This window comes from Agrobacterium sp. InxBP2 (assembly GCF_026191755.1).
GTDB lineage: Bacteria > Pseudomonadota > Alphaproteobacteria > Rhizobiales > Rhizobiaceae > Agrobacterium > Agrobacterium pusense.
In genome coordinates this window covers 107,155-206,635 of the sequence record NZ_JAINDY010000020.1, presented here as the reverse complement: position 1 = coordinate 206,635, position 99,481 = coordinate 107,155, and the positions used below count along the sequence as shown (strand labels likewise).

Sequence of the window (99,481 nt, the reverse complement as noted above, 5' to 3'; positions counted from 1 at the left end):
ATGGTTATGCCTGGCGACAACGTCACCGTTGACGTCGAGCTGATCGTTCCGATCGCGATGGAAGAAAAGCTGCGCTTCGCTATCCGCGAAGGCGGCCGTACCGTCGGCGCCGGCATCGTTGCCTCGATCGTCGAGTAATCTCGACCGTTGAAATTCAGGCTGGCGGCGGTGTGAACAGCACCGCCGCCGGACTTTTGGTAAAAAGCCTGGCGGCGTTGCATTTTTAGTGCTTGAAAAATTCGGTGAAAGCGCGTAAACGCGCACTCACATTCACCGCTGGATTCGCAAGCGATTGCGGAACGCGGTGTTTTTAGCAATACAGACTACTGAAATGATTGGGGTGCGACGCGCATTCCTCTCGATTTTTGAAAATCTGCGGCGCCACGATCAATAGAAGTTCATGTGTTTCCGCGTGCGGAAACGAATAACAAAGAACAAGGACAAGACGAATGAACGGCCAGAATATCCGTATCCGCCTCAAGGCGTTCGATCACCGGATCCTCGATGCCTCTACCCGTGAAATCGTGTCGACCGCAAAGCGCACCGGCGCCAGCGTTCGCGGCCCGGTTCCGCTCCCCACCCGCATCGAAAAGTTTACTGTCAACCGCTCTCCCCACGTTGACAAGAAGAGCCGTGAACAGTTCGAAATGCGGACGCACAAGCGTCTTCTCGATATCGTTGACCCCACCCCGCAGACTGTCGATGCCCTTATGAAGCTCGACCTCGCTGCTGGCGTTGACGTGGAAATCAAGCTCTAAGACCCGGCCCGAACCATTCAAGGTAAGGGCTGAAATAACAAGGAAGGTACGTGGAGCAATCCAACGACTTCCAAACCGGAGACCGGAAACATCGTGAGATGTCGAAGGGCACTCCTTAACAAAGGCCAGAGAGGGTTTTCCCTTCAAGGCTCGCAAGAGGATGAACCAATGCGTTCAGGTGTGATTGCACAGAAAGTGGGTATGACACGCGTCTATAACGACGCAGGTGAACATATCCCTGTAACAGTATTGCGACTGGATAACGTACAAGTCGTTGCCCAGCGCACGGAAGACAAGAATGGCTACACCGCAGTTCAGCTCGGTGCCGGCCAGTCCAAGGTCAAGAACACGACGAAGGCGCTTCGCGGTCACTTTGCCGCTGCCAATGTCGAACCGAAGGCAAAGCTCGTCGAGTTCCGGGTTTCCCCCGAGAACCTGATCGACATCGGTGCAACACTGACCGCAAATCATTTTCAGACCGGCCAGCTGGTCGATGTCACCGGAACCACGATCGGTAAGGGTTTCGCCGGTGCTATGAAGCGTCACAACTTCGGTGGTGGCCGCGCTTCGCACGGTAACTCGATCTCGCACCGTGCACACGGTTCGACTGGTTCCAACCAGGATCCGGGTCGCGTCTGGAAGGGCAAGCGCATGGCTGGTCATATGGGCCAGACCCGCGTTACGACCCAGAACCTCGAAGTCGTTTCGACTGATGAAGACCGTGGCCTCATCCTCGTGAAGGGTGCAGTTCCCGGCTCGAAGGGTTCCTGGATCATCGTCCGCGACGCCGTCAAGTCGGCTGCGAAGTAAGGGAGCCTTATCATGGAATTGAACGTCAAGACCCTCGAGGGAAAAGACGCCGGCAAGGTTTCTCTGTCGGATGAGATCTTCGGCCTCGACCCCCGCCAGGACATTCTGGCCCGCATGGTTCGCTGGCAGCTTGCAAAGAAGCAGCAGGGAACCCACAAGTCCAAGAACCGGTCGGAAGTTTCCCGCACCGGCGCGAAGATGTACAAGCAGAAGGGTACGGGCCGCGCTCGTCACCATTCGGCTCGCGCACCGCAGTTCCGCGGCGGCGGCAAGGCCCACGGCCCGGTCGTTCGCAGCCACGCCCATGACCTTCCCAAGAAGGTTCGTGCGCTCGCCCTGCGTCACGCCCTGTCTGCAAAGCTGAAGGCTGAGGAACTGATCATCGTCGATCAGCTCGTCGCGTCCGAAGCAAAGACCAAGGCTCTGCTGGGCAGCTTCGCTTCGCTTGGCCTGACCAACGCTCTCGTTATCGGCGGCGCCGAACTTGATGGCAACTTCAAGCTCGCTGCTCAGAACATCCCGAACGTGGACGTTCTGCCGGTACAGGGCATCAATGTTTACGACATCCTGCGCCGTGGCAAGCTGGTGCTTTCCAAGGCTGCTGTAGAGGCTCTGGAGGAGCGGTTCAAATGACGGATCTTCGCCACTACGATGTGATCGTATCTCCTTCGATCACGGAAAAGTCGACGCTGGTATCCGAACAGAACCAGGTCGTATTCAACGTCGCCAAGAATGCTTCCAAGCCTGAAATCAAGGCTGCCGTGGAAGCTCTCTTCGGCGTCAAAGTCACGGCTGTGAACACGCTTATCCGCAAGGGTAAGACCCGTCGTTTCCGTGGGTTCGCCGGTAAGCTGAAGGACGTCAAGAAAGCCGTCGTCACGCTCGCCGAAGGTCAATCCATCGACGTGTCCACCGGACTCTAAAGGTTAGGCCCAAGCGGGCAAAGACCCAAAAGGGAACAATAAAATGGCATTGAAAAGTTTCAATCCGACCACGCCGAGCCAGCGCCAGCTGGTTATCGTGGACCGCGCTTCGCTCTACAAGGGCAAGCCGGTAAAGGCTCTCACCCAGGGCCTCAGCTCCAAGGGTGGCCGTAACAACCAGGGCCGGATCACCGTCCGTTTCCAGGGTGGCGGTCACAAGCGGACCTACCGTCTGGTTGACTTCAAGCGTCGCAAGTTCGACGTTGAAGGCACCGTTGAACGTCTGGAATACGACCCCAATCGCACCGCGTTCATCGCGCTGGTTACGTATACCGACGGCGAACAGGCTTACATTCTCGCGCCACAGCGTCTCGCTGCTGGTGACAAGGTGATCGCCTCCGACAAGGCAGTGGACGTGAAGCCCGGCAACACCATGCCGCTTCAGTACATTCCGGTCGGTTCGATCATCCACAACGTCGAGATGAAGCCGGGCAAGGGCGGTCAGATCGCTCGCTCCGCCGGTACGTATGTCCAGCTCGTCGGCCGCGATGCCGGCATGGCCATCCTGCGTCTCAACTCGGGCGAACAGCGTCTGGTGCACGGCTCCTGCCTCGCATCGATCGGCGCTGTTTCGAACTCTGACCACGCCAACATCAACGACGGCAAGGCCGGTCGTTCCCGTTGGCGCGGCAAGCGTCCGCACGTTCGCGGCGTCGTCATGAACCCGGTCGACCACCCGCACGGTGGTGGTGAAGGTCGCACGTCGGGTGGTCGCCACCCGGTTACTCCGTGGGGCAAGCCCACGAAGGGCAAGCGCACCCGTTCGAACAAGTCGACCGACAAGTTCATCATGCGCTCGCGCCATCAGCGTAAGAAGTAAGAGAGGTAGTCACTAATGGCTCGTTCAGTATGGAAAGGTCCGTTTGTTGACGGCTATCTTCTCACCAAGGCTGAGAAGGTGCGCGAGAGCGGACGTAACGAAGTAATCAAGATCTGGAGCCGTCGCTCCACGATCCTGCCGCAGTTCGTTGGTCTGACCTTCGGCGTCTACAACGGCAGCAAGCATGTGCCCGTCTCCGTTAACGAAGACATGGTCGGACACAAGTTCGGTGAATTCTCTCCGACCCGTACCTATTACGGTCACGGCGCGGACAAGAAGGCAAAGAGGAAGTAATCATGGCGAAGGCTAAGACCGAACGCCGGCTGAAGGACAACGAGGCTCAGGCCGTTGCCCGTACGCTCCGCGTCAGCCCCCAGAAACTGAACCTGGTTGCCGCTCTTATCCGTGGCAAGAAGGTTGATCGCGCTCTCGCCGAGCTCGAATTCTCCCGCAAGCGCATTGCAGGCACCGTCAAGAAGACGCTGGAATCTGCAATTGCCAATGCGGAAAACAACCACGACCTCGACGTCGACGCTCTCGTCGTCGCCGAGGCCTATGTTGGCAAGTCCATCACCATGAAGCGTTTCCACGCTCGTGGCCGTGGTCGTGCTTCCCGCATTGAAAAGCCGTTCGCTCACCTCACGATCGTTGTTCGTGAAGTCGAGGAAAAAGGGGAGGCCGCATAATGGGTCAGAAAATCAATCCGATCGGCTTCCGCCTCGGCATCAACCGTACCTGGGATAGCCGCTGGTACGCTGACACCGCAGAATACGGCAAGCTGCTGCATGAAGACCTGAAGATCCGGGCTTACCTGATCAAGGAACTCAAGCAGGCCGGTATCGCAAAGGTCGTCATCGAGCGTCCGCACAAGAAGTGCCGCGTCACGATCCACTCGGCTCGTCCGGGTCTGATCATCGGCAAGAAGGGTGCAGACATCGAGAAGCTTCGCAAGAAGCTTTCCGAGATGACCAACTCCGAAACGCACCTCAACATCGTTGAAGTGCGCAAGCCGGAAATTGACGCGACGCTGGTTGCCCAGTCGATCGCTCAGCAGCTCGAGCGCCGCGTGGCTTTCCGCCGTGCGATGAAGCGTGCTGTTCAGTCCGCAATGCGTCTTGGCGCCGAAGGCATCAAGATCACCTGCGGCGGCCGTCTTGGCGGTGCTGAAATCGCTCGTACCGAATGGTACCGCGAAGGTCGCGTTCCGTTGCACACGCTGCGTGCGGACATCGACTACGGCACGGCTGAAGCTGAAACCGCATTCGGCATCTGCGGCATCAAGGTCTGGATCTTCAAGGGCGAAATCCTTGAGCACGATCCGATGGCTTCTGAGCGTCGCGGTCTCGAAGGCGACGCACAGGGCCCTGCAAGCCGTGAGCGTGGCGATCGTGGCGATCGTCGTCGCGAAAACGCTTGATTGACGCTGGCGAAAGATAAGCTCGGAGAAGTAAGAAAATGTTGCAGCCAAAGCGTACTAAGTACCGTAAGCAGTTCAAGGGACGCATCAAGGGCGTCGCCAAGGGCGGCTTTGACCTGGCATTCGGTGAATTCGGCTTGAAGTCGCAGGAACCGAACCGCGTGAATGCACGCGAGATCGAAGCGGCCCGCCGCGCGATCACGCGTTACATGAAGCGCGCAGGTCGCGTGTGGATCCGCGTATTCCCCGACGTTCCGGTTACGGCCAAGCCGACCGAAGTTCGTATGGGTAAGGGCAAGGGTTCGGTCGATTACTGGGCATGCAAGGTCAAGCCCGGTCGTATGATGTTCGAGATCGACGGTGTGTCCGAGGAGATCGCCCGTGAGGCGCTTCGTCTCGGCGCTGCCAAGCTCTCGGTCAAGACGCGCTTCGTACAGCGCATCGCAGAGTAAGGAGCAAGGCACATGAAAGCCGATGAAGTTCGCGGCCTCAGCGCCGACCAGCTCAAGGACAAGCTCGCCGATCTGAAGAAGGAGCAGTTCAACCTGCGCTTCCAGAAGGCAACTGGTCAGCTGGAGAAGTCCTCGCGCATCAACGAAGTCCGCAAGGATATCGCCCGCGTTAAAACCATTGCCCGCCAGAAGGCGGCAGAAGCCAAGGCCTAAGGAAGAATAATATGCCGAAACGCATTCTGCAGGGCGTCGTTGTGTCCGACAAGAACGAGAAGACTGTCGTAGTTCGTGTTGAGCGTCGATTCGCTCACCCGCTGCTTCAGAAGACCGTTCGTCGTTCGAAGAAGTACAAGGCACACGACGAAAACAATCAGTATAAGGTCGGCGATGTCGTTTCCATCGAGGAATGCGCACCGATCTCCAAGGACAAGCGCTGGACGGTCGTTTCCGCCCAGGCTTAATTTCATCAGAATCGCGCCAGGTGTCTTGCACTTGGCGCGAATTCCTGTATGAAGCAGCGCAAGGACGCTCGTGACCCGGGCGTCTTTTGCTTTGATGCGCACGGAAGGTCCTTCGGGAAACCACCCTGTCACGATTTTTCCGCGCAAAAAAAGAGATATTCATAAGCTGGAGCAGGGGGCTCGCTCGGGAGAGTTTGCCCAACCGTTCCGGTAACAACAAGAAGGCGACCTGACATGATTCAGATGCAAACAAACCTCGACGTGGCGGATAATTCCGGCGCACGTCGTGTCATGTGCATCAAGGTGCTGGGCGGCTCGAAGCGCAAATATGCTTCTGTTGGCGACATTATTGTCGTTTCCATCAAGGAAGCTATTCCGCGCGGCCGCGTCAAGAAGGGCGACGTGATGAAGGCGGTTGTCGTGCGCACCGCCAAGGACATCCGCCGCGCTGACGGCAGCGTCATCCGTTTCGATAACAACGCAGCCGTTCTTATCGACAACAAGAAAGAGCCCATCGGCACCCGTATCTTCGGACCGGTTCCGCGCGAACTTCGCGCCAAGAACCACATGAAGATCATCTCGCTGGCTCCGGAAGTACTGTAAGGAGCGTATGCGATGCAGAAAATTCGTAAAGGCGACAAGGTTGTCGTATTGACCGGTAAGGACAAGGGCCGTACCGGCGAAGTAATCCAGGTTTTGCCGAAGGAAGACCGGGCCGTTGTGCGTGGCGTAAACATGGTGAAGCGTCACCAGCGCCAGACCCAGGCCCAGGAAGCCGGCATCATCAACAAGGAAGCATCCTTGCACATCTCCAACATCGCCATCGTCGACAAGGATGGCAAGCCGACCCGCGTTGGCTTCTCGGTTGTGGATGGCAAGAAGGTCCGCGTGGCCAAGCGTTCGGGAGAAGTGATCGATGGCTGATAAGTACGAGCCGCGTCTCAAGACGGAATACGTTTCCCGTATCCGTGGCGCCATGCAGGAGAAGTTCTCCTACGCAAACGTCATGATGATCCCGAAGCTTGAAAAGATCGTGATCAACATGGGCGTTGGCGAAGCGACTGCCGACTCCAAGAAGCCCACGATCGCTGCCGGTGACCTGGCTGCGATTGCCGGCCAGAAGCCGGTCGTTACCCGCGCTCGCAACTCGATCGCTGGTTTCAAGGTTCGCGAAGGCATGCCGATCGGTGCGAAGGTTACCCTTCGTGGCGCCCGCATGTACGAATTCCTTGATCGTCTGGTCAACATCGCGCTGCCGCGCGTTCGCGACTTCCGGGGCCTGAACCCGAAGAGCTTTGACGGCCGTGGCAACTTCGCCATGGGCATCAAGGAACACATTGTGTTCCCTGAGATCAACTACGATAAGGTTGATCAGATGTGGGGCATGGACATCATCGTTTGCACGACGGCGACGTCGGACGACGAAGCTCGGGCTCTGCTGACAGAGTTCAACTTCCCGTTCCGTCACTAACCGTAACGACGAGCGTAGAAAAGGAACTCCGATATGGCGAAAACAAGCGCAGTTGAAAAGAACAAGCGCCGCCGCAAGTCGGTCGCCCAGCAGGCCAGCAAGCGCGCGGCCCTCAAGGCGATCGTGATGAACCAGTCCCTTCCGATCGAAGAGCGGTTCAAGGCCACCCTGAAGCTCGCTTCGCTGCCGCGTGACGGCTCGAAGACGCGTATCCGCAACCGCTGCGAAGTAACGGGCCGTCCGCGCGCGTTCTATCGCAAGCTCAAGATGTCGCGTATCGCGCTTCGTGAGCTGGGCAATTCCGGCAAGGTGCCGGGCATTGTCAAGTCGAGCTGGTAAGGAGACGGGCACATGACCATGACTGATCCTTTGGGTGATATGCTCACCCGCATCCGCAATGGTGCTGCTCGCCGTAAGTCTTCGGTAAGCACGCCTGCTTCCAGCCTCCGCGCACGCGTTCTCGACGTGCTGCAGTCTGAAGGCTACATTCGCGGTTATTCCAAGGTCGATTTCGAAAACGGCAAGTCCGAATTCACCATCGAGCTGAAGTACTACGAAGGCGCGTCCGTGATCCGTGAGATCGGCCGCGTTTCCAAGCCGGGCCGCCGGGTTTATGTCTCGGTAAAGTCCATTCCGCAGGTCGCGAACGGCCTCGGCATCACCATCCTTTCGACCCCGAAGGGCGTGATGGCCGATCACCAGGCTCGCGAACAGAACGTTGGTGGCGAGGTTCTTTGCTCGGTCTTCTAAGACCCGCGCAAGGATCTCCATAACGAACAGACAGGATTGAATAATGTCTCGTATCGGTAAAAAGCCCGTTCCGGTTCCCGCAGGTGTGACGGCCAATGTCGACGGCCAGAAGGTTACTGCTAAGGGCCCGAAGGGTGAACTGTTTTTCGTCGCTAACGACGACATTCAGCTGAAGCTCGAAGATAACGGCGTTTCCGTAACGCCGGCTAACGGCACCAAGGAAGCTCGTTCGAAGTGGGGCATGTCCCGCACGATGATCGAGAACATCTTCAAGGGTGTTAAGGACGGCTATGAGCGCAAGCTCGAAATCAACGGCGTTGGTTACCGTGCCGCCATGCAGGGCAAGAACCTGCAGCTGGCTCTCGGTTTCAGCCACGACGTTGTGTACGAGCCTCCGGTCGGCATCACCATTGCCGTTCCGAAGCCGACGGAAATCATCGTTTCCGGCATCAACAAGCAGCAGGTTGGCCAGGTTGCCGCGGAAATCCGCGAATACCGCGGTCCCGAGCCCTACAAGGGCAAGGGCGTAAAGTACGCTGAAGAGCGTATTGTACGCAAAGAAGGCAAGAAGAAGTAAGGATCACGCGAAATGGCTAGCAGGAAAGAAGCACTTGCACGTCGCGCGAGCCGTGTGCGCCGCCAGATCAAGGCGGTTGCCAACGGCCGCCCGCGCCTGTCGGTTCATCGCTCGTCGAAGAACATCTACGCCCAGATCATCGATGACGTTGCTGGCAAGACGCTTGCGTCTGCCTCCACGCTCGAAGCCGATCTGCGCGGCTCGCTCAAGACTGGCGCCGACGTTGCAGCAGCAGCTGTTGTCGGCAAGCTGGTTGCCGAGCGCGGCGTCAAGGCTGGCGTCAAGGATGTTGTATTCGACCGTGGCGCGTTCATCTATCACGGCCGTATCAAGGCTCTGGCAGATGCAGCCCGCGAAAGCGGCCTGAACTTCTGATTTTTTTCCGCCCGGACATCGATCCGGGCGGAATTTCACCGGACCATGCGGATCTCGTCTTCGGGGCCGCTGGTCTTTTCGTTTGCCGTTCCACCCGTAAAAGAAAAAGGACAAGGACAATGGCACAGGATAAAAGAGGTTCCCGCGAAGAGCGTCAGAACCGCGAAGAGCGCGATAGCGAATTCGTCGACAAGCTGGTCGCGATCAACCGCGTTGCAAAGGTTGTTAAGGGTGGCCGTCGTTTCGGTTTCGCCGCTCTCGTCGTCGTTGGCGACCAGAAGGGTCGCGTTGGTTTCGGTCACGGCAAGGCTCGTGAAGTTCCGGAAGCGATCCGCAAGGCGACTGAAAGCGCAAAGCGCGATCTGATCTTCGTTCCGCTGCGCGATGGCCGCACGCTGCATCACGACGTCAATGGCCGTCACGGCGCAGGCAAGGTTCTGCTGCGTTCGGCCAAGGCCGGTACCGGTATCATCGCCGGTGGTCCGATGCGCGCCGTTTTCGAAACGCTCGGCGTTCATGACGTTGTTGCCAAGTCGACCGGTTCTTCGAACCCGTACAACATGGTTCGCGCGACGTTCGACGCTCTGAAGCATCAGGTTCATCCGAAGGACATCGCTGCACAGCGCGGTCTGAAGTATGCGACCCTTCAGGCTCGTCGTGCCGCTTCCGGCAACGCTTCTGAAGAATAAGGAGCTGGATCATGGCCAAGAAAACTACTGAAGCCAAGAAGACTGTTACGGTCGAACAGATCGGCAGCCCTATTCGCCGCCCGGCAATCCAGCGTCAGACGCTGGTGGGTCTGGGTCTCAACAAGATGCATCGTCAGCGCACCCTGGAAGACACTCCGGCGGTTCGCGGCATGATCCGTGCGGTCCAGCATCTCGTTCGCGTCGTTGACGAGAAGTGAGACGGAGTAACCTATCATGAAACTCAATGAAATCAGAGACAACGAAGGCGCCTCCAAGGATCGTATCCGCGTAGGTCGCGGTATCGGTTCCGGCAAGGGCAAGACCGGTGGTCGCGGTGTGAAGGGTCAGAAGGCTCGTTCGGGCGTCGCCATCAACGGCTTCGAAGGCGGTCAGATGCCAATCTACCGTCGTCTGCCGAAGCGCGGTTTCAACAACATCTTCGCTTCCGAATATGTTGTCGTATCGCTCGGCCGCATTCAGACCGCCATCGACGCCAAGAAGCTTGACGCTTCCGCAACGATCGATGCTGCTGCTCTCAAGGCTGCCGGCGTTATCCGCCGCGCCAAGGACGGCGTTCGTATTCTCGCCGACGGCGAGCTGAAGGCTAAGGTCGCTTTTGAAGTTGCCGGTGCTTCCAAGCCCGCAATCGAAAAGATCGAAAAGGCTGGCGGCTCGATCAAGCTTCTCGCAGTTGCAGCAGAAGCCGCCGAGTAATATATAGACTTCAGGCGCCCGGGGCTTGTCGCTCCGGGCGTTTGCGCTCCCTGGCCACTGTTGCTTTCGATCTAAATCGATTTATAGAGCATCGGGGAAATCTCTTCGCGGTGTGCTTCCTCGGCCCCGCTTGCGGCAGAAAGTGCTGCAGGGAGAGCCTCACAGTTCTTGAACTTCCATAGGGGAGGGGATAGGACATAAAAAACAGGGTGAGGCATGATGGCGGCGCAAAGCCGCGTTTGTCCGAAGCCCGGTTTTGACCAGTATCTTTTAGACCTTTCCGCATCGGCCGGTTGCGCTGGCTGGCAAGGGTCATTCGGAGAAATTTATGGCTTCAGCAGCGGAACAACTGGCTTCGAACCTGAATTTTTCGACCTTCGCTAAGGCGGAGGATCTGAAAAAGCGTCTCTGGTTTACTCTTGCCGCACTTCTCGTCTACCGTCTCGGCACCCATATTCCGCTTCCGGGCCTGAACCCTGAAGCCTATGCGCAGGCCTTCCGTGGCCAGGCCAACGGTATTCTCGGTCTTTTCAACATGTTTGCGGGTGGCGCTGTCGAGCGCATGGCGATTTTCGCCCTCGGCATCATGCCTTACATCTCCGCTTCGATCATCGTGCAGCTCATGACCTCGGTCGTGCCTTCGCTCGAAGCGTTGAAGAAGGAAGGCGAAGCCGGCCGCAAGATCATCAACCAGTACACCCGTTACGGCACGGTGCTGCTCGGCACGCTGCAGGCCTATGGCATTGCGGTCGGCCTCGAAAGCGGTAACGGCCTTGTGGTCGATCCAGGCTGGTTCTTCCGCATTTCCACCGTCATCACGCTGCTTGGCGGCACGATGTTCCTGATGTGGCTCGGCGAACAGATCACCTCGCGCGGTATCGGCAACGGTATTTCGCTGATCATCTTCGCGGGCATTGCCGCCGGTCTGCCCAAGGCCTTGGCCGGCACGCTGGAACTCGGCCGCACCGGTGCGCTTTCGACCCCGCTCATCCTGACGGTCGTCGTCGTTGCAATCGGCGTCATTGCCCTCATCGTCTTCGTGGAGCGTGCGCAGCGCCGTCTGTTGATCCAATATCCGAAGCGACAGGTCGGGAACCGCATGTTCCAGGGCGACACCTCGCACCTGCCGCTGAAGCTTAACACGGCCGGCGTCATTCCTGCGATCTTCGCATCGTCGCTGCTGCTTCTGCCGGCAACGGCTGCAGGCTTTGCGGGTAACACCAACCTGCCGACCTGGGCGACCTCGATCATCGCCTCGCTGCAGCATGGCCAGCCGCTGTTCATGGCGCTTTATGGCCTGCTGATTGCTTTCTTCGCCTTCTTCTACACGGCGATCGTATTCAATCCGAAGGATACGGCTGACAATCTCAAGAAGCATGGCGGCTTCATTCCGGGCATCCGTCCGGGCGAGCGCACTGCGGAGTACATTGATTACGTTCTGACCCGCATCACTGTGGTCGGCGCGATTTATCTGGTCTTCGTCTGTATCCTTCCTGAGACACTTATCGCACGTACGGGCATTCCATTAGCCCTTGGTGGTACTTCGCTTTTGATCGTTGTCAGTGTAACTCTGGATACGGTTGCGCAGATTCAGGGTCACCTGATCGCCCAGCAGTATGAAGGTCTGATCAAGAAGTCGAAGTTGCGTGGAGGAAAGAGGGGACGATGAGACTGATATTTTTGGGTCCGCCGGGTGCGGGCAAGGGAACCCAGGCCAAGCGGCTTACTGACAAGTACGGGATCCCCCAGCTTTCAACCGGTGACATGCTGCGCGCTGCGGTCAGCGCGGGCACCGAAATCGGCAAGCGCGCCAAGGCCGTCATGGACGCCGGCGGGCTGGTATCCGACGATATCGTCAATCAGATCGTTTCCGAACGTATCGAAGCTCCTGACTGTGCCAAGGGCTTCATTCTCGACGGTTATCCGCGCACCGTTCCGCAGGCGAAGGCGCTCGCCGACAACATGCGCAAGAAGAACCTGGTGCTCGACGCCGTCATCGAACTCAAGGTGGACGAAGAGGCTTTGATTCGCCGAATCGAAAATCGCGTGGCTGAAACCATTGCCGCCGGCGGTACTGTTCGCTCTGACGATAATCCGGAGGCTTTCCGCAAGCGCCTGACGGAATATCGCGAGAAGACTGCGCCGCTGTCCGCTTATTACAGCGAACAGGGCGAACTGGTGACGCTGGATGGCATGGCAGATGTCGATGCCGTCACCGAGGCCATCGAGCGCGTTCTTGAGAAAGCATCTGCCTGATCGAGAGAATGAGTGGGCGAGGATCGTTGCGTTCTTGCCCATCTTCCTTTTCGAAAGGCGGCTGATCCCTTGGATCGCAAAAGAATCTTGGCGGAGCCGGTTGCTTTTTTGCGCTGATTCCGTTAAACACCGCGCCAACTCGCGACATCCCAAGCGACTGGTGCGGATTTCCCTTAGGGAAGGGAGATCCGGGTTCGGTCGTTTTGACTTGTCACGGACATCAATTTGAACTGGCGGTCTTGTCGGCCGCTCGAATGGAATCACCACTTGCCGGATGGCAACTGGAACCAAGGAGAAAAGACGTGGCACGTATCGCTGGCGTCAACATCCCGACTGCGAAGCGCGTTGTTATTGCGCTGACCTACATTCACGGGATTGGTCCGAAATTCGCGCAGGAAATCATGGACAAGGTCGGTCTTCCGGCTGACAAGCGCGTTCATCAGCTTACGGATGCTGAAGTTCTTCAGATCCGCGAAGCCATCGACCGCGACTACCAGGTCGAAGGCGACCTGCGTCGCGAAACGTCGATGAACATCAAGCGTCTGATGGACCTCGGTTGCTACCGCGGCCTGCGTCACCGTCGTGGCCTTCCGGTCCGCGGTCAGCGCACGCACACCAACGCCCGCACCCGCAAGGGTCCGGCGAAGGCTATCGCTGGTAAGAAGAAGTAATTTTCCGGTTCTCCGGAAAGGGGAGGCTGGTGCAGTCCGCGCCAGCCTTTCTGAGTTTGGCGAAAAGCTCGGTTACGGGCTGATTGCCGGTGTAGCCGCTGGTGTTACGGCGGTGAAGAGATCAATGAAAGGTATAAAATGGCCAAGGAAGCCGCACGCGTCCGTCGTCGCGAACGCAAAAATATCACGTCTGGCGTCGCGCACGTCAATTCGACATTCAACAACACGATGATCACCATCACCGACGCGCAGGGCAATGCTATTGCCTGGTCGTCCGCTGGTGCCAAGGGCTTCAAGGGTTCGCGTAAGTCGACCCCGTTCGCTGCCCAGATCGCTGCTGAAGATTGCGCGAAGAAGGCTCAGGAACACGGCATGAAGTCGCTTGAAGTTGAAGTTTGCGGTCCGGGTTCCGGCCGTGAATCGGCACTTCGCGCCCTGCAGGCTGCCGGTTTCATGATCACTTCCATTCGCGACGTGACGCCGATCCCGCACAACGGTTGCCGTCCGCGCAAGAAGCGCCGCGTCTGACGCGACCGTGGTTCGGAAATTCCGCCTTACCTCAGGTCTGGCGGAATTTTCGTGTATCTGGCGTGTGCGCGTCGATTTCGATCGGCGGACTTGCGCTCAAGAACCCACCGATGAACCGCTGAATTTGGTTCCTCTCGGTGTTTTCATGCTCGGTCCGTCACGATTGGATGGTGGCGGCGAACGGAAGGTTTAAAGATGATTCAGAAGAACTGGCAGGAACTTATCAAGCCGAACAAGGTCGAGTTCACCTCGTCCAGCCGCACCAAGGCAACGCTCGTTGCCGAGCCGCTGGAGCGTGGTTTCGGTCTTACCCTCGGCAACGCGCTGCGTCGCGTTCTGTTGTCTTCTCTGCGCGGCGCCGCTGTTACGGCCGTGCAGATCGACGGTGTCCTGCACGAATTCTCCTCCATCCCCGGCGTCCGGGAAGATGTGACGGATATCGTGCTCAACATCAAGGAAATCGCCATCAAGATGGATGGCGACGATTCCAAGCGCATGGTCGTGCGCAAGCAGGGCCCGGGTGCCGTAACCGCTGGTGACATCCAGACGGTTGGCGACATCGAGATCCTGAACCCCGACCACGTGATCTGCACGCTCGACGATGGCGCTGAAATCCGCATGGAATTCACCGTCAACAACGGCAAGGGTTACGTACCGGCTGAGCGCAACCGCGCGGAAGATGCCCCGATTGGCCTCATTCCGGTGGACAGCCTCTATTCTCCGGTCAAGAAAGTGTCCTACAAGGTTGAAAACACCCGTGAAGGCCAGGTTCTCGACTATGACAAGCTGATCATGACGATCGAGACCAACGGTTCGGTTTCCGGCGAAGACGCCGTTGCCTTCGCCGCTCGCATTCTTCAGGACCAGCTGGGCGTCTTCGTCAATTTCGACGAGCCGCAGAAGGAAGCAGAAGAAGAATCGGTTACGGAACTCGCGTTCAACCCGGCGCTTCTCAAGAAGGTCGACGAGCTCGAGCTGTCGGTTCGTTCGGCAAACTGCCTGAAGAACGACAACATCGTTTACATCGGCGACCTGATCCAGAAGACCGAAGCCGAAATGCTCCGCACGCCGAACTTTGGTCGCAAGTCGCTGAACGAAATCAAGGAAGTTCTCGCTTCCATGGGTCTGCACCTCGGCATGGAAGTGCCGGCATGGCCGCCTGAGAACATCGAAGATCTCGCAAAGCGTTACGAAGACCAGTACTAACAAACAAGAAGGCAGACCTCAAAGACTGCCTTTCCCCGTCAAACAGCAGGTAAGTCACCTGCATGTGCCAGGAAACGGCAGGCCTTAAAGAAGGAACCTGCGTAGAAGGAGAATAGCAATGCGCCACGGTAATTCAGGCCGCAAGCTCAATAGAACCGCCAGCCACCGCAAGGCAATGTTTGCCAACATGGCTGCTTCGCTCATCACCCATGAGCAGATCGTCACCACGCTTCCGAAGGCGAAGGAAATTCGCCCGATCGTTGAGAAGCTCGTCACCCTCGGCAAGCGCGGCGACCTGCACGCTCGTCGTCAGGCGATTTCGCAGATCAAGGATCAGGACGCTGTTCGCAAGCTGTTCGACGCGATCGCAGCACGTTACGCAAACCGTAACGGCGGCTACCTGCGTATCATGAAGGCAGGCTTCCGCCAGGGCGACAATGCCGCTCTCGCCGTCATCGAATTCGTCGAGCGCGACGTTGACGCCAAGGGCGCAGCCGACAAGGCTCGCGTTGCCGCTGAAGCTGCTGCTGCCGAAGCTGCATAAGGTTTGACGCCGTTCAGGCGTCATGAGTTAAAAAGCCGGGCGAGTGATCGCCCGGCTTTTTTGTTGAAAAAGACTTTAGGAACGGCGCAGGTAGTAACCGTCAGTACCGTCGTCGCCTTCGATCAATTCAACAGTCCGGTTGAGAAGCCATTTAATTCCCTGATCTGCCGCCCCAAACTCAGCGTTGGATGTGTTCCAGAGATTTCCGAGCACGCGATCAGGAACGTCTGATCGTAGTATGGACGCCAGAAATGCCAGAAGTTTATTCCGCTCTGCCTTAGTCAGATGATACAAACCAAAAAGCAATACGCCGTCCAAGCTTTCGAAAATTTCGAAATCTTGAATCATATAGCTTGTGAATTTTAGAAACTCCGGTGCGGGGGTAATAGTCTTTTTCACGATATCATCGTTCCTAGGGTAGGCTGTATTGACATAGAAGCCATTAGGGCGGCTGGCGTCGTGAACAATAAACACGCCAACTTCGTATGTAACCCGTAGGTGGGCTTCAGAATAAGGAGTTTCGCGAAACGCTTCAACGCCAGTGCGATAGCCAAATCTCTTTTTGAGGAATGCCTCTTTGAGAAAACCGGTCGCGACCAATTCGGCCGTTTCGGCATTGCTTTCGATCGTCTGATTTACGAAGTACTGGGCGTCTTCATAACTGTTGAAGCTCCCATTCCGAAACATCACGAAAGTTACTGGCATCCACCACTTAGCAGGGCGGCCCATTCGCAATAAAAGTTCCGTTCCAGTTTTTCCCACATGGTACCGTAGAGTGCACCACGATAGTTTTCCTCTTTATGCAGGTCTATCTTTTGATGAGCTTTTCCTGGTGAAGGGACCGCGTTGTTTGACCCCGATTGATTGACCGTGGTCCATTCTCCGCCTTGTGGGTTCCCTGGGGGTACTCGCGGTTGGTTTGGATTGAAATTAGCTTTTGTTCGATGAATTTGTAGACGCGCATAAGATAGGCGCAAACGATAGATTTTTAATTTTCTTTCAAGTTTCTACAGTCGTTTATCTCCGCGTTCATACAACTAGAGAGAATAAATCTGTTTTTCGGAGCGGGGATAAATTGGGTGAGTTTTATTCGGGATTGGCGGCCCGGACGCGCCCTCTTTTCTTTCTCTTCGCTGCCATGAACGTCGGCCGCACCAGCCGATAGCCGAGCAATACCACCATGGTGCTGATATAAAACACCGGCTCCAGCGTGATCGATTTTCGCGCCAGCACGAAATGCAGCACGCCGACGATGAGGACGAGATAGACGAGTTTATGCAGCGTGTTCCAGCGGCTTCCGAGCTTGCGGATGGACCACCGGTTGGAAGTGAGCGCCAAGGGCAGGAGCATGACGAGCCCCGCCATGCCGAACATGATATAGGGCCGTTTCAGGATATCACCGGCGATGGAACTGAAGACGAGGCCACGGTCCAGCACCAGATAGACGGTAAAGTGCGCCAATACGTAATAAAAGGCAATCAGACCCAGCGCCCGACGATAGGCGATGAGGTTGATGTTGAAGAGATCGCGTAGCGGCGTCACCAGCAGGCCTAGACAGAGGAAGCGAAGCGCCCAGATGCCGAGGAGGTGTTCGAAATCCTTGACCGGGTTGAAGCCGAGGCCTCCGGTTGCGGCGAGGTAGAAATACCAGACGCCGGGAGCAAGGCCGATGAAATACAGCGACCAGATGGCCGCCGGTTGGTAACGCTTCGGCAGAGAGGGTAAGGTGAAGGCGAAAGCCATGGTCAATAATTCGCCTTCAGGTCCATGCCGGCGTAGAGGCTCGCTACTTCATCGTAGCCATTGAACATCAGGGTAGGGCGGTTCTGGGTGCCAAAGAAGCCGCCTTCGCCGATGCGCTGCTCCGTCGCCTGGCTCCAGCGGGGATGGTCCACATGTGGATTGACGTTGGAATAGAAGCCGTATTCGCGGGCGTTGGAATTTTTCCAGGTCGTTTCCGGCTGTTTCTCGACAAGCGAAATGCGGACGATGGATTTGATGCCCTTGAAGCCGTACTTCCACGGCACGACAAGCCGGATCGGTGCGCCGTTCTGGTTCGGCAACGTCTCGCCATAAAGGCCGACGGCAAGGATGGTCAGGGGATGGCGGGCTTCATCGAGGCGCAAACCTTCGACATAGGGCCATGACAGGGGCTGGAACAGGCCGCTCTGTCCGGGCATTTCCTCTGGCCGCACCACGGTCTCGAAGGAAACATATTTCGCGCTGCCCAGCGGTTCGACCTTGTCGAGCAGGCTTGCAAGTGGGAAGCCGATCCATGGAATGACCATCGACCAGCCTTCGACGCAGCGCATGCGGTAGGTGCGTTCCTCAAGCTGATATTTCATCAGCTCTTCGATGCCGAATTCCTGTGGCTTGGAAACGAGGCCATCCACTTTCACGGTCCAGGGTGTGGGTTTGAACTTGCCGGAATTTTCCTTGGGGTCGGATTTGCCGACGCCGAATTCGTAGAAGTTGTTGTAGCTGGTGACGGCATCAAGCGGCGTGAGTTTTTCATCCAGCTTGTAAGCGCCGGGTTTCGCCGCGAGCGGAGCGGCAACCGCCTCACTGCCCGCAAGCCCTATTGCCGCAAGGCCCGCCGCTGTGCCGAGGAAGCCGCGTCTGGAAAGGTAGATGTTTTTCGGCGTGATTTCGCTTGCCGAAATATGGGGCGGACGATAGGCGGGCATTGGAACCTCCACAAAAGCCGAGTGCATCTGCGATAAATCGATTATGATAGCCAATACGGCCGCTGCACAGATATGTTTCAGCCTGCTGCGGAAAAACAGCGCCGGGCAGACGGAAATCGCGCATTTGTGATAGGCCGTCGTCCGCTCGCCCGCGTTAAGGGAAAGGCGTACCGTACCGAACCGTACTGTTTTGCCCTAAGGTGACAGTGACAGCGCTTGCGGTTTGCGTTAGAAACACCGCAAAATAGGGCAGAGGCAGCTTCCACCGCGTTGCGGGCAGGCGCGTTTCGCCCCGAGATTGAGGAAAACACCATGCCAGCCTATCGCTCAAGAACGACAACCCACGGCCGCAACATGGCGGGCGCGCGCGGCCTTTGGCGCGCCACCGGCATGAAGGACAGCGATTTCGGCAAGCCGATCATCGCTGTCGTCAATTCCTTCACGCAATTTGTGCCCGGCCACGTCCACCTCAAGGATCTCGGCCAGCTGGTTGCCCGTGAAATCGAGGCGGCCGGCGGTGTTGCCAAGGAATTCAACACCATCGCGGTCGATGACGGCATCGCCATGGGCCATGACGGCATGCTTTATTCGCTGCCCTCGCGCGAGATCATTGCTGACTCGGTCGAATATATGGTCAATGCCCATTGCGCCGATGCCATGGTGTGCATTTCCAACTGCGACAAGATCACCCCCGGAATGTTGAATGCTGCCATGCGCCTCAACATCCCCGCCGTCTTCGTGTCCGGTGGTCCGATGGAAGCGGGCAAGGTTGTCCTGCATGGCAAAACCGTCGCGCTCGATCTGGTCGACGCCATGGTGGCTGCCGCCGATGACAAGATTTCTGACGAGGACGTCAAGGTTATCGAGCGATCGGCCTGCCCGACCTGCGGTTCCTGTTCCGGCATGTTCACCGCCAATTCAATGAACTGTCTGACCGAGGCGCTGGGCCTGTCTCTGCCCGGCAACGGTTCGACGCTCGCGACCCATTCGGATCGCAAGCGACTTTTCGTCGAGGCCGGTCATCTGATCGTCGATCTGGCCCGCCGTTATTACGAGCAGGAAGACGAAACCGTTCTGCCGCGGACCATCGCCAACAAGGCGGCGTTTGAAAACGCCATGTCGCTGGATATCGCCATGGGCGGCTCCACCAATACAGTGCTGCATATCCTCGCTGCCGCGCACGAGGGCGGGGTGGATTTCACCATGGAAGACATCGACCGTCTTTCCCGCAAGGTTCCGTGCCTTTCGAAAGTCGCGCCCGCCAAGCAGGACGTTCACATGGAAGACGTTCACCGCGCGGGTGGTATCATGCGCATTCTTGGCGAGTTGGAGCGCGGCGGTCTGATCAACCGCGATACCTACACGGTGCATGAAGCGACGCTGGGTGACGCCATCGACCGCTGGGACATCACCCGCACCAACAGCGAGACGGTGCGTGAATTCTTCAAGGCGGCCCCCGGCGGCGTGCCGACGCAGGTTGCCTTCAGCCAGTCCTCGCGCTGGGACGATCTGGATACCGACAGCGACAATGGCGTCATCCGTTCGGTCGAGAAGCCTTTCTCCAAGGATGGTGGTCTTGCCGTGCTTTACGGCAACATCGCGCTCGACGGCTGTATCGTGAAGACGGCAGGTGTTGATGAGTCCATCCTGAAATTCAACGGCCCGGCGGTCGTTTACGAAAGCCAGGACGCGGCGGTTAAGGGCATTCTGGGCAACGAGGTCAAGGCGGGCGACGTCGTCGTCATCCGTTATGAAGGTCCTAAGGGCGGCCCGGGCATGCAGGAAATGCTCTATCCGACCAGCTACCTGAAATCCAAGGGCCTCGGCAAAGCCTGCGCGCTGATCACCGACGGTCGCTTCTCTGGTGGCACGTCAGGCCTTTCCATCGGCCACGCCTCGCCGGAAGCGGCACAGGGCGGCGCCATCGGCCTCGTGCGTCAGGGTGACCTGATCGAGATCGACATTCCGAACCGCACGATCAACCTGAAGGTTTCCGACGCGGAACTGGCCTCGCGCCGGGCCGAGCAGGAAGAGAAGGGCTGGAAGCCGGAAGCACCGCGCAAGCGCAATGTCACGACGGCGCTGAAGGCCTATGCGGCCTTTGCGTCGAGCGCAGACAAGGGTGCTGTGCGGATATTGCCGGAGTAATCCTGTCGCAGAGTGGGTTGGAAGGTTACGCCTGATGCGTCGCTTTCTTCCCGGAGTGCTCGAAGAGCAATATAAGCACGCTTCGTCACCCCGGACGGATCCGGGGTCCGGCGCGATCAAGTCCTCGATCGCAAGAGACTCTTCTTACGGCGCAGACGCGCCGTGCCTGATGCCGGATCAAGTCCGGCAGGACGGAGGAGAAAGCTCTCCACCTCCATTTAAATTGAGCCGCTCTCTGAGCGGCTTTTTGCTGTCTGAATTTGGAGTGAATTCGGCTCACAAACAGATTCAATTACTTCGCGGGATGATTCCTGATATCCATTCAACCTTTTGTTTTTCCATCGTAAATTTCGAACTGACTGCAGATTGTTTCTTGCCTGGCAGTCACATTGGAGTGATGTTCGTCCAGCGACCCTTTTCCAGAAAGCAGCGATGCCTAACTTCATCACCATGAAAAGACGAACCGCACTCGCCCTCATGGCATCGCTACCCTTCGCCTCACTTGCCCGTGCCCAGAGCGCCGGGAACAACGTCCGTTTCGATCCGTTGCTGCGGGAGGCGGATGCGTTTTCCAGCCTCAAGACCGTCATCGTCAGCATCGATGGCGAGGAGATCGCTAGCCGCGCCTATCATGGCGCCGGCTTGAACGGCTCCACCAATATCAAATCGGCCTCAAAATCGATCATCTCCGCGTTGGTCGGCATGGCGATTGATCGCAAGATTCTCCAAGGTGCGGACCAGCCGATCGCGACCATTCTGCGCGGTGAATTTCCGCAAAATCCCGATCCCCGGCTGGAGCGGATCACCGTCGGTAACCTCCTGTCAATGCAATCCGGTCTGGAGCGCATGTCCGGGCCGAATTACGGCCGTTGGGTCGCCAGCCGCAACTGGGTGCGGATGGCCTTGGGGTCGGGTTTCGCCGGAGAGCCCGGCGGCGGCATGCTTTATTCCACGGCGTCGACACATCTGCTGTCGGCGATATTGACGAAGGCATCCGGCCGTTCGACGCTTTCTCTCGCCCGAGACTGGTTTCGGCCCCTGGAAGGGTTTTCCATCGGCGGCTGGGAGCGCGATCCGCAGGGCATTTATCTCGGCGGCAACCAGATGGCGATGACCGCGCGGTCGCTGCTGGCCTTCGGTGAGCTTTACCGCAGGGGCGGCGTGACACCCGGTGGTGAGCGGTTGATTTCGCAGGACTGGATCGAGCAATCATGGCGACAGCGCACCAATTCGGTCTTCAACGGCGACGGTTACGGTTATTGCTGGTTCATCAGGGAGATGGCGGGCGAGACGGTCTATTATGCCTGGGGTTATGGCGGGCAGATGCTGTACATCGCGCCGGCAAAACGACTGTCCGTCGTGATGACCTCCCGTGAAGACGCGCCATCGGCCCGAACCGGTTATCGCGACCAGCTGCATGGCCTCATGGAGAACGTCATCCGCGCGGTGTGATCGGGTCAGAGCGGCCGGTTGATGCTCTGAAACGCCTCTCCGAGACGTTTCATGCGCTCCTCATAGGCGCCGGTAAGGCAGGCAACGTCGGCTGCACATTCCTGGCGCTTCTTCAGCCACTGGCTCTGCTCGTCGCGCAACGTGTCGCGGGCGCCCATGGCCATCAGCTGGGTTAGGATATCGAAGGTGGTGGCCATCTTCACGTCCTGATCGTTCAGGGCGCGGTTGTCGCAGATGGCCTTTTCATCCGCTGCGAGATCGGATTTCGTGCAGTCGAAACTTGCAGCACCGGCCGTTGAGAGGAGCGAGGAAGCAAAAAGGATGCCGCAGGCGAGGAGGGGCTTTTTCAAATGCATGGCTTGTCTCTGTTGAGGACTGCTGGTGCGGATGAAACCAAAATACGCCTTTGCTGGTTCCATCAGCGGAAGCCGCCGTGCCTGAAACCCACGGTCATCATCTTGCCGCTCTTTGCTTTACAGGCTTTGACGTTATAACTCCATCATACTGATGACGATGAGGAATCACATGCGAAGCGTGTTGAAGTATCTGTCCACCGGCTTTCTCGCCGCGCTCATTCTCCTGCCAGCGGGTGCCCGGGCGCAGGACAACAGGACCGTGCCGTCCAGCCACACGGAAATGCAGCTTTCCTTCGCGCCGCTGGTCAAGCGCACCGCCGGCGCGGTGGTGAATGTCTATGCCGAACGCATCGTGCAGCGGCGGTTGTCGCCCTTCGCCGGTGATCCCTTTTTCGAACAGTTTTTCGGGCAGCAAATGCCGAACCGCACGGAAAAGCAGTCGTCGCTCGGTTCAGGCGTCATCGTCACAGCCGGCGGTCTCGTGGTGACCAACAATCATGTCATTGACGGTGCTGACGACATCAAGGTGGCGCTTGCGGATGGGCGCGAATTTTCCTCCAAGGTTCTCATGAAAGATGATCGGGTCGATCTTGCCGTGCTGCAGATCGACGCCAAGGAGCAGTTCCCGGTGCTTCCGCTCGGCAATTCGGACAAGATCGAAGTCGGCGATCTGGTGCTGGCGATCGGTAACCCCTTCGGCGTCGGTCAGACGGTGACGAGCGGCATCGTCTCGGGCCTTGCCCGCAACCAGGTGACGCAGGGCGATTTCGGCTTCTTCATCCAGACCGACGCCTCCATCAACCCGGGCAACTCCGGCGGCGCGCTGATGAATATGGCTGGCGAGCTGATCGGCATCAACACTGCCATCTTCTCCAAGGGCGGCGGCTCGAACGGCATCGGTTTCGCTATTCCGGCCAATCTGGTCCGGGTTTTTGTGGCTGCTGCTGAACGGGGCGATGCGAACTTCCAGCGGCCCTATATTGGCGCAACCTTCGATCCCGTCACTTCGGATGTCGCGGAGGCCCTTGGCCTGCATCGCGCCCGGGGAGCGCTGGTCGTCAGCGTTGTCAAAGGCAGCCCCGCGGAAAAGGCCGGCATAGAGCCGGGCCAGGTGGTGACTGCGGTCAACGGATTGGAGGTGGAGCATCCCGATGCGCTCGGTTACCGCCTGACCACGGCCGGCATAGGCAAATCTGCTGAACTGACCGTCATGGACAAAGGCAAGGAAAAGAAGCTGACGATTGCACTTGATATCGCGCCCGAGACCGCTCCCCGCGACGAACGGCTGATCGAAGGCCGCAATCCGTTCGCCGGCGCGACCGTCGCCAATCTTTCGCCGAAGCTTGCTGACGAATTGCGCATGCCCTCGCAGGTCACGGGTGTCGTCATCACCGATGTGAAGCGTGGCTCGCCGGCTTATCGTGTCGGTTTTCTGCCGAAAGATGTGATCCTTTCATTGAACGGCGCAGATATCGGCTCCACGGCCGCTGTCGAAAAGGCGCTGGATGACAATCCTGGTTTCTGGCGGGTGGAAATCCTGCGTGACGGGCAGCGTATCCGGCAGTTCCTCCGATGAGTGACGATCTCTTCGCCCCGCAAGTGCCGGTGGAGGTCGCCAACCGGCGGCCTCTCGCCGATCGCCTGCGCCCGAAGACGCTGGCGGAAGTAAGCGGGCAGCCGCATCTGACGGGCGAGGAGGGCGTTCTGCGCCGCATGATCGATAGCGGCTCCCTGGGCTCGATGATCTTCTGGGGGCCGCCCGGCACTGGCAAGACGACGGTCGCCCGGCTGCTTTCCGGCGAGGCGGGGCTGGCTTTCGAACAGATATCAGCGATCTTTTCCGGCGTCGCCGATCTCAAGAAGGTTTTCGAAGCGGCGCGTGCAAGGCGCATGAACGGTCGCCAGACCCTGCTTTTCGTCGACGAAATTCACCGTTTCAACCGTGCGCAACAGGACAGTTTTCTGCCTGTCATGGAGGACGGCACCATTATTCTGGTGGGGGCGACCACCGAAAATCCCTCGTTTGAACTGAATGCCGCTCTGTTGTCGCGGGCCCGTGTCCTGACATTTCGATCGCATGACGAGGACAGTCTCAGCGAGCTTCTGAAGCGCGCGGAGGAGGCGGAGCAGAAGCCCCTGCCACTGACGGAGGATGCATGCGCAAGCCTGATCCGCATGGCCGATGGCGACGGTCGCGCGGTGTTGACGCTTGCCGAAGAAGTCTGGCGCGCGGCGCGGAAAGATGAAACCTTCGACACGGAAGGGCTCACGCGCATCGTGCAGCGCCGTGCGCCCGTCTACGACAAGAGCCAGGACGGCCACTACAATCTCATTTCCGCGCTGCATAAGTCGGTGCGTGGATCGGACCCGGATGCCGCACTTTATTATCTCGCCCGCATGTTCGATGCCGGCGAGGACCCGCTCTATATCGGCCGGCGGCTGGTGCGCATGGCGGTGGAAGATATCGGCCTTGCAGATCCGCAGGCGCTCGCCGTCTGCAATGCTGCCAAGGATGCCTATGATTATCTTGGTTCACCGGAGGGTGAACTTGCGCTGGCGCAGGCCTGCGTCTACCTCGCCACCGCTCCGAAATCGAATGCCGTCTATACGGCCTTCAAGGCTGCGATGCGCGCCGCGAAGGAAAATGGCTCGCTTGTTCCGCCCAAACACATCCTGAATGCACCGACCAAGCTGATGAAGGGCGAGGGATATGGTGACGGCTACCGTTACGATCATGACGAGCCGGACGCTTTTTCGGGTCAGGATTACTTCCCGGAAAAAATGGGGCGGACCACCTTTTACGATCCACCGGACAGAGGTTTCGAACGCGAAATCCGCAAACGTCTCGACTGGTGGGCGAAACTGCGTCGCGAGCGGGAATCGCGTTAGCCCTCATCTTCACAAAATGATTCAGGCGCTTGCCAAAAAGAGTCGCGAAACTGCGCTATCGCATTGTTTTTTCAAATAAGTCAGGATGCCTTGCGCTGAGGCGCGGCCTGCGGCTGCGCCGGCAGCATCTTGACCGATGATTCCGCCAGGCCATTATGCCCGTCGGCATCGATCACCAGATGCCAGTGCATCGTTTCGGGGATGGCGATCCGGATTGGCGACTTTTTCGCGACGCCGCCAAGATATTTGAAATCGAGCAATTCGGTGAAGCGCTGGAAATTCGCGCCCGTCATCAACCGGACATTGTTGATGGCCGAGAGAGATACTTCAATGATCGTGCCCGCCCGCAATTCCTTCAGGTCATAATGCGTGTAGCGGAAATTCGGCCGTGCCATCGCGCGCCTCCAAGTACCGGTATTGTGGCAAAAGAGGATAGGGAGGCAGGGTTAACGCTGCCTTTAAATTCGAGCGGTTTTCATCGAATTACTGGCTGTCCCGCCGGCGGCCAATGGCGATGGAGAGTATTTCAGGCCGTGTTCGACGCTCGTGAAGATAATACCAACGTATAATGGGCGTATTTAATCATAATAAATTTTTTCCCCTTAGCATCGGCTGGTCGAAGTGCACTCATCGGCGTTGGGGGGAATATGAAAAACGTCACTATATCTATGCGCCTATATGCGCTCGTCGCATTGTTTCTGGCAATCCTGACCGCAGCGCTGACATTCAGCCTGTTCGAAACCTTTGGCGAGATGGAACGCGAGCGCAAAGCCGGGCTTGCGGCGATGAACGAAACGGCCGTCGCTATTCTCGATCAATATTATCGCCTGGAACAAAGCGGCAGCTTGACGCGGGAGGCGGCACAGCAGCAGGCCAAGGTCACAATCGCGGCCATGCGGTATGGCAACGGCAGCGGTTATTTCTGGATCAACGATATGCACCCCAAAATGGTGATGCATCCGATCAAGCCGGAAATGAACGGAACCGATCTTACCGCCAACAAGGACCCGAACGGCAAGGCGCTGTTCGTTGAGTTCGTGAATACGGTCAAGGCGGGCGGTCAAGGCTTTGTCGATTATTACTGGCCGAAACCGGGTGCCCCGGAGCCGGTGGAGAAATTCTCCCATGTCGCCGGTTTCGCACCCTGGGGCTGGATCGTGGGTACGGGCGTTTATGTCGACGACCTCGAAGCGGTGTTCTGGAACGACGCGTATTTCAACATCGGCCTGTGCATCTTGTCCGGCCTTGTCGTCATTGCCGTGGCCGCCGCCGTCGTGCGTGGCGTCACTCGACCGATCGATCTCATCCGGCAGAGCATGAAGCAGATCGCCGATGGCGACGGCACGGCCGAAATCCGCTTCGCGGATCGCCGGAACGAAATCGGCGCGATTGCCAAGACGTTGCTGGTGCTGCGTGACAGCGTCAATGAGCGCAGCGCCCTGCAGGCGCGTGAGGCCGACCAGCAGCGGGCGCTGGAGGAAGCGCGTCGCGGTAACGAGATGGTCCTTCGTTCCGCATCCGAGCGGCAGGCCCATGCCATGGAGCGTCTGGGGGAGGCGCTCGAGGCGCTTGCCAATGGGGATCTGACTGTTTCGCTGACAGATATCGGCGACGACTACGAAAAGCTACGCACGGACTTCAATCGGGCCGTGGGTGCGCTCCATAGCGCCATCGAAGCGATTTCCCGGACCGGTCATGTCGTCAATGACAGCGCTGCAGATATCAGCGGCGCGACCGGCAATCTCTCGCGCCGGACCGAACAGCAGGCGGCGGCGCTGGAGGAAACGGCCGCAGCGCTTGACGAGATTACCGCCACGGTACGCACCGCATCCGAACGGGCCAATGAGGCGCGGCAGATGGTGCAGGACACGAAAAGCAGCGCCGGCCGCTCAGGCGAGATCGTGCGCAACGCGGTCGATGCCATGGGCCGCATCGAGGAATCGTCAAAGCGGATCGGACAGATCATTTCCGTCATCGACGAGATCGCCTTCCAGACCAACCTGCTGGCGCTGAATGCCGGCGTGGAAGCGGCGCGGGCCGGCGAGGCCGGACGTGGTTTCGCCGTGGTGGCGCAGGAGGTGCGCGAATTGGCGCAACGCTCCGCCAATGCCGCCAAGGAGATCAAGACCCTTATCAATCGCTCGGCGGAGGAGGTCGGCGGCGGCGTCGCGCTCGTCCGCTCCACGGGCGATGCACTGGAAGAAATCGTGGCGCTCGTAAACCGGGTCGAAGGTCACGTGAATTCCATCGCCACTGCGGCGCGGGAGCAGGCCACCGGCCTCCAGGAGATCAACACCTCCGTTAATCACATGGACCAGATGACACAGCAAAACGCGGCGATGGTGGAAGAAACGACCGCCGCCAGCCAGACGCTCGCCGAGGAAAGCCGCCAGTTGCGCTCGCTTCTGTCGCGCTTCGAACTTGGACATGATGCCGAGCGCGAGGTTTCGCGGGCGGCCTGACTTCAGGCGTCTCGATCTGATGAAGGGCGCGGTTCCGGCTGCGCCCTTTGTTTTGGGCTATCAAAACCAGCCATTCGTTATTTCCCGCAACCAATAAGGTTTCGTTTACCTCATTTCTTTAAAATTTGACCTGTATTGCCGCGGATAGCGGCCGCTGAAGGTACAGGTTCTCGTATGGCGTATGTTTCCCTTCCGCGTCGTCTTGTGACGTTGCTGATGATTTCCACGGTCATGGTGTCGTGTTCGGCGGAGGGCCTCGTGCCACCGGCGGAGGTGGACGGCACCACACGCGTGAGCGCAATCCGTTCGTCGCGGCAACAGGGCTACAGCGCGCCGGCAGGTGCCTTCCGTCAGGTTGAGCGGGCCGGACAGAGCAACGATTATCCCACGGCCATATCGCAGCCGATGCCGGAGCCTTATGCTTCGCAGGATCCGCTGCTGCAAACGCGCCAGGCAGGGCAGGGTTATTCCACCCTCGATGCACAGCATCAGGCACGCATGGCGGCTGGCGGTCATGGCAATCTGCCGGTGCAGGCGACGCAAAGCCAGGAGATGCCCCCGCAGCAAATGGCCAGCAGCCAGATTGCCGAGGGCGAAGGCGGCGTGAACATGGATTCCATGCTCGGCGTGGAGCCGGTGCGGGGACTGGCGGAGGAACAGGATGCCGAGATTGCCGAGGGGGCTTCGGCCCAGCCGGTGGTGGACGGCATCGGCACCGACAATCCGGTTGCGGTTTCTCCGGCGCGGCGCCAGTCCGGGCTCATTCCGCCGCCGCCACCCGGATCGTCCTCCCGCCGCCAGCCGGTGGAAGAGGTGGCTATGCTCATGCCGAATGATCCGACCGTTCGCGGCGGACTTCAGAGCGACCGGTCCATGCCGCCCGGCATCATGCCGTCTTCGGAGGTTGCCTGCCGCGCCGAGCTTCGCCGTCTGGGTGTCGCTTTTCGCGACGTCGCCCGTATTGCCGACGGGCCGACCTGCGGCATCGATTACCCGATCGAACTCAGCGGTCTCGCCAGCGGCGTCGCAGTTCGTCCGGCGGTGAAGCTCAATTGCCAGGTTACGCTTGCCTTTGCGAAATGGGTGAAGTTCGAACTCGTACCGTCCTCGCGTTTCCGCTATCTCTCCGGCGTCGGCCGCATAACGCCGATGGGTGGTTATTCCTGCCGCAAGATGAATTCCCGTTCCAGCAATCCGTGGTCGGAACATGCGCGGGGCAACGCCATCGATATCGGCACCATCACGCTGAAGAACGGCAAGGAAATCGATGTCCGCAAGAAGAGTTTCTTCGCTTTCCGCGAAAAGGCACTGCTGAAGGCCGTCAGATCGGATAGCTGCAAATATTTCTCCACCGTTCTCGGGCCGGGCAGTGACCCCAACCACTGGAACCATTTTCACTTCGACCTGCGTACCCGCAAGTCAGGTTACAGGCATTGCGATTAAGTCGCGCCGTTGGAGGTTGGCGGCTGAGTTTGAAAGCGTCTCCTCCGTCATGCTCGGGCCTGTCCCGAGCATCTGCAACGCCGCTATTGGCGATACGTCGGCAGATCCTTGGCACAAGGCCGAGGATGACGTCGAACACGGAGTGTGGCTTGTCATAGGGCTGCCGCCGATGACATAGGCGACGGATTTTTGGATATGGTCGGAATGACGAAGCTTGAGGATGTCTCGCTGCCGCTAGCTCGATAATCGCCCGCCACATTCCCACAAAAAAAGACCGGCCCGAAGGCCGGTTGAAGAAGACAGCCTTATCGGGGGGATATCGGCGTCTTTGCAAGGGCATGAAATGGGAAGCGATCCCACAGAACGGTCCATCCGGCGCGGATTTGAGGCAAAAGATGTCGCGCCGTACTGACCTGCGGCCAACATGGCTTGCCGCCCTTTTCTGATACGCTATGAGCGTCACATGTTTGTGACAACGGCCTTCGGGAGCCTGCCTTCATGCCCCCAGTTTCAGAGATAATGATCTTCGCTGCGGCACTTGCTGCTGCGGGTGTGGTTGCAGGCCTTCTGGCCGGCCTGTTCGGTATCGGCGGCGGCGCGGTGCTGGTGCCGGTTTTTTACCAGGTCTTCGGACTTCTGGATGTGCCTGAGGCGGTGCGCATGCATCTTTCGCTCGGAACGTCTCTGGCCATTATCGTGCCGACGTCCATCCGCTCGTTCCTGACGCATCGCCAGAAGGGCGCCGTCGATATCGAGCTTCTGAAAGGCTGGGTCGTCGCCGTGCCGCTTGGCACCGTTCTCGCCTCTATCGTTGCAGCCTATGCCTCGAGTGTGGCGCTGCGCCTGATCTTTGCCTTCATCGCGCTCGCGCTTGCCTTCCGGATGATCTTCAACCGGGCGAGCTGGCATCTCGGTTCCGATCTGCCGCCAAACCCGGCCCGTTTTCTGGTGGGCACCGGCATCGGGCTGTTTTCCGGGCTGATGGGCGTGGGCGGCGGGGTGATGAATAACACCTTCATGACGCTTTACGGACGCAGCATTCATCAGGCGGTTGCCACCTCTTCCGGTGTCGGCGTGTTGATTTCGCTGCCGGGGCTTGCGGGTTACATCTGGGCCGGTTGGGGCGATGCGGGGCTGCCGCCATTTTCCACCGGCTTCATCAACTGGATCGCCGTGGTGCTCCTGATCCCCATTACCCTTGTCGTCGCGCCCTATGGTGCACGGCTGGCGCATGCGCTCAGCAAGAAGCAGCTGGAGCGGGCCTTCGGCGTGTTTCTGGTTTTCGTCGCAGCGCAGTTTTTCTATAGCGTCTACGGCTGATTTTCCGCTCCCGCCGAACGCAGTGTTCAGTCCGCCGGTCTGGCATTTGCAACCTCTGCGGTCTATATGGCGTTCATCTTACTCGGTTTTTCGAAAGAATTCGCCATGAATGCCATTGTTTCGATACGGAATCTGACCAAATCCTACGCAAATGGCTTCCAGGCGCTCAAAGGTGTCAGCCTCGATATCCGGGAGGGGGAGATACTCGCTCTTCTCGGCCCCAATGGCGCCGGCAAGACGACACTGATCTCGATCATCTGCGGTCTCGTCAATCCGGGTGACGGTTCGGTGCTGGTTGGCGGGCACGATGTGGTGAAGGATTTTCGCCAGACCCGCGCCCTCATCGGCCTCGTGCCGCAGGAACTGACGACCGACCAGTTCGAGACGGTTTGGAACACCGTCAGCTTTTCGCGCGGACTGCACGGACAGAAGAAGAATCCGGAGCTGATCGAACGCATCCTCAAATCCCTGTCGCTCTGGAACAAGAAGGACAACATGCTGCGGGAGCTTTCCGGCGGCATGAAGCGGCGTGTGCTGATTGCCAAGGCGCTGGCGCACGAGCCGACGGTCCTGTTTCTCGATGAGCCGACGGCGGGTGTGGATGTGACCCTGCGCCGCGACATGTGGAATGTGGTCTCCGAGCTGCGCGCCAGGGGTGTCACCATCATTCTCACCACGCATTACATCGAGGAGGCGGAAGAAATCGCCGACCGGGTGGGTGTCATCAATGGTGGCGAATTGCTGCTGGTGGAAGAAAAGACGGCATTGATGAAGAAACTCGGCCGCAAGCAGCTTTTTCTTGCGCTTTCCCAGCCGGTGGAGACTTTGCCGCAAAGTCTCGCGCCCTTCGGCCTCACGCTTTCCGAAGATGGCTGCACCATCACCTATGAAATCGAGGATAATGGCGAGCAGGGACGCATTGCCGATGTTCTGAGCGCGCTTTTCGCCGCCAACATCCATTTCAAGGATATTTCCACGCGGCAGAGTTCGCTCGAAGATATCTTCGTTTCGCTGGTGGGAGGCCAGAAATGAATTTCGAAGCCATCAAGTCCATCTACCTGTTCGAAATGGCGCGCACCCGCCGCACCCTGCTGCAAAGCGTGGTCTCTCCGGTCATTTCCACCTCGCTATATTTTATCGTGTTCGGCACAGCGATCGGTTCGCGGATTCAGGAGGTTGGTGGGGTTTCCTATGGCGCTTTCATAACGCCCGGCCTCATCATGCTGACGCTTCTGACGCAGTGCATCGGCAACGGCTCCTTCGGCATCTACTTCCCGAAATTCACCGGCACCATCTATGAAATCCTCTCCGCACCGGTGGCGATGACGGAAATCCTTGTCGGCTATGTCGGAGCGGCGGCGACAAAGGGGCTGATGATCGGTACGATCATCCTGATAACCGCGTCGTTCTTCGTGGATATCAGCATCGCCCATCCGTTCATGATGATCCTGTTTTTTGTGCTGACGGCTGTGAGTTTCAGCCTGTTCGGCTTCATCATCGGCATCTGGGCAACAAATTTCGAGCAGTTGAACCTCATTCCCATGCTGGTGGTGCCGCCGCTGACCTTCCTCGGCGGCAGCTTTTATTCCATCGACATGCTGCCGCCCTTCTGGCAGACGGTCAGCCACTTCAATCCCGTGCTTTATCTCATCAGCGGCTTCCGCTGGAGTTTCTACGAGATCGCTGACGTCAATCCCGTCATCAGTCTGGCTATGATCACGCTGTTTCTGGCGCTATGCCTCGGCGTTGTCGGCTGGATGTTCAAGACAGGGTATCGGTTGCGCAACTGATCAGAAACGCTCTCCTGAAAATTCGACGCCCGGTCTGCGCCGGGCGTTCTCGTATTCAAAGCACAACGCGAGCGCAGGTCAGGCGACCTGCTTCTGCGCCACTTCCTCGACAACCTCACCCTCGAGATAGGAAACGAGGTCCTTGATCGTCACGACCAGCAGGCCGTGGCGCTCGGCGAAGACTTCGAGCTGGGGCAGGCGGGCCATGGTGCCGTCGTCATTGGCGATTTCGCATATCGTGCCGGAGGGAAATTTCCCGGCGAGACGGCAGAGATCAACGGCGGCTTCGGTATGGCCCGTGCGTCCGAGAACGCCCTGCGGGTTGGCGCGCAGCGGGAAGATATGGCCCGGGCGAGCGAAATCTTCGGGGCGCGAGCCTTCCGATACCAGCGCGCGCACGGTCTTTGCGCGGTCGGCGGCGGAAATGCCCGTCGTGGTGCCGGGAACGTAATCCACCGACACGGTGAAGGCCGTCTTGAGGGATTCGGTATTGCGCGACACCATCAGCGGAATGTCTAGCGCGTCGAGGCGCTCTCCGGGCATGGCCACGCAGATCAGCCCCCGTGCATGGTTCATCATGAAGGCGATCTGCTGGGGAGTGATGCTGTCGGAGGCGGCGATGATATCGCCTTCGTTTTCGCGATCTTCGTCGTCAACCACAATCACCATCTCGCCGCGGGAAATGGCGTTAATGGCGTCTTCAATTCTGGCAACTGTCATTCTATTTCAAGCCTTTCAAGGGTTATGCCGTTTTGCGGCATTTTCGCGCTTCGAGAAGCGCCAAATATCCCTTGGGCGAACAATGCAATACGAAGCCCGCTAACGCGCAGGCGTCCCATGCCTTGTCCTCTTTCATCCGGACTATACCGTCGGCTCCGGCCTCTCACCGGATCTGCTGACCTTCCGGCTTTGGAAACCGGAAGCGCTCGCGGGCTCCGGGAAAGTCCCGATACCGCCGGTGGGGAATTGCGCCCCGCCCTGAGAACAGCAACAACTTAAATTATCAAATGCGAGGGAATCAAGGGGCAATGGCCCGCCGCAGCCGTTGCGCGTGAAAAGAATATCCCGATTGCAGACGCGAAGAGGAATTTCCTTTCCGGACCAGGACGTGAGAAAACTCCCCGAAATGAATCTCGAGGGGGCAGTGCTCACCGATCCCGCAACCGCAATTCGTCGGTCTGCATCTGCAGCGAACCAAGCGTTGACAAAAAGCTCATGCCAAGCAGGCTCTGGCCCAATTGGCCATCCTGGGCGACGAGGGCGGGGATGTTGCGTCGTACGATCGGGCCAATGCTGATTTCCGACAGCGTGACGGGTGCTGCTGCCGTGCGGCCATTGGCGGTCATTACCGGTACGGTATAGCGAAGATTTGTGGTGTCGATGCCGATTGCGGTCGCATCCGCATTTGCGAGCACCACGGAGCTGGCGCCTGTATCGACCAGCATGTGGATCGTCCTGCCCTCAATCCCGACATTCGCTTCGAAGTGGCCGCTCATGGATTTGTGCAGCACGATTTCCTGCTCGCCTGCCGATGTTGTCACCACGACGGCGCGGCCGGGCATCAGACCGCCGAGCAGCCGGTCGCCGAAGGATTGCAGGTCGTAGCGATAGAGATAGAGCGAGACGAGGCCGAGGATGATGACGAGCCAGACGGCGAGCTGCCGGATGACGGTGCCGAAGTTGCCGCGTCTTCCCGCCAGAATGCCGGCCGACAGCAGCCCTGCGATGGGCAGAAGATAAAGGACCTGGGCAAACTGATCATTATCGATGCCGAGCGTTCGGCCACCATTATGATTAACGACGAGCAGGCCAAGGCCGACGGCCAGCAGAAGGAGAACGATGGTCAGTCTGTTCATGCGGTATGTGTCTCCTTGGCGGACTCGGACAGATTTGCCAATCTTTGCGGCAGCGCGCGCATGATCAAGCGGCGCGTCTCGTCGCTATAACCCGTCCAGCCGCCGATTTCATCCAGCGTGCGGCCGCAGCCGATGCAGAGAGTGTGGGTCGTGTCGAGGCGACAGATCTGGACGCAGGGTGTTTCCATGGTGATTTATATCAGGCCCTCATGCCGCAAGGGCAAGTGCGACGAGAATCACGATCTCCGTGATCTGCTGGCAAGCCCCAATGGTATCCCCGGTATGGCCGCCAATCTTCCTCTCGCACAGCCTGCCGAACAGCATGGCCGCGATGACCGCCACCGCCAGCACAAGCGCGATCTCAAACAGTGGCAGCGCGTGCAGCGTGAACAATATGAAGAGAAGAAGCCCGGCGGCCAGCGCGATGTTGCGTTCGCTTTCTCCGGGCTGGCCGGCATTGACGGCGATGCCGGAGGTCTTGGCGGCGGGCAGGGACTGCCAGTGCCACACCATCAGCGCGCGGCTCGTGACAAGCGCTGCAATCAGACAGGCGGCAGCGGTTTTGCCCGGCAGGGTTTCGATCAGCGAGGCGAGTGCAGTGGCGCGGAGCGCGAAGGAAAGAACCATGGCAATGGTGCCATAACTGCCGATACGGCTGTCCTTCATGATTTCAAGCATACGAGACTTGTCCCTGCCGCTGCCGAAACCGTCGGCCGTGTCGGCAAGCCCGTCCTCATGCAGCGCGCCTGTCATGAGCGCCGTCAGGCCGATGGCGAGCCACCCGGTGAGCTGCGGAGAGGCATCGAAGCGAGCAAACACGACAACCAGGAAAGCGGCGGGCAGGGCGATCAGCAGTCCCGCGGCGGGGAAGGCACGGGCGGCCCGGCCCATCGGCACGCCCGAGTCGCCTTCGAAGAATCGCGAAGGGACGGGCAGGCGGCTCAGAAAGGCGAGGGAATGCATGACATCTGTTATAAAATCCCGGGCCTTCATGCTCTCTCCGTTGCAGTCGCTGCATTTCCGGTTGTTCCGCGGCGCATCCGCTATTATGAGAGGCGCAACAAAGACCGATTTGCCGGAAAACACAAGTTTCCGGACGCATGAGCCGATGCGAAAGCCAAACCGGCTATGAGAGAGACTGATATCATGAGCATGAGCGGATTGCCCTTCGATGATTTCCGCGCGCTGCTGCGCGAGCTTCCCGGCCCGGACACGCACGCGCTTGTTGCGGCGAAGGAGCGCAATGCGCAGCTGACGAAACCTGCCGGTTCGCTCGGCCGTCTCGAAGAAATCGCCATGTGGCTTGCCGCCTGGTCCGGCCGTTCGCCTGCCGTCAACCGTCCGCTGGTGGCAATCTTCGCCGGCAATCACGGCGTGACCCGCCACGGCATCACGCCCTATCCGACGTCTGTGACCCAGCAGATGGTGGAAAATTTTGCCGCCGGTGGCGCGGCGATCAACCAGATCTGCGTGGCCAATGATCTCGGCCTGAAGATTTTCGATCTGGCGCTGGATTACCCGACCGGCGATATCACCTGTGAACCGGCGCTTTCGGAGCGTGACTGCGCCGCCACCATGGCCTTCGGCATGGAGGCGATTGCCGGCGGCACCGATCTTCTCTGCGTCGGTGAAATGGGCATCGGCAATACCACGATAGCGGCTGCGATCAATCTTGCGCTTTATGGCGGTACGGCGGAAGAATGGACCGGTCCGGGCACCGGTTCGGAAGGTGACGTCATGGCCCGCAAGATTGCCGCGGTTAAGTCGGCGGTAGAGTTCCACAAGGACCACCTGTCCGATCCGCTGGAAATCATGCGTCGTCTCGGCGGACGCGAAATCGCGGCGATTGCAGGTGCCATTCTTGCTGCGCGCGTGCAGCGCATTCCCGTGCTGATAGATGGTTATGTGGCAACGGCCGCCGCGGCGTTGCTGAAGGCTGCCAATTCCTCTGCGCTCGATCATTGCCTTATCGGCCATGTCTCGGGTGAGCCGGGCCATCTGGCAGCCATCGAAAAGCTTGGCAAGACACCGCTTCTGGCGCTTGGAATGCGTCTTGGCGAAGGCACCGGTGCGGCCCTTGCCGCCGGCATCGTCAAGGCCGCCGCCGCCTGCCACTCCGGCATGGCGACGTTTGAGGCAGCGGGTGTCGACACACGCATCACCGCGCCCACCAATCATTGAGGCTGAAGATGGACGCGACGCCGCACATGCCACCACCAGAACCGGTCTTCCGTAAAGAAAAGGGCTGGCGGCATCTGTTCGCTGCCGCGCGCTATTCCCTGCAGGGGCTCGGCCGGCTTTGGCAGGAAGCTGCCTTTCGTCACGAAGTTCTTGCCTTCTGCGTCGGGCTTGGCCTGCTTCTGGTCGTGGGCGCGCCGTTTGCGCATCTTCTCGTTTTCACGGTGTTGATGCTGCTTTTATTCTCGGTGGAAGCGCTCAATACCGCCATTGAGGAACTGGTGGACCGCATTTCGCCGGAAATTTCCTCCGTGGGCCGCCACGCCAAGGATCTCGGCTCCTTTGCCGTCTTCTGCCTGTTGATGGCGAACGGATTTTTCGTGCTGTATTCGCTGGTGACGACGCTGTTCTTCTGAGGTTGCCAGCTTCAAGGCATTTCCAGGTGGAAAGCCGGGCGACGCCTTCCTGTGGGCGCCTTAAGCGAAGGACCGTCGGCGTGGCTGGATGGCATGGGTTTCTTCGACCGCGGGCAGGCTCTGGAGCACGCGTTTCGCGGGCAGGATGGCGATGCCTTCCGTGCCCTCACGCAGTTTGGATTTCAGAATGAACTGGCCGTCATGCTTGGCGAGGATGGCCTGAACGATGGGCAGGCCAAGGCCGGTTCCCTGCTCGGCGCTCTTGATCGCGATTGATCCCTGACCGAAGGCTGACAGCACCACCGGAATTTCCTCCTCGGGAATGCCTGGGCCATTGTCCCTGATCGACACATATTGGCCGCCGCCGGCCGTCCAGCCCGCCTTTACGAGAATTTCTCCACCCTGCGGGGTGAACTTGACGGCGTTGGACAGCAGGTTGAGGACGACCTGGCGGATCGATTTTTCGTCCGCCCAGACCTGCGGCAGGCTGTTTTCAAACTGCTGGGAGATCCTGATGTTCTTGGCGCGGGCGCGAAGCTGGATCATGCCGATGCAATCTTCGGCGATTTCCAGCATCGAGATCGCTTCTTCGTTCAGGTCATAACGGCCCGCCTCGATGCGCGACAGGTCGAGGATTTCGTTGATGAGATCGAGCAGATGCTGGCCGGAGCGGTGGATATCGCCGGAATATTCCTTGTAGAGCGGATTGTTGAGCGGCCCCAGCACCTCCGAGGACATGACCTCGGAGAAGCCGAGAATGGCGTTGAGGGGCGTGCGCAGCTCGTGCGACATGGAGGCGAGAAAGCGCGACTTGGCCAGATTGGCCTCTTCCGCGCGTCGCCGCGCCTCGTCGGAAACCGAATTGGCGACTTCGAGCTCGGCGATCAGGTCGTCCTTTTCCGTCTGCGAGGAGAGGAGCTTGATGCTGGTCTGGTAAAGCCGGCTGGTGATGCGGTGGCAGAACAGGATCGCCATGCCGAACATCAGCGCAAGACCGACATCGAATGGATCGCGCGAGAAGACAGAGGTGACGCAGAGAGCCGCCAGCACCGGCAGGAAAGTCATGAAGGTTGCCCGCCGCAGCATGAAATTGGCCGTGGCGGTGAGCGAGAGCGCGATCAGCAGCGTCGAGCCCTTGAAGAAAAGCACGAGCGTCGGGTCATTACGCGTTGGCTCCGCCAGCGCGAACATCGCCCAGATGCACCCGATGACGATCTGCATTCCGAGAAAGAGATTTTTCCAGTGCAGGAGGTTTTCGGCGGTGATCTCCTGTTTTGCAGCCCGTTTGGCGAGCATCAGCGAAATGGCGTGGAAACTCAATGCAGCCAGCGACCAGATGATGAGGCTGATATCGCGGGTTATGTAAACGCCGATGATGGAGGCAAGCACGATGAAAAGCGGCATGATCATCGCGCCCTGCAGGGTCTCGGCGATGTGCATGGTCAGCATCTCGCGTTCATAGGCGTCGCTTGCGCCTGCACCTTGCTGCAAGCGTTCACGCGTCGTCTTCACCGCGTCGAAAACCGCCTTGTTGCGATGTTTTTTCGAGCGGTCGACGATGATCTTGTCGGTGGACGTGCTGACGCTTTTACTCATTGTTACAACGCAGGGTGACATGAACCCTTGCAGACTACGCCCAAAATCTTAAGAAGATGCTGCCGTGAAAGGATTTGTTTGCCATCTCTGACAAGGGTTTGTTGTTACATGAGACGAAATGGAGGCAGGCGCGGGGGTTTTTCCGCAGTCCGCGACGGCGGCCTGTTCCTTGCTACGGTTTTTCTAGGGGTTCTGATTGCCGCCAAGCTCGATCATATCAACAGCGAAACCTATGGCGGCCGCTTCTTCGTGATTGATGGCGACACGCTCTCCAAGGGCAAGGAACGTTTCCGGCTGCTCGGCATCGATGCGCCGGAGCTTGCGCAGACATGTCTGCGCGGGGGCGAAAGCTGGCCATGTGGCGAGGAGGCGCGCCGTGTGCTGCAACGGCTGGCCGCGCCAGCGGATTTCTCCTGCTCCGGCAGTTCCAGAGATCGATACGGGCGACTGCTCGTCTATTGTTCCGCCGGCGGCAGGGATGTTTCGTCGGACATGGTGTCGGCCGGTTTTGCCGTCGCGTCGGGATATTTCCAGTTTTCGAGCGAGCAGGAAGCCGCGCGCAGGCAGGCGCTGGGCATCTGGGCGGGAGAATTCGAAAAGCCCTCGCAGTGGCGGAGGGATCACCGTGCCGCGGATATGGAAACGCCGGCGGCGGGTTTCCTCACCATCGTCCGCCATCTTCTGGGGTGGGATCATGGCTGAAGGAGAGAGGGTTGGGCCAGTGCATGATGATGGGCTGGACGGGCTGCGCGGTGAGATTGCCCGCTGTCGTCTCTGTCGCGACATGCCGCTCAAGGGAATGGCTGACCGCCTGCCGCATGAACCCCGGCCGGTGGTCGTCATGTCGGCAAGACCACGCATTCTGATTGCCGGGCAGGCGCCAGGGCTGCGCGTGCATGAAACGGGCCTGCCATTCAACGATGCTTCCGGCGACAGGCTGCGCCAGTGGCTGAATGTCGACCGGGAGACATTTTACGATCCGGATCGTTTCGCCATCGTTCCCATGGGGTTCTGTTTTCCCGGTTATGATGACAAGGGAAGCGACCTGCCGCCACGGCGGGAATGCGCCCCGCACTGGCGCACGCGGGTCATGGCGGCGATGCCGCAGGTGGAGCTGATCCTCGCGATCGGCCAATATGCCCAGGCTTTTCACCTGGGTGAAAGACGATGCAAAACCATGACCGAAACGGTGCAAAACTGGCGCAGCTATCTTCACGCCAATTCCGGCCCCGGCATTCTTCCTTTGCCGCATCCGAGCTGGCGCAACACGGGGTGGCTGAAAAAGAACCCGTGGTTTACGGAGGAACTGTTGCCGGTTCTGCGACAACATGTGGAAATGAGGCTTTGGTGAAACAATTTTCTGTTTTTCCGCAAAAATTAGTGTATTGAAAGGAAATTAATTCAGGAGGGTAGACGCATTGGATCGCCTAGACCGTAAGATTTTGCGCATTCTGCAAGAGGATTCCACGCTGGCTGTTGCCGATTTGGCGAAGAAGGTCGGCCTTTCCACGACGCCCTGTTGGCGGCGTATCCAGAAGATGGAAGAAGACGGCGTCATCCGCCGGCGTGTGGCCCTGCTCGATCCGGTCAAGGTCAATACCAAGGTCACGGTTTTCGTCTCCATCCGCACCGCCTCCCATTCCATCGAATGGCTGAAGCGCTTCTCCGAAGTGGTTTCCGAATTCCCGGAGGTTGTCGAATTCTACCGTATGAGCGGTGATGTCGACTATCTGCTGCGCGTCGTCGTGCCCGATATCGCCGCCTATGACGCTTTCTACAAGCGGATGATCGCCAAGATCGAAATCCGCGACGTCTCCTCCGCCTTTGCGATGGAGCAGATCAAATATACGACGGAACTGCCGCTCGATTACATGCTGCTGGATAATCCTAAATCCGGCGAAGAGTGATCCGTCGCTGGTCAGTTTTTGATCAACGCCCTTTCCGGCCGCCGGGGAGGGCGTTTTAATTCGTGGGTGGTTTTTTGGGCGTCGGTCGGGCCTGCCAGGGCTGATACTGTCGGAAGGTCCGTCCGGTAGCTGCCGCAGAGGCACGACAATTCTATTTCGCCGGTAACGGCAAATTCGCACATTCAATTCTCTCAACGCCGTCTGCGCGCAAACCAGGATTTTGATAAAATCGCTCGAATATCTACGCTTTTACTGTCGAAGGATGGAATAGCGAGGGATATCCATATGCTGACACGACGCGGAACATTGGGATTGATTGCAGGTGCGACCGGGGCGGTGTTTCTGCCGCATATCCGGCGCGCGAGCGCCGCAACCACGACGTTGCGGATTGGCTGGCAGAAGAATGGCGTGATAGCGCTCGCGAAGAGCCAGGGCGCGCTCGAAGCGCTGCTGAAGGATCGCGGCATCGAGGTCAAGTGGTCTGAATTTTCCTCCGGGCCGCCGCTTCTTGAAGCGCTGGGTGCCGGTGCGCTGGATATCGGCCCGACCGGCGATGTGCCGCCGCTTTTCGCGCAGGCCGCCGGCGGCAATCTGCGTTATGTCGGCACCTACAAGGCGGCGGCAGGCGGATCGGCGATCCTCGTGCAAAAGGATTCGCCGCTGAAGACGCTCCAAGACCTGAAGGGCAAAAAGGTCGCCTTCAAGCGCGGCTCCAGCGCTCATAACGTCACTGTGAAGGCGTTGCGAAAGGCGGGGCTGACCTTGGCAGACATCACGCCCGTCGATCTTGCCCCGCCGGATGCGGCGGCCGCCTTCCGAAGCGGCAGCATCGATGCCTGGTCGATCTGGGATCCTTATTTCGCCGTGGCAGAGAAAGAGCCGACGACGAGGGTACTCTCGACAGCCGAAGGCATCGTCGATCCGTGGAGCTACTTCCTCGCCAATGGCGATTTTGTTGAAAGTAACCCCGATCTCGTGCCGCTGATCCTGAAGGAACTGGCGAATGTGGGTGCGAAAGCGCAGACCAACATCGACGCGACAGCCAAGTCGCTGTCGGCCATCACCGGTGTCCCCGAGGATGTCACGAAGGTCTCGCTGACGCGCCCCGGTGCCGACCTAGGACGGGTCTCGCTGGTTCCGGATGAAGCCATCGCCTATCAACAGGCGCTTGCGGACGAGTTCTACGATCTGAAGATCGTGCCGAAGAAGCTCAAGGTGGCGGATATCGTCTGGCGTCCCAAGGCGAGTTGACGGGCGGAAAGTGGAGTCTCTTCAACCGGCTGGCGGATCTTGCTCAGAGGTTGATTCAGGCCGTTGGTGTTAAATGTGAGGCGATTGGATGCCGCTTGTTTCTTCTCCCCGTGGGGGAGAGGTTCGCGGCAGCGGGATGAGGGGGCGAGGGTAGAGATAGACCGAGAGCCAGCCCCCTGATCCGACCCTTCGGGCCACCTTCTCCCCGGCGGGGAGAAGAAAATTGCCGCCACGTCGGGCACCAGCCATGACCTTTGTGAAGGACGAGGCTTATCCACTATCGATGTCGCATCAGCCCTTGAGCTTTGCAATCACCAGATGACCGGGCGTCGGATTGCCGTCCTGCATGCGCACATTGATGTCGGTCACTTCAACCACCTCGAAACCGGTCGCCGCCAGTCTTTCGCGGACATAGGTTTCGGCATGGGCGAAACGCTGGTGCGGGCCGACCATGTAGGGGCGCCCGGCCATGATTTCTTCGGGCAGGGTCTCCGAAGAGAAGATCAGCAGGCCGCCGGCATTGAGGTTTTCGGCGGCGCCGAAAAACAGCGGTTCCAGCGCGCCGAGATAGGGCAGCACATCGGTGGCGGTGATGATGTCGAAGGGCTCGTCGTCATTGTCCTCAAGGAAATCCTCAACTTCGGCGACATAGAGCGTCTCGTAGAGGTCCTTTTCATGAGCGATCTCGACCATGTTTTCGGAAATATCGATGCCGGTGATGTCGTCAGCCATATCGCGCAGCGCTTCACCGGTGAGGCCGGTGCCGCAGCCGAGATCGAGCAGGCGTTTGAAAGGGCCGAGATTGAGCGTCTGCAGCCGCTGGCGCACCATCATGGGCACGGCGTAACCCAGTTGCTCGACAAGAATATCCTCGAAGGCTTCGGCATGCTGGTCGAACAGGGTTTCGACATAGGCGTCGGGCGCTTTGGAAGGCTGTTCGCCCCGGCCCATGGCGGCAATGCGTACGGCTGCGCCACCGTGGTCTTCCGGATCGATGGCGAGGACCTCCTCATAGGCCTTCACCGCCGCGTCCACATCACCGGCCTTTTCAAGCGCGAGTGCGCGGTTATAGGCCTCGGCGAGCGCCTCTTCGTCGATCTTCTGGTTCTTGGTCATCGTGCCTTATCCGTCAGCGTCTTCAATTGACGTTTGCTGTAAGCCGCATCGGGGACCGGCGCAATGTTTATGTGGCGTGAGGGCTTAGTGGAGGATGAACTCCCCTTTGAGCGCGCGCCATTCCTGCGCCGAGATAACCTGCCGGTGCACATAGCGGACGGAATGCAGGGGGCCGTCGAGCTTTTCCTGCCAGAACTTGAGGAAGCCGTGCATTTCAGGAAAATCGGGGGCCAGATCGTAATTCTGCCAGACGTAGGTCTGGAGAACCAGAGGATGGTCCGGCAGGCGGTAGAATATCTGGGCGGTGGTGAGGCCGTAGCCTCTCAGCATCATTTCCATGTCCTTGTTCATGGTGGCGGTTCCCATATCGATGATGACCGATCACAGCGTTGCCGCTGTATCTTAGATGGGAACACGGCAGGGTTAACCCAACCTTGCCAAAAGAATGGATGTGTCACAAATTTGTTATATTTTTCAAAACGTTGGCAGTACTCATTGATGAGTGCTGCCAACGTTGGGCTCAGCGCTTGAGGTGACGGGTCAAGCGGGCCTCCAGCCAGGCCCAGACATGGCGCAGCGTCTCGACGATCGCAAGGTAAAAGATCGCAGCCCAGAGATAGGCCTGATAATCGAAGGTGCGGGAAAAGGCGTAACGGGTCTGGCCCATCAGGTCGAAGACGGTGACGATGGAGACCACCGCCGAACCCTTGATCATCAGGATGATCTCGTTGCCATAGGGGCGCAAAGCGACGATCAGCGCCTGCGGCAGTATGATCTTTCGGAAGGTGATGAACTTGGAAATACCGAGCGACGCCGCCCCTTCGTGCTGGCCGCGCGGCACACTCTGGATCGCCCCGCGCAGGATCTCCGCCTGATAGGCGGCGGTGTTGAGCGTCAGCGACAGGAGGCCGCAATACCAGGCTTCGCGGAAGAACCACCAGAGATCAACGGCTTCCAGCGCCGGGCGGAAGCTGCCGAGACCGTAATAGATCAGGAAAAGCTGCGCCAGCAGCGGCGTGCTGCGGAATACATAGACGTAGGCATAAGCGAGCGCGCCGATGACGCGATTTTCAGACATGCGGGCGAAGGCGATCGGCACGGACAGGATGGCGCCGAGAATGATCGAGCTGCCGACCAGCGTGATTGTGGTGATGAGGCCATCGATATAACGGGGACCATACCGTTCAAATTTGTCCCAATCCCAACCCTCGATCATCGCAAATAACAGCCCGGCGGCGAGAAGCAGCCAGAGCGTAATGACAGCGATGCCGACGACACGGGAGAGGTTCAGCGGTTTGTCCGCAACGATGGGCGCTGGGCGTGGCGGAATGAGTTCCTTGATATGGCTCATCGTCTGGCCTCCGACTTGCGCGACCAGCGATCTATGAAACCGATGCCGATGGATGAGAGGAGCGCGAGAATGAGGTAAAGCAGGCAGGCGATGCCGTAGAAAAAGAAGGCTTCCTTGCTGACGCGGGCGGCGATGCCGGTCTGGCGGATGATATCGGCAAGGCCGATGATCGATACGTAGGACGTGTCTTTCAGCAGGATGACCCACAGGTTGGTCATGCCGGGAAGGGCGATCCGCACCAGCTGCGGAATGATGATGAGCACCATGGTGCGGCTGCGGGAAAGACCGAGCGCGTCACCCGCCTCGTATTGCCCTTTCGGTATCGCCTTGAAGGCCGATAGAAGCACCTCCGATGCATAGGACGAAAACACCACCGAAAGCGCCACCATGCCGGCAACGAAGGCGTTGATTTCGATGGGGCCGGTAATGCCGATGTAACCTGCCACGGATTGCAACAGCATCTGGATGCCATAATAGACGATGAAGAGCGTCAGCAGTTCGGGTAGGCCACGAAAGATGGTGGTATAGATTCCGGCGGCCAGCCGTAGCGATTTTTCTTCCGATTGCGCGGCGAGCGCGATCAGGAAGCCGATCAATAGCCCGACTGGCAGGGTGGCAAGCGCCAGCGAGATCGTGACCTTGACGCCGAAAGCGATTTCATCGCCCCAGCCCGCATCGCCGCAGGCGACGAGAGTGCCGTTTCCGAAAAGCGAGAAGAGACCGACCGGCCCGCAGAAGGGATCGAGAAGTGTCGAGACATAGGTCCAGAACGCACCTATGGCGGAAAATGCTCCGCTCATGCCAATTTTCCCCTGCGGTCTTAAGCCGCCGTGATTGTTATGGTGACGTTTTCAAACAAAAATGGCGGAAGGGCAAGCCTTCCGCCACGAGATTTCAACAGATCGAACCGGCTTACTCGCCGTAAACGTCGAAATCGAAGTATTTTTTGTTGATCTCCTGGTACTTGCCGCTGGCGCGGATGCCGGCAATGGCAGCCGTGAACTTGTCGGCCAGCGCCGTGTCGCCCTTGCGAACGGCAATGCCTGCGCCGTTGCCGTTGATGTCGACGTCGACCTTGAGCGGTGTCAGGATCTTGCAGCACTTGCCGGCATCGGTCTTCAGCCATTCCGACAGCACGACGATATCGTCGATGACGGCGTCAATACGGCCATTGGCGATGTCCAGCTTATATTCGTCTGCGGTCGGATACATCTTCACGTCGGAATCCGGGAAGTGTTTTTCAGCGTAGTTGGAGTGGGTGGTGGAGCCCTGTGCGCCGAGCGACTTGCCCTTGAGATCGTCGAGGGACTTGATCGGCGAATCCTTCGGCACGGCGATCGCCGGCGGCGTGTTGTAATATTTCTTGGAGAAGTCGACTTTCTGGAGACGTTCCGGGGTGATCGACATGGACGCGATGATGGCGTCGAACTTCTTGGCCTGAAGGGCGGGGATGATGCCGTCCCAGTCATTGGTCACGAAGGTGCACTCGGCCTTCATTTGTTCGCACAGCGCCTTGGCGATGTCGATATCGAAGCCGGTCAGCGTGCCGTCGGCTTCGAGATTGTTGAAGGGCGGGTAGGCGCCTTCGGTGCCGATGACGATCTTGTCCTGCGCGAGAGCCGCGCCGGAAAAGAGCGAGATGGCGGCAATCGATACGGCTGCGAGCAGACGGGTGGAAATAGGCATTTCGATCCTCTCTTTTGGTCGTTCATCCGCGGTCTGTTGTTGTTTTCAGTGCGGACGCCATGGGCGCCAAGGCGCGGCAGGACGGAGTATACCGCCTGTGGCCTTCAGCGCGGATGTGATTATTCATCCGCTTGGTCAAAAAATGCAACTGCAATATTAGCGACCTTCTTTGTGCCGCAGAGCCTCCACGAAAAGGCCTTGATCTGTTCATTTCCGGTACAGAAGGCTTTGGTCATCATGGGAACCGGAGCGTGTGTAAGGCGTTGAACAGCGCCTGCGTGCCAAGCCGGGCCCACGACGTCGCGTCATTCGCGACCCATAAAATGACGGCAGATGAGGAAGCACTGATGCTGAAAAAGAAAAACACATTGCTGACCGGGGTGGTTTTTCCACTCATGTCTCTCGCGATCGCGGTTGAGCCAGCAGCGGCAGGCTTTGCCGGCGCGGCCCGCGCCCAGGCGCCTGTTTCTCAAACCGCGCCCGGCCAGATAATCCTGGCGCAGGCGGAGCCGGCGCAGGAAAACCCCGAAGAAGAACTCAAGAAGAAGCGTCAGCGCGCCGAAGAGGCGCAACCTGCCGAACCGAAGCGTGAAGAGCGCGCACCGGAGCCCCAGCGCGAGCCGGAGCCCAAGCGCGAAGCGCCGCCGGAACCACAGCAGCGTGAAGCCCGCCCGGAGCCTGCGCCGGCCGAGCAGCCGCAGGAGCGTCCCCGCCAGCCTGAACGGGCGCAGGAGCCGCAGGGCGAGGGTGAACAGCGCCCGGCTCGTCAGCGTGAGGCCGCGCCTGAAGCTGCGCCTGCCGAACAGCAGCCGAAGGAACGTCCGCGCAACCCGGAACGGGCCGAGCAGCCTGCAGGCGAGGGCGAACAGCGTCCCGAGCGTCCCCGTAAGGAGCGTGCGAAGGAGCCTGCGGCCGAACAGGAGCCAGCAGCTCGCCCTGAAAATGCCGAGCAGCCGGCCAAGCCCCGTGAGCCGGCACCCGCCAAAAAACCGGCAGTAGAGGAAAAGGCCCCGGAACAGAAAGCCGAACCGGCCGAAAAAGCCGTTCCCGAGAAAAAGCCTGCCGCTCCCGAGCCCGCCGCGAAGGAAGCACCTGTTCCGACAGAAGCGCCGACGCCCGCGCGCCCACCGGCACCCGAGGCCCAGCCAAACCCTGCACCTGGCCGCCAGCCTTCCGAACAGCCGCCGGTAGAAGGTCAGGGTAGAACGGAACCCGCAGCCCCGCTGCCAGGCGCGCCGACCCCGCCGCCGAGCGGTGCGACGACCGGGCAGGCGCCTGCCGGCGAACCAGTGCCGAACCAGGTTGCCGTTCCGCAGACGGAAGCCCCGCCGATGACGAAGGAGGAGCTGGACAAGGCCAAGGCGATCGCCAAGGACCCGTCCAAGACGGCCGACACCGTCATCCTGCCGGTCGACAAGGGTGCTGCCGTTCTCGACAGCGACAAGGAAGTGGAGCGCTCCGGCAACCGCCAGACCCGCGAGGAACGCCGTCGTGAACGCGAACAGGCCGGCGACTTCAAGGTCCCGACCTCCGACGCCGAGGCGCAGCGCGCCGGTGCTGCTGGAGGCAAGGCTCCGCCGCCACCCGTAAAGCTGGAAGCCATCACTTCCCAGCAGGGCGAGCGCATCGACCGCCGCCCGCAATATGAGCGGCCGGACGGCGTGCGCGAATGGCAGCCGCGCGAGGGTCGTCCGCGTGATCGCGATGGCGATGCGCCGATCATCCTGCAGTTCGGTGACCGCGTCGTCGTTCGTGGCGATGACAACCAGCGCTTCATCCGCGATGGCGGCGAGCCCTATTACGAGCGCCTGCAGGGCGGCCGTGTCCGCGAAACCGTGGAGCGCCGGGATGGCACGCAGGTCGTGACGATCCGCAACCGTTATGGCGACGTGATCCAGCGTTCGCGCATTGACGATCGCGGCCGCGAATATGTGCTGTTCTACGCACCGGAGCTGATGGACGATCCGGACCGCGATTACGTTTATCGCGACCCCGGTCTCGATCTTCCGCCCATGCGTCTGCGCATTCCCGTGACGGACTACATCATCGACACGTCGAGCGATCCGGATCGCGATTATTACCGCTTCCTGGAACAGCCGCCTGTCGAGCCGGTGGAACGTGTCTATTCGCTGGATGAAGTGCGCTATTCGGCTCGTATCCGTGACAAGGTGCGCCGTATCGACCTCGATACGATCACCTTCGCGACCGGCAGCGCTGAAATCCCGATGGCGCAGGCTCGCTCCTTGCGCAAGGTGGCCGACGCAATCAACAAGGCGCTGGAAAAGAACCCGGCGGAAACCTTCCTCATCGAAGGCCATACCGATGCCGTTGGTTCGGATGAAAGCAACCTCGTACTGTCTGACGAGCGCGCTGCCTCCGTCGCCAACGTGCTGACCGACGTCTACGGCATCCCGCCGGAAAACCTCGCGACGCAGGGTTATGGCGAGCGTTACCTGAAAGTCCAGACACTCGGCCCGGAACAGCAGAACCGCCGCGTCACCATCCGCCGCGTGACGCCGCTGGTGAAGCCGGTCGCTCAGAACTGATCGGGTTCAAATAGAAAAACAAGGCCCGGAAGCGAAAGCTCTCCGGGCCTTTTTATTGCTTACGATGTCCCCAGCGCCGAGGCGTTTGGCAGAACTTGATCATCCGCAATCCGTCACCCCGGACCAGATCCGGGGTCCAGCGTGATCAAGTCCTTGATCACGAAAGACTCTTTTACGGCGCAGACGCGCCGCGGCTGGATGCCGGATCTAGTCCGGCATCACGGAGGCGAGGTTTTCGAACCCTGGCGTCACCCGCAAGCTTGAGGATGATCCCAACCCCGACGGTTAGCTCAGCGCCACCGCAATCTCAGCCGCTAATTGCGCGTTGTTGCGAACCAGCGCGATATTGGTTTCGAGGCTGCGACCATCCGTCAGGCGCAAAATGTCACCCAGCAGATACGGCGTGACCGCCTTGCCGGTCACTTCATCCCGCTCGGCATGGGAGATGGCACGGTTGATGTAGATTTCCATTTCCTCGCGCGGAATTTCGTCAGCTTCTGGCACGGGATTGGCCACCAGCATGCCGCCATCGATACCGAGCTGTTCGCGGGTTACCTGGAAGTTGGCGATTGCGGCCGGGCTGTTGAGCGAAAGCGGGCTTGGCAGGCCGGAGGAGCGAGACCAGAAGGCCGGGAATTCTTCCGAACCGAAAGTGACGACGGGTACGCCGTTGGTTTCGAGGACTTCAAGCGTCTTTGGAATATCGAGAATGGCTTTCGCGCCAGCGCAGACGACGATGACGCCCGTCTTGGCAAGCTCGGTCAGATCTGCGGAGATGTCGAAAGTCTCTTCAGCACCCTTGTGCACGCCGCCGATGCCGCCGGTCGCGAAAACGCGGATACCGGCGCGGGCAGCGGCAATCATGGTGGCGGCAACCGTCGTCGCGCCCGTGCGGCGCTCGGCGATCGCAAAGGCGATATCGGCGCGTGAGACCTTCATGGCGTCGGTAGTCTGGGCAAGCGCCTCTAGCTGGTCTTTCTCGAGGCCAATATGCAGGGTGCCATGAATGACGGCGATGGTGGCCGGAACCGCGCCCTGATCACGGATGATCTGCTCGACGCTTTCCGCCATCTCGATATTGCCGGGGTAGGGCATGCCATGGGTGATGATGGTCGATTCAAGCGCGACGATCGGCGCACCGCGCTGCTTGGCGGCGGCAACTTCCTGAGAATAGACGATGGGCAGGAGAGGGGAGATGGGGCGGGTCATTTCATCTGTTCCAGTTTTTAAAAGCGGGTTCATGCCAGCATTTCAGCCTGGGGAACAAGCCCCAACATGGCTTCGACACTGTCTTTTGATAGGTCGTGCGCGGTGGCAAAGGGCGATTGCACGGTGATTGCAGCTGCCGCAGCGCCCCGTCTCAGGGCTTCGGCAATCGTCTTTCCTTCGGCAATGGCGGCGAGGTAGCCAGACGCCATGGCATCGCCCGCACCGGTTACATCCTTCACTTCGCGGATGAGGGGCGGGTGGAGGATTGCTTTTTCATTTCCGTCGAAGGCCACGACTTCGCTGGCGCCGCGGGTGACGACGCCGCCGGAAAGCCCGGCCTTGCGCAGGATATCCGGCCAGTCACGAACGTCAGCGGCCGTCTCGCCGGTGAGCGCGCGCGCTTCCGCCTCGTTCATGAAGAGGATGTCGATGTCGGCCAGCGCCGCTTTCAGCTTCACGGCCTTGGCCGGCGAAATGGCTATGGCCGCCAGCGGCTTTTCGCAGGCGCGGGCAACGAGGCCAAGTGCAGCCAGCGTGTCCTCGGGCAGGTTGGCGTCGCAGAGCAGGATATCGCTTGCGGTGATGGCCTCCCGGACGGCGCGGACCTTGAGCCGGCGCGGCGTGAAGAGCTTGTAGAGGTCCATGTCGGCAAGCGCGATGACGAGGTTGCCGTCACGCTCCAGAATGGCGGTATAGCTCGGTGTGCGCCGGTCGAGGAAGGTGAACGGCGTGTCCTCCACGCCAGCGTGTCGTGCAGCCTCCGCAACGGCTTCTCCCGTCACGTCGCCGCCGCGCGGGGCGATGATCCTGACTTGAAAGCCGAGCCGGGAGAGATTGCGTGCAGCATTGAAACCGCCGCCGCCCGCCTCTTCCATCCAGGAGCCGGGGTTGCTGGCGCCCGGCGCCGTTTCAGTCTCGATCATGCCGCGCCTGTCGATATGCGCGCCGCCCAGAACGAGTATTTTCTTCACGCTTGCATTTCCCTCTCTGGCGGATGGTAAGGCCGGACGATTCGGCCTAAACTGACGTCTTCCTGACCTCGCCTCCGGTTTGCGGCAAGGGGCCGCGCACAGAAAAACGAAAGCAGAACAAACGACTTATCACTATTTGTTTTCAATATGCTGGCTCAGCCTTGTTAAATGAGAACAAATAGAGTACATACCGTTCCCATACTGCTACATTGCCTGTGCGGCTTCAATAACCTAAAGGTGGTTCGGATGGCACAAAATTCTTTGCGTCTCGTAGAGGATAAATCGGTGGATAAAAGCAAGGCACTGGAAGCGGCGCTCTCCCAGATCGAACGGTCGTTCGGCAAGGGATCGATCATGAAGCTCGGTTCCAATGAAAATGTGGTTGAGGTGGAGACCGTTTCGACGGGTTCGCTCAGCCTGGATATCGCGCTCGGCATCGGCGGACTGCCGAAGGGGCGCATCATTGAAATTTACGGTCCGGAAAGCTCGGGTAAAACGACGCTGGCGCTGCAGACCATTGCGGAAGCCCAGAAGAAGGGCGGCATCTGCGCCTTCGTTGACGCCGAACATGCGCTTGATCCGGTCTATGCGCGCAAGCTTGGCGTGGATCTGCAGAGCCTGCTGATCTCGCAGCCGGATACGGGCGAGCAGGCGCTTGAGATCACCGATACGCTGGTGCGCTCCGGCGCGGTCGACGTTCTCGTGGTCGACTCCGTTGCGGCGCTGACGCCGCGGGCGGAAATTGAAGGTGAGATGGGCGACAGCCTGCCGGGTCTTCAGGCCCGCCTGATGAGCCAGGCGCTGCGCAAGCTGACCGCTTCGATCTCCAAGTCGAAGTGCATGGTCATCTTCATCAACCAGATCCGCATGAAGATCGGCGTCATGTTCGGTTCGCCGGAAACGACGACCGGCGGTAATGCGCTGAAGTTCTACGCTTCCGTTCGCCTCGACATCCGCCGTATCGGCGCTGTCAAGGAACGCGAAGAGGTTGTCGGCAACCAGACCCGCGTCAAGGTCGTCAAGAACAAGATGGCGCCGCCTTTCAAGCAGGTGGAATTCGACATCATGTATGGCGAAGGCGTTTCCAAGACCGGTGAGCTTGTCGACCTCGGCGTAAAAGCCGGTATCGTTGAAAAGTCCGGTGCCTGGTTCTCCTATAACAGCCAGCGTCTGGGGCAGGGGCGTGAAAACGCCAAGACCTTCCTGCGCGACAACCCCGATACGGCAAACGAGATCGAGCTGGCGCTGCGCCAGAACGCCGGCCTGATTGCGGATCGTTTCCTGCAGAATGGCGGTCCTGATTCCGGCGATGACGGCGACGGTGACGAAGGCTGATCCTGCCGTCGAGCTTCAGGCATCCGTTGCCGGATCGCCTGTCTCGATGTGAATCGAATTGAACAAAATGGGCCGTGCGATTTCTGTCGTGTGGCCCTTTTTCTTTGTCGGTACGCCTTCGCTGACCTCGATGGCTGGACAGGGCAGGATGCGGACGATAAAAGCCATTGATTTTGCAATATAGCCATCATTTCCGATGGCGGTGATGGACTCCAGCTGTGAGCGGTGTGTGGGCATGAGCGGTGTAAATGAAATTCGGTCGACCTTCCTCGACTACTTCAAGAAGAACGGACACGAGATTGTGCCCTCCAGCCCGCTGGTGCCGCGCAACGATCCGACGCTGATGTTCACCAATGCCGGCATGGTGCAGTTCAAGAACGTCTTCACCGGTCTGGAAAGCCGTCCTTATTCTACTGCGGCATCCGCGCAGAAATGCGTGCGCGCTGGCGGCAAGCATAACGACCTCGACAATGTCGGTTATACCGCCCGTCACCACACCTTCTTCGAAATGCTCGGCAACTTCTCCTTTGGCGATTATTTCAAGGAAGAGGCGATCACGCACGCCTGGAACCTGATCACCAGGGAATTCGGCATCGACCGCAATCGCCTGCTGGTCACGGTTTATCACACCGACGACGAGGCCTTTAACCTCTGGAAGAAGATCGCCGGTTTCTCCGACGACCGCATCATCCGCATCCCGACCAGCGACAATTTCTGGGCGATGGGCGATACCGGACCCTGCGGCCCCTGTTCCGAAATCTTCTACGACCATGGCGATCATATCTGGGGCGGCCCGCCCGGCTCGCCGGAAGAGGATGGCGACCGCTTTATCGAAATCTGGAACCTCGTCTTCATGCAATATGAGCAGGTGACGAAGGAAGAGCGCATCGACCTGCCGCGCCCGTCGATCGATACCGGCATGGGTCTGGAGCGTATCTCCGCATTGCTGCAGGGCAAGCATGACAATTACGATACGGACCTGTTCCGCGCGCTGATCGCCGCTTCCGTCGAAGCGACGGGTGTTCCGGCTGAAGGCGAAAAGCGCGCCAGCCACCGCGTCATAGCCGACCACCTGCGGTCGTCTGCGTTCCTGATCGCCGATGGCGTGCTGCCTTCCAATGAAGGCCGCGGTTATGTTCTGCGCCGCATCATGCGTCGCGCCATGCGCCATGCCGAACTGCTCGGCGCGCGCGAGCCGCTGATCTACAAGCTGCTGCCGTCGCTGGTGCAGCAGATGGGTCGCGCCTATCCGGAACTGGTCCGCGCCGAAGCGTTGATCTCCGAAACCCTGAAGCTTGAGGAAACCCGTTTCCGCAAGACGCTGGAACGCGGCCTGTCGCTGCTGTCGGATGCCACCTCGACCCTGCACAAGGGCGACATGCTGGATGGCGAGACTGCTTTCAAGCTTTACGACACCTATGGTTTCCCGCTCGACCTGACGCAGGACGCACTGCGCGCCCGCGAAATCGGCGTCGATATTTCCGGCTTCACGGATGCCATGGAGCGCCAGAAGGCGGAAGCCCGCTCGCATTGGGCCGGTTCCGGCGACAAGGCCACCGAAACGATCTGGTTCGAACTCAAGGAAAAACTCGGTGCCACCGAGTTCCTCGGTTATGACACGGAAACCGCCGAGGGCGTCGTGCAGGCCATCGTCAAGGATGGTAAGGCCGTCGAAAGCGCTGTGGATGGTGAGACCGTGCAGGTCGTGGTCAACCAGACGCCGTTTTATGGCGAGTCCGGCGGCCAGATGGGCGATACCGGCGTCATCTCCGGCGATAATGGCGCTTTTGCCGTTTCCGACACCCAGAAGCGCGGCGAAGGCCTCTTCGTTCATATGGGCACCGTCTCCAAGGGCGGCCTGAAAGTGGGCGACGCCGTTCAGTTGACGGTCGATCATGACCGCCGCTCGCGCCTTCGCGCCAATCACTCCGCCACCCACCTGCTGCATGAGGCGTTGCGCGAAGTGTTGGGCACCCATGTCGCGCAGAAGGGTTCGCTGGTCGCGCCCGAGCGCCTGCGCTTTGACGTTTCACATCCGAAGCCGATGTCGGCCGAGGAGCTGAAGGTCGTCGAAGACATGGCCAACGAAATCGTGTTGCAGAACTCGCCTGTCGTCACCCGCCTGATGAGCGTCGATGACGCCATTGCCGAGGGCGCGATGGCGCTGTTCGGCGAGAAATACGGTGACGAGGTTCGTGTCGTCTCCATGGGCACCGGCTTGCACGGCTCGAAAGCCAACCGTCCTTATTCCGTCGAGCTTTGCGGCGGCACGCATGTGGCTGCGACCGGCCAGATCGGTCTCATCCGCATTCTCGGTGAAAGCGCCGTGGGTGCCGGTGTGCGACGCCTCGAGGCCGTAACCGGCCAGGGCGCGCTTGCCTATCTCGCCGAACAGGACGAGCGGGTAAAGGCGCTCGCCTCGTCGCTGAAGGTTCAGCCGGGTGATGTCCTCTCGCGCGTTGAAGGCCTGCTGGATGAACGCAAGAAGCTGGAGCGTGAGCTCGCCGATGCCCGCCGGAAGCTCGCCATGGGCGGCGGTTCGGCGGATGCCGGGGCAAGCGACGTCAAGCAGGTCGCGGGCGTCAACTTCCTGGCAAAATCCCTTGCTGGTATCGATGCCAAGGATCTGAAGGGGCTCGCCGACGAGGCCAAGGCCAATCTCGGTTCTGGCGTCGTGCTGCTGATCGCCGTTTCCGAGGATGGCAAGGCAAGCGCTGTCGCCGCCGTGACGGAAGATCTGACGTCCCGTTTCAGCGCCGTCGATATCGTCCGCACTGCTTCCGCCGCACTTGGCGGCAAGGGCGGCGGCGGCCGACCGGACATGGCGCAGGCGGGTGGTCCTGATGGCGCCAAGGCGCAGGAGGCCATCGAAGCGGTGGCAGCGGCTCTGGCGGCCTGATCGACAGAAAATGAGAAGGCGGGATTTTGGCCCGCCTTTTTCTTGTGAATTTCCGTTTGTGGATGGTTCAGGGACTATTGTGCGCTCGGCAGCGCCAAGCCTGCTGAAGCATTTCCAGCCGAAGCGTGTTCGCTTCGGCGTCGGACAATGCGGTAAAAACAAACACTAGAGCATTTCCGGTGATTCCGTGATCACCGGAAATACTCTAGTCCGTCGCTTTCATATCCTTCGCCGCTTCCTCATCGAGCTGCGCGGCTCGCTTGAAGGCCGGGCGCTCGGTCAGATGCGCCAAGTAGTCGATGAAGGCCGGGCGTTTTTCAATCGTGCCGAATTGCAGGCCCCAGCCGACATGGGCGCCGACATAGACATCCGCGGCGGTAAAAAGATCGCCGGCGATGAAGCGGTTTTCGCTGACGGCCCGTTCCAGCGTGTTCATCACATCCGCATAGCTGCCGCAGCCGGCCATACGCAATTTTTCCTTCGGCACTTCAAAACCCATTGCCTTCATGCTCGCCGCCATTTCCAGCGGGCCTGCGGCAAAGAACATCCAGCGGTAATAAAGCCCGCGTGACTTGGGTGTGGGCGCTAGGTTCGCACCGGGAAAGGCGTCAGCCAGATAGGCGCAGATCGCGGCGGCCTCGGTGACGATGGTATCGCCATGTTTGATGGCGGGCACCTTGGCCATCGGATTGATTAGCCGATAGGCGGGCGATTTCATCGAGGTTTCGAAACGAAGTATCTCGGTTCGATAGGGAACGCCCACTTCCTCGAGCATCCACCGCGCGATGCGCCCGCGCGACATGGGGTTGGTGTAAAAGATCAGTTCACTCATGCTCTTTTGCCTCCCCAAGCAAAATCGTCGAAACATCAGGCGAACCCAAAGGGCTTTCGGCCTGCGTTTCATATTTTTTAAGTCCGCAACATCCCTAGCGTCTTTCCAAGATCGCGTGGATGCTACGATGAACGTTTGACTGTGTCGGGCAAGTTGTGTGCAAGTAGATGCTGTTTAATCTTAGTCTTATTGTCCTGCTGGCCCTGGACACGCAGAATCAAATTCTGCGCCTAGTGCAACCGCTAATCAAGATGCCGTGAACAAAAAGAAATCTGCGTTGTGTCAGAGTTTTTTCTCTTGGCTCAACCAGCCGGCACGTAACGATATTTGTTCGCTATCTGGTTGTCCATTTCGGTTCTATTGAACGAATGCCTCGTCTATACCGTGCAAATAAAAAACCCGGCACTGAGGCCGGGTTTTGACGTCTTGGGAAAGCAGGCTTAGGCAGCCATCGCCTTCTTGAGGTTTTCGTCGATCTTGTCGAGGAAGGCTGTGGTGGAGAGCCAGGGCTGGTCCGGGCCGATGAGGAGCGCGAGGTCCTTTGTCATGTAGCCGCTTTCGACGGTGTCGACGCAGACGGTCTCGAGCGTTGCCGCGAACTTTGCCAGTTCCGCATTGTCGTCCAGCTTGGCGCGGTGGGCGAGGCCACGGGTCCAGGCGAAGATCGAGGCGATCGAGTTGGTCGAGGTTTCCTGACCCTTCTGGTGCTGACGGTAGTGGCGCGTGACCGTGCCGTGTGCCGCTTCGGCTTCGACCGTACGGCCATCGGGGGACAGAAGAACCGAGGTCATCAGGCCGAGCGAGCCGAAGCCCTGAGCAACCGTGTCCGACTGAACGTCGCCGTCATAGTTCTTGCAGGCCCAGATGTAGCCGCCAGACCACTTCAGCGCGGAAGCGACCATGTCGTCGATGAGGCGGTGCTCATAGGTGATGCCGATTTCGTCGAACTGCTTCTTGAATTCGGTCTGGTAGACTTCTTCGAAGATATCCTTGAAGCGGCCGTCATAGGCCTTGAGGATGGTGTTCTTCGTGGAGAGGTAAACCGGCCACTTGCGCATCAGGCCATAGTTCATGGAGGCGCGGGCGAATTCGCGGATGGATTCGTCAAGGTTGTACATGGCAAGAGCCACGCCGGCGCTCGGAGCGTCGAAAACGTCCTTCTCGATGACCTGGCCGTCTTCACCGACGAACTTGATGGTCAGCTTGCCCTTGCCGGGGAATTTGAAATCGGTTGCCTTGTACTGGTCACCGAAAGCGTGGCGGCCAACAACGATCGGCTTCGTCCAGCCCGGAACGAGGCGCGGAACGTTCTTGCAGATGATCGGCTCGCGGAAGATGACGCCGCCCAGAATGTTGCGGATGGTGCCGTTCGGGCTCTTCCACATCTGCTTCAGGCCGAACTCCTCGACGCGCTGCTCATCCGGGGTGATGGTGGCGCACTTGATGCCGACGCCGTGCTTCTTGATGGCGTGGGCCGCGTCAACCGTGACCTGGTCGTTGGTGGCGTCGCGGTTTTCAACCGAGAGGTCGTAATATTCGATGTCGAGATCGAGGTATGGCAGGATCAGCTTGTCCTTGATGAGCTGCCAGATGATACGGGTCATTTCGTCGCCGTCGAGATCGACGACTGGATTGGCTACCTTGATCTTTGCCATGAATTCCTCACCTTCGAAGCTGTGGCGCCTGTTGACGCCCATAGTCGGAAAAATATCCGGTGGGGCTATAGCATCGCACGCGCCTGAGGCAAAGCCATGGGGGGCGCTTTTTTGGCGCAGCGCAATAACGCTTTGCGCATTGCCAAACCATAATGCCGGAATACAGTCAGGCGAATCGCTTCGCCCGTCTCTGGGCCTCTACCGGGATCATATCATGCGGAAAATTCTGCTTCTGTCTGCCGCCGCCCTCTTTTCCCACGCCGCCCTCGCCGCCGGTCCCACCGATCCCGTCCAGAAGGTGATGGACATCACCGTCAAGAACTGGTCCGGCGATGCGGAAAACTGGAAATACATATTCGACGAGGACATGCTGACGAGCCTCTTCAGCAAGGAGTTCGTCGCGCAATACCGTGAAGCCTCCAAGAAGCCGGCTTACGAGGCCGAAAGCGGCGAGAAGGGCGATCCATTCGGTTATGATGTCGTGACCAACTCGCAGGATGGCTGCCCGCTGCAGGATGTGTCCGTGATGGCGGGCGCGGTGAAGGATGGCGTGACTGACGTGACGGCCAAATTCAAGCTCTGGGCCTGCATGGATGAGGCGGAGATGAAGGCGACCGTGGACGAGGTGCATTTCGATGTGATCGAGGAGGAGGGGCGGCCTGTCATCAGCGACATTCACCGGGTTGGCGACGAAGGCCGGGACTCGCTGCGTGAGGAGATGGCGAACATCATCAAAGGGGAGTAATGGGTCCCGTTTGAGCCGGTGGAGAGTGATGCGAGGTTTTCGCCACACTCCCCGTCATCCTCGAGCTTGGCCAGAGGATCCATTGATTTCAACGGGTTGTGGATCCTCGGTTCAAGCCCGAGGATGACGGGGTAGCGGTGTTGCTCTCATCTCCAGCAACGCCGAGCGGGTGTGCGCTCTCTCCGACTTTGATTTTAACGGCAATCTGTGCCAGTGAAGCGCGCTTTACGGTATCGGCGTCAAAGTCTATGCCGCGCTTTTAAAAACAACGGACAAACAACGATGGCAGGCACAAACAGCGAGCTTGAACTTCTGGCGGAAGGCCCGGCGATCATTCTGGTCGAACCGCAGCTCGGCGAAAATATCGGCATGGTGGCGCGAGCGATGGCCAATTTCGGGCTTGCCGAGCTGCGCCTCGTCAACCCGCGTGATGGCTGGCCAAGCGAAAAGGCGCGCTCCGCCGCTTCCAAGGCCGATCACGTCATCGACGCGACGACGGTGTTCGATACCCTGGAAGAGGCGATCAAGGATCTCAATTTCGTTTATGCCACGACCGCGCGCGAGCGTTATGGGTTCAAGCCGGTACGATCGCCAGTCACTGCGGCCGATACGCTCCGGGCAAAATTCAAGGCGGGCGAAAAGACAGGCATCCTGTTTGGTCGTGAACGCTGGGGCCTGACCAATGAGGAAGTGGCGTTGGCCGATGAGATCGTGACATTTCCGGTCAACCCCGCCTTTGCATCGCTCAATATTGCGCAGGCCGTGCTCCTGATGTCCTATGAGTGGATGAAGTCAGGCATGGACGATCTGGGCGAGACGCTTTTCCAGTCCGTCGAGCAGCGGCCTTCGACCAAGGAGCAGGTTTTTGGCCTGTTTGAACATCTCGAGGAAGCGCTGGATGCGCGCGGTTATTTCCATCCCGCTGAAAAAAAGCCGAAAATGGTCGACAATCTGCGTGCCGTGCTGTCGAGACGCGGTTTTTCCGAGCAGGAAATCAGTGTTTTCCGCGGCGTGATCAATTCGCTCGACCGTTTTCCCCGGCAGTGGCCGAAGCAGGCCGGTCGGGCAACGGGGCCATCGGCCGAGGGAGCAGGGGAGAATGCTGAAGACGAGTGAGGCGGCCACCGACGTGCTGAAGCCGGTGCTGGTGTTCGATTCCGGCATTGGCGGGCTGACTGTGCTGCGCGAAGCGCGCGTGCTGATGCCCGAGCGCGGTTTCATCTATGTGGCCGACGACGCCGGTTTTCCCTATGGAGGCTGGGAGGAGGAGGCGCTCAGGGCGCGCATTCTCTCGCTTTTTGAAAAACTGCTGCAGGATTTCAGCCCGGAAGTCTGCGTCATTGCCTGCAATACCGCCTTCACGCTTGCCGGTGCCGATCTGCGTGCCCGGTTTCCGCAGATGACCTTTGTCGGAACAGTACCCGCCATCAAACCGGCGGCGGAGCGCACCCGTTCCGGCCTCGTCTCCGTTCTGGCGACGCCCGGCACCGTCAAGCGTGCCTATACGCGCGATCTCATCCAGTCCTTCGCGACGCAATGCCATGTCCGCCTTGTCGGCTCGGAAAACCTTGCGCGCATGGCCGAAAGCTGGATCAGGGGGGAGCCGGTGTCGGAAGAGGCGGTGCTTGCCGAAATCGAACCCTGTTTTATCGAAAGCGATGGAAAACGCACCGATATCGTCGTTCTCGCCTGCACCCACTATCCTTTCATGGCCAACGTGTTTCGCCGTCTGGCCCCCTGGCCGGTAGACTGGCTCGATCCCGCCGAGGCAATTGCAAGACGTGCCCGTCATCTGGTGCCGATGCCCCAGGATGCCGAACACCCCGATGGATTCGACTTCGCCGTCTTCACATCAGGCAAGCCGGACTTTGCCACGCGGCGGCTGATGCAGGGTTTTGGCCTCAGCGTCTCCGTGTCCTGATTTCCCTTCCATGAGTCTGTTGCATTTTTGCACCTTTTTGCGACTCTTTACAATTCGAGATTGCGACCTCTTGTCGCGCCGGATTTCCTGTGTAAGGTGTTTCTCGTCTGTAACCGCTATAAATGGAGGCGTGGAATGACCAATGACATGAATATGCGCCTTAACGGCATGTCTGGCCTTTCCGGCATGAATATCGGCGGTAATGGGATGCGAGGCATCTCCCTCCGATAAGGCTTAGGCCTGATTTCCCTGCCGTTTGGCGTTTTCATTTCGTTCGACATGTGACCTGCGCGTTTGTGCGGCATCATTGCTGTGCCCGTCGTTTCGTCCTGTCGTCTTTCATCGATAAAGGACCTGGCCGCTTTGCCGCGCCGGGATGGATTTCCCATGCAAAAAAATCAACCACTGGTAGCATATGCGCTGCCGGATGCGGTGGACCGTCTGTTCGTCACATTCGGCGTCTGGAAAACTCTCAAAGCGGTTCTCATTGCCGCTGTCGTGCCCCGCGCGCCACCAACTGACCCTGCCGATCTGCCGGAGCGCCTTCTGGTCGATATCGGCCTCGACCCTTCGCGCGTGAAGCGGCGGCGAGACTGGGAAACGCCCTACTGGGCGCCGCGGTTTTGACAATGGTGGCCTCTTCCGCACGCACATGCGGGAGAGGCCGGTCCCAGTTTGACCGCGGAATACGGAGAAACTCGTACCGGGACGTTTCCCGGGGGCATTAGGAGAGAGCTGCACAGCTCGTACAATCCGGCTTGAAGCAAAACATTTTCCGTGGCTTGCTCAAGACTCGGGATAGAGGAGATTCATCATGCCATTGGAAAACTGGCTGGCCTTCGTGGCCGCGTCCGCCATCATGCTTGCCATTCCAGGACCGACGATCCTGCTGGTCATTTCTTATGCGCTGGGCCATGGCCGCAAGGCGAGCACGGCAACGGTGACAGGCGTGGCGCTCGGCGATTTCACCGCCATGACGGCCTCGATGTTGGGGCTTGGGGCGCTGCTCGCCACATCCGCAGCGCTTTTTACCGGGCTGAAATGGATCGGTGCGGCTTACCTCATCTATCTCGGCATCAAGCTGTGGCGTTCGCCGGTTGGTGGCGAAGGTACTGATGGAACCGGCGTGACGGGCCGGGAAAGACCGCTCAAAATCTTCCTGCATGCCTATATCGTTACCGCGCTTAACCCGAAGAGCATCGTGTTCTTCGTGGCCTTTTTGCCGCAGTTTCTGGTGCCGACATTGCCGTTCTGGCCGCAGGTGCTGATTTTCGAGGCGACGTTCCTTGTGCTTGCCACTGTCAACGCGGCGCTTTATGGACTTCTGGCAAGTGCCGCCCGTAATACGATCCGCAAGCCGAAGGTTCAGCGGATTGTCAACCGCACGGGCGGTGGCCTCCTGATCGGCGCTGGTCTCGTTGCCTTTGGCTGGAAGAGGGCGGCCAGCGTATGACGCCCTCCATCGACTGACATTCGGACATAATAAAATGGCATTGCCGCATATACTTCTGGCCCTGGTTACCGTGTTTTTGTGGGGCTTCAACTTCGTTGTCATCAAGATCGGCGTCAACGATATGCCGCCGCTGTTTTTGACGGGGGTTCGTTATCTCTTTGCGGCAGTGCCACTGGTGTTTTTCCTGCCCAGGCCCAATGTGCCCTGGCGGCATATGATCGTTTACGGCATGGCCATGGGTTTTGTGCAGTTCGGCCTGCTTTATCCGGCCATCAAGCTCGGGCTGCCAGCGGGGCTTGCTTCGCTCGTCATGCAGTCGCAGGCCTTTTTCACGCTGGCGCTTGCCGTGGTGTTCCTCGGGGAACGGCCGTTGCCGTCGCAAATCCTCGGTGCAATCATCGCTTTTGGCGGGCTTGCGGTCATCGGCGTCGAGCGCATGACGGCGGCGGCGCTGGTGCCGCTTCTGATGGGCGTCGGTTCCGCCATTGCCTGGGCCTGCGGTAACATCGTCAATCGCCGCATCGGCCAGGTCAATGCGGTCTCCTTCGTTGCCTGGACGAGCCTTGTGCCTGTTCTGCCGTTGATCCTGCTTTCGCTCGTGGTGGAGGGTCCTCGGGCGATAGTCGATGGGGTGATCAATGCGACGCCGACCATGGCGTTCGTGGTGATCTATATGGCCTATGGTGCGACAATTGTCGGCGCTGGTATCTGGAGTTATCTGCTTCTGCGGTATCCGGCTGGAACGGTGGCGCCGTTTTCTCTACTGGTGCCCGTCGTTGGCTTCATCAGCGCCTATCTGGCTTTTGCGGAACATATCACAGTCTTCGAAGTGGCCGGCGCAGCGCTCGTGATTCTCGGCCTGGCGCTCAATGTCTTCGGGCGGCGTATTGCCTTTGCCCGCGCCTGGCGCCGTCCTGCTTAGGCCGGAACGCAAATGCCTGTGCATTACCGGCATAGGCGAGACGCAATCGACGATTTTTTGGTAAAGAGCATGTTCGGCCGCCGCGAGGGGAATCGGCCGGATCTGAGGCAGTACGAGGAACGGAACATTGCAGGTCGGCATCGACATGGGAACTCTATCGGGCGGGCAGCAGGCCAAGCTCGATATTGAAGAATTGCTTGCGACGCGTTTGCTGGTGCAGGGCAATTCCGGTTCCGGCAAGTCGCATCTGCTGCGCCGGCTGCTCGAGCAATCGGCGCCATGGGTGCAGCAGGTCATCATCGATCCCGAGGGTGATTTTGTTACGCTGTCCGATAAATTCGGCCATGTGGTCGTGGATGGCGAGCGCACGGAAGCCGAGCTCGCGGGCATCGCCAACCGCATTCGCCAGCATCGTGTTTCCTGCGTGCTGACGCTGGAAGGTCTCGATATCGAACAGCAGATGCGGGCGGCCGCTGCTTTCCTCAACGGCCTGTTCGATGCCGATCGCGAATTCTGGTATCCGGTGCTTGTGGTGGTGGATGAAGCGCAGATGTTTGCGCCGTCGGTTGCCGGTGAAGTCACGGAAGATGCACGCAAGGCTTCGCTTGGCGCGATGACCAATCTGATGTGCCGTGGCCGTAAGCGTGGTCTTGCCGGCGTCATCGCCACGCAGCGACTGGCCAAGCTTGCCAAGAACGTGGCCGCGGAAGCCTCTAACTTCCTGATGGGCCGTACCTTCCTCGATATCGATATGGCGCGCGCTGCCGATCTGCTCGGCATGGACCGGCGGCAGGCGGAAATGTTCCGCGATCTTCAGCGCGGCAATTTCGTGGCGCTCGGCCCGGCGCTTTCGCGCCGTCCGCTGCCCATCGTCATCGGGGCGGTGGAAACCTCGGCGCGCTCCTCTTCACCGAAGCTGATGCCGCTGCCGGATGCGCCGCAGGACGTCGAAGACCTGATCTTTACGCCGGACCCGGAAGAATTCACGCGTCCCGCAGTTCGTCGCACACCGCCGGCTCCGCGTCCAACAACGGATATTCTGGCTGAATTGTCCCGGTCTACTCCCGCGGCCGTCGGTCCAGCGCCGGAGCAGTCGCCACGTGCGGGCCAGCCGGAAATAACGCCGGAAGAGCGCGAGGAAAAGATTTCAGCGGTTCTCGTCGAAATTCTCGATGACCCTCAATCCGCCTATCGTACCGATGCCGTGCTTTATCAGGATTTTCTGGTGCGCGCCCGCATGCGCCGCATTCCCGGCACGCCGATGACGCTGGCGGAGTTCCGCCGGCAGGTGGCGATTGCCCGTTCAGGCGTTGATGCGGCAATGGCGGCAAGCGAAGGCTGGGAGAAGGCGCTGGAATTGTCGATGTCGGTCTCCGATGACCTGCAGGGCGTTTTTCTGCTGCTCGTCAAGGCAGCGCTCGGCGAGGAACCTTGCCCGTCCGATGCCCGAATTGCCCGCGCCTACGGCACCCATTCCGCCCGCCGCGCACGGCGTCTCCTTAGTTATTTCGAGGAGAAGGAGCTTGTGGTGGTGCATGCCGATTTCTCCGGCAAGCGTATCGTGGCATTTCCCGATCTCGACGCAAAAACCGCGCCCGGCGATGCGGATGCGGCTGAGGATGATGCAAGGCTGGCGGCGGAGTGAGGGTGCGGCGGGTTTGTTTGCGTCGATTTATTCCCCCGTCATGCCGGACTTGATCCGGCATCCAGCCACGGCGCGTCTGCGTCGTGAGAAGAGTCTATTGCGATCAAGGACTTGACCGCACTTAACCCCGGATCAGGTCCGGGGTGACGGCGTGTGAGGAGGCGTTTCCGCCTCCTCATTGCTTGACCTTACTCGATGGCTTTCGTTTCCTTGCGTGTCGCGATCAGCGAACCGACGACGCCGGTGACGAGAATGGCGACGGTGACACCCAGCGAAACGGCCGGCGGAATCTTGGCGATGCCGAGCATGTCAGCGACGAAGATTTTCGAACCGACGAAGACCAGAACCGCAGCCAATGCATATTTCAGGTAGGCGAAGCGATGGATCAGGGCGGCAAGCGCAAAATAGAGGGCGCGCAGGCCGAGGATCGCGAAGATGTTCGAGGTATAGACGATAAACGGATCGGTGGTGATCGCGAAGATTGCGGGGATCGAATCGACGGCAAAGATGAGGTCGGCGATTTCGACCATGATGAGCGCCAGGAAGAGCGGCGTCACGAAGGTCTTCAGTTTTCCGGTTGTCTCATCGGTTTCCTTGACGAAGAACTTTTCGCCATGCAGCCTGTTTGTCACTGGCAGGTGACTGCGCAGGAATTTCAGGATGCGGTTGTTGCCGATGTCGTTCTCGTCATGGTCGGAGGAAAACAGCATCTTGAGGCCGGTGAAGACGAGGAAGGCCGCAAAGAGGTAAAGGACCCAGTGGAAGTTTTCGACGATGGCCGCGCCGCCGGCGATCATGATGCCGCGCAGGACGATAACGCCGAGGATACCCCAGAGCAGGACGCGGTGCTGGTATTGGCGCGGAATGGCAAAATAGGAGAAGATCATGGCGATGATGAAGATATTGTCCATCGCCAGGCTTTTTTCGACCACGAAGCCCGTGACATATTCCATGGCGGACTGCTGGCCGGATTGATACCAGATCCAGCCGCCAAAGGCGAGGCCGATGGCAATATAGAAGCCTGACATCAGCAGGCTTTCACGAACGCCGATTTCCTTGGAATTCTTATGAAGTACGCCGAGATCGAGCGCGAGCAGGCCAAGGACAAGAGAAATAAAGACACCCCACATCCAGGTGGGTGTGCCGAGAAAATCCGATAGAAGAAAGTCCATCAGTCAACCTTTAGCCGGACGAGGTTGGCTTTACGGATGGGGAACGCGTGTCAAGAATATACGTGGGCCCCAACCTTAACAAACTCGACATCACGTGTTGTCCGGTAACACGCCAGAGGGGCCCGAGTTCTGATCACGATGGAGAGATGGGTGGGCGCTTTTGCTTTTCAAGGGCAGACTTTAGAAAAAAGCGAAAGGCCTTGTTTGACAAAACCGTGAAAGCTCTGTAGAAGCCGCCCCAACGCCGGGCAGTGATGTCCGGTGTGTTTTGTTGACTGCCCTGCAGTTTAAGAACTGACGTTCGGCGGTCAATATCACCGACATGTCCCGTGGTTTCTCCATTCGCATGTGAGAAGCCTGTCAGAGGCCCTGCAACGGGCCTCAGAGGAGGGCGTGTTTCCTTAACCCGGTTTGGCAACAAGCCGGTATAAACCTTTGAGAAGGAAATACGATGAGCAAGCGCGAATCGGCTAAGTACAAAATCGACCGCCGCATGGGCGAAAACATCTGGGGCCGTCCGAAGTCCCCGGTTAACCGCCGCGAATACGGCCCGGGCCAGCACGGCCAGCGCCGCAAGGGCAAGATGAGCGACTTCGGCACGCAGCTGCGCGCCAAGCAGAAGCTCAAGGGCTACTACGGCGAACTGCGCGAAAAGCAGTTCCGCGCTACCTTCGACGAAGCAAACCGTCGCAAGGGCGATACCTCTGAAAACCTGATCGGCCTGCTCGAGTCGCGTCTGGACGCCATCGTCTACCGCGCCAAGTTCGTTCCGACCGTTTTCGCGTCGCGCCAGTTCATCAACCATGGCCACGTCACGGTTAACGGCGTTCGCGTCAACATCGGTTCTTACCGCTGCAAGCCGGGCGACGTTATCGAAGTTCGCCAGAAGTCCAAGCAGCTCGTAACCGTTCTGGAAGCCGTTCAGCTCGCTGAACGCGACGTTCCTGACTACATCGAAGTTGACCACAACAAGATGGTTGCGACCTACGCTCGCGTTCCGTCGCTCTCCGACGTTCCTTACCCGGTCGTCATGGAACCGCATCTGGTCGTCGAATTCTACTCGCGTTAATCGACGCGTTTCAGTATTCAGGAAGCCGCCCTTCGGGGCGGCTTTTTTGTTTGCTGGGGAAGGCTTTGCATGCAGGACATTCAGGGTATCGTCGATTCCATCCATGACAGCATGCTGCCGAGGCTGGGCGAGGGGAAGGTTGCGGATTACATTCCCGAACTCGCCAAGGTCGATCCCAATCAGTTCGGCATCGCCATCACCACGGTCGATGGAACGACTTATACCGCTGGCAATGCGCTGACGCCGTTTTCGATCCAGAGCATTTCCAAGGTCTTCATGCTGACGCTGGCGCTCGGCAAGGCCGGTGAGACGGTATGGAACCGGGTGGGTCGCGAACCGTCGGGATCGTCCTTCAACTCCATAGTCCAGCTGGAGCACGAGCACGGAATTCCCCGCAACCCCTTCGTGAATGCCGGGGCGATCGTGGTGACCGATATCGTTTTGTCCGGCCATCAGCCGCGCGAGGCGATCGGCGAGCTCCTGCGGTTCGTGCGGTATCTCGCTGATGATGACACGATCAGCATCGACGATACGGTGGCGAAATCCGAGCAGGCGACGGGTTTCCGCAATTTCGCGCTCGCCAATTTCATGCGCTCCTTCGGCAATCTGCATCACCCCGTGGAATATACGCTCGGGGTCTATTTCCATCAGTGCGCGCTTTCCATGACCTGCGCGCAGCTATCCCGCGCCGGCCTGTTTCTGGCCAATCGCGGCCGCAACCCGCTGACGGGGCATACCGTCGTGTCGGACCGCCGCGCAAGGCGCATCAATGCGCTGATGCTGACCTGCGGTCATTATGACGGGTCGGGCGATTTCGCCTATCATGTTGGCCTGCCGGGCAAGAGCGGCGTCGGCGGCGGCATCATGGCGGTGGCACCCGGCAAGGCATCGATCGCGGTCTGGTCGCCGGGCCTCAACAAGGTCGGCAACTCGGCGCTCGGGTCACATGCGCTGGAAATGCTGGCGACGAAAACAGGTTGGTCGGTATTCGGGGCTTGATCTTCCGGGCGGATGGGAGCATTGCCTGCATGGATAACGGCAGTCGTGCCGGAGCGAGCGGATGATGAATATTCTCACCAGGGTCGATGACATCGCGGAAAAGATCGGGGCAGATCAGGAATCGCCGGAAGAAGCTGGCAGCTCGCATCCGCTATTTGACAATGCACCGCGCTCCGTCTCCTTCAACAAGCTGCGCAAGCGGCTGCTGCGCAATGTGCGTCAGGCCTTTGAAGATTTCGACATGCTGAAAGGCCAGAAGCGCTGGCTGGTCGGCCTTTCCGGTGGCAAGGACAGCTACGGGCTTTTGGCGCTGCTGCTCGATCTCAAATGGCGCGGCCTGCTGCCCGTTGAACTGATCGCCTGCAATCTGGATCAGGGCCAGCCTAATTTCCCCAAGCATGTCTTACCGGAGTATCTGGCGAAGATCGGTGTTGCCCATCGCATCGAATATCGCGACACCTATTCGGTGGTGAAGGAGAAGGTGCCCTCCGGCGGCACTTACTGTTCGCTCTGTTCGCGGCTCAGGCGCGGCAATCTTTACCGCATCGCGCGGGAGGAGGGCTGCGACGCGCTGCTGCTCGGCCATCACCGTGAGGATATTCTCGAGACCTTCTTCATGAACTTCTTCCATGGCGGACGTCTGGCCGGCATGCCAGCGAAGCTTTTGAATGACGAGGGTGACCTGATGGTCATGCGCCCGCTTGCCTATTGCGCCGAAGAAGACATGGCGAAATTTGCGGCGGCGATGGAATTTCCGATCATCCCCTGCGACCTTTGCGGCTCGCAGGACGGGCTTCAGCGCAACGCCATGAAGGAAATGCTGGCGGATATCGAGCGGCGTATGCCCGGTCGGAAGGATGTGATGCTGCGGGCGCTGGCACATGTGAACCCTTCCCATCTCCTCGACCCCAGACTTTTTGATTTTTCGGCGCTTTCTGTCACGGGGGCGTCATCTGAAGAGCCTAGGGAGGCCCACCCTCCCTTATGAAGAAGTGCCCCGCGCGATGACCCTTTCCGATAAAGATATCGATTTCCTCGTTGCCACCGTTGCCGCAGCCGGTACGGATGAAATCATGCCCCGCTTCAGGAACCTGAGCGCTGGCGCCATCTCCGAAAAGACATCCGCCGTCGATCTCGTCACCGAGGCGGATGTTCTGGCCGAAAAGCTGATAACCGCAGCGCTGCTCGAGCGGTTTCCAAAGGCGCATATTGTTGGCGAAGAGGCGTATGACGCGGATCATTCCGTCATTCCCGCCCTTGCCGACGCGCCGCTTGCCTTCGTGATCGATCCCATCGACGGCACCTTCAATTACGCTTCCGGCTTTCCCGCCTTCGGTACGCTGCTCGCGGTCACCGTCAAGGGTGAGACCGTGGCTGGACTTATCCACGATCCCGTGATGGGGGACACCATCATTGGTCTGAAAGGCGAGGGCGCCTATCTCCACCGCAAGAACGGCTCGCAGGCAAAGCTGAAGGTTGCCGATCCCGCGCCACTGTCCGACATGGTCGGCCTCTTTTCTTGGGGTCACAGCCATCCGGATCGCCGGCCGGTGATCGCCGCCAATATGGCGAAGATAAAGATGGCATTGTCGCTTAACTGCTCCGCACATGAATATTGGCTCGCTTCCGCCGGCAATCTTCATTTCATCGGCCATGAAAAGCTGATGCCATGGGATCACCTTGCAGGCGTGCTCATCCATCAGGAAGCGGGTGGCTACACGGCGCGTTTCGACAACACGCCCTATCGGCCCGGCCAGACCACCGGGGGCATACTTTCTGCTCCCGACAAGGAAAGCTGGAAGATGCTGCGGCGGGAAATCGTCGCCTTATAAGATTTATGCTCAAATGGAAGGATCTCGCCCATGGCTCTCGAACTCGACATCGCCTCTCTTGCCAATGCGCTTCAGGAGGCTGCTGCGGTTGAAATCCTGCCGAGGTTCCGCAATCTGGGCGATGGCGACGTCAGGATCAAGACCGAAGCGATCGACCTGGTTACCGAGGCTGACGAGGCCGCAGAGCGGTTGATCCGCGCCCGCGTGCAGGAGATCATGCCGGATGCTCTGTTCATCGGCGAGGAGGCGGTGGCGGCCGACGCTTCGCTGCTTGGCAAGCTTGCCGATGCCGATCTGGCTGTCGTGGTCGATCCGATCGATGGCACCTATAATTTTGCGTCCGGCCTGCCGCTTTTCGGCGTGATGATGAGCATCATCTCTAAGGGCGAGACTGTCGCCGGCCTGATCTTCGATCCCATGGGCAATGACTGGGCCATTGCCGAAAAGGGCTCCGGCGCATGGCTGTGCAGCGCCGATGGCGCGCAGACGCAGATGTCGGTCGTGCCGGCGCCGGAACTGTCGCAGATGGTGGGTATCGCCAATACCGGTTATTTCGACGTGGAGACGCGCCGCAAGATTCTGGTGAACCTGGCCGATGTGCGGCTCTTCACCAGCTATCGCTGCGCCGCACATGAGTATCGCCTGTTCTGCGGCGGTCACATGCATTTCCTCATGTACAACAAGCTGATGCCCTGGGACCACCTGGCCGGCACATTGATCTCGCAGGAATCGGGCGCCTATGCCGCCCGCCTTGATGGCTCGCCTTATCTGCCACGCCATGTGGATGGCGGGCTGCTGCTGGCGCCTAATCAGGAGACGTGGGAATTGCTGCGCGAGAAGATTTTCACGGTCTGAGGCTCCGGATTCGTGGGGTGTGCACAACCTTCACCGTCATGCCGGACTTGATCCGGCATCCAGCTGCGGCGCGTCTGCGCGGCGGAAGAACCTTTTTCAGCCTAAGGATTTGGGCTGGCCGTTACCCCGGATCAGCTCCGGGGTAACGGCCGTCGGCGAGACCCACCAGCAAACAAAAAAGGGCGCGGAACAGAATTCCGCGCCCTTTTATTTTTCCATGTCCCTTAGCGGATCGGCTTGTTGTGGGCATGAAATAACACACCCTTTTCGCCGATCAGTACAAAGATCAGGCCGATGATGGAGACGACGAAGAAGCCCGCCACCATTGGCAGTGCGGTACCGTCGAAAGCCTGGCCGATGGCGGCGCCGATCAGCGAACCGCCAATGGTTCCCATGAAGCCGATCACCGAGGAGGCCGTGCCGGCGACATGGCCAAGTGGTTCCATGGCCAGCGAGTTGAAGTTCGATCCGATCCAGCCGAACTGGAACATGGCAAGTGCGAAGAACACGATGAAGATGGCGAAAGGCATCGGATCCGGTCCCAGCACCTGCACCACAAGCCAGGCGAAGGTGATGGCGATGAAGCCGAGCAGCGACCCGTGCGACAGCTTGCGCATGCCGAACCTTCCGACAAGCCTCGCATTGATGAAGGACGAAAAGGCCATGAACAGGGCGACGCCGGCAAATGCCGCCGCGAACCATGGACCGAGGCCGTAAATGCCCTTGTAGACCTGTTCAGCGGAATTGATGAAGCCGAACAGCGCACCGAAGATGAAGGTACTTGAGAGCGTGTAGCAAAGCGCAATGCGGTTGGTCAGCACGATCTTGAAACCGCCGAGCACCGAACGGGCGGTGAAAGGGCGGACATCGTCCGGATGCAGGGTCTCAGGCAGGCGGAAATACATCCAGGCCGTTACCACGGCAGCGATGCCGGCCATGAAGGCAAAGATAAGGTGCCAGTTTCCGAAGAAGAGAACGATCTGACCGGTGCCGGGCGCGATGACCGGAACGACCATGAAAACCATCATGATCAGCGACATGACTTCAGCCATCTGGCGGCCGCCATAGATGTCGCGGACGATCGAGATGGTGATGACGCGTGTTGCCGCAGAACCGATGCCCTGAATGAAACGCAGGAGCAGCAGGCCGGAGAAGGACGGCACGAAAACGACCGCAAACGCTGAAACGATGTAGATCGCAAGACCAAAGAGCATCGGCTTGCGGCGACCGAAACGGTCCGAGATCGGCCCATAGAGAAGCTGGGCGACGCCGAAACCGAGAAGGTAGGCCGAAATGACATATTGGCGATGGTTTTCATTCTCGACGCCCAGCGAGGCGCCGATTTCCTGAAGCCCGGGCAGCATGATATCGATGGCGAGCGCGTTCAACGCCATCAGCATTGCGGCCAGCGCAATGAATTCCGTACGCCCCATCGAGCCTGCGCGCGAAGCGGTGGATTGTGAAAGATTTGTCACAGGATTGCCCCAAAAAGAACGGCAAAGGCGTTGCATGAAGCAACGCCTGGCATAAATTTCTGACAATCAGGGTGGGCCGGATGAACCGGCCGAAATCAGGCCGCGCCGCGGACGCTGATACCCTGTTCTTGGAAGTGGCTCTGCAATTCGCCGGACTGGAACATCTCTCTCACGATGTCGCAGCCGCCAACGAACTCACCCTTGACGTAGAGCTGCGGGATCGTCGGCCAGTTGGAATAGTCCTTGATGCCCTGACGGATGTCGGCATCGGCAAGCACATTGATGCCCTTGTAGTCGACGCCGAGATAATCGAGGATCTGTACCACCTGGCCGGAAAAACCGCATTGCGGGAATTGCGGGGTGCCCTTCATGAAAAGAACGATGTCGTTGCTCTTCACTTCGCTGTCGATCATGTCGTGAATGCCGCTCATAGGCCTATTCCTTTCACATGCGGTTCAAGGCCGCTGCTTTCTGTTAGCCTCTAAATAACATGTCGTGGCGCGATTTCCACCCGTCGGAAGGAAAAAATGCGTGCCTCCTGCAACGCATAACGCGCCAAAAAACGGTCTTCCGACGCCTAGCGATATCTCTGCCGGCTGCGCGCGGCGGCGGTGCGTCTTTTGCTGACCTGTTTTTTGGCCGGCTTCGGTTTGACTGCGGCCTTGATTGCGGCTTCCAGAACGGAGCCGACAATACCGCCGGCAAGAGAACCGGTGCTTTTCGTTCGGCGTGCGCGGCGCGTCTTGCGGATGCCGGTCTTGGTGAGGACTTCCGACAAAGCGCCCTTGACGACGCCGTTTATCAGTTGATCGACGATGCCAGACAAATTTTCTCCGCCTTTAAATAAATCATATTTCCGTCGCGATTTTTACTATACGTGCATCGCCCACTGTATCAAGCGATCCTTTCGGGTGCCTCCAGCCCGAAGGTTTATGCATGCCGACCGTCACGTCACGACTTGTCCTTTATTTCCCGGGTTTCGATCCGCTGGATGCCGCTGCCCATCATCTGCGTTATCAGCGTGCCGCCGCGCTGGCAGGAAAAACATGGGCCGTCGATTATGCAGTGGGGCCGCTGGAGAACAGGCCGGGCGGCGAAACATTCACCGTGGAATCCTCGTCAGGCGATTGGCGGACGCGTTCGGACATCATCGTCTATGATCATAATGCCGTCATCTCACAATTGCGGAATGCGCCGGTCTGGCGGCAGATCTGGCAGGGCTTCAAGGCGGGAGCGGGCATTATCGGTGAGGGGGGCGCGGCGCGCTACTTCCGCCATGCATGGCGTTTTGGGCTGTTCTTTATTTTTCCGTTCCTGCTGATGCTTGCCGGTGGCGTGCTTGCGGCGGTGATTGGCCTGTCGCCCTGGCTTTTCGCCTTACCGCTGTGGCTGCTGGTGGTCAGCCTTCCGGCTGCCGCCCTGTTTTTCAACAAGGCTTTCCTGCCGTTTGCCGAGCGCTTTCACACCCTGCATCTTTATGCGGACTGGCGGTTCGCACTCGCAGTCGGCCGCGACGAACCGATTGCCCGAGGCTGGATCGAAGAGAAGGCAGCGCTTGTCCTGACGGCGCTGGAGCAGTCTTCGGATGAGGTTCTGGTGGTCTCGCACAGCATGGGCGCCAGCTTGGCCCTCGCGGTCATCGGCCGCGTGCTGGAGCTGAAGCCGGAGGCACTGGATGGACGGAAGTTGTCTTTCGCAACGCTGGGTGGGGCGGCCCTGCAATGCGCGTTTCTGTCGAGCGCCGTGCGGCTTCGTCAGAGCATTGGCGTCATCGCACGTCACCCTGAGGTGACATGGTTCGATATCCAGTGTCTCACAGATCCGATCCATCTATATCGTTGCAACACGGTGGCGCTGACCGGTCATGGCGATGCGCCGCAACCGAAAATCGTGCCGATCCGCTTCAAGCATTCGCTTTCACCGGAGCGTTACAAGAAGAACAAGCGGAATTTCCTCAGAATGCACCGGCAATATGTTCTCGGGCCTGATCGCAGGTCCGGTTACGACTTTACCCTGCTGACGGCCGGGCCTCTGCCAGCCGCCTCATTTGCCGACCTCGAGTCACAAACGCCGCCTGCTCTTTAGAGGTTTCGATAACGTCGAATATGAAAAGGCCCGCGTGGGACTATCACGCGGGCCTTTCTTTATTCTTCAGCCGTCAGGTCTTTCAGCCGATGGGACAGAGACCGGTGATCTCAGTCATCATTCGGGCGCCGAGGTCTGCAGGGCAAGGGCATGCAGGACGCCGCCCATATTGCCCTTCAGCGCGTCATAGACCATCTGGTGCTGCTGCACGCGGGTCTTGCCCTTGAATGCATCTGCCACGACTTCCGCCGCGTAATGATCGCCATCACCGGCCAGATCGCGGATCGTGACCTTTGCCCCGGGAATTCCCGCCTTAATCATGTCTTCAATGTCGCCGGGTTTCATGGGCATGGTGTTTCTCCTTAATTCATTCTGCGGCGACTAGAGTTTCGCCGTCCATGAACTGAGGGAACCACGATTCATAGGCCGAGTGCAATTCTTTAATCTCGACGGCGCGCGCCGTGCCCAGCTTTACGGTGGAACCACCGGTAACGCCGATGTTGGCGCAGGAAACGCCGGCTGCCTTCGCAGCACTCAGTACCTTGTCGAGATCGGTTTTCTTCACGGTGAGCACGTAACGACCCTGATCTTCGCCATAGAAGGTGAGGACCGGGTTGTGGCCTTCGACCGCATCGATGGTCGCGCCGATTCCGGAGGAAATCGCCATTTCGGCAACCGCGAGCGCCAGACCTCCCGAGGAGCAATCGTGAACGGCGGTGGCGAGGCCATCCGTGATGATGCCACGCACGAAATCGCCGTTCTTCTTTTCGGCGGCGAGATCGACATGCGGGGCAGGGCCGTCGATACGGCCATGGATATCACGCATGTACACCGACTGCGCGATGTGGGTGCCGAGGCCGGCAGGTGCGCCGACAAGCAGCACCGCTTCGTCAGCGGCGGCAAAACGGATGCGCGCCATGCGGCCCCAATCCTTCAGCAAGCCGACGCCGCCAATGGTGGGGGTTGGCAGGATCGCCTGGCCATTGGTCTCGTTGTAGAGCGAGACGTTGCCGGAAACGATCGGGAATTCCAGCACGCGGCAGGCTTCGCCGATACCCTTGATGGCATGAACCAGCTGGCTCATGATTTCGGGCTTTTCCGGGTTGCCGAAATTCAGGTTGTCGGTGGCCGCGAGCGGCAGGGCGCCGGTTGCGGTAATGTTGCGCCAGCATTCGGCCACGGCCTGCTTGCCGCCTTCGAAGGGGTCGGCCTCGACGTAACGCGGGGTGACGTCGGAGGAGAAGGCTAGCGCCTTCTTGTCATGGCCTTCGACGCGAACCACACCGGCGTCGCCGCCCGGCAGCTGCAGGGAATTGCCCTGGATCAGCGTGTCATACTGCTCGTAGACCCAGCGGCGCGAGGAATTGTTCGCCGAACCGACGAGCGATACCAGCGCATCGGCGATATCGGCAGCGGGGACGTCGTTTTCCGCAAGCGGGGCGGGCACCTTCGCGGGCGTCCACGGGCGGTCGTATTCCGGAGCCTGATCGCCCAGTTCCTTGATCGGCAGGTTGGCGACTTCCTCGCCATTGTGAATGACGCGGAAGCGCAGGTCGTCGGTGGTCTTGCCGACGATCGCGAAGTCCAAGCCCCATTTCACGAAAATCGCCTTGGCGACTTCTTCCTTGGAGGGCTCGAGAACCATGAGCATGCGCTCCTGGCTTTCGGACAGCATCATTTCATAGGCAGTCATGCGCTCTTCGCGCACCGGCACGGCATTGAGGTCAAGCTCGATGCCGAGGTCGCCCTTGGCGCCCATTTCCACGGCCGAGCAGGTGAGGCCGGCGGCGCCCATGTCCTGAATGGCGATGACCGCGCCGGTTTTCATCAGTTCAAGGCAGGCTTCCAGCAGGCACTTTTCGGTGAAGGGGTCGCCGACCTGAACGGTCGGGCGCTTTTCTTCGATGGATTCGTCAAATTCGGCCGAGGCCATGGTCGCGCCGCCGACACCGTCGCGACCGGTCTTTGCGCCGAGATAAACCACCGGCAGGCCGACGCCCTTGGCTTCCGAAAGGAAGATCGCGTCGGACTTGGCAAGACCGGCGGCAAAGGCGTTAACGAGGATGTTGCCGTTATAACGCGGATCGAACTCCACTTCGCCGCCAACCGTCGGCACGCCAAAGGAGTTGCCGTAGCCGCCAACACCGGCAACGACGCCAGCCACCAGGTGGCGGGTCTTCGGGTGGTCGGGCGCGCCGAAACGCAGGGCGTTCATGGCGGCAATCGGGCGGGCGCCCATGGTGAAGACGTCACGCAGGATACCGCCGACGCCGGTCGCCGCGCCCTGATAGGGCTCGATATAGGACGGGTGGTTGTGGCTCTCCATCTTGAAGACGACGCAATCGCCATCGTCGATATCCACAACGCCGGCATTTTCACCGGGGCCCTGGATGACGCGTGGTCCCTTGGTGGGCAGGGTCTTCAGCCACTTCTTGGACGACTTGTAGGAGCAGTGCTCGTTCCACATGGCCGAGAAGATGCCGAGCTCGGTAAAGCTGGGCTCCCGTCCGATCAGGTCGAGGATACGCTGGTATTCGTCGGGCTTCAGCCCGTGGGATGCAACGAGTTCCGGGGTGATCTTGATGGAGTTTGGAATCGACATAGGTCTCACGCGGTTCGAGCCGAGGGAAGTTTCCGGTTCTTTAGCGCAAGAGGCTCAAAGGTGCGACAGGAAAATGCGCGGTTTTACCCGCAAAACGCTGCTTTCTTGGCTTCTTCAGAACCTGTAGCCGACCATGAGGCCGACGCGGGTCAGTCCGTCATTGGGCCCATCGCACAGATTGGCATGTGATGCATGCTCGATCTGGGTCGAAATATTCCAGTTATTATCGAAACGATAGCCGACCGCCGCATATTCGTGGAAAAGCACCCGGCAGCCGAATTCCGCACCGGTTTCGCCGGCACTGTTTCTCAGCTTGCCATCGTGCCAGAGGCCGCCAAAACCGAAATCGAGAAAGATCTTCGGGTTGAGATCGAAGGTCCAGTTGACGCCGCCGTAAATGGTATTCGCCGAGCCCTCAGTGCCGATCTCGCCACCGATATGCAGCCGTGGGCGGGAAAGTTTTTGGCCGAGCGTTACCGCAGATGCACTGGCGAAGGGATCAAAATAGGCGGTGAAGGCCGGGAAGACGCCATCCTCACCGCCATTGTCGTGATTGGAGATCGAGGTGGTTGCGCCGAAGCGCAATTCGTCGAAGACGGTGCCTTCCGCAGCAGTGGCGGGCATGATGCCGATCAAGACACATGCCGCAAGAAGGATCGCCAGCGCGAAACACGCCCTCACACCTGTGGAATCGAATGCTGCCATCGAATCATTCCCCACCTCGAATTGCGGAAAGGATGGCAGGTTTGTCGGTTTGGTAAATGATAAGTTACTGAATTAGGCCGGGTGTTGCAGGAAAGACTCTCCGCCCTCTAGGCAACGCTTTCGTAACCGGCCGAGCCGTTGTCGAGCAGGTGGCGCAGGATGCCGAGGGCATGGGTCAACTCTTGCTGGTTCGATGGACCAGAAAGGCTGACACGCACCCGATGGAAAACCTTGTCGGTGCGGCCGGCCTTGAACTCATCCTCGTCATCTATCAGCACGCCTTCTTTCATCGCCGCGTTTCGGAACGTGCCGGAAAGCCAGGGTTCGGGCAGTCTCAGCCACAGGAAGGCGATATCGGGCAGCGAATTGAAATCCAGCCCGGCAAAGGCCCGCCGGGCAATCGCCTCGCGCTGATTGATCTCGGCGATACAATCCTTGCGAATGTCGTCGGCGTCACCGCTGTTGACGAGGCGGGCATTCACTTCGGCCAGCATGAAGGGCAGACCGCCTGTCAGCATCGAGTGGGAAATGCGGATGCGCGACGAATATTGCGCCGGGCAGGCGACCCAGCCGCCACGAACGCCAGCGGCAACGGATTTCGACAGGCCGCCGACGACGAAGGTAATGTCGGGCGCAAATTCTGCGATCAGCGGGATCGCCTCACGCGTCATCGCGCCATAAAGATTGTCCTCTACGACCCAGACACCATACCGGCGGGCAATATCGGCTATCGCTCGGCGACGCTCTTCCGGCAGCGTGGCGCAGGTCGGGTTCTGGCCGGCGGACATCAGGAAGATCATCTTGGGATGCTGCTGGGCGCAGACGCGCTCGAAATCGTCAGGGACAATGCCCTTTTCATCCGCTTCAACCAGCGTCACCCGCCGTCCGGCAAGTGTGGCGCTGCGGCTGATATGGGAATAGGTCACGGGTTCGAAGACGATACGGTCTCCCGGGGCGGTCATGGCCGTCACCACACTCATCACCGCCGCATGGGCGCCAAGCGTCGAGACGATGTTTTCCGGTTTTGGCGACCAACCATTCTGGGAAAGCCAGCGAGCGCCCGCCATGCACCAGTTGTCAGGAAAGGAACGGGCGTAATTGGTGACGTCGTAAGCATGTTCGCGGGCGACAGCCTCGATATGTCTGGCGATCAGCACGCTCTGGCCGACATCGGGTGCCGCCGTGGTGTTGAGCCGGAATTCAGCGCTGCTATCGACGGCGTGGCGTGTGCTACCGAAGGCTGCCGCCACCGTCTCCATGGGCGCTGAGGGGGCCGGGGTCTTGCGCTCATTGACATAGGTGCCACGGCCGACCTCGCCGCTGACCAGGCCGCGCTCGTGGATAAGCGCGTAGGCCCGGCTGATTGTACCTATTGTCACGCCGAGGTCATAAGCGAGGTTGCGCTGCGGCGGCAATTTCGAGCCCGCCTGCAGGGTGCCATCGGAAATTGCACCCTCGATACTGTCGGCGAGGCGCAGATATATCGGGCCGTCGCCCACAGTGAGATCAGGAAGCCAATTTGTCATGGTGACAATTTATGCATTGTATCTCTTCGCAAGTCAATTGTATTTATTGTCTGCATTCAATGAAGACAAACGCACGGAGACAATAGGTGCAATATGCGCAAGATGGATCAATACCTTTCGACAGCGGATACGCTCTATCCTGATGGCTACGAACGGGAACGCGTGTTCCGCGATGCCGGCGACATGGTCGCACCGGCGCCTTTTCCGGCTAAGATCGCCAGCACGCCAATTGGTCGCCTGATTGCGGGCATGTTCAACTGGCACCGGAAGCGGCAGGGACGGCTCGCTTTGCGGGAACTGTCTGATGATCTTCTGGAAGATATCGGCGTAACGCGCGATGAAGCCCTGAAGGAAGCGGCGAAATCCCAGCTTCTTTCATGGCCGACACGGCCGCTTTAATTTTTTGCCGGAGAGCGGCGCCTTCTTTCCCCGGCGCCATCAAGCCGTGCGGCAGCCCGCCACGCCATTCCCAACCGGCGTTGGCGGGTTTTTTTATTTACGTCCCTTAGAGCAGCTTCGGCAAATTGATAAATGGTACGTGGCAAGAGCTTTTTGTGCCGGCGTCTGCCTTTTGCCGAGCGTTCCCCTTTCCTCATTCCTGTGACAAGCACAGGAATGAGCGACGCGGATACGTCTCGCCCGATATGCAGGGCTAGAATACTACGATGAGATCAGCAGCCTTTGCCGCCATTCGCCCAGCGCTTGACGTCGGCTGCGATGCGGCTGGAAATGGCCTCGTTCATCACCGGGCCAAAAGCGTCGAGCTTTGCCGGGTTGCCTTCGGCCTGAACGACCAGCATGGGCCGCGATTCCGGACTGTTGCGCGGCACGAGCAGGATGCGCGGACGGCCTGAGAAGGAATTGAGTTCAGGGGCCAGACGATAGGCCTTGAAAGCCGCATCCCCCGATTTGAACCAGCAGGCATTCGCGCCAAGCGCTATCCGTTCCATTGTGGGGAGAGCGGCGCGGGAGACCGAGGCTGTCGGCTGTGGTTTCGGCTGACAAGCAGCGAGGGTCGCCGCAGCTAGAAACAATCCGGTCGCCTTGAGGGTATTCGATCGACGGGCAAAAGACATCAGGTCATCCAGAAGAGAGGGCCAAAACGACGCCGTCAGCCGGCATCAAAAAAGGCGGGCTCAAAGCCCGCCCGTCTGTCAGGCTGCGATGACGCCAAGCGCCGAAGCGAAGAGGCCGCGGCCGTCATTGCCGCCATGGGCGGCTTCGATCAGGTTTTCCGGATGCGGCATCATGCCGAGAACGTTGCCCTTGGCATTGATGACGCCGGCAATGTCGTTCAGCGAGCCGTTCGGGTTGGTGCCTTCGGCATAACGGAACACGACCTGGCCGTTGCCCTCGACCGATTTCAACTCACCCGCATCGAGGAAGTAGTTGCCATCGTGATGGGCGACGGGGCAACGCAGGATCTGGCCCTTGTCGTAAGCACGGGTGAAATCGGTGTCGTTATTGGCGACTTCGAGCTTCACTTCGCGGCAGACGAATTTCAGCGAGGCGTTGCGCATCAGGGCGCCCGGCAGCATGCCGGCTTCGACCAGAATCTGGAAGCCGTTGCAGACGCCGAGAACCTTCACGCCCTTTTCCGCCTTCTCGCGGATGGCCTGCATGACAGGCATGCGGGCGGCAATCGCGCCGCAGCGCAGATAGTCGCCATAAGAGAAGCCGCCGGGAATGACGATCAGATCGACATCGGGAATATCCGTCTCCGTCTGCCAGATGGTGACAGGCGCCTGACCGGAGATTTTCGTCAGAGCCGCGATCATGTCGCGGTCGCGGTTGAGGCCGGGAAGTTGGACGACAGCGGATTTCATGGACGGCGGCTCCTGGAGCTTAGAGAATGGCGATGGCGTAGTTTTCGATGACCGTGTTGGCCAAGAGCTTTTCGCACATTGCCTTCAGATCGGTTTCGGCCTTCGCCTTGTCGGCGCCTTCCAGTTCCAGATCGAAAACCTTGCCCTGACGGACATGGCCGACGCCACCAAAACCGAGGCTGCCAAGCGCGCCTTCGATTGCCTTGCCCTGCGGATCGAGAACGCCGTTCTTCAGCGTAACAGTCACCCGTGCCTTGATCACCTGATCTTCTCCTGATTTTACCCTACGAGGCCAATATTATTTCACGAGCCGATATTACTTTACCAGAACAGGACCGGTGCCGCGGATCGGTTCGTTTTCATTGATGATGCCGAGACGGCGCGCCACTTCGGAATAAGCTTCCAGAAGACCGCCCAGATCGCGTCGGAAGAGGTCCTTGTCCATCTTCTTCTGGGTCTCGATGTCCCAGAGGCGGCAGCTGTCGGGCGAAATCTCGTCGGCGAGGATGATGCGCATCATATCGCCTTCGAAGAGGCGGCCACATTCGATCTTGAAATCGACGAGCTGAATGCCGACGCCGAGGAACAGGCCGGAGAGGAAGTCGTTGACGCGGATGGCGAGCGCCATGATGTCGTCAAGCTCGGCGGGGTTGGCCCAGCCGAAAGCCGTGATGTGCTCTTCGGAGACCATCGGGTCTTCGAGCTCATCCGACTTGTAATAAAACTCGATGATCGAGCGTGGCAGCACCACGCCTTCCTCGATGCCGAGGCGCTTGGAAAGCGAGCCGGCGGCGACATTGCGCACGACGACCTCGAGCGGGATCATCTCCACTTCCTTGATCAGCTGCTCGCGCATGTTGAGGCGGCGGATGAAGTGGGTGGGAATGCCGATCTTGTTCAGATGCGTGAAGACGTATTCGCAGATACGGTTGTTCAGCACGCCCTTGCCGTCGATGACTTCATGCTTCTTCTTGTTGAAGGCGGTCGCATCGTCCTTGAAGAACTGGATAAGCGTGCCTGGCTCCGGACCCTCGTAAAGGATCTTGGCCTTGCCTTCGTAAATACGGCGGCGACGGTTCATAATTGCAGGTCTCTTGGTTGACGCCGATTCTGGTGGCGTTGCGTTTGGTCTTTGAAGCGGTCCCATAAAGGAAAAGAGTGCATTCTACAATGCGGCTGGCATATTTCCCTTCAATTCTTGTGACAGGGCCGCCGAACTGTTTCATCCGCAAAACCGGGCCGCGGCAGGGGCGGGCGGCGATGCGGATTTCAGTTGGCGGCTCTCGTCATGGCTCGACGCCTTTGAGGCGGCTCAGGAATTGCGCGAAGACCATGCCGCCCTCCGGCCACGGGCCGTGCCCGGACTCGGCATTGATGTGGCCGGACATGCCGGCATCGATCAAAAGCGAACCCCAGGCAGCAGCGATGTCGTCGGCGTGTTCATAAGAGCCGAAGGGATCGTTGCGGCTGGCGATGGTGATCGCCGGAAAGGGCAGCGGATCGCGCGGGTAAGGCCCGAAGGTCATGAGATGCTTCGGCCTGATTTCGGGATTGGCGACATCAGGCGGCGCAACGAGAAGCGCGCCAGATACCTTCTTGCCGATTTCGGGCAGGGCATGGATTACGGTCGGGACGCCGAGCGAATGGGCCACGAGGACGACGGGCCTGGTGGAGGCGTTGACCTCCTCTACCAGCCTGGCGACCCAATCTTCCTTCACCGGTTTCGACCATTCCGCCTGCTCGACACGGCGGGCGGTGGAGAGCTTGCGCTCCCAGCGGCTCTGCCAGTGATCCGGGCCGGAATTGGTATAACCGGGGACGATCAGGATATCTGCTTCTGAAACTTTCATGCGCCATATCTGTGTTGTGATGCCGCCGCGATCAAGGTCGCGGCGGCATTAACGTCAAGGTCTCGGGTTCAGCTCAAGTCTCAGGCGTTGCCGAAGACGCGGGCGAAGATCGTATCGACATGCTTGGTGTGGTAACCGAGGTCGAATTTTTCGCGGATGACCTCTTCGGGGAGCGCAGCGCGCACTTCCTCGTCGCCCAGCAGTTCCTCAAGGAAGTCCGCACCCTGTTCCCAGACCTTCATGGCATTGCGCTGGACCAGACGATAGGCGTCTTCGCGCGATACGCCGGCCTGCGTCAGCGCGAGGAGAACGCGCTGCGAATGCACGAGACCACGGAACTTGTTCATGTTCTTCAGCATGTTGTCCGGGTAGATCACCAGCTTTTCGATGACGCCTGCCAGACGGTTCAATGCGAAGTCCAGAGTGACTGTCGTGTCGGGGCCGATGGCGCGCTCCACGGAGGAGTGGCTGATGTCGCGCTCGTGCCAGAGGGCAACGTTTTCCATGGCCGGGACGACCGACATGCGCACCAGACGGGCGAGGCCGGTGAGGTTTTCTGTGAGAACCGGGTTACGCTTGTGCGGCATGGCCGACGAGCCCTTCTGGCCGGGAGAGAAGAACTCTTCCGCTTCCAGAACTTCGGTGCGCTGCATGTGGCGGATTTCGATGGCGACGTTTTCAATCGACGAGGCGATGACGCCAAGGGTGGCGAAGAACATGGCGTGACGGTCACGCGGGATGACCTGCGTGGAAACCGGCTCGGGGATGAGCCCGAGCTTTTCGCAGACATGTTCCTCGACGCGGGGGTCGATATTGGCGAAGGTGCCGACAGCGCCGGAGATTGCGCCGGTGGCGATTTCGGCGCGGGCGTTCACCAGGCGCTCACGGTTGCGGTGCATCTCGGCGTAGAAGCGGGCGAAGGTGAGGCCCATCGTCGTCGGTTCGGCATGGATGCCGTGGCTGCGGCCGATGCGCACCGTGTTCTTGTGTTCGAAGGCCCGGGTCTTGAGAGCCGCAAGCACCCGGTCCATGTCGGCGAGCAGCAGATCGGCGGCGCGGACGAGCTGGATGTTGAGCGTGGTATCGAGCACGTCCGACGAGGTCATGCCCTGATGCACGAAGCGGCTGTCGGGACCGACGAATTCTGCAAGATGGGTGAGGAAGGCGATGACATCATGCTTGGTGACGGCCTCGATCTCATCAATGCGGGCGACGTCGAAGGTGGCGCTGCCGCCCTTTTCCCAGATGGTCTGGGCTGCTGACTTCGGGATGACGCCGAGCTCGGCCAGCGCGTCACAGGCATGCGCCTCGATCTCGAACCAGATGCGGAATTTTGTTTCCGGCGACCAGATGGCGACCATTTCCGGCCGGGAGTAACGAGGGATCATGGCAATGACTTTCTTAGTAGAGGAAATTTGCTGCCCGTTTAGCAAAGTGTTCCGCTAATCTCAATCTATCAAGCTGCATGCCTACGCCGCTTGCGATGCACGCCGGCAGAGCATTGCCCCTGCGGGCACGAGCGGAAGTGCGGCGAAGGGAAAATAAAGACCAAGTCCCAGAACGACGAACTGGTAGACTGCACCGAGCGACGTGAAAAGCTGCTGAAAAAACCAGATGCGGGAAAAAGTTGGCGCATGCCATTGCGCATAAAAGATGCGGTACTCGAACGCGAACAATGCTGCCGCCACGGCGAGCGTGAAGAAAGCGATTGCGAGACATGCTGTCGCAAGACGCAATTGTTGGGATTTTAAGGCAGGGAGAACGCGCAATGCCGCCAGCGCCAGCAGCCAGCCGAAAAATCCGCCCGTGAAGAAAAGGGTGATGATATCGGCGACGTGATCGGTTTCCAGCCTGTTACGGGCATAGAGGCCGATGGCGGCCGACGCCGCTGAACAAACGCTCCAGCCAAGCGCGCCAAGCAGAATGAACAATGCTGGAAGAGCCCTGTCGCGGAAATTCCGCCTGCCGCTTTCCATGACATTCCCCCCGACGCCTCGTTGTGCCGCATCCGGCTTTCCGCATTCGGCGGTGACGGATTACGCCCGTCCGGCTTCCGCGGCCGTGCGCAGGAGGGCGATCGTCTTGCGATAATCCTCCACGCCATCGCCTTTGAATACTGCGGAGCCCGCTACCAGTGCATTGGCGCCGGCGGCGATGATATCTCCTGCGGTCTGCGCCGTCACGCCGCCATCCACTTCCAGTTCGATCGGCCGCTGACCGATCATCGCCTTGGCTGCGCGGATCTTGTCGAGCATGGCGGGAATGAATTTCTGGCCGCCGAAGCCGGGATTGACGCTCATGATCAGCACGAGGTCGACATCATCGAGCACGTTTTCGATAACGGAAAGCGGCGTTGCCGGGTTGAGCGTGACGCCAGCCTTCAGGCCCAGTCCGCGAATGGTCTGGAGAGAGCGGTGCAGGTGGGGGCCGGCCTCCGCATGCACCGTGATGCTGTCACAGCCGGCCTTGGCAAAGGCTTCGAGATAGGGATCGACGGGGGCGATCATCAAATGGCAATCGAAGAAGGCATTGCTGTGCGGCCGAAGCGCCTTGATGACATCGGGCCCGAAGGAAATGTTCGGCACGAAATGCCCGTCCATGACATCGAGATGAATCCAGTCCGCGCCGGCCTCGGTGACATCGGCGACTTCCTGTCCGAGCTTGGCGAAATTGGAAGCCAGGATCGACGGTGCTATCCGGATGGGCAGGGACATGGGCAAACTCCTCTCGACGCGTTGCGTAAGTTTGCCTTTAACACCATGCATCGGGGTTTGAAACGGTCAGCGGTGAGGTTGCTGATGGTTTTCCGCTGCCGCTCCGCGAATTTGTCCCGGTGCCGGCTTCAGCTACTGCCTTTCGGCTTTGTCCGCCGGTTCGAAGCGCTGGCCGTTCCAGCGCTGCAGGCGGTAGGGATTGTCCGAAAGCTCATGCGACGGGTTGAATGCGAGATCGCCAATCACGGTTTTGAAGGCCGTGCCGGACGCCAGTATCTCCGGCGCCGGTTTCGACTGCGCCTGGGCCGCTTCCGCCAGCGCCGCCGTCAGTTCGGTGGCGGCATAGGCTGGAAGGACGTAACCTTCGGGTTCGATGCCTGCGGCGCGCAGTTCGCCGGCTGCCCCCTGCGCCGAAGGCAGTGTGTCATAGGCCGGGCGCGTGATGGCCATCACGTTCGCAGCCAGTGCGAGGGGGGTGTTGGCGGCGTTCAGCGTATCGCCGCCCAGAATGGTGAGCGGAAAATTCTCTGAAGCGGCGTCCCGTGCCACGACGGCGATATCGTTTCGTTCCGCGCCGATGAAGACATGGGTAATGCCGGTGCGCGCCAGCCGGCGCACAAGCGCCACCTGCTGTTCCTGATTGGGTCGCATCGTATCGGCAAAGGTGGGCTTCAGCCCGTTTTCCTCCAGCGTAGAGCGGATACGGTCGACCAATTCGCGGCTGTAGATCGTGCCGTCATCCACGAGCCCGATCGGGTGGCCTTTCCAGTCGCGAAGAATGACTTCCGCAGCCCTTGCCGATTCGGCCCGATCCGATGGGGCGAGGCGAAAAAGCGGCCAGCCATATTTCAGCGCGTCCTCCATCAGGATGGGTGCGCGGCTGGAAAGCGTGATGGCCGGAATGGCCGCGGCCTTGAGCGGCGGCAAAACGTCCTGAAGCGTTTCCGTGCACAGGAAGCCGATCGCGGCGCTGACTTTCGCCGCCACGAGGCCATCGGCAATCGCGCCGCCACTGCCGTCTTCGCAGCTCTCGTGAATCTCCACGACATCCAGGCCGAGTTTTGCGGCTGCCGCCTTGGCGCCCTGCCGGACCTGTTGCCCGAGAAGCTCGTAGGGGCCGCTCTGCGGGGCAACGATCCCGATCGATGCCGCGCTTGCTGAACCCGCAAAGGCAAAACCGGCGATGATCGTTAGCAGGCGAAGTGAAAGCATGACGTGATCGAAATCCTGTTGTCCCGATCTGATGTTTATCGGCACCAATCGGTTTTCCAAAGGAAAAATCGCCTGTCGTCCATCATAATCGCACGCTGGCGCCTGGACTGCGGCAGCTTGGCTTCGATGTCGGGCGATCCGAATGCCGAGATGGACGCGGCATCTTGTGGTTGTTGCCGTCGGCCGATAATGGTGCCTCGCGGCCATACCGCAGCGCTGCTCTTTTTCGCCCCGCTATCTTCTTTCTGTACCGCTTTACTGAAGAAGTATTTCATAAGTCCGCCACGTGCCGTTTTACTTCATAAAACTATTACAAGTGGCGCGTATAAGCACACTCCAGCGAAGGCCTTGTTGCTGATTATGCCTTTTGCAGTGCACGTTATAAATCTGCACATTTTATTTTCATATCTGTAATTTATTGATATCTAAGTTTAATATAGAAACCTTCTAATTCCCCACCTCTTTTTCGCCATGTTTTTTTCGCATTTGCGAGAAGATTTGCTTGACGGAAAGTAAATGATTAGCTTAGATGGAATTGTTTCAGGGGACGACTGAAATTGGCTGTAAAAAGCCTCGGAAAGTGTTCCGATTATAAGCACTGCCAGACTATATTCGCTTCCATATTCTATTTTTTTTATTACGTATAAACCGCTTCAGGAAACTGGGGCGGTTTTTTACATAGCTCTAATTTAAGCAATTTAAAATTGAATTTGGAGAACTTTACGCAAAGCCGTTCTCTCGCGATAAGCGTTCCAGAAATGAAATGGCGTGGATTAAGCGTGCCGTTGTCCGAAATTCTGGCTTCGACCCAATCTGATCCGCCGTTTTCGATTTTGAAAATTCCGCATCCGACGTCATTATTCGACGCCCGGGGCTGCCTCAGCATTATTTCAGAGCGGCCAGAGCGTCCTTTGCAAAGGCGGAGATCGGCTCAGGAAGTTTGTCGAGATCGAACCAGTCGATGGCGGAGAGCTTATCCGGCTCCGTAAGCGAGGGCTGACCCGTTGTGTCGCGGGTGACGAAGATCAGGGAGACCCAGTGATGGCGGTCTACTGCGTCGATAAATTCGCTATGGCAGAGAAATTCGACGTGGCCGATCGTCAGCCCGGTCTCTTCCTCGGCTTCGCGCCGCGCCGCGGCTAGCGACGTTTCGAGATGATCGACTTTGCCGCCAGGGATGCTCCAATACCCGGCTTCCGGCGCTTTCATGCGCCGGCATAAAAGGAGGCGGCCTTCACGCAATATGACAAGGCCCACGCCGACGCCCGGAAAATCGAGGCCCGGCTTGATGGTCGACGTCATCGTGTCCATTGCTGTGGTCAGGCCTTGGCGTTGGCCACGATCAGCATGAAGGCGGGAATGTCATCGCCGAAGCCAACCGGTGTCGGGCCATCGTCATGGTCGCGATAGTGGCGGCGACGGTCGCGGTTGTCGTCATTGGCGTGCAGCGGATTGCGACTGTTGCGGTCGGAATTGCGTGGCGCCTTTTCCTGCTTGCGTTCTGCTTTCACCTTGTCGTCTCCATGAGCCGCGATATCTGCGTCCGCAGCGGATTGTGCGCCCTGATTGATGTTTTCGACCGGTGCGGCGTCCCGGCGGTTACGGTCGCGGCCTCTGCCGCCCCGTTCCTTGCCCCGACGGCCGGAATTGCTTTCAAAGCTTTCCATCGGCGCGGGGAGGGTGGAGAGATCACCGTTCAGCCACTCTATCTTTTCGCCGATCAGCTTTTCGATGGCGTCGAGATATTTGGTGTCGCTTTTGGTGACGATGGTGAAAGCCTTGCCCGAGCGGCCGGCACGGCCGGTGCGGCCGATGCGGTGAACATAGTCTTCCGAATGAATGGGAATATCGAAGTTGAAGACGTGGCTGACATCGGGGATATCAAGCCCGCGTGCGGCGACGTCCGAGGCGACGAGCAGCTTCAGATTGCCGTCCTTGAAGTTCTGCAGCATCGTCGTGCGCGAACGCTGGTCCATGTCGCCATGCAGCGCGCCGACGGAAAAGCCGTGGCGGTCGAGCGAACGGAAAAGATCGGCCACATCCTTCTTGCGGTTGCAGAAGATGATGGCGTTCTTGAGTTCAGCCTCTTCGGCACGGACGAGATCGCGCAGGACGGCGCGCTTTTCGTAGTCTTTGTTATGGGCGGCGACGATGCGCTGGGCAACGGTCTTTGCAGTAGAGGAGGGCTTGGCGACCTCGACACGGACGGGGTTCTGCAGGAAGCGATCAGCCAGCTTCTGGATTTCCGGCGGCATGGTGGCCGAGAAGAACAGCGTCTGGCGGGTGAAGGGGATCATCTTGGCGATGCGCTCGATGTCAGGAATGAAGCCCATGTCGAGCATGCGGTCGGCTTCGTCGATGACAAGGATTTCCACGCCGGTCATCAGCAGCTTGCCGCGTTCGCAATGGTCAAGAAGGCGGCCAGGGGTGCAGATCAGCACATCGGCGCCACGTTCCAGCTTGCGGTCCTGGTCTTCGAAGGAAACACCGCCGATCAGGAGGGCGACGTTCAGCTTGTGATTCTTGCCGTATTTCTCGAAGTTCTCCGCCACCTGTGCCGCAAGCTCGCGCGTCGGCTCGAGGATCAGCGTGCGCGGCATTCTGGCGCGTGCGCGGCCCTTCTCAAGCAGGGTCAGCATCGGCAGAACGAATGACGCGGTTTTGCCCGTGCCGGTCTGTGCGATACCGCAGATATCACGCTTTTCCAGCGCCGGCGGAATGGCGCCAGCCTGAATGGGTGTCGGCGTCGTGTAGCCGGCATCTGCAATAGCGGAAAGAACTTTTTGGCTCAGGCCAAGATCAGAGAATGTTGTCAAAGGAAGAACTTTTTCCGTTCTGGTTCGGTAAGAATACCTGCGTGCCGCGACGGCACTTGCAAAGACTTGGCGCGGGGATATGCCCAAATTGCCGGAAAGTCAAGGAAACAACGGGAAAAGCGCGTTAAACGTGCCGCTTGCGACTGGGCTTTTAAGCCTCAGGCGTGGTTTTTCGGGATTTATCGTTAAAAGAGCAAAAAAAGCGTTAAGACCGGGACGCTATTTCAAATAGGTTTTAAGCTCTGCCCCGGCGATCAGAAACCGCATCGGATCCACGGGTGTATCGTTGCGGCGCACTTCATAATGCACGTGCGGACCGGTGGAACGGCCGGTGCTGCCGGCGCGGCCGATTACGTCGCCGGCTTCGACCCGGTCGCCGGCCTTGACCAGAATGGCGGAGAGATGGCCGAATCGGGTCGACACGCCCTGGCCGTGATCGATCTCGACCATATTGCCGTAACCGCCGGAATTTTCCGCTACCGTCACCTTTCCAGCGCCGGTGGATTTGACGTCGGCGCCGGTCTCGGCACGAAAATCGATGCCGGTATGTAGCGCCGGGCGGCCGAGAAACGGATCCATCCGATTGCCGAATCGACTGGTGATCGCCCTGCCGGGTGCCGGGTTGCCGAAGGGCAGGGTCGTCGCCGTTTCCCTGACGACGTCCAGCCGGTTGAGAGCGGTGTCGAGATTGGTCAGCGACAGGCTGAAGGGATCCGTTTCGCCGCGCTCTGGCTCCGCATAGGGTCCGCCAATGTCGGCGGTGCCGCTCTCATCGATCTTGAGCCCGGCCTGGCGGATAATGTCCTGCATCGCGCTCGCCTTGTCTTCGGCGTCGCTCGTCAGTTGTGCTATCCGCGATATCTGCTGGCGCTCGATGTCCTTCAGCGACAGAGTTACCTTTGAAAATACGCGATCGGCGCGGTCCGAGGGCGTCTCGCCGCCTTCCGGCTGGTAAGCAGCCCGTCTGTCGTTCGCGGTGGGTTGTTCCGGCTGTGGTGCGCGCGGTGTCATCAGCTTTTCGATCGCCGAGAGACCGCCCGACAGATCGGCGCGTTTTTCCGGCGCCATCGCGTTTGAAAGGGACGAGGGTGCTGTCGGCGACGTCGCGACGCCGGAGTTTTCCGCGCGTTCCAGCAGTTCGCTCATGCGGCCGTGCCGCGAGGTCAGCGCCGCCTGCTGTTGCAGAAGCTTTTCCACTTTCTTTTCAACGACCTGCTGATCCAGCAACTGCCTGGAGGTGACGCGGTCCACCTGGGCTCTCAGGGCTGCGATGCGGTCTTCGTAATCGTTCTGAATGCGGGTCTGGCGCGCCATTGTCGCGCCGATCAGGTCGTCCCGCAGGATAAGGTAGCCGGTGGCGCCGAGATAACCGAGCGAAAAAAGGCCGATCGTGCAGCCGGCAAGCGCCGCCATCCACGGCCGGATGGTCATGTGCCGCACCTTGTCGCCGCGCGCGAGAATGAGCACGTGCGGCTCACGCTTTTTGCCAAATACCCGGTTTTCCGCCGTATCAGTCACAATCTCTCTCCGGACTGGCCGATTTCTTGAAGGAAATCATAATTCGTTAAGGTTAACGAAGTTTTGCCGGAGTAGAGTTTCGGCAGCGTCGGCTACTGGCTGACGGATGTGAGCGAGCGGTAAAAGGATGGCGTCAGGCCGGCCTCGGCGCGGGCAAGGTCATTAAAGGGCGGTTTCAAAGGGCCGCGGAAATTGGCGCGCACCAGTAGCCTGAAGGTCGCGGCCGGATCCTTTTTCTCACGGGCACAGAGGAACCGGAACCATTTTGCACCGATGGCGACGTGGCCCTTTTCGTCATTATAGATGACGTCCAGAACGGCAGCGCTTTCCAGATCGCCGGTTTCGCGCATCTTCGCCTGCAGGGAAGGGGTGACGTCCAGTCCGCGCGCTTCGAGGATGAGCGGCACGACGGCAAGCCGTGCGGTGAGATCGTTGCGGGTGGAATGCGCCGCCTGCCACAGCCCGTCATGGGCGGGCAGATCGCCATAGTCGGCACCGAGGCTTCTCAGCCGGTCGCGCACCAGCCGGAAATGTTTTGCCTCCTCGAAGGCGACCTGCATCCAGCCATCGAAAAAGGAGTGCGGCACCGGCTCGCTGGCATAACGGGCGACAATGTCGAGCGCGAGATCGACGGCGTTGAGTTCGATATGGGCAATGGCGTGCAGCAGCGCGATACGGCCCTTGACGCTGTGAAGCGAGCGGCGTTCCACTGCGGTCGGCGGAACGAGTTCCGGCTTTTCCGGCCTGCCCGGGCGCTCTGGCAGGGGCGGGTCCAGCGGAGAGCGCAGCGACAGGCGGCGCTCGAACCACCGTGTCGCCGTCTCCTGTGCGAGCGCGGTCTTCCTGTCGAGATCGGCGCTTGCGATAGCATCCGTCGCACCACCGCGCAGCGACATGATTTTGAACGGGGGCATCACAACGGGTTGGCCCCTCAGAGTTTCTTCGCTGCGTCGAGAACGGCCTGGGCATGGCCGGCGACCTTCACCTTGTTCCAGATCTCCGCGATCTTGCCGTCCGGTCCAACGAGGAATGTAGTGCGTTCGACACCCATGTATTTTTTCCCATACATGCTTTTTTCCTTCCAGACGCCATAGGCTTCCAGAACCTTCCTCTCCTCGTCAGACGCGAGCATGACGGAAAGCGAATGTTTTGCCGCAAACTTGTCGTGGCTTTTGACGCTGTCGGGCGAAATGCCGATGACAACCGTGTTGGCCGCTTCGAATTCACCGCCCAGCGCGCTGAAATCGATCGCTTCGGCGGTGCAGCCGGACGTGTCGTCCTTGGGGTAGAAATAAAGAACGACGGCCTTGCCTTGGAGTTTGGACAATGTCACCGTCCCTTCACCGTTGCGGGGCAAAGTGAAATCGGGAGCCGGGCCGCCAATCGTCAAGTCTGTCATAATCTACCTTTCTTTCGCCGGGATGTTGAGTGAAAGTTGCCACATTCGATATATAGCGAAACCGCGCGTCGTCCAGATCACGATTGGGATTTCAGATCGTTTCGACCTCAAATCCCAACCGTGATCCGGGTTAAGGAATTTGAGCGGGATTCCAGACGAGGACCGCTTACACTTTTCGCCATCCCGCTCCGGTGTTGCGGCGAAACAAAAGCTATTCAGGGGCAAATACGGGCGTATGGCTGAAGTCAGGGGTGAAAAGGTCAAGTTCGGCAGGCGCGATATCGTTGCGCTGCACGATCTGCCTTCGGCTCAGGCCGAGGATCCCATCATCGTGCATTGCCCGCCGCCGCGTTCCATGGCGCGTGCTTTCCTCAAGGTTTTCGCGGCTCTTTTCGTGCTCGCCTTCCTCTCCATCGGCGGCATCATTCTTTCCGTCGAGACCGGTTCGATTGACAATGCGCTGTCCAGCCAGGCGCAGCAGGCGCTGGAACGGGCGCTCGGACCGCATTACAGCGCGCGAATCGGATCATCGGCGATCAGGTTCTCCACCGGACTGCGCCTTGCGCTGGTGGCGGAGGATGTGGATATCGTCGAGAAAGAATCCGGCCAGCATCTGAGCAGGGCGCGGGCGATCGGCATGGCGCTCGATCCCCTCGCGCTTCTGGCGGGTCGCGTGTCGGTGGAGAGCCTAGAAGCCGACGGGATGGAGCTGGATACGGCGCTTTTGCCCAAGGGCAACGGGTTCGATCTTGCCAGCGTCAAGCTCGACGCCGTGCCGCTGCAATTGCAGGAAGCCTTCGGGCAGCTCGACAAGCTGGCACAGGCTTTCCTGAGCAGCGGAACCGAGGAAATCGATATTTCCAGCGTCTCCGTTCATCTGCCACCGGGCGAACTGGGAAAGCCGCGCACCATCGAGGTGCGGGAACTGTCGCTGACGCCAGACCAGCAGGGCGGCTATTCGCTTGACGGGGAAACGCTGTTCAACGGCGAAATCGCCAGCGTGTCACTCAAGACCTCAGGTGCGGGCGGCGTGATCGACGGTTTCCAGGCCCGTATCGATGGCTTCGACATTGGCCCGTTTCTGGAAAAATACGATCCGGACGGAAACCTCCATGAGGGGCTGAATGTCAAGACGGGCATCAACATCGTTGCCCGCCGGGCCAAGGAGGGGCAGGAGCCGCGTCTCGACATCTCGCTCGGCCTCGGTAACGGCACGCTTCGGATCGGCGGCGAGGCCCAGCCCTTCACGGCCGGCACTGTGAACGCGCGCTACGATTTCGCAAAAAGCACGCTTGTCATCGACAACTCGCGGGTGGAACTTGGACGCACGATCATTCCGGTCGTCGGCGTAATCAGCGATACGGAGGAGGGTTTTGGTCTGTCCCTCCGCATCGACGATGCGGTTGCTTCGTCCGAAGCCTCGGGCGAGGCCCCGGTTCCTTTCAGCCTGAAGGCGGACGGTCACTTCACGGCCGCGACGAAGCAACTCGACGTTTCATCGCTTTATGTCACAAGCCCACTCGGAGACATGGCGGGATCGCTGAAAATGCGGTTCGGCGAAGGGTCGCCCGAAATCAGCTTCGGCGGACAGATACCGAAGATGGAGGCCACGGCGGTCAAGCAGCTCTGGCCTTTCTGGATGGCGCACAAGCCGCGCGACTGGGTGGTTTCCAATCTTTATGGCGGCACGGTCACCAATGGCTCGATCGCAATCTTCATCCCGCAGGGCCGGATGTGCGGTCCCGGTTGCCCGCTGGTGCTCGGCGAGAGCGAAATGCAGATTCGTTTCGACATTGACGATACGCGTCTCAACACCACCGGCGACATTCCGCCCCTGCGTGATGTCGATGCGCATTTCGATCTCGTAGGCGGCAAGATGGCCGTCGAAATCAAGCGGGCGACGTCCTATTTCCCGTCCAACCGTTCGCTGGCGCTTGAGAACAGCCGGTTCGTGATTTCCTCGGTTTATGACAAGCCTCTGCTTGGAAATCTCGAACTCAGCGTATCGGGCTCCGCAGACGCCGTAGCGGAGCTTGCGACACTGAAGCCGATCAACGCGCTCAAGGACACGCAGTTCAAGCCGGAGGATTTCGCCGGCGATGTGCAAGCCAATGCGAAACTGACCATCGGCCTGCTTTCCAGCCAGAACCCGCCTCCGCCGGTGTGGACGGCCGATCTCGATCTGAAAAACCTGTCGCTGACGAAACCCTTCGCCGGCCACAAGGTCACGGCGCTGGACGGCTTCATGACGTTGAACGACCGTCAGCTCCTGCTTCAGGGCAAAGGCCGCGTCGATGACGTGCCGATGGATATCGAGATGACGGAGCCCGTGCGCAAGAACAGCGGTGTGGCTCCCACCCTGTCCCTGAAGGCCACGTTGACCGAAACACAGGTCGCCAAACTCGCGCCGGAGCTGTCCTCGGTTCTCGGCGGCACAACCGTTTTGGAGATCGACGGTGCCGATGCCAAACGCCAGGACGTACGGCTCGATCTGACCAAGGCGTCGATCATTCTTCCGGGGCTTGGCTGGAGCAAGGGCATCGGCATTCCGGCAAAAGCCGCCTTTAGCATGGAAGTGGCGGACGGTCGCACCGCAATCACGGATTTTTCCCTCGATGGCGATGGTTTCGGCGCCGCCGGCGACATTGCCTTCAACAAGAGCGGTCTGATCTCGGCCGATCTCAGCCGCGTGCAGCTTTCGCCCTCCGATAATTATGCCGTTTCGTTAGCTGCTTCGAAAAACGGCTATATTATCAATGCTTCCGGAAAATCCGCGGATCTAAGGCCTTTCCTGTCGAAGCTGCGCAGTCCCGCCGGCGGTGGCGATGGTACGTCTCGTTCGCAGCCATCTCTTTCCATCAAGGCGCAGTTCGACAAGGTCTACGGGTTCAACGATGAGATCCTTGCCAATGTCAATTCCGATGTCAGCGTGCGTGACGGCAAGGTGCGCTCGATCGATTTTCGCGGCGTGACCGGCAACGGACAGGCGGTGGTCGCGCAGACCACCAATCGCGGCGCGACGGGGACTGTGACATTGACCAGCAGCGATGCGGGTTCGCTCGCGCGGTTTGCCAATATCTACAGCCGCATTCGTGGCGGCCTTCTCAACCTCGCACTGACGACCGCCAATGGCAGCGACTGGAGCGGCTCGCTGGATCTGCGCAATTTCTCCGTGGTCAATGAGGCCAAGTTGCAGGACATCGTCGCAACGCCCACGGGCGAGGATGGCAGGAGCCTCAACAATGCGGTCCGCCGCAATATCGATGTCAGTTCGGAGAAGTTCCAGCGCGGCTTTGCTCGGGTTGTGTATGTCAACGGTTCGATCGCGGTGGAAAACGGGGTTGTGCGCGGTGAACAGATCGGCGCAACGTTTCAGGGGCTGCTGAAGGATCAGAATGGCCGCATGGACATGACCGGCACCTTCATGCCCGCCTACGGGCTGAACCGGCTGTTCGGCGAGTTGCCCTTTATCGGCATCTTCCTCGGCAACGGGCGCGACCGCGGCCTGCTCGGCATTACCTTCAAGCTTTCCGGCCAGACGGACCAGCCGAAGCTGACGATCAACCCGCTGTCGCTGATTGCGCCCGGTGTTTTCAGGCAGATTTTCGAGTTCCAGTAAAAAGGGCCGCTTTCGCGGCCCTCAATGACAGGTTCGGTGTGGGCGTCAGGCCGGGCGAACCAGCACGTGCTTCTTCTTGCCTACCGACAGCTTGATGACGCCGTCACCGGTCACTTCGCCGGTGCCGATCATCTGGCGCTCGTCGGAAACGCCCTGATCATTGATCTTCACCGCACCGCCCTGAACGTGGCGGCGGGCCTCGCCATTCGAACCGGCGAGACCTGCGCGGACGATGAGCGAGAGGACGCCGACGCCAGCTTCAAGTTCGGAGGCCGGAACCTCGATGGAAGGCAGGTTTTCGGCCAGCGCGCCCTCTTCGAAGGTCTTGCGCGCCGTTTCCGCGGCTTCTTCCGCAGCGGCACGGCCGTGCAGGATTGCGGTTACCTCGGTCGCCAGGATTTTCTTCGCCTCGTTGATTTCCGATCCACCGAGCGTAGCCAGACGCGCGATCTCTTCCATAGGCAGGGTCGTGAAGAGCTTGGCGAAGCGAACGACGTCGGCATCTTCGGTGTTGCGCCAGTATTGCCAGAAATCATAGACCGGCAGCAGGTCCTTGTTCAGCCACACGGCGCCCGAGGCCGACTTGCCCATCTTCGCACCCGAGGAGGTGGTCAGAAGCGGCGAGGTCAGCGCGTAAAGCTGGGGCGTCCCCATGCGGTGACCGAGGTCGATGCCGTTGATGATGTTGCCCCACTGGTCAGAGCCGCCCATCTGCAGGCGGCAGCCCGTGCGCTGGTTCAGTTCCACGAAATCGTAGGCCTGCAGGATCATGTAGTTGAATTCGAGGAAGGACAGCGACTGCTCGCGGTCGAGGCGTGTCTTCACGCTGTCGAAGGACAGCATGCGGTTGACCGAGAAGTGGCGGCCGACGTCACGCAGGAATTCGAGATAGTTCAATCCGCGCAGCCAGTCGGCATTGTTGATCATCAGCGCCGGGTTGCCGGGGCGGTCGTAATCGAGGTAGTTGGCGAAGACGTGCTTGAGCGAGGTGATGTTGTCCTCAATCATGTCGATCGTCATCAGCTTGCGGGCTTCTTCCTTGAAGGAGGGGTCGCCTACCATGCCGGTGCCGCCACCCATCAGCGAGATCGGCTGGTGGCCGGTCTGCTGCAGCCAGTGCAGCATCATGATCTGGGTGAGGTGGCCGACATGCAAACTCGAGGCCGTCGGGTCATAGCCGATATAGGCGGTCACGGTTTCCTTTGCGAACAATTCGTCGAGACCTGCCTCATCGGAGATCTGGTGAATGAAGCCGCGCTCATCGAGCGTGCGGAGGAAATCGGACTTGAACCTGGACATAACCTTTTACTTTCTGGTTTGATCTTTACGGCCATCGAAAACCGGTGACCGTCGCGGCTTTATCATTGTTTTTTGAAATGTGCACCCGTTTCGGCCATGAATGTCGGGATTCAAGGTCAGCATGATTCGAGATTGCGGGAGAGCGGCAGGTGGGCGAGGTGAAAACGGCAATCGGACTGATGAGCGGCACATCGATGGACGGCATCGATATCGCGCTTCTGCGCACCGATGGCGAAAGCGTGGTTCGGCATGGGCCGAGCCGTTATTTTCCCTATGATCCCGGCCTGCGGGCCGTCTGGCAGAAGGCGCTGGTCACGGCCAAATCCATCCGTGAACGGCGCGAACGTCCCGGCGATCTGGAGGAAGCCGAGCGCAAGCTGACGCTTGCCCATGCGGCGGCGGTGAAATCCTTTCTCCATCGTCACCGGCTTCTGCCCGGTGAAATCGATGTCATCGGTTTTCATGGCCAGACGGTGCTGCACCGGCCTGATGATGCGCTGACGGTCCAGATCGGTGACGGACCCTTCCTGGCTGAAGAAACCGGTATCGACGTGGTCTACGATATGCGCGCCAATGACATGGTGCATGGCGGGCAGGGCGCGCCGCTCATTCCCGCCTACCACATGGCGCTGTCTGCCAACCTACCTGACGGGTTTGAGACGCCTGCGGTCTTCGTCAATATCGGCGGTATCTCCAACCTCACCTTCATCGGTGAATCTGGCCAGCTTGCCGCTTTCGATAGCGGCCCCGGCAATATGCTGATCGACCAGTGGATCGAGGCGCATACCGGCAAGGCTTTCGACAAAGGCGGCAGGACGGCGGCGGGTGGCAGCGTCGTTGCCTCGCTGGTGGCGCGTTATATGGAAAGCCCGTTCTTTTCCGGTAATATTCGCCGTTCGCTGGATCGCAGCGATTTTGCGCCCCCGGAAAAGGGTGAGGTCTCGCTGGCCGATGGTGCACGGACTTTGGCGCATCTAACGGGGGCCGCCATTCTGAAGTCGGCAAGCTATCTGCCGGAGGCGGCGAAGACCTATGTGGTCTGTGGCGGCGGGCGGCTCAATCCGGTGATCATGGCGGAGTTTGCAGACCTTGCCGCAAAGGTCGGCGCACGGGTGATCGCGGCGGAAGAGGCGGGGTTCGATGGCGGGGCGATGGAGGCGGAGGCCTGGGCCTATCTGGCCGTTCGGTCGCTGAAGGGGCTGCCGCTGACCTATCCCGGTACGACGGGGGTGAAGGAGCCGGTGACGGGTGGGGTTTTGGTGCGATGCTGATGACGTTGGCGGGTGGGGCTTACCCCCCTCTGCCCTGCCGGGATCATAATAGGTCGATCAAGGCCTGCTTTAAATACGCCCCAAATCACCGAATACGCTTGGCAGCCGGTTCCGGCACAAGCTCGCCGTTCAGGCGACGGTCGAGATAGTCCTCGCATTCGCCCATCAGCTCATCCACCTTGCCGTTGAAGAAGTGGTTGGCGCCGGGGACGGTGCGGTGGGTGATGAGAATGCCCTTCTGCGTCTTCAGCTTTTCGACCAGGCCGTTGACATCCTTTTCGGGCGCGACCTTGTCGGAATCGCCGTTGATGATGAGGCCAGAAGACGGGCATGGCGCAAGGAAGGAGAAGTCGTAGGTGTTCGGCTGCGGGGCAATCGACATGAAACCTTCGATTTCCGGGCGGCGCATCAGAAGCTGCATGCCGATCCAGGCGCCGAAGGAGTAACCCGCCACCCAACAGCTCTTGGAATCCGGATGCAGGCTCTGCACCCAGTCGAGCGCCGAGGCGGCATCGGACAGCTCGCCCGCACCGTGGTCGAACTCGCCCTGGCTGCGGCCGATGGAGCGGAAGTTGAACCGGAGCGTCGTGAAACCGCGCTTCTGGAAAAGATAGAAGAGCTGATAGACGATCTGGTTGTTCATCGTGCCGCCAAACTGCGGGTGCGGATGAAGGATGATCGCGATCGGCGCGCTCTTTTCCTTGGAGGGTTGATAACGGCCTTCGAGGCGACCCGCAGGGCCGTTAAAGATGACTTCGGGCATTGGTACTCCGGTCGTGTTTTTTCATTCTCCAACCGCATTCTTCCGATGAGAAGACTTGACGAACTCTGTCATCTTTTCTAGAACGCAGTTTAGAATAATTCGAAACTTTGCGTGTGCTAAAGCACTCGGGTGGTGTCATAAGGCAAGCGCAACTGTAATTTCAAGAAAAATGCGTTTTCGCGCATTGAAGATTGGATGAAGCCTTTCGGCGATGACGGTTTTGACGCGCACATATATGGACTGGAACGCCACGGCGCCGCTTCTGCCGGCCGTGCGGGAGGTGCTTGTGTCTGCGCTTGATCTTGCCGGCAATCCGTCTTCCGTCCACCGGGAAGGGCGTGCCGCCCGCGCGGCCGTCGAGACGGCTCGCCGGGAGGTTGCGGCGCTTGGCGGCGCTGAGCCGGCGCATGTGACTTTCACCAGCGGTGCAACGGAAGCGGCCAATCTGGTGCTTGTGCCGGAATTCAGGATGGGACGCAGCCCGGTTCGGGTAAGCCGGCTCTATGTTTCCGCCATCGAGCATCCGGCATTCCGCGAAGGTGGCCGTTTCGAAAAGGGTGACGTAACGGAAGTTCCCGTTACGTCAGCGGGTGTCCTTGATCTTGCCGCTCTTGAAGCGTTGCTGTCTTCGCATGACAGGTCGTCCGGGCTGCCGCTGGTCGCTTGCATGCTGGTTAATAACGAGACCGGCATCCTTCAGCCTGTGGCGGAAGCGGCGCGGCTGGTTCATGCGGCGGGCGGTCTGATGGTTGTCGACGCTGTTCAGGCTGCCGGCCGCGTGCCGCTCGATATCAACGCGCTCGATGCGGATTTCCTTGTGATTTCGTCTCACAAGCTCGGTGGCCCGAAGGGTGCCGGCGCTCTTGTCTCGCGCGGCGAGGTGATGATGCCGAAGCCGCTGATCCATGGTGGCGGCCAGGAAAAGGGCCATCGTTCGGGTACGGAAAATACCCTGTCCGTCATCGGTTTCGGTGCCGCTGCGGCTTTTGCCTCCCGGAATGTCGAGGCTGAGGCGGCGCGTCTTTCCGCGCTGCGGGCGCGGCTGGAAAACGGTATGCGCGTGAACGCGCCTGATGTGATCATCCACGGTGAGGATGGCATGCGCGTCGCCAACACAACGTTTTTCACGCTTCCGGGCCTGAAGGCCGAGACCGGGCAGATCGCCTTCGATATAGAAGGTATCGCACTGTCGGCAGGGTCGGCCTGCTCATCGGGCAAGGTGGGCGAAAGCCATGTGCTGAGCGCGATGGGGCACGATCCCAAGCTCGGCGCGCTCAGGATTTCCCTCGGTCACGCAACTGACGAGGCCGATATCGACAGGACGCTTGCGGCGTTTGCGAAAATTGCCGGACGGC

General features: G+C 59.4%; 106 protein-coding genes, 2 pseudogenes and 1 riboswitch (1 of these 109 cut by a window edge). Of the genes and pseudogenes, 63 read left to right on the top strand and 45 right to left on the bottom strand.

All coding sequences use genetic code 11. The features are described from left to right. The 28 genes and pseudogenes from tuf to rplQ all read left to right on the top strand — a co-directional run. Positions 1 to 138 (top strand): annotated as a pseudogene (gene tuf, locus K7A42_RS04005) (elongation factor Tu); the annotation flags it as partial. A gap of 311 nt (positions 139 to 449) precedes the next feature. Then, positions 450 to 758, top strand: coding sequence for a 30S ribosomal protein S10 (gene rpsJ, locus K7A42_RS04000; protein ID WP_003507767.1), 309 nt, complete (start codon positions 450 to 452; stop codon positions 756 to 758). 168 nt (positions 759 to 926) lie between these two features. After that, entirely contained in the window at positions 927 to 1,568 is a 642-nt protein-coding gene (gene rplC / locus K7A42_RS03995) for a 50S ribosomal protein L3 (protein ID WP_004442604.1), read from the top strand. A 12-nt stretch (positions 1,569 to 1,580) separates the two neighbouring features. After that, positions 1,581 to 2,201: a 50S ribosomal protein L4 gene (rplD, locus tag K7A42_RS03990; RefSeq protein WP_003495173.1), complete on the top strand. Its 621-nt coding sequence runs from the start codon at positions 1,581 to 1,583 to the stop codon at positions 2,199 to 2,201. Continuing rightward, positions 2,198 to 2,491 (top strand): 50S ribosomal protein L23, encoded by a 294-nt coding sequence (locus K7A42_RS03985; protein WP_003521003.1) that lies wholly within the window; start codon positions 2,198 to 2,200, stop codon positions 2,489 to 2,491. Before rplD ends, K7A42_RS03985 begins: the two co-directional genes overlap by 4 nt. Before the next feature lie 43 nt (positions 2,492 to 2,534). Beyond that, the gene (rplB, locus tag K7A42_RS03980) at positions 2,535 to 3,371 is read left to right on the top strand and encodes a 50S ribosomal protein L2 (protein ID WP_003521004.1); all 837 of its coding nucleotides are present in this window, start codon (positions 2,535 to 2,537) and stop codon (positions 3,369 to 3,371) included. 15 nt (positions 3,372 to 3,386) lie between these two features. Beyond that, positions 3,387 to 3,665: a 30S ribosomal protein S19 gene (gene rpsS / locus K7A42_RS03975; RefSeq protein ID WP_003507772.1), complete on the top strand. Its 279-nt coding sequence runs from the start codon at positions 3,387 to 3,389 to the stop codon at positions 3,663 to 3,665. 2 nt (positions 3,666 to 3,667) lie between these two features. Continuing rightward, positions 3,668 to 4,057, top strand: a complete 390-nt coding sequence (rplV, locus tag K7A42_RS03970; RefSeq protein WP_003521005.1) for a 50S ribosomal protein L22 — start codon at positions 3,668 to 3,670, stop codon at positions 4,055 to 4,057. Next, positions 4,057 to 4,788 carry a 30S ribosomal protein S3 gene (rpsC, locus tag K7A42_RS03965; protein ID WP_004442600.1) on the top strand — a complete coding sequence of 244 codons (732 nt, stop codon included), beginning with the start codon at positions 4,057 to 4,059 and terminating at the stop codon, positions 4,786 to 4,788. The genes rplV and rpsC overlap by 1 nt, the downstream gene beginning before the upstream one ends. A 38-nt stretch (positions 4,789 to 4,826) precedes the next feature. After that, positions 4,827 to 5,240, top strand: a complete 414-nt coding sequence (gene rplP, locus K7A42_RS03960; protein ID WP_003495190.1) for a 50S ribosomal protein L16 — start codon at positions 4,827 to 4,829, stop codon at positions 5,238 to 5,240. Between the two features lie 12 nt (positions 5,241 to 5,252). Next, entirely contained in the window at positions 5,253 to 5,453 is a 201-nt protein-coding gene (rpmC, locus tag K7A42_RS03955) for a 50S ribosomal protein L29 (RefSeq protein WP_003495193.1), read from the top strand. 11 nt (positions 5,454 to 5,464) lie between these two features. Further along, positions 5,465 to 5,701: a 30S ribosomal protein S17 gene (rpsQ, locus tag K7A42_RS03950; protein ID WP_003495195.1), complete on the top strand. Its 237-nt coding sequence runs from the start codon at positions 5,465 to 5,467 to the stop codon at positions 5,699 to 5,701. A 234-nt stretch (positions 5,702 to 5,935) separates the two neighbouring features. Then, the gene (rplN, locus tag K7A42_RS03945; RefSeq protein ID WP_003495199.1) at positions 5,936 to 6,304 is read left to right on the top strand and encodes a 50S ribosomal protein L14; all 369 of its coding nucleotides are present in this window, start codon (positions 5,936 to 5,938) and stop codon (positions 6,302 to 6,304) included. Between the two features lie 12 nt (positions 6,305 to 6,316). Then, positions 6,317 to 6,625 (top strand): 50S ribosomal protein L24, encoded by a 309-nt coding sequence (gene rplX, locus K7A42_RS03940; protein ID WP_003521006.1) that lies wholly within the window; start codon positions 6,317 to 6,319, stop codon positions 6,623 to 6,625. Further along, on the top strand, positions 6,618 to 7,172 hold the full coding sequence (rplE, locus tag K7A42_RS03935) for a 50S ribosomal protein L5 (protein WP_003495201.1): 555 nt from the start codon (positions 6,618 to 6,620) through the stop codon (positions 7,170 to 7,172). The genes rplX and rplE overlap by 8 nt, the downstream gene beginning before the upstream one ends. A 33-nt stretch (positions 7,173 to 7,205) precedes the next feature. Then, positions 7,206 to 7,511 (top strand): 30S ribosomal protein S14, encoded by a 306-nt coding sequence (rpsN, locus tag K7A42_RS03930; RefSeq protein ID WP_004442591.1) that lies wholly within the window; start codon positions 7,206 to 7,208, stop codon positions 7,509 to 7,511. A gap of 12 nt (positions 7,512 to 7,523) precedes the next feature. Beyond that, positions 7,524 to 7,922, top strand: coding sequence for a 30S ribosomal protein S8 (rpsH, locus tag K7A42_RS03925; protein WP_004442588.1), 399 nt, complete (start codon positions 7,524 to 7,526; stop codon positions 7,920 to 7,922). Positions 7,923 to 7,965: 43 nt separating this feature from the next. Beyond that, positions 7,966 to 8,499 (top strand): 50S ribosomal protein L6, encoded by a 534-nt coding sequence (gene rplF, locus K7A42_RS03920; protein ID WP_003495204.1) that lies wholly within the window; start codon positions 7,966 to 7,968, stop codon positions 8,497 to 8,499. 12 nt (positions 8,500 to 8,511) lie between these two features. Continuing rightward, complete coding sequence (gene rplR / locus K7A42_RS03915; protein ID WP_003507787.1) at positions 8,512 to 8,874, top strand: 50S ribosomal protein L18; 363 nt, start codon at positions 8,512 to 8,514, stop codon at positions 8,872 to 8,874. Between the two features lie 119 nt (positions 8,875 to 8,993). Next, positions 8,994 to 9,563: a 30S ribosomal protein S5 gene (gene rpsE, locus K7A42_RS03910; protein WP_004442585.1), complete on the top strand. Its 570-nt coding sequence runs from the start codon at positions 8,994 to 8,996 to the stop codon at positions 9,561 to 9,563. Positions 9,564 to 9,574: 11 nt separating this feature from the next. Continuing rightward, positions 9,575 to 9,781 carry a 50S ribosomal protein L30 gene (rpmD, locus tag K7A42_RS03905; protein WP_003495212.1) on the top strand — a complete coding sequence of 69 codons (207 nt, stop codon included), beginning with the start codon at positions 9,575 to 9,577 and terminating at the stop codon, positions 9,779 to 9,781. Positions 9,782 to 9,797: 16 nt separating this feature from the next. Next, complete coding sequence (gene rplO, locus K7A42_RS03900; protein WP_003521009.1) at positions 9,798 to 10,277, top strand: 50S ribosomal protein L15; 480 nt, start codon at positions 9,798 to 9,800, stop codon at positions 10,275 to 10,277. Positions 10,278 to 10,605: 328 nt separating this feature from the next. Beyond that, entirely contained in the window at positions 10,606 to 11,946 is a 1,341-nt protein-coding gene (secY, locus tag K7A42_RS03895; protein ID WP_004442582.1) for a preprotein translocase subunit SecY, read from the top strand. Then, complete coding sequence (locus K7A42_RS03890; RefSeq protein WP_003507790.1) at positions 11,943 to 12,533, top strand: adenylate kinase; 591 nt, start codon at positions 11,943 to 11,945, stop codon at positions 12,531 to 12,533. The genes secY and K7A42_RS03890 overlap by 4 nt, the downstream gene beginning before the upstream one ends. 302 nt (positions 12,534 to 12,835) lie before the next feature. Further along, positions 12,836 to 13,204 (top strand): 30S ribosomal protein S13, encoded by a 369-nt coding sequence (rpsM, locus tag K7A42_RS03885; RefSeq protein WP_003516122.1) that lies wholly within the window; start codon positions 12,836 to 12,838, stop codon positions 13,202 to 13,204. Positions 13,205 to 13,342: 138 nt separating this feature from the next. Continuing rightward, positions 13,343 to 13,732 carry a 30S ribosomal protein S11 gene (gene rpsK, locus K7A42_RS03880; protein ID WP_003495225.1) on the top strand — a complete coding sequence of 130 codons (390 nt, stop codon included), beginning with the start codon at positions 13,343 to 13,345 and terminating at the stop codon, positions 13,730 to 13,732. Between the two features lie 195 nt (positions 13,733 to 13,927). Then, complete coding sequence (locus tag K7A42_RS03875; protein WP_003495228.1) at positions 13,928 to 14,938, top strand: DNA-directed RNA polymerase subunit alpha; 1,011 nt, start codon at positions 13,928 to 13,930, stop codon at positions 14,936 to 14,938. Positions 14,939 to 15,056: 118 nt separating this feature from the next. After that, a complete protein-coding gene (rplQ, locus tag K7A42_RS03870; RefSeq protein WP_003521014.1) occupies positions 15,057 to 15,482 on the top strand; it encodes a 50S ribosomal protein L17 in 426 nt (141 codons plus the stop codon). Positions 15,483 to 15,557: 75 nt separating this feature from the next. Here the strand turns inward: rplQ and K7A42_RS03865 are convergent. From K7A42_RS03865 to msrP, 3 genes and pseudogenes are all read right to left on the bottom strand, one after another. After that, positions 15,558 to 16,247 (bottom strand): annotated as a pseudogene (locus tag K7A42_RS03865) (RNase A-like domain-containing protein); the annotation flags it as partial. A gap of 321 nt (positions 16,248 to 16,568) precedes the next feature. After that, positions 16,569 to 17,225: a protein-methionine-sulfoxide reductase heme-binding subunit MsrQ gene (gene msrQ, locus K7A42_RS03860; protein WP_282454886.1), complete on the bottom strand. Its 657-nt coding sequence runs from the start codon at positions 17,223 to 17,225 to the stop codon at positions 16,569 to 16,571. Between the two features lie 2 nt (positions 17,226 to 17,227). Next, positions 17,228 to 18,169 (bottom strand): protein-methionine-sulfoxide reductase catalytic subunit MsrP, encoded by a 942-nt coding sequence (gene msrP, locus K7A42_RS03855; protein WP_022556528.1) that lies wholly within the window; start codon positions 18,167 to 18,169, stop codon positions 17,228 to 17,230. Between the two features lie 312 nt (positions 18,170 to 18,481). Here msrP and ilvD point away from each other — a divergent pair, with 312 nt between their 5' ends. Then, the gene (gene ilvD, locus K7A42_RS03850; RefSeq protein ID WP_006697627.1) at positions 18,482 to 20,317 is read left to right on the top strand and encodes a dihydroxy-acid dehydratase; all 1,836 of its coding nucleotides are present in this window, start codon (positions 18,482 to 18,484) and stop codon (positions 20,315 to 20,317) included. 450 nt (positions 20,318 to 20,767) lie between these two features. After that, positions 20,768 to 21,769 (top strand): serine hydrolase domain-containing protein, encoded by a 1,002-nt coding sequence (locus K7A42_RS03845; RefSeq protein WP_282454885.1) that lies wholly within the window; start codon positions 20,768 to 20,770, stop codon positions 21,767 to 21,769. A 5-nt stretch (positions 21,770 to 21,774) separates the two neighbouring features. Here K7A42_RS03845 and K7A42_RS03840 read toward each other — a convergent pair whose 3' ends face one another. Next, positions 21,775 to 22,125, bottom strand: a complete 351-nt coding sequence (locus K7A42_RS03840; protein WP_004442563.1) for a lysozyme inhibitor LprI family protein — start codon at positions 22,123 to 22,125, stop codon at positions 21,775 to 21,777. Between the two features lie 169 nt (positions 22,126 to 22,294). Between K7A42_RS03840 and K7A42_RS03835 the strand changes: the two genes are divergently transcribed. Together K7A42_RS03835 and K7A42_RS03830 are read left to right on the top strand one after the other, a co-directional pair. After that, on the top strand, positions 22,295 to 23,701 hold the full coding sequence (locus K7A42_RS03835) for a DegQ family serine endoprotease (protein ID WP_022556525.1): 1,407 nt from the start codon (positions 22,295 to 22,297) through the stop codon (positions 23,699 to 23,701). Beyond that, the gene (locus K7A42_RS03830) at positions 23,698 to 25,014 is read left to right on the top strand and encodes a replication-associated recombination protein A (protein WP_282454880.1); all 1,317 of its coding nucleotides are present in this window, start codon (positions 23,698 to 23,700) and stop codon (positions 25,012 to 25,014) included. Before K7A42_RS03835 ends, K7A42_RS03830 begins: the two co-directional genes overlap by 4 nt. 80 nt (positions 25,015 to 25,094) lie before the next feature. Here K7A42_RS03830 and K7A42_RS03825 read toward each other — a convergent pair whose 3' ends face one another. Next, entirely contained in the window at positions 25,095 to 25,409 is a 315-nt protein-coding gene (locus K7A42_RS03825) for a DUF1883 domain-containing protein (RefSeq protein WP_004442557.1), read from the bottom strand. 252 nt (positions 25,410 to 25,661) lie between these two features. Here K7A42_RS03825 and K7A42_RS03820 point away from each other — a divergent pair, with 252 nt between their 5' ends. The 5 genes from K7A42_RS03820 (at position 25,662) to K7A42_RS03800 (ending at position 32,029) form a co-directional block, all read left to right on the top strand. After that, positions 25,662 to 27,476: a methyl-accepting chemotaxis protein gene (locus tag K7A42_RS03820; protein WP_142185193.1), complete on the top strand. Its 1,815-nt coding sequence runs from the start codon at positions 25,662 to 25,664 to the stop codon at positions 27,474 to 27,476. A gap of 174 nt (positions 27,477 to 27,650) precedes the next feature. After that, on the top strand, positions 27,651 to 28,919 hold the full coding sequence (locus tag K7A42_RS03815; protein WP_142185195.1) for an extensin family protein: 1,269 nt from the start codon (positions 27,651 to 27,653) through the stop codon (positions 28,917 to 28,919). A 498-nt stretch (positions 28,920 to 29,417) separates the two neighbouring features. Next, complete coding sequence (locus K7A42_RS03810; protein ID WP_037092974.1) at positions 29,418 to 30,239, top strand: sulfite exporter TauE/SafE family protein; 822 nt, start codon at positions 29,418 to 29,420, stop codon at positions 30,237 to 30,239. Positions 30,240 to 30,344: 105 nt separating this feature from the next. Further along, on the top strand, positions 30,345 to 31,271 hold the full coding sequence (locus tag K7A42_RS03805) for an ABC transporter ATP-binding protein (RefSeq protein WP_282454879.1): 927 nt from the start codon (positions 30,345 to 30,347) through the stop codon (positions 31,269 to 31,271). Beyond that, positions 31,268 to 32,029, top strand: a complete 762-nt coding sequence (locus K7A42_RS03800) for an ABC transporter permease (RefSeq protein ID WP_004442548.1) — start codon at positions 31,268 to 31,270, stop codon at positions 32,027 to 32,029. The genes K7A42_RS03805 and K7A42_RS03800 overlap by 4 nt, the downstream gene beginning before the upstream one ends. 78 nt (positions 32,030 to 32,107) lie before the next feature. Here K7A42_RS03800 and ribB read toward each other — a convergent pair whose 3' ends face one another. From ribB to K7A42_RS03780, 4 genes are all read right to left on the bottom strand, one after another. Next, entirely contained in the window at positions 32,108 to 32,749 is a 642-nt protein-coding gene (gene ribB, locus K7A42_RS03795) for a 3,4-dihydroxy-2-butanone-4-phosphate synthase (RefSeq protein WP_282454878.1), read from the bottom strand. 120 nt (positions 32,750 to 32,869) lie between these two features. After that, positions 32,870 to 33,019, bottom strand: a riboswitch (FMN riboswitch). A gap of 158 nt (positions 33,020 to 33,177) precedes the next feature. After that, positions 33,178 to 33,885, bottom strand: coding sequence for a TIGR02281 family clan AA aspartic protease (locus K7A42_RS03790; RefSeq protein ID WP_004442546.1), 708 nt, complete (start codon positions 33,883 to 33,885; stop codon positions 33,178 to 33,180). Continuing rightward, a complete protein-coding gene (locus tag K7A42_RS03785; protein WP_006697635.1) occupies positions 33,882 to 34,073 on the bottom strand; it encodes a DUF1289 domain-containing protein in 192 nt (63 codons plus the stop codon). The genes K7A42_RS03790 and K7A42_RS03785 overlap by 4 nt, the downstream gene beginning before the upstream one ends. 19 nt (positions 34,074 to 34,092) lie before the next feature. Then, positions 34,093 to 34,878: an adenosylcobinamide-GDP ribazoletransferase gene (locus K7A42_RS03780; RefSeq protein ID WP_282454877.1), complete on the bottom strand. Its 786-nt coding sequence runs from the start codon at positions 34,876 to 34,878 to the stop codon at positions 34,093 to 34,095. Between the two features lie 153 nt (positions 34,879 to 35,031). Between K7A42_RS03780 and cobT the strand changes: the two genes are divergently transcribed. Further along, a complete protein-coding gene (cobT, locus tag K7A42_RS03775; protein ID WP_282454876.1) occupies positions 35,032 to 36,066 on the top strand; it encodes a nicotinate-nucleotide--dimethylbenzimidazole phosphoribosyltransferase in 1,035 nt (344 codons plus the stop codon). A gap of 8 nt (positions 36,067 to 36,074) precedes the next feature. Then, a complete protein-coding gene (locus tag K7A42_RS03770; protein WP_004442540.1) occupies positions 36,075 to 36,479 on the top strand; it encodes a diacylglycerol kinase in 405 nt (134 codons plus the stop codon). A 60-nt stretch (positions 36,480 to 36,539) separates the two neighbouring features. Here the strand turns inward: K7A42_RS03770 and pdhS2 are convergent, their stop codons facing one another. Beyond that, positions 36,540 to 38,075, bottom strand: coding sequence for a two-component system sensor histidine kinase PdhS2 (pdhS2, locus tag K7A42_RS03765; RefSeq protein ID WP_035211364.1), 1,536 nt, complete (start codon positions 38,073 to 38,075; stop codon positions 36,540 to 36,542). A gap of 108 nt (positions 38,076 to 38,183) precedes the next feature. Between pdhS2 and K7A42_RS03760 the strand changes: the two genes are divergently transcribed. From K7A42_RS03760 to K7A42_RS03745, 4 genes are all read left to right on the top strand, one after another. Then, positions 38,184 to 38,777 (top strand): thermonuclease family protein, encoded by a 594-nt coding sequence (locus tag K7A42_RS03760; protein ID WP_072494593.1) that lies wholly within the window; start codon positions 38,184 to 38,186, stop codon positions 38,775 to 38,777. Further along, a complete protein-coding gene (locus K7A42_RS03755) occupies positions 38,770 to 39,426 on the top strand; it encodes a uracil-DNA glycosylase family protein (protein ID WP_207587150.1) in 657 nt (218 codons plus the stop codon). The genes K7A42_RS03760 and K7A42_RS03755 overlap by 8 nt, the downstream gene beginning before the upstream one ends. A 67-nt stretch (positions 39,427 to 39,493) precedes the next feature. After that, complete coding sequence (locus K7A42_RS03750; RefSeq protein WP_003507846.1) at positions 39,494 to 39,982, top strand: Lrp/AsnC family transcriptional regulator; 489 nt, start codon at positions 39,494 to 39,496, stop codon at positions 39,980 to 39,982. 285 nt (positions 39,983 to 40,267) lie between these two features. Then, positions 40,268 to 41,233: an aliphatic sulfonate ABC transporter substrate-binding protein gene (locus K7A42_RS03745; RefSeq protein WP_004442522.1), complete on the top strand. Its 966-nt coding sequence runs from the start codon at positions 40,268 to 40,270 to the stop codon at positions 41,231 to 41,233. 291 nt (positions 41,234 to 41,524) lie between these two features. Here the strand turns inward: K7A42_RS03745 and K7A42_RS03740 are convergent, their stop codons facing one another. The 5 genes from K7A42_RS03740 to K7A42_RS03720 form a co-directional block, all read right to left on the bottom strand. Next, positions 41,525 to 42,349 carry a class I SAM-dependent DNA methyltransferase gene (locus tag K7A42_RS03740; RefSeq protein WP_022556507.1) on the bottom strand — a complete coding sequence of 275 codons (825 nt, stop codon included), beginning with the start codon at positions 42,347 to 42,349 and terminating at the stop codon, positions 41,525 to 41,527. Positions 42,350 to 42,433: 84 nt separating this feature from the next. After that, positions 42,434 to 42,700 carry an usg protein gene (locus K7A42_RS03735; RefSeq protein WP_004442513.1) on the bottom strand — a complete coding sequence of 89 codons (267 nt, stop codon included), beginning with the start codon at positions 42,698 to 42,700 and terminating at the stop codon, positions 42,434 to 42,436. 169 nt (positions 42,701 to 42,869) lie between these two features. Then, the gene (locus K7A42_RS03730; protein WP_282454875.1) at positions 42,870 to 43,700 is read right to left on the bottom strand and encodes an ABC transporter permease; all 831 of its coding nucleotides are present in this window, start codon (positions 43,698 to 43,700) and stop codon (positions 42,870 to 42,872) included. Next, positions 43,697 to 44,500 (bottom strand): ABC transporter permease, encoded by an 804-nt coding sequence (locus K7A42_RS03725; protein WP_022556506.1) that lies wholly within the window; start codon positions 44,498 to 44,500, stop codon positions 43,697 to 43,699. Before K7A42_RS03725 ends, K7A42_RS03730 begins: the two co-directional genes overlap by 4 nt. A gap of 112 nt (positions 44,501 to 44,612) precedes the next feature. Then, on the bottom strand, positions 44,613 to 45,386 hold the full coding sequence (locus K7A42_RS03720) for an ABC transporter substrate-binding protein (protein WP_004442506.1): 774 nt from the start codon (positions 45,384 to 45,386) through the stop codon (positions 44,613 to 44,615). A 347-nt stretch (positions 45,387 to 45,733) separates the two neighbouring features. On the opposite strand from K7A42_RS03720, the gene K7A42_RS03715 reads away from it, so the two are divergent. Beyond that, entirely contained in the window at positions 45,734 to 47,932 is a 2,199-nt protein-coding gene (locus K7A42_RS03715) for an OmpA family protein (RefSeq protein ID WP_282454874.1), read from the top strand. A 285-nt stretch (positions 47,933 to 48,217) separates the two neighbouring features. Here the strand turns inward: K7A42_RS03715 and K7A42_RS03710 are convergent, their stop codons facing one another. Together K7A42_RS03710 and K7A42_RS03705 are read right to left on the bottom strand one after the other, a co-directional pair. Next, positions 48,218 to 49,141 (bottom strand): pseudouridine-5'-phosphate glycosidase, encoded by a 924-nt coding sequence (locus K7A42_RS03710; protein WP_282454873.1) that lies wholly within the window; start codon positions 49,139 to 49,141, stop codon positions 48,218 to 48,220. A gap of 29 nt (positions 49,142 to 49,170) precedes the next feature. After that, the gene (locus K7A42_RS03705; protein WP_282454872.1) at positions 49,171 to 50,112 is read right to left on the bottom strand and encodes a carbohydrate kinase family protein; all 942 of its coding nucleotides are present in this window, start codon (positions 50,110 to 50,112) and stop codon (positions 49,171 to 49,173) included. A 246-nt stretch (positions 50,113 to 50,358) separates the two neighbouring features. On the opposite strand from K7A42_RS03705, the gene recA reads away from it, so the two are divergent. After that, the gene (recA, locus tag K7A42_RS03700; protein WP_004442498.1) at positions 50,359 to 51,447 is read left to right on the top strand and encodes a recombinase RecA; all 1,089 of its coding nucleotides are present in this window, start codon (positions 50,359 to 50,361) and stop codon (positions 51,445 to 51,447) included. A gap of 15 nt (positions 51,448 to 51,462) precedes the next feature. Here the strand turns inward: recA and K7A42_RS03695 are convergent, their stop codons facing one another. Then, complete coding sequence (locus K7A42_RS03695) at positions 51,463 to 51,684, bottom strand: hypothetical protein (protein ID WP_113381321.1); 222 nt, start codon at positions 51,682 to 51,684, stop codon at positions 51,463 to 51,465. Here K7A42_RS03695 and alaS point away from each other — a divergent pair. Then, positions 51,683 to 54,346 (top strand): alanine--tRNA ligase, encoded by a 2,664-nt coding sequence (gene alaS / locus K7A42_RS03690; RefSeq protein ID WP_048902720.1) that lies wholly within the window; start codon positions 51,683 to 51,685, stop codon positions 54,344 to 54,346. The two genes, K7A42_RS03695 and alaS, sit on opposite strands and share 2 nt — an antisense overlap. Before the next feature lie 205 nt (positions 54,347 to 54,551). Here alaS and K7A42_RS03685 read toward each other — a convergent pair whose 3' ends face one another. Both K7A42_RS03685 and K7A42_RS03680 read right to left on the bottom strand, forming a co-directional pair. After that, positions 54,552 to 55,178, bottom strand: a complete 627-nt coding sequence (locus K7A42_RS03685) for a glutathione S-transferase family protein (protein ID WP_004442494.1) — start codon at positions 55,176 to 55,178, stop codon at positions 54,552 to 54,554. A gap of 440 nt (positions 55,179 to 55,618) precedes the next feature. Next, the gene (locus K7A42_RS03680) at positions 55,619 to 56,833 is read right to left on the bottom strand and encodes an NADP-dependent isocitrate dehydrogenase (protein ID WP_035210117.1); all 1,215 of its coding nucleotides are present in this window, start codon (positions 56,831 to 56,833) and stop codon (positions 55,619 to 55,621) included. A gap of 214 nt (positions 56,834 to 57,047) precedes the next feature. Here K7A42_RS03680 and K7A42_RS03675 point away from each other — a divergent pair, with 214 nt between their 5' ends. The 7 genes from K7A42_RS03675 to K7A42_RS03645 all read left to right on the top strand — a co-directional run bounded on the left by K7A42_RS03675 (position 57,048) and on the right by K7A42_RS03645 (position 63,519). After that, the gene (locus K7A42_RS03675) at positions 57,048 to 57,578 is read left to right on the top strand and encodes a hypothetical protein (protein ID WP_162749614.1); all 531 of its coding nucleotides are present in this window, start codon (positions 57,048 to 57,050) and stop codon (positions 57,576 to 57,578) included. Positions 57,579 to 57,860: 282 nt separating this feature from the next. Next, complete coding sequence (locus K7A42_RS03670; protein ID WP_004442488.1) at positions 57,861 to 58,694, top strand: RNA methyltransferase; 834 nt, start codon at positions 57,861 to 57,863, stop codon at positions 58,692 to 58,694. Further along, the gene (gene murI, locus K7A42_RS03665; protein WP_004442486.1) at positions 58,678 to 59,499 is read left to right on the top strand and encodes a glutamate racemase; all 822 of its coding nucleotides are present in this window, start codon (positions 58,678 to 58,680) and stop codon (positions 59,497 to 59,499) included. Before K7A42_RS03670 ends, murI begins: the two co-directional genes overlap by 17 nt. Positions 59,500 to 59,886: 387 nt before the next feature. Further along, entirely contained in the window at positions 59,887 to 60,126 is a 240-nt protein-coding gene (locus tag K7A42_RS03660) for a hypothetical protein (RefSeq protein WP_006698773.1), read from the top strand. A gap of 187 nt (positions 60,127 to 60,313) precedes the next feature. Continuing rightward, positions 60,314 to 60,952 (top strand): LysE family translocator, encoded by a 639-nt coding sequence (locus K7A42_RS03655; protein ID WP_004442479.1) that lies wholly within the window; start codon positions 60,314 to 60,316, stop codon positions 60,950 to 60,952. 34 nt (positions 60,953 to 60,986) lie between these two features. After that, positions 60,987 to 61,874, top strand: coding sequence for an EamA family transporter (locus K7A42_RS03650; RefSeq protein ID WP_022556495.1), 888 nt, complete (start codon positions 60,987 to 60,989; stop codon positions 61,872 to 61,874). Positions 61,875 to 62,001: 127 nt separating this feature from the next. Next, positions 62,002 to 63,519, top strand: a complete 1,518-nt coding sequence (locus K7A42_RS03645; protein WP_022556494.1) for an ATP-binding protein — start codon at positions 62,002 to 62,004, stop codon at positions 63,517 to 63,519. 188 nt (positions 63,520 to 63,707) lie between these two features. On the opposite strand, the gene K7A42_RS03640 is transcribed toward K7A42_RS03645, so the two are convergent. Then, complete coding sequence (locus K7A42_RS03640; RefSeq protein ID WP_022556493.1) at positions 63,708 to 64,691, bottom strand: TerC family protein; 984 nt, start codon at positions 64,689 to 64,691, stop codon at positions 63,708 to 63,710. 451 nt (positions 64,692 to 65,142) lie between these two features. On the opposite strand from K7A42_RS03640, the gene rpsD reads away from it, so the two are divergent. The 5 genes from rpsD (at position 65,143) to K7A42_RS03615 (ending at position 69,446) form a co-directional block, all read left to right on the top strand. Next, on the top strand, positions 65,143 to 65,760 hold the full coding sequence (gene rpsD / locus K7A42_RS03635) for a 30S ribosomal protein S4 (RefSeq protein WP_004442465.1): 618 nt from the start codon (positions 65,143 to 65,145) through the stop codon (positions 65,758 to 65,760). Between the two features lie 69 nt (positions 65,761 to 65,829). Then, positions 65,830 to 66,759 (top strand): glutaminase, encoded by a 930-nt coding sequence (locus K7A42_RS03630; RefSeq protein WP_037092452.1) that lies wholly within the window; start codon positions 65,830 to 65,832, stop codon positions 66,757 to 66,759. Between the two features lie 61 nt (positions 66,760 to 66,820). Next, positions 66,821 to 67,747 (top strand): tRNA 2-thiocytidine(32) synthetase TtcA, encoded by a 927-nt coding sequence (gene ttcA, locus K7A42_RS03625; protein ID WP_035209970.1) that lies wholly within the window; start codon positions 66,821 to 66,823, stop codon positions 67,745 to 67,747. A gap of 16 nt (positions 67,748 to 67,763) precedes the next feature. Continuing rightward, on the top strand, positions 67,764 to 68,591 hold the full coding sequence (locus K7A42_RS03620; protein WP_004442460.1) for an inositol monophosphatase family protein: 828 nt from the start codon (positions 67,764 to 67,766) through the stop codon (positions 68,589 to 68,591). Between the two features lie 30 nt (positions 68,592 to 68,621). Then, positions 68,622 to 69,446, top strand: a complete 825-nt coding sequence (locus K7A42_RS03615; protein ID WP_035210118.1) for an inositol monophosphatase family protein — start codon at positions 68,622 to 68,624, stop codon at positions 69,444 to 69,446. A gap of 224 nt (positions 69,447 to 69,670) precedes the next feature. Here the strand turns inward: K7A42_RS03615 and K7A42_RS03610 are convergent, their stop codons facing one another. From K7A42_RS03610 to K7A42_RS03600, 3 genes are all read right to left on the bottom strand, one after another. Further along, positions 69,671 to 70,879, bottom strand: a complete 1,209-nt coding sequence (locus tag K7A42_RS03610; protein ID WP_282454884.1) for a multidrug effflux MFS transporter — start codon at positions 70,877 to 70,879, stop codon at positions 69,671 to 69,673. Between the two features lie 137 nt (positions 70,880 to 71,016). Then, positions 71,017 to 71,352 (bottom strand): Grx4 family monothiol glutaredoxin, encoded by a 336-nt coding sequence (gene grxD, locus K7A42_RS03605; RefSeq protein ID WP_004442454.1) that lies wholly within the window; start codon positions 71,350 to 71,352, stop codon positions 71,017 to 71,019. A 146-nt stretch (positions 71,353 to 71,498) separates the two neighbouring features. Beyond that, on the bottom strand, positions 71,499 to 71,747 hold the full coding sequence (locus tag K7A42_RS03600) for a hypothetical protein (RefSeq protein ID WP_004442452.1): 249 nt from the start codon (positions 71,745 to 71,747) through the stop codon (positions 71,499 to 71,501). Between the two features lie 110 nt (positions 71,748 to 71,857). Between K7A42_RS03600 and K7A42_RS03595 the strand changes: the two genes are divergently transcribed. Further along, positions 71,858 to 73,006 (top strand): hypothetical protein, encoded by a 1,149-nt coding sequence (locus K7A42_RS03595; RefSeq protein ID WP_282454871.1) that lies wholly within the window; start codon positions 71,858 to 71,860, stop codon positions 73,004 to 73,006. A 117-nt stretch (positions 73,007 to 73,123) separates the two neighbouring features. Here K7A42_RS03595 and K7A42_RS03590 read toward each other — a convergent pair whose 3' ends face one another. The 4 genes from K7A42_RS03590 to K7A42_RS03575 form a co-directional block, all read right to left on the bottom strand. Then, positions 73,124 to 73,357 carry a BolA family protein gene (locus tag K7A42_RS03590; RefSeq protein ID WP_003516012.1) on the bottom strand — a complete coding sequence of 78 codons (234 nt, stop codon included), beginning with the start codon at positions 73,355 to 73,357 and terminating at the stop codon, positions 73,124 to 73,126. A 16-nt stretch (positions 73,358 to 73,373) separates the two neighbouring features. Beyond that, positions 73,374 to 75,608: a phosphoribosylformylglycinamidine synthase subunit PurL gene (gene purL, locus K7A42_RS03585; RefSeq protein ID WP_282454870.1), complete on the bottom strand. Its 2,235-nt coding sequence runs from the start codon at positions 75,606 to 75,608 to the stop codon at positions 73,374 to 73,376. A gap of 114 nt (positions 75,609 to 75,722) precedes the next feature. Beyond that, positions 75,723 to 76,313 (bottom strand): acyloxyacyl hydrolase, encoded by a 591-nt coding sequence (locus K7A42_RS03580; RefSeq protein WP_282454869.1) that lies wholly within the window; start codon positions 76,311 to 76,313, stop codon positions 75,723 to 75,725. Positions 76,314 to 76,420: 107 nt separating this feature from the next. Next, a complete protein-coding gene (locus K7A42_RS03575; protein ID WP_004442438.1) occupies positions 76,421 to 77,839 on the bottom strand; it encodes a PLP-dependent aminotransferase family protein in 1,419 nt (472 codons plus the stop codon). A 93-nt stretch (positions 77,840 to 77,932) separates the two neighbouring features. Here K7A42_RS03575 and K7A42_RS03570 point away from each other — a divergent pair, with 93 nt between their 5' ends. Continuing rightward, positions 77,933 to 78,238, top strand: a complete 306-nt coding sequence (locus K7A42_RS03570) for a DUF1127 domain-containing protein (protein WP_022556485.1) — start codon at positions 77,933 to 77,935, stop codon at positions 78,236 to 78,238. Positions 78,239 to 78,510: 272 nt separating this feature from the next. On the opposite strand, the gene K7A42_RS03565 is transcribed toward K7A42_RS03570, so the two are convergent. From K7A42_RS03565 to bcp, 15 genes are all read right to left on the bottom strand, one after another. Beyond that, positions 78,511 to 78,915, bottom strand: coding sequence for a hypothetical protein (locus K7A42_RS03565; RefSeq protein ID WP_045533788.1), 405 nt, complete (start codon positions 78,913 to 78,915; stop codon positions 78,511 to 78,513). Positions 78,916 to 78,993: 78 nt separating this feature from the next. Next, positions 78,994 to 79,665, bottom strand: a complete 672-nt coding sequence (gene purQ, locus K7A42_RS03560) for a phosphoribosylformylglycinamidine synthase subunit PurQ (RefSeq protein WP_282454868.1) — start codon at positions 79,663 to 79,665, stop codon at positions 78,994 to 78,996. A 19-nt stretch (positions 79,666 to 79,684) separates the two neighbouring features. After that, the gene (gene purS, locus K7A42_RS03555) at positions 79,685 to 79,927 is read right to left on the bottom strand and encodes a phosphoribosylformylglycinamidine synthase subunit PurS (protein WP_003507918.1); all 243 of its coding nucleotides are present in this window, start codon (positions 79,925 to 79,927) and stop codon (positions 79,685 to 79,687) included. 54 nt (positions 79,928 to 79,981) lie between these two features. Continuing rightward, positions 79,982 to 80,746 carry a phosphoribosylaminoimidazolesuccinocarboxamide synthase gene (gene purC, locus K7A42_RS03550; RefSeq protein WP_004442430.1) on the bottom strand — a complete coding sequence of 255 codons (765 nt, stop codon included), beginning with the start codon at positions 80,744 to 80,746 and terminating at the stop codon, positions 79,982 to 79,984. 205 nt (positions 80,747 to 80,951) lie between these two features. Continuing rightward, complete coding sequence (locus tag K7A42_RS03545; RefSeq protein ID WP_004442428.1) at positions 80,952 to 81,515, bottom strand: alpha/beta hydrolase; 564 nt, start codon at positions 81,513 to 81,515, stop codon at positions 80,952 to 80,954. 80 nt (positions 81,516 to 81,595) lie between these two features. Beyond that, the gene (gene purB / locus K7A42_RS03540; RefSeq protein ID WP_004442427.1) at positions 81,596 to 82,903 is read right to left on the bottom strand and encodes an adenylosuccinate lyase; all 1,308 of its coding nucleotides are present in this window, start codon (positions 82,901 to 82,903) and stop codon (positions 81,596 to 81,598) included. 81 nt (positions 82,904 to 82,984) lie between these two features. Next, a complete protein-coding gene (locus K7A42_RS03535) occupies positions 82,985 to 83,491 on the bottom strand; it encodes a hypothetical protein (protein WP_045533786.1) in 507 nt (168 codons plus the stop codon). Positions 83,492 to 83,551: 60 nt separating this feature from the next. Then, complete coding sequence (gene rpe / locus K7A42_RS03530) at positions 83,552 to 84,229, bottom strand: ribulose-phosphate 3-epimerase (protein ID WP_004442425.1); 678 nt, start codon at positions 84,227 to 84,229, stop codon at positions 83,552 to 83,554. 132 nt (positions 84,230 to 84,361) lie between these two features. Then, positions 84,362 to 85,441 (bottom strand): ABC transporter substrate-binding protein, encoded by a 1,080-nt coding sequence (locus K7A42_RS03525; protein WP_022556480.1) that lies wholly within the window; start codon positions 85,439 to 85,441, stop codon positions 84,362 to 84,364. 35 nt (positions 85,442 to 85,476) lie between these two features. Further along, a complete protein-coding gene (locus K7A42_RS03520; protein ID WP_045533784.1) occupies positions 85,477 to 85,716 on the bottom strand; it encodes a hypothetical protein in 240 nt (79 codons plus the stop codon). Between the two features lie 610 nt (positions 85,717 to 86,326). Then, positions 86,327 to 86,752, bottom strand: coding sequence for an NUDIX domain-containing protein (locus tag K7A42_RS03515; RefSeq protein ID WP_004442420.1), 426 nt, complete (start codon positions 86,750 to 86,752; stop codon positions 86,327 to 86,329). An 8-nt stretch (positions 86,753 to 86,760) separates the two neighbouring features. After that, positions 86,761 to 88,257 (bottom strand): DEAD/DEAH box helicase, encoded by a 1,497-nt coding sequence (locus tag K7A42_RS03510; RefSeq protein WP_004442417.1) that lies wholly within the window; start codon positions 88,255 to 88,257, stop codon positions 86,761 to 86,763. Between the two features lie 219 nt (positions 88,258 to 88,476). Beyond that, a complete protein-coding gene (locus K7A42_RS03505) occupies positions 88,477 to 89,775 on the bottom strand; it encodes a M23 family metallopeptidase (RefSeq protein ID WP_184285699.1) in 1,299 nt (432 codons plus the stop codon). A 92-nt stretch (positions 89,776 to 89,867) separates the two neighbouring features. Continuing rightward, positions 89,868 to 90,689 (bottom strand): ferritin-like domain-containing protein, encoded by an 822-nt coding sequence (locus tag K7A42_RS03500; protein ID WP_081093403.1) that lies wholly within the window; start codon positions 90,687 to 90,689, stop codon positions 89,868 to 89,870. A gap of 17 nt (positions 90,690 to 90,706) precedes the next feature. Then, positions 90,707 to 91,174 (bottom strand): thioredoxin-dependent thiol peroxidase, encoded by a 468-nt coding sequence (gene bcp, locus K7A42_RS03495; RefSeq protein WP_004442409.1) that lies wholly within the window; start codon positions 91,172 to 91,174, stop codon positions 90,707 to 90,709. A 235-nt stretch (positions 91,175 to 91,409) separates the two neighbouring features. Between bcp and K7A42_RS03490 the strand changes: the two genes are divergently transcribed. Further along, a complete protein-coding gene (locus K7A42_RS03490; RefSeq protein WP_282454867.1) occupies positions 91,410 to 94,793 on the top strand; it encodes a DUF3971 domain-containing protein in 3,384 nt (1,127 codons plus the stop codon). Positions 94,794 to 94,838: 45 nt separating this feature from the next. Here the strand turns inward: K7A42_RS03490 and tyrS are convergent, their stop codons facing one another. Next, entirely contained in the window at positions 94,839 to 96,092 is a 1,254-nt protein-coding gene (gene tyrS / locus K7A42_RS03485; RefSeq protein WP_112635834.1) for a tyrosine--tRNA ligase, read from the bottom strand. Positions 96,093 to 96,241: 149 nt separating this feature from the next. Here tyrS and K7A42_RS03480 point away from each other — a divergent pair, with 149 nt between their 5' ends. Then, a complete protein-coding gene (locus K7A42_RS03480) occupies positions 96,242 to 97,363 on the top strand; it encodes an anhydro-N-acetylmuramic acid kinase (RefSeq protein WP_282454866.1) in 1,122 nt (373 codons plus the stop codon). 85 nt (positions 97,364 to 97,448) lie between these two features. Here the strand turns inward: K7A42_RS03480 and K7A42_RS03475 are convergent, their stop codons facing one another. Further along, positions 97,449 to 98,126, bottom strand: coding sequence for an alpha/beta hydrolase (locus K7A42_RS03475; RefSeq protein WP_003522662.1), 678 nt, complete (start codon positions 98,124 to 98,126; stop codon positions 97,449 to 97,451). Between the two features lie 211 nt (positions 98,127 to 98,337). Between K7A42_RS03475 and K7A42_RS03470 the strand changes: the two genes are divergently transcribed. Further along, positions 98,338 to 99,481, top strand: partial view of a cysteine desulfurase family protein gene (locus K7A42_RS03470; protein WP_282454865.1) — the 5' portion only. Its footprint extends 26 nt past the window's final position; 1,144 of the gene's 1,170 nt are visible here — the first part of the coding sequence; its start codon is at positions 98,338 to 98,340; its stop codon lies off the right edge, out of view.

Bases quoted from the DNA above. Each gene is read 5' to 3' on its own strand.
- rplQ (WP_003521014.1), top strand. From the start codon at position 15,057: ATGCGCCACGGTAATTCAGGCCGCAAGCTCAATAGAACCGCCAGCCAC.
- purB (WP_004442427.1), bottom strand. From the start codon at position 82,903: ATGATCCCTCGTTACTCCCGGCCGGAAATGGTCGCCATCTGGTCGCCG.
- K7A42_RS03810 (WP_037092974.1), top strand. From the start codon at position 29,418: ATGCCCCCAGTTTCAGAGATAATGATCTTCGCTGCGGCACTTGCTGCT.
- K7A42_RS03500 (WP_081093403.1), bottom strand. From the start codon at position 90,689: ATGCCCCCGTTCAAAATCATGTCGCTGCGCGGTGGTGCGACGGATGCT.
- rplB (WP_003521004.1), top strand. From the start codon at position 2,535: ATGGCATTGAAAAGTTTCAATCCGACCACGCCGAGCCAGCGCCAGCTG.
- K7A42_RS03725 (WP_022556506.1), bottom strand. From the start codon at position 44,500: ATGAGCGGAGCATTTTCCGCCATAGGTGCGTTCTGGACCTATGTCTCG.
- secY (WP_004442582.1), top strand. From the start codon at position 10,606: ATGGCTTCAGCAGCGGAACAACTGGCTTCGAACCTGAATTTTTCGACC.
- K7A42_RS03570 (WP_022556485.1), top strand. From the start codon at position 77,933: ATGCGCAAGATGGATCAATACCTTTCGACAGCGGATACGCTCTATCCT.
- K7A42_RS03760 (WP_072494593.1), top strand. From the start codon at position 38,184: ATGAGACGAAATGGAGGCAGGCGCGGGGGTTTTTCCGCAGTCCGCGAC.
- K7A42_RS03790 (WP_004442546.1), bottom strand. From the start codon at position 33,885: ATGAACAGACTGACCATCGTTCTCCTTCTGCTGGCCGTCGGCCTTGGC.
- murI (WP_004442486.1), top strand. From the start codon at position 58,678: ATGCTGAAGACGAGTGAGGCGGCCACCGACGTGCTGAAGCCGGTGCTG.
- K7A42_RS03805 (WP_282454879.1), top strand. From the start codon at position 30,345: ATGAATGCCATTGTTTCGATACGGAATCTGACCAAATCCTACGCAAAT.
- K7A42_RS03800 (WP_004442548.1), top strand. From the start codon at position 31,268: ATGAATTTCGAAGCCATCAAGTCCATCTACCTGTTCGAAATGGCGCGC.
- K7A42_RS03475 (WP_003522662.1), bottom strand. From the start codon at position 98,126: ATGCCCGAAGTCATCTTTAACGGCCCTGCGGGTCGCCTCGAAGGCCGT.
- K7A42_RS03840 (WP_004442563.1), bottom strand. From the start codon at position 22,125: ATGCATTTGAAAAAGCCCCTCCTCGCCTGCGGCATCCTTTTTGCTTCC.
- K7A42_RS03740 (WP_022556507.1), bottom strand. From the start codon at position 42,349: ATGACCAAGAACCAGAAGATCGACGAAGAGGCGCTCGCCGAGGCCTAT.
- rpsS (WP_003507772.1), top strand. From the start codon at position 3,387: ATGGCTCGTTCAGTATGGAAAGGTCCGTTTGTTGACGGCTATCTTCTC.
- purC (WP_004442430.1), bottom strand. From the start codon at position 80,746: ATGAACCGTCGCCGCCGTATTTACGAAGGCAAGGCCAAGATCCTTTAC.
- msrQ (WP_282454886.1), bottom strand. From the start codon at position 17,225: ATGGCTTTCGCCTTCACCTTACCCTCTCTGCCGAAGCGTTACCAACCG.
- K7A42_RS03660 (WP_006698773.1), top strand. From the start codon at position 59,887: ATGCAAAAAAATCAACCACTGGTAGCATATGCGCTGCCGGATGCGGTG.
- K7A42_RS03745 (WP_004442522.1), top strand. From the start codon at position 40,268: ATGCTGACACGACGCGGAACATTGGGATTGATTGCAGGTGCGACCGGG.
- K7A42_RS03520 (WP_045533784.1), bottom strand. From the start codon at position 85,716: ATGAAATACTTCTTCAGTAAAGCGGTACAGAAAGAAGATAGCGGGGCG.
- tyrS (WP_112635834.1), bottom strand. From the start codon at position 96,092: ATGTCCAGGTTCAAGTCCGATTTCCTCCGCACGCTCGATGAGCGCGGC.
- K7A42_RS03575 (WP_004442438.1), bottom strand. From the start codon at position 77,839: ATGACAAATTGGCTTCCTGATCTCACTGTGGGCGACGGCCCGATATAT.
- rpsC (WP_004442600.1), top strand. From the start codon at position 4,057: ATGGGTCAGAAAATCAATCCGATCGGCTTCCGCCTCGGCATCAACCGT.
- rpe (WP_004442425.1), bottom strand. From the start codon at position 84,229: ATGTCCCTGCCCATCCGGATAGCACCGTCGATCCTGGCTTCCAATTTC.
- ribB (WP_282454878.1), bottom strand. From the start codon at position 32,749: ATGACAGTTGCCAGAATTGAAGACGCCATTAACGCCATTTCCCGCGGC.
- rplF (WP_003495204.1), top strand. From the start codon at position 7,966: ATGTCTCGTATCGGTAAAAAGCCCGTTCCGGTTCCCGCAGGTGTGACG.
- rplX (WP_003521006.1), top strand. From the start codon at position 6,317: ATGCAGAAAATTCGTAAAGGCGACAAGGTTGTCGTATTGACCGGTAAG.
- msrP (WP_022556528.1), bottom strand. From the start codon at position 18,169: ATGCCCGCCTATCGTCCGCCCCATATTTCGGCAAGCGAAATCACGCCG.
- K7A42_RS03780 (WP_282454877.1), bottom strand. From the start codon at position 34,878: ATGAAGGCCCGGGATTTTATAACAGATGTCATGCATTCCCTCGCCTTT.
- K7A42_RS03710 (WP_282454873.1), bottom strand. From the start codon at position 49,141: ATGACCCGCCCCATCTCCCCTCTCCTGCCCATCGTCTATTCTCAGGAA.
- K7A42_RS03650 (WP_022556495.1), top strand. From the start codon at position 60,987: ATGGCATTGCCGCATATACTTCTGGCCCTGGTTACCGTGTTTTTGTGG.
- K7A42_RS03580 (WP_282454869.1), bottom strand. From the start codon at position 76,313: ATGGCAGCATTCGATTCCACAGGTGTGAGGGCGTGTTTCGCGCTGGCG.
- K7A42_RS03675 (WP_162749614.1), top strand. From the start codon at position 57,048: ATGCGGAAAATTCTGCTTCTGTCTGCCGCCGCCCTCTTTTCCCACGCC.
- rplV (WP_003521005.1), top strand. From the start codon at position 3,668: ATGGCGAAGGCTAAGACCGAACGCCGGCTGAAGGACAACGAGGCTCAG.
- ttcA (WP_035209970.1), top strand. From the start codon at position 66,821: ATGATGAATATTCTCACCAGGGTCGATGACATCGCGGAAAAGATCGGG.
- K7A42_RS03845 (WP_282454885.1), top strand. From the start codon at position 20,768: ATGAAAAGACGAACCGCACTCGCCCTCATGGCATCGCTACCCTTCGCC.
- K7A42_RS03720 (WP_004442506.1), bottom strand. From the start codon at position 45,386: ATGCCTATTTCCACCCGTCTGCTCGCAGCCGTATCGATTGCCGCCATC.
- K7A42_RS03680 (WP_035210117.1), bottom strand. From the start codon at position 56,833: ATGGCAAAGATCAAGGTAGCCAATCCAGTCGTCGATCTCGACGGCGAC.
- rplE (WP_003495201.1), top strand. From the start codon at position 6,618: ATGGCTGATAAGTACGAGCCGCGTCTCAAGACGGAATACGTTTCCCGT.
- K7A42_RS03875 (WP_003495228.1), top strand. From the start codon at position 13,928: ATGATTCAGAAGAACTGGCAGGAACTTATCAAGCCGAACAAGGTCGAG.
- rpsN (WP_004442591.1), top strand. From the start codon at position 7,206: ATGGCGAAAACAAGCGCAGTTGAAAAGAACAAGCGCCGCCGCAAGTCG.
- rplC (WP_004442604.1), top strand. From the start codon at position 927: ATGCGTTCAGGTGTGATTGCACAGAAAGTGGGTATGACACGCGTCTAT.
- K7A42_RS03535 (WP_045533786.1), bottom strand. From the start codon at position 83,491: ATGGAAAGCGGCAGGCGGAATTTCCGCGACAGGGCTCTTCCAGCATTG.
- rpsQ (WP_003495195.1), top strand. From the start codon at position 5,465: ATGCCGAAACGCATTCTGCAGGGCGTCGTTGTGTCCGACAAGAACGAG.
- grxD (WP_004442454.1), bottom strand. From the start codon at position 71,352: ATGAGCGGCATTCACGACATGATCGACAGCGAAGTGAAGAGCAACGAC.
- K7A42_RS03655 (WP_004442479.1), top strand. From the start codon at position 60,314: ATGCCATTGGAAAACTGGCTGGCCTTCGTGGCCGCGTCCGCCATCATG.
- bcp (WP_004442409.1), bottom strand. From the start codon at position 91,174: ATGACAGACTTGACGATTGGCGGCCCGGCTCCCGATTTCACTTTGCCC.
- K7A42_RS03610 (WP_282454884.1), bottom strand. From the start codon at position 70,879: ATGGGGCGTACGGAATTCATTGCGCTGGCCGCAATGCTGATGGCGTTG.
- K7A42_RS03835 (WP_022556525.1), top strand. From the start codon at position 22,295: ATGCGAAGCGTGTTGAAGTATCTGTCCACCGGCTTTCTCGCCGCGCTC.
- K7A42_RS03735 (WP_004442513.1), bottom strand. From the start codon at position 42,700: ATGAACAAGGACATGGAAATGATGCTGAGAGGCTACGGCCTCACCACC.
- K7A42_RS03715 (WP_282454874.1), top strand. From the start codon at position 45,734: ATGCTGAAAAAGAAAAACACATTGCTGACCGGGGTGGTTTTTCCACTC.
- K7A42_RS03630 (WP_037092452.1), top strand. From the start codon at position 65,830: ATGCAGGACATTCAGGGTATCGTCGATTCCATCCATGACAGCATGCTG.
- ilvD (WP_006697627.1), top strand. From the start codon at position 18,482: ATGCCAGCCTATCGCTCAAGAACGACAACCCACGGCCGCAACATGGCG.
- K7A42_RS03590 (WP_003516012.1), bottom strand. From the start codon at position 73,357: ATGCCCATGAAACCCGGCGACATTGAAGACATGATTAAGGCGGGAATT.
- purQ (WP_282454868.1), bottom strand. From the start codon at position 79,665: ATGAAATCCGCTGTCGTCCAACTTCCCGGCCTCAACCGCGACCGCGAC.
- rpsJ (WP_003507767.1), top strand. From the start codon at position 450: ATGAACGGCCAGAATATCCGTATCCGCCTCAAGGCGTTCGATCACCGG.
- K7A42_RS03490 (WP_282454867.1), top strand. From the start codon at position 91,410: ATGGCTGAAGTCAGGGGTGAAAAGGTCAAGTTCGGCAGGCGCGATATC.
- K7A42_RS03890 (WP_003507790.1), top strand. From the start codon at position 11,943: ATGAGACTGATATTTTTGGGTCCGCCGGGTGCGGGCAAGGGAACCCAG.
- rplR (WP_003507787.1), top strand. From the start codon at position 8,512: ATGGCTAGCAGGAAAGAAGCACTTGCACGTCGCGCGAGCCGTGTGCGC.
- K7A42_RS03830 (WP_282454880.1), top strand. From the start codon at position 23,698: ATGAGTGACGATCTCTTCGCCCCGCAAGTGCCGGTGGAGGTCGCCAAC.
- rplO (WP_003521009.1), top strand. From the start codon at position 9,798: ATGAAACTCAATGAAATCAGAGACAACGAAGGCGCCTCCAAGGATCGT.
- K7A42_RS03565 (WP_045533788.1), bottom strand. From the start codon at position 78,915: ATGTCTTTTGCCCGTCGATCGAATACCCTCAAGGCGACCGGATTGTTT.
- rpsK (WP_003495225.1), top strand. From the start codon at position 13,343: ATGGCCAAGGAAGCCGCACGCGTCCGTCGTCGCGAACGCAAAAATATC.
- K7A42_RS03825 (WP_004442557.1), bottom strand. From the start codon at position 25,409: ATGGCACGGCCGAATTTCCGCTACACGCATTATGACCTGAAGGAATTG.
- rpmD (WP_003495212.1), top strand. From the start codon at position 9,575: ATGGCCAAGAAAACTACTGAAGCCAAGAAGACTGTTACGGTCGAACAG.
- K7A42_RS03755 (WP_207587150.1), top strand. From the start codon at position 38,770: ATGGCTGAAGGAGAGAGGGTTGGGCCAGTGCATGATGATGGGCTGGAC.
- K7A42_RS03620 (WP_004442460.1), top strand. From the start codon at position 67,764: ATGACCCTTTCCGATAAAGATATCGATTTCCTCGTTGCCACCGTTGCC.
- alaS (WP_048902720.1), top strand. From the start codon at position 51,683: ATGAGCGGTGTAAATGAAATTCGGTCGACCTTCCTCGACTACTTCAAG.
- purL (WP_282454870.1), bottom strand. From the start codon at position 75,608: ATGTCGATTCCAAACTCCATCAAGATCACCCCGGAACTCGTTGCATCC.
- K7A42_RS03730 (WP_282454875.1), bottom strand. From the start codon at position 43,700: ATGAGCCATATCAAGGAACTCATTCCGCCACGCCCAGCGCCCATCGTT.
- K7A42_RS03770 (WP_004442540.1), top strand. From the start codon at position 36,075: ATGGACGCGACGCCGCACATGCCACCACCAGAACCGGTCTTCCGTAAA.
- rpsD (WP_004442465.1), top strand. From the start codon at position 65,143: ATGAGCAAGCGCGAATCGGCTAAGTACAAAATCGACCGCCGCATGGGC.
- K7A42_RS03815 (WP_142185195.1), top strand. From the start codon at position 27,651: ATGGCGTATGTTTCCCTTCCGCGTCGTCTTGTGACGTTGCTGATGATT.
- rplP (WP_003495190.1), top strand. From the start codon at position 4,827: ATGTTGCAGCCAAAGCGTACTAAGTACCGTAAGCAGTTCAAGGGACGC.
- K7A42_RS03785 (WP_006697635.1), bottom strand. From the start codon at position 34,073: ATGGAAACACCCTGCGTCCAGATCTGTCGCCTCGACACGACCCACACT.
- K7A42_RS03640 (WP_022556493.1), bottom strand. From the start codon at position 64,691: ATGGACTTTCTTCTATCGGATTTTCTCGGCACACCCACCTGGATGTGG.
- rplN (WP_003495199.1), top strand. From the start codon at position 5,936: ATGATTCAGATGCAAACAAACCTCGACGTGGCGGATAATTCCGGCGCA.
- recA (WP_004442498.1), top strand. From the start codon at position 50,359: ATGGCACAAAATTCTTTGCGTCTCGTAGAGGATAAATCGGTGGATAAA.
- K7A42_RS03595 (WP_282454871.1), top strand. From the start codon at position 71,858: ATGCCGACCGTCACGTCACGACTTGTCCTTTATTTCCCGGGTTTCGAT.
- K7A42_RS03820 (WP_142185193.1), top strand. From the start codon at position 25,662: ATGAAAAACGTCACTATATCTATGCGCCTATATGCGCTCGTCGCATTG.
- rpsE (WP_004442585.1), top strand. From the start codon at position 8,994: ATGGCACAGGATAAAAGAGGTTCCCGCGAAGAGCGTCAGAACCGCGAA.
- K7A42_RS03615 (WP_035210118.1), top strand. From the start codon at position 68,622: ATGGCTCTCGAACTCGACATCGCCTCTCTTGCCAATGCGCTTCAGGAG.
- K7A42_RS03525 (WP_022556480.1), bottom strand. From the start codon at position 85,441: ATGCTTTCACTTCGCCTGCTAACGATCATCGCCGGTTTTGCCTTTGCG.
- cobT (WP_282454876.1), top strand. From the start codon at position 35,032: ATGAGCATGAGCGGATTGCCCTTCGATGATTTCCGCGCGCTGCTGCGC.
- rpmC (WP_003495193.1), top strand. From the start codon at position 5,253: ATGAAAGCCGATGAAGTTCGCGGCCTCAGCGCCGACCAGCTCAAGGAC.
- rplD (WP_003495173.1), top strand. From the start codon at position 1,581: ATGGAATTGAACGTCAAGACCCTCGAGGGAAAAGACGCCGGCAAGGTT.
- pdhS2 (WP_035211364.1), bottom strand. From the start codon at position 38,075: ATGAGTAAAAGCGTCAGCACGTCCACCGACAAGATCATCGTCGACCGC.
- rpsH (WP_004442588.1), top strand. From the start codon at position 7,524: ATGACCATGACTGATCCTTTGGGTGATATGCTCACCCGCATCCGCAAT.
- K7A42_RS03685 (WP_004442494.1), bottom strand. From the start codon at position 55,178: ATGAGTGAACTGATCTTTTACACCAACCCCATGTCGCGCGGGCGCATC.
- K7A42_RS03695 (WP_113381321.1), bottom strand. From the start codon at position 51,684: ATGCCCACACACCGCTCACAGCTGGAGTCCATCACCGCCATCGGAAAT.
- K7A42_RS03985 (WP_003521003.1), top strand. From the start codon at position 2,198: ATGACGGATCTTCGCCACTACGATGTGATCGTATCTCCTTCGATCACG.
- K7A42_RS03545 (WP_004442428.1), bottom strand. From the start codon at position 81,515: ATGAAAGTTTCAGAAGCAGATATCCTGATCGTCCCCGGTTATACCAAT.
- K7A42_RS03515 (WP_004442420.1), bottom strand. From the start codon at position 86,752: ATGGACACGATGACGTCGACCATCAAGCCGGGCCTCGATTTTCCGGGC.
- K7A42_RS03670 (WP_004442488.1), top strand. From the start codon at position 57,861: ATGGCAGGCACAAACAGCGAGCTTGAACTTCTGGCGGAAGGCCCGGCG.